The sequence below is a fragment of the Bacillus sp. 204(2023) genome, from assembly GCF_037027505.1.
Taxonomy (GTDB): Bacteria; Bacillota; Bacilli; order Bacillales; family Bacillaceae; genus Bacillus; species Bacillus subtilis.
Window position 1 is genome coordinate 1 of the sequence record NZ_JAXCHE010000004.1, and the last position, 115343, is coordinate 115343.

General features: G+C 45.7%; 114 protein-coding genes, 2 pseudogenes and 3 other annotated features (1 of these 119 running past the window's edge). Of the genes and pseudogenes, 31 read left to right on the forward strand and 85 right to left on the reverse strand.

Annotated elements, in window-relative coordinates; translation table 11 throughout:
* Window positions 1-154: 154 nt before the first annotated feature.
* The 9 genes and pseudogenes from WA279_RS09565 to arfM form a co-directional block, all read right to left on the reverse strand.
* Window positions 155-679 carry a dihydrofolate reductase family protein gene (locus WA279_RS09565; protein WP_336155235.1) on the reverse strand — a complete coding sequence of 175 codons (525 nt, stop codon included), beginning with the start codon at window positions 677-679 and terminating at the stop codon, window positions 155-157.
* A gap of 9 nt (window positions 680-688) precedes the next feature.
* Window positions 689-2416 (reverse strand): ABC transporter ATP-binding protein, encoded by a 1728-nt coding sequence (locus tag WA279_RS09570; RefSeq protein ID WP_336155236.1) that lies wholly within the window; start codon window positions 2414-2416, stop codon window positions 689-691.
* Between the two features lie 88 nt (window positions 2417-2504).
* Window positions 2505-4007 (reverse strand): cardiolipin synthase, encoded by a 1503-nt coding sequence (cls, locus tag WA279_RS09575; protein WP_038829823.1) that lies wholly within the window; start codon window positions 4005-4007, stop codon window positions 2505-2507.
* A gap of 130 nt (window positions 4008-4137) precedes the next feature.
* A pseudogene (locus WA279_RS09580) lies at window positions 4138-4346 on the reverse strand (YitT family protein); the annotation flags it as partial.
* A gap of 185 nt (window positions 4347-4531) precedes the next feature.
* The gene (gene narI / locus WA279_RS09585) at window positions 4532-5203 is read right to left on the reverse strand and encodes a respiratory nitrate reductase subunit gamma (protein WP_024571808.1); all 672 of its coding nucleotides are present in this window, start codon (window positions 5201-5203) and stop codon (window positions 4532-4534) included.
* A complete protein-coding gene (gene narJ, locus WA279_RS09590) occupies window positions 5200-5754 on the reverse strand; it encodes a nitrate reductase molybdenum cofactor assembly chaperone (protein WP_336155241.1) in 555 nt (184 codons plus the stop codon). Before narJ ends, narI begins: the two co-directional genes overlap by 4 nt.
* A gap of 25 nt (window positions 5755-5779) precedes the next feature.
* Window positions 5780-7243, reverse strand: coding sequence for a nitrate reductase subunit beta (narH, locus tag WA279_RS09595; RefSeq protein ID WP_336155243.1), 1464 nt, complete (start codon window positions 7241-7243; stop codon window positions 5780-5782).
* Window positions 7233-10919, reverse strand: coding sequence for a nitrate reductase subunit alpha (locus WA279_RS09600; protein WP_336155247.1), 3687 nt, complete (start codon window positions 10917-10919; stop codon window positions 7233-7235). Before WA279_RS09600 ends, narH begins: the two co-directional genes overlap by 11 nt.
* Before the next feature lie 195 nt (window positions 10920-11114).
* Window positions 11115-11591, reverse strand: a complete 477-nt coding sequence (gene arfM / locus WA279_RS09605) for a Crp/Fnr family transcriptional regulator ArfM (RefSeq protein WP_014478284.1) — start codon at window positions 11589-11591, stop codon at window positions 11115-11117.
* Between the two features lie 143 nt (window positions 11592-11734).
* Between arfM and WA279_RS09610 the strand changes: the two genes are divergently transcribed.
* A complete protein-coding gene (locus WA279_RS09610) occupies window positions 11735-12454 on the forward strand; it encodes a YwiC-like family protein (RefSeq protein ID WP_123374480.1) in 720 nt (239 codons plus the stop codon).
* A 32-nt stretch (window positions 12455-12486) separates the two neighbouring features.
* Here the strand turns inward: WA279_RS09610 and fnr are convergent, their stop codons facing one another.
* The 4 genes from fnr to WA279_RS09630 all read right to left on the reverse strand — a co-directional run bounded on the left by fnr (window position 12487) and on the right by WA279_RS09630 (window position 16719).
* Window positions 12487-13203: a fumarate/nitrate reduction transcriptional regulator Fnr gene (gene fnr, locus WA279_RS09615; RefSeq protein WP_336155251.1), complete on the reverse strand. Its 717-nt coding sequence runs from the start codon at window positions 13201-13203 to the stop codon at window positions 12487-12489.
* A gap of 98 nt (window positions 13204-13301) precedes the next feature.
* Complete coding sequence (gene narK, locus WA279_RS09620; protein WP_041518101.1) at window positions 13302-14489, reverse strand: nitrate transporter NarK; 1188 nt, start codon at window positions 14487-14489, stop codon at window positions 13302-13304.
* A 134-nt stretch (window positions 14490-14623) separates the two neighbouring features.
* Window positions 14624-16294, reverse strand: a complete 1671-nt coding sequence (gene argS / locus WA279_RS09625; protein ID WP_336155254.1) for an arginine--tRNA ligase — start codon at window positions 16292-16294, stop codon at window positions 14624-14626.
* Window positions 16291-16719 carry a DUF1934 domain-containing protein gene (locus WA279_RS09630; protein WP_003243604.1) on the reverse strand — a complete coding sequence of 143 codons (429 nt, stop codon included), beginning with the start codon at window positions 16717-16719 and terminating at the stop codon, window positions 16291-16293. Before WA279_RS09630 ends, argS begins: the two co-directional genes overlap by 4 nt.
* Window positions 16720-17033: 314 nt before the next feature.
* Between WA279_RS09630 and sboA the strand changes: the two genes are divergently transcribed.
* The 9 genes from sboA to albG are packed head-to-tail and all read left to right on the forward strand — an operon-like array spanning window position 17034 to window position 23971.
* Entirely contained in the window at window positions 17034-17165 is a 132-nt protein-coding gene (gene sboA, locus WA279_RS09635; protein ID WP_003222002.1) for a subtilosin A, read from the forward strand.
* A complete protein-coding gene (gene sboX / locus WA279_RS09640; protein WP_010886632.1) occupies window positions 17122-17274 on the forward strand; it encodes a bacteriocin-like protein SboX in 153 nt (50 codons plus the stop codon). The genes sboA and sboX overlap by 44 nt, the downstream gene beginning before the upstream one ends.
* Before the next feature lie 24 nt (window positions 17275-17298).
* Window positions 17299-18645, forward strand: coding sequence for a subtilosin maturase AlbA (albA, locus tag WA279_RS09645; protein WP_024573031.1), 1347 nt, complete (start codon window positions 17299-17301; stop codon window positions 18643-18645).
* 12 nt (window positions 18646-18657) lie between these two features.
* Window positions 18658-18819, forward strand: a complete 162-nt coding sequence (albB, locus tag WA279_RS09650) for an antilisterial bacteriocin subtilosin biosynthesis protein AlbB (protein ID WP_003222006.1) — start codon at window positions 18658-18660, stop codon at window positions 18817-18819.
* Window positions 18816-19535 (forward strand): ABC transporter ATP-binding protein, encoded by a 720-nt coding sequence (locus WA279_RS09655; RefSeq protein WP_003227564.1) that lies wholly within the window; start codon window positions 18816-18818, stop codon window positions 19533-19535. Before albB ends, WA279_RS09655 begins: the two co-directional genes overlap by 4 nt.
* Window positions 19528-20838 (forward strand): antilisterial bacteriocin subtilosin biosynthesis protein AlbD, encoded by a 1311-nt coding sequence (albD, locus tag WA279_RS09660; RefSeq protein ID WP_336155256.1) that lies wholly within the window; start codon window positions 19528-19530, stop codon window positions 20836-20838. Before WA279_RS09655 ends, albD begins: the two co-directional genes overlap by 8 nt.
* The gene (gene albE, locus WA279_RS09665) at window positions 20828-21988 is read left to right on the forward strand and encodes an antilisterial bacteriocin subtilosin biosynthesis protein AlbE (protein WP_327828708.1); all 1161 of its coding nucleotides are present in this window, start codon (window positions 20828-20830) and stop codon (window positions 21986-21988) included. The genes albD and albE overlap by 11 nt, the downstream gene beginning before the upstream one ends.
* Window positions 21989-21992: 4 nt before the next feature.
* Window positions 21993-23273 (forward strand): M16 family metallopeptidase, encoded by a 1281-nt coding sequence (locus tag WA279_RS09670; protein ID WP_336155258.1) that lies wholly within the window; start codon window positions 21993-21995, stop codon window positions 23271-23273.
* Entirely contained in the window at window positions 23270-23971 is a 702-nt protein-coding gene (gene albG / locus WA279_RS09675) for an antilisterial bacteriocin subtilosin biosynthesis protein AlbG (protein WP_336155260.1), read from the forward strand. Before WA279_RS09670 ends, albG begins: the two co-directional genes overlap by 4 nt.
* Before the next feature lie 5 nt (window positions 23972-23976).
* Here albG and WA279_RS09680 read toward each other — a convergent pair whose 3' ends face one another.
* The 3 genes from WA279_RS09680 to WA279_RS09690 are packed head-to-tail and all read right to left on the reverse strand — an operon-like array spanning window position 23977 to window position 26974.
* Window positions 23977-25353 (reverse strand): YncE family protein, encoded by a 1377-nt coding sequence (locus tag WA279_RS09680; RefSeq protein WP_336155262.1) that lies wholly within the window; start codon window positions 25351-25353, stop codon window positions 23977-23979.
* 38 nt (window positions 25354-25391) lie between these two features.
* Window positions 25392-26747, reverse strand: coding sequence for a YncE family protein (locus tag WA279_RS09685; protein WP_336155264.1), 1356 nt, complete (start codon window positions 26745-26747; stop codon window positions 25392-25394).
* Window positions 26744-26974, reverse strand: a complete 231-nt coding sequence (locus WA279_RS09690; RefSeq protein ID WP_041334639.1) for a hypothetical protein — start codon at window positions 26972-26974, stop codon at window positions 26744-26746. The genes WA279_RS09685 and WA279_RS09690 overlap by 4 nt, the downstream gene beginning before the upstream one ends.
* Window positions 26975-26976: 2 nt before the next feature.
* Between WA279_RS09690 and WA279_RS09695 the strand changes: the two genes are divergently transcribed.
* From WA279_RS09695 to WA279_RS09705, 3 genes and pseudogenes are all read left to right on the forward strand, one after another.
* The gene (locus WA279_RS09695; RefSeq protein ID WP_063334827.1) at window positions 26977-28122 is read left to right on the forward strand and encodes a response regulator aspartate phosphatase; all 1146 of its coding nucleotides are present in this window, start codon (window positions 26977-26979) and stop codon (window positions 28120-28122) included.
* Window positions 28106-28225, forward strand: a complete 120-nt coding sequence (locus WA279_RS09700) for a PhrC/PhrF family phosphatase-inhibitory pheromone (protein ID WP_014665774.1) — start codon at window positions 28106-28108, stop codon at window positions 28223-28225. The genes WA279_RS09695 and WA279_RS09700 overlap by 17 nt, the downstream gene beginning before the upstream one ends.
* A 97-nt stretch (window positions 28226-28322) precedes the next feature.
* A pseudogene (locus WA279_RS09705) lies at window positions 28323-28795 on the forward strand (YbaK/EbsC family protein).
* A 31-nt stretch (window positions 28796-28826) separates the two neighbouring features.
* On the opposite strand, the gene speB reads toward WA279_RS09705, so the two are convergent.
* Together speB and speE are read right to left on the reverse strand one after the other, a co-directional pair.
* Window positions 28827-29699, reverse strand: coding sequence for an agmatinase (gene speB / locus WA279_RS09710; RefSeq protein ID WP_336155266.1), 873 nt, complete (start codon window positions 29697-29699; stop codon window positions 28827-28829).
* 60 nt (window positions 29700-29759) lie between these two features.
* Window positions 29760-30590 (reverse strand): spermidine synthase, encoded by an 831-nt coding sequence (gene speE / locus WA279_RS09715; protein ID WP_003227543.1) that lies wholly within the window; start codon window positions 30588-30590, stop codon window positions 29760-29762.
* A 202-nt stretch (window positions 30591-30792) separates the two neighbouring features.
* On the opposite strand from speE, the gene WA279_RS09720 reads away from it, so the two are divergent.
* Window positions 30793-32868: a transglycosylase domain-containing protein gene (locus WA279_RS09720; protein WP_327828364.1), complete on the forward strand. Its 2076-nt coding sequence runs from the start codon at window positions 30793-30795 to the stop codon at window positions 32866-32868.
* Window positions 32869-33160: 292 nt separating this feature from the next.
* Here WA279_RS09720 and WA279_RS09725 read toward each other — a convergent pair whose 3' ends face one another.
* Together WA279_RS09725 and WA279_RS09730 are read right to left on the reverse strand one after the other, a co-directional pair.
* Complete coding sequence (locus WA279_RS09725; protein WP_015714898.1) at window positions 33161-33679, reverse strand: YwhD family protein; 519 nt, start codon at window positions 33677-33679, stop codon at window positions 33161-33163.
* Between the two features lie 13 nt (window positions 33680-33692).
* A complete protein-coding gene (locus WA279_RS09730) occupies window positions 33693-34352 on the reverse strand; it encodes a site-2 protease family protein (RefSeq protein ID WP_327828363.1) in 660 nt (219 codons plus the stop codon).
* Window positions 34353-34460: 108 nt separating this feature from the next.
* Between WA279_RS09730 and WA279_RS09735 the strand changes: the two genes are divergently transcribed.
* Window positions 34461-34649 carry a 2-hydroxymuconate tautomerase gene (locus WA279_RS09735; protein ID WP_003222038.1) on the forward strand — a complete coding sequence of 63 codons (189 nt, stop codon included), beginning with the start codon at window positions 34461-34463 and terminating at the stop codon, window positions 34647-34649.
* Between the two features lie 42 nt (window positions 34650-34691).
* Here the strand turns inward: WA279_RS09735 and WA279_RS09740 are convergent, their stop codons facing one another.
* From WA279_RS09740 to WA279_RS09770, 7 genes are all read right to left on the reverse strand, one after another.
* Window positions 34692-35111, reverse strand: coding sequence for a MarR family transcriptional regulator (locus WA279_RS09740; RefSeq protein ID WP_003242889.1), 420 nt, complete (start codon window positions 35109-35111; stop codon window positions 34692-34694).
* 119 nt (window positions 35112-35230) lie between these two features.
* Window positions 35231-37147 (reverse strand): threonine--tRNA ligase, encoded by a 1917-nt coding sequence (thrS, locus tag WA279_RS09745; RefSeq protein WP_327828361.1) that lies wholly within the window; start codon window positions 37145-37147, stop codon window positions 35231-35233.
* 53 nt (window positions 37148-37200) lie between these two features.
* Window positions 37201-37422: a binding site (T-box leader), on the reverse strand.
* A gap of 31 nt (window positions 37423-37453) precedes the next feature.
* Window positions 37454-37675: a binding site (T-box leader), on the reverse strand.
* A 33-nt stretch (window positions 37676-37708) separates the two neighbouring features.
* Window positions 37709-37937 (reverse strand) — a binding site (T-box leader).
* A 46-nt stretch (window positions 37938-37983) separates the two neighbouring features.
* A complete protein-coding gene (locus WA279_RS09750; RefSeq protein WP_327828360.1) occupies window positions 37984-39396 on the reverse strand; it encodes an MFS transporter in 1413 nt (470 codons plus the stop codon).
* Complete coding sequence (locus WA279_RS09755) at window positions 39393-39866, reverse strand: Rrf2 family transcriptional regulator (RefSeq protein ID WP_327828358.1); 474 nt, start codon at window positions 39864-39866, stop codon at window positions 39393-39395. Before WA279_RS09755 ends, WA279_RS09750 begins: the two co-directional genes overlap by 4 nt.
* A 111-nt stretch (window positions 39867-39977) precedes the next feature.
* Complete coding sequence (locus tag WA279_RS09760; RefSeq protein WP_003227524.1) at window positions 39978-40478, reverse strand: YwgA family protein; 501 nt, start codon at window positions 40476-40478, stop codon at window positions 39978-39980.
* A gap of 35 nt (window positions 40479-40513) precedes the next feature.
* Window positions 40514-41815, reverse strand: coding sequence for an HD domain-containing protein (locus tag WA279_RS09765; RefSeq protein WP_015250978.1), 1302 nt, complete (start codon window positions 41813-41815; stop codon window positions 40514-40516).
* A gap of 161 nt (window positions 41816-41976) precedes the next feature.
* Window positions 41977-42201: a DUF1450 domain-containing protein gene (locus WA279_RS09770; RefSeq protein WP_003222050.1), complete on the reverse strand. Its 225-nt coding sequence runs from the start codon at window positions 42199-42201 to the stop codon at window positions 41977-41979.
* A gap of 214 nt (window positions 42202-42415) precedes the next feature.
* Between WA279_RS09770 and rsfA the strand changes: the two genes are divergently transcribed.
* Entirely contained in the window at window positions 42416-43192 is a 777-nt protein-coding gene (gene rsfA, locus WA279_RS09775; RefSeq protein ID WP_003243464.1) for a prespore-specific transcription regulator RsfA, read from the forward strand.
* Between the two features lie 143 nt (window positions 43193-43335).
* Here the strand turns inward: rsfA and WA279_RS09780 are convergent, their stop codons facing one another.
* From WA279_RS09780 to pta, 4 genes are all read right to left on the reverse strand, one after another.
* Complete coding sequence (locus WA279_RS09780) at window positions 43336-44226, reverse strand: carboxylate/amino acid/amine transporter (RefSeq protein ID WP_327828357.1); 891 nt, start codon at window positions 44224-44226, stop codon at window positions 43336-43338.
* A gap of 167 nt (window positions 44227-44393) precedes the next feature.
* Window positions 44394-45239 (reverse strand): octanoyl-[GcvH]:protein N-octanoyltransferase, encoded by an 846-nt coding sequence (gene ywfL, locus WA279_RS09785; RefSeq protein WP_327828355.1) that lies wholly within the window; start codon window positions 45237-45239, stop codon window positions 44394-44396.
* Between the two features lie 48 nt (window positions 45240-45287).
* The gene (cysL, locus tag WA279_RS09790; RefSeq protein ID WP_032727083.1) at window positions 45288-46187 is read right to left on the reverse strand and encodes a cysJI operon transcriptional regulator CysL; all 900 of its coding nucleotides are present in this window, start codon (window positions 46185-46187) and stop codon (window positions 45288-45290) included.
* Window positions 46188-46332: 145 nt separating this feature from the next.
* A complete protein-coding gene (pta, locus tag WA279_RS09795; protein ID WP_003235941.1) occupies window positions 46333-47304 on the reverse strand; it encodes a phosphate acetyltransferase in 972 nt (323 codons plus the stop codon).
* Between the two features lie 269 nt (window positions 47305-47573).
* On the opposite strand from pta, the gene hemQ reads away from it, so the two are divergent.
* Window positions 47574-48338, forward strand: a complete 765-nt coding sequence (gene hemQ, locus WA279_RS09800; protein WP_003242896.1) for a hydrogen peroxide-dependent heme synthase — start codon at window positions 47574-47576, stop codon at window positions 48336-48338.
* Between the two features lie 132 nt (window positions 48339-48470).
* A complete protein-coding gene (gene bacG / locus WA279_RS09805) occupies window positions 48471-49250 on the forward strand; it encodes an NADPH-dependent reductase BacG (protein ID WP_327828354.1) in 780 nt (259 codons plus the stop codon).
* A 14-nt stretch (window positions 49251-49264) separates the two neighbouring features.
* On the opposite strand, the gene bacF is transcribed toward bacG, so the two are convergent.
* The 23 genes from bacF to spsA form a co-directional block, all read right to left on the reverse strand.
* Window positions 49265-50464, reverse strand: coding sequence for a transaminase BacF (gene bacF, locus WA279_RS09810; protein ID WP_327828353.1), 1200 nt, complete (start codon window positions 50462-50464; stop codon window positions 49265-49267).
* Window positions 50465-51649 carry a bacilysin exporter BacE gene (bacE, locus tag WA279_RS09815; protein ID WP_014481236.1) on the reverse strand — a complete coding sequence of 395 codons (1185 nt, stop codon included), beginning with the start codon at window positions 51647-51649 and terminating at the stop codon, window positions 50465-50467. It lies immediately after the preceding gene.
* Window positions 51646-53064: an alanine--anticapsin ligase gene (bacD, locus tag WA279_RS09820; protein ID WP_003242921.1), complete on the reverse strand. Its 1419-nt coding sequence runs from the start codon at window positions 53062-53064 to the stop codon at window positions 51646-51648. The genes bacE and bacD overlap by 4 nt, the downstream gene beginning before the upstream one ends.
* 18 nt (window positions 53065-53082) lie before the next feature.
* Window positions 53083-53844 carry a dihydroanticapsin 7-dehydrogenase gene (gene bacC / locus WA279_RS09825; protein ID WP_064671827.1) on the reverse strand — a complete coding sequence of 254 codons (762 nt, stop codon included), beginning with the start codon at window positions 53842-53844 and terminating at the stop codon, window positions 53083-53085.
* Between the two features lie 2 nt (window positions 53845-53846).
* Complete coding sequence (bacB, locus tag WA279_RS09830; RefSeq protein ID WP_003244300.1) at window positions 53847-54554, reverse strand: 3-((4R)-4-hydroxycyclohexa-1,5-dien-1-yl)-2-oxopropanoate isomerase; 708 nt, start codon at window positions 54552-54554, stop codon at window positions 53847-53849.
* Complete coding sequence (gene bacA, locus WA279_RS09835; protein WP_009968341.1) at window positions 54544-55158, reverse strand: prephenate decarboxylase; 615 nt, start codon at window positions 55156-55158, stop codon at window positions 54544-54546. Before bacA ends, bacB begins: the two co-directional genes overlap by 11 nt.
* 150 nt (window positions 55159-55308) lie before the next feature.
* Complete coding sequence (locus WA279_RS09840; protein ID WP_129138011.1) at window positions 55309-56547, reverse strand: MFS transporter; 1239 nt, start codon at window positions 56545-56547, stop codon at window positions 55309-55311.
* Window positions 56548-56757: 210 nt separating this feature from the next.
* Complete coding sequence (locus tag WA279_RS09845; protein WP_032727088.1) at window positions 56758-58170, reverse strand: amino acid permease; 1413 nt, start codon at window positions 58168-58170, stop codon at window positions 56758-56760.
* Window positions 58170-59870, reverse strand: coding sequence for a M20 family metallopeptidase (locus WA279_RS09850; protein WP_336155282.1), 1701 nt, complete (start codon window positions 59868-59870; stop codon window positions 58170-58172). Before WA279_RS09850 ends, WA279_RS09845 begins: the two co-directional genes overlap by 1 nt.
* A 73-nt stretch (window positions 59871-59943) precedes the next feature.
* A complete protein-coding gene (pruA, locus tag WA279_RS09855) occupies window positions 59944-61491 on the reverse strand; it encodes an L-glutamate gamma-semialdehyde dehydrogenase (protein WP_336155284.1) in 1548 nt (515 codons plus the stop codon).
* A 226-nt stretch (window positions 61492-61717) separates the two neighbouring features.
* Entirely contained in the window at window positions 61718-62992 is a 1275-nt protein-coding gene (gene rocG / locus WA279_RS09860; RefSeq protein ID WP_336155286.1) for a glutamate dehydrogenase, read from the reverse strand.
* Between the two features lie 177 nt (window positions 62993-63169).
* Window positions 63170-63634 carry a biofilm surface layer hydrophobin BslB gene (gene bslB / locus WA279_RS09865; RefSeq protein ID WP_014478326.1) on the reverse strand — a complete coding sequence of 155 codons (465 nt, stop codon included), beginning with the start codon at window positions 63632-63634 and terminating at the stop codon, window positions 63170-63172.
* A gap of 324 nt (window positions 63635-63958) precedes the next feature.
* On the reverse strand, window positions 63959-64414 hold the full coding sequence (locus tag WA279_RS09870; RefSeq protein WP_336155289.1) for a dTDP-4-dehydrorhamnose 3,5-epimerase family protein: 456 nt from the start codon (window positions 64412-64414) through the stop codon (window positions 63959-63961).
* Window positions 64407-65258 (reverse strand): dTDP-4-dehydrorhamnose reductase, encoded by an 852-nt coding sequence (rfbD, locus tag WA279_RS09875; protein ID WP_015250965.1) that lies wholly within the window; start codon window positions 65256-65258, stop codon window positions 64407-64409. The genes WA279_RS09870 and rfbD overlap by 8 nt, the downstream gene beginning before the upstream one ends.
* A gap of 13 nt (window positions 65259-65271) precedes the next feature.
* Entirely contained in the window at window positions 65272-66219 is a 948-nt protein-coding gene (rfbB, locus tag WA279_RS09880) for a dTDP-glucose 4,6-dehydratase (protein WP_336155294.1), read from the reverse strand.
* The gene (locus WA279_RS09885; protein ID WP_336155296.1) at window positions 66219-66959 is read right to left on the reverse strand and encodes a sugar phosphate nucleotidyltransferase; all 741 of its coding nucleotides are present in this window, start codon (window positions 66957-66959) and stop codon (window positions 66219-66221) included. Before WA279_RS09885 ends, rfbB begins: the two co-directional genes overlap by 1 nt.
* A 24-nt stretch (window positions 66960-66983) precedes the next feature.
* A complete protein-coding gene (locus WA279_RS09890) occupies window positions 66984-68003 on the reverse strand; it encodes a PseG/SpsG family protein (protein WP_336155298.1) in 1020 nt (339 codons plus the stop codon).
* A 2-nt stretch (window positions 68004-68005) separates the two neighbouring features.
* Window positions 68006-68728 (reverse strand): glycosyltransferase family protein, encoded by a 723-nt coding sequence (locus WA279_RS09895; RefSeq protein ID WP_021480916.1) that lies wholly within the window; start codon window positions 68726-68728, stop codon window positions 68006-68008.
* Window positions 68721-69842 (reverse strand): N-acetylneuraminate synthase family protein, encoded by a 1122-nt coding sequence (locus WA279_RS09900; RefSeq protein WP_038828099.1) that lies wholly within the window; start codon window positions 69840-69842, stop codon window positions 68721-68723. Before WA279_RS09900 ends, WA279_RS09895 begins: the two co-directional genes overlap by 8 nt.
* Window positions 69842-70711, reverse strand: a complete 870-nt coding sequence (locus WA279_RS09905; RefSeq protein ID WP_336155302.1) for a GNAT family N-acetyltransferase — start codon at window positions 70709-70711, stop codon at window positions 69842-69844. Before WA279_RS09905 ends, WA279_RS09900 begins: the two co-directional genes overlap by 1 nt.
* Window positions 70712-71881, reverse strand: coding sequence for a DegT/DnrJ/EryC1/StrS family aminotransferase (locus WA279_RS09910; RefSeq protein ID WP_336155304.1), 1170 nt, complete (start codon window positions 71879-71881; stop codon window positions 70712-70714).
* A gap of 20 nt (window positions 71882-71901) precedes the next feature.
* Complete coding sequence (locus WA279_RS09915; RefSeq protein ID WP_336155306.1) at window positions 71902-73326, reverse strand: CDP-glycerol glycerophosphotransferase family protein; 1425 nt, start codon at window positions 73324-73326, stop codon at window positions 71902-71904.
* A gap of 4 nt (window positions 73327-73330) precedes the next feature.
* Entirely contained in the window at window positions 73331-74101 is a 771-nt protein-coding gene (gene spsA / locus WA279_RS09920) for a spore coat dTDP-glycosyltransferase SpsA (RefSeq protein WP_268548769.1), read from the reverse strand.
* Window positions 74102-74420: 319 nt separating this feature from the next.
* Here spsA and gerQ point away from each other — a divergent pair, with 319 nt between their 5' ends.
* Window positions 74421-74966, forward strand: a complete 546-nt coding sequence (gerQ, locus tag WA279_RS09925; RefSeq protein WP_014481253.1) for a spore coat protein GerQ — start codon at window positions 74421-74423, stop codon at window positions 74964-74966.
* A 43-nt stretch (window positions 74967-75009) separates the two neighbouring features.
* Here the strand turns inward: gerQ and WA279_RS09930 are convergent, their stop codons facing one another.
* From WA279_RS09930 to WA279_RS09940, 3 genes are all read right to left on the reverse strand, one after another.
* Window positions 75010-75381 (reverse strand): DUF423 domain-containing protein, encoded by a 372-nt coding sequence (locus WA279_RS09930; RefSeq protein ID WP_003227446.1) that lies wholly within the window; start codon window positions 75379-75381, stop codon window positions 75010-75012.
* A gap of 61 nt (window positions 75382-75442) precedes the next feature.
* Window positions 75443-76765, reverse strand: a complete 1323-nt coding sequence (locus WA279_RS09935) for a purine/pyrimidine permease (protein ID WP_336155309.1) — start codon at window positions 76763-76765, stop codon at window positions 75443-75445.
* A 19-nt stretch (window positions 76766-76784) separates the two neighbouring features.
* On the reverse strand, window positions 76785-77102 hold the full coding sequence (locus tag WA279_RS09940) for a YwdI family protein (protein WP_041351304.1): 318 nt from the start codon (window positions 77100-77102) through the stop codon (window positions 76785-76787).
* Window positions 77103-77269: 167 nt separating this feature from the next.
* On the opposite strand from WA279_RS09940, the gene WA279_RS09945 reads away from it, so the two are divergent.
* Complete coding sequence (locus tag WA279_RS09945; RefSeq protein ID WP_262091138.1) at window positions 77270-78640, forward strand: aldehyde dehydrogenase; 1371 nt, start codon at window positions 77270-77272, stop codon at window positions 78638-78640.
* 24 nt (window positions 78641-78664) lie between these two features.
* Here WA279_RS09945 and WA279_RS09950 read toward each other — a convergent pair whose 3' ends face one another.
* The 5 genes from WA279_RS09950 to WA279_RS09970 form a co-directional block, all read right to left on the reverse strand.
* Window positions 78665-79342, reverse strand: a complete 678-nt coding sequence (locus tag WA279_RS09950; RefSeq protein ID WP_336155313.1) for a uracil-DNA glycosylase — start codon at window positions 79340-79342, stop codon at window positions 78665-78667.
* A gap of 13 nt (window positions 79343-79355) precedes the next feature.
* The gene (locus WA279_RS09955) at window positions 79356-80162 is read right to left on the reverse strand and encodes a glycosyltransferase family 2 protein (protein WP_015250953.1); all 807 of its coding nucleotides are present in this window, start codon (window positions 80160-80162) and stop codon (window positions 79356-79358) included.
* Window positions 80163-80251: 89 nt separating this feature from the next.
* Window positions 80252-80785: a hypothetical protein gene (locus WA279_RS09960; RefSeq protein ID WP_336155314.1), complete on the reverse strand. Its 534-nt coding sequence runs from the start codon at window positions 80783-80785 to the stop codon at window positions 80252-80254.
* 47 nt (window positions 80786-80832) lie between these two features.
* Entirely contained in the window at window positions 80833-81468 is a 636-nt protein-coding gene (locus WA279_RS09965; protein WP_041338319.1) for a permease prefix domain 1-containing protein, read from the reverse strand.
* The gene (locus WA279_RS09970) at window positions 81461-81799 is read right to left on the reverse strand and encodes a PadR family transcriptional regulator (RefSeq protein WP_003227432.1); all 339 of its coding nucleotides are present in this window, start codon (window positions 81797-81799) and stop codon (window positions 81461-81463) included. The genes WA279_RS09965 and WA279_RS09970 overlap by 8 nt, the downstream gene beginning before the upstream one ends.
* A gap of 143 nt (window positions 81800-81942) precedes the next feature.
* Here WA279_RS09970 and WA279_RS09975 point away from each other — a divergent pair, with 143 nt between their 5' ends.
* On the forward strand, window positions 81943-82758 hold the full coding sequence (locus WA279_RS09975) for a bifunctional hydroxymethylpyrimidine kinase/phosphomethylpyrimidine kinase (protein WP_336155315.1): 816 nt from the start codon (window positions 81943-81945) through the stop codon (window positions 82756-82758).
* Window positions 82759-82847: 89 nt separating this feature from the next.
* Here the strand turns inward: WA279_RS09975 and WA279_RS09980 are convergent, their stop codons facing one another.
* From WA279_RS09980 to scrA, 3 genes are all read right to left on the reverse strand, one after another.
* On the reverse strand, window positions 82848-83096 hold the full coding sequence (locus tag WA279_RS09980) for a hypothetical protein (RefSeq protein ID WP_003243437.1): 249 nt from the start codon (window positions 83094-83096) through the stop codon (window positions 82848-82850).
* 93 nt (window positions 83097-83189) lie between these two features.
* Window positions 83190-84629: a sucrose-6-phosphate hydrolase gene (gene sacA, locus WA279_RS09985; protein ID WP_336155316.1), complete on the reverse strand. Its 1440-nt coding sequence runs from the start codon at window positions 84627-84629 to the stop codon at window positions 83190-83192.
* The gene (gene scrA, locus WA279_RS09990) at window positions 84626-86011 is read right to left on the reverse strand and encodes a PTS system sucrose transporter subunit IIBC (protein ID WP_029318665.1); all 1386 of its coding nucleotides are present in this window, start codon (window positions 86009-86011) and stop codon (window positions 84626-84628) included. The genes sacA and scrA overlap by 4 nt, the downstream gene beginning before the upstream one ends.
* Window positions 86012-86312: 301 nt before the next feature.
* Between scrA and WA279_RS09995 the strand changes: the two genes are divergently transcribed.
* Window positions 86313-87083 carry a formate/nitrite transporter family protein gene (locus WA279_RS09995; RefSeq protein ID WP_047183377.1) on the forward strand — a complete coding sequence of 257 codons (771 nt, stop codon included), beginning with the start codon at window positions 86313-86315 and terminating at the stop codon, window positions 87081-87083.
* A gap of 38 nt (window positions 87084-87121) precedes the next feature.
* Here the strand turns inward: WA279_RS09995 and sacT are convergent, their stop codons facing one another.
* Entirely contained in the window at window positions 87122-87952 is an 831-nt protein-coding gene (gene sacT, locus WA279_RS10000) for a sac operon transcriptional antiterminator SacT (protein ID WP_336155317.1), read from the reverse strand.
* Window positions 87953-87991: 39 nt separating this feature from the next.
* Window positions 87992-88294: a hypothetical protein gene (locus WA279_RS10005; RefSeq protein ID WP_003222155.1), complete on the reverse strand. Its 303-nt coding sequence runs from the start codon at window positions 88292-88294 to the stop codon at window positions 87992-87994.
* A 529-nt stretch (window positions 88295-88823) separates the two neighbouring features.
* On the opposite strand from WA279_RS10005, the gene vpr reads away from it, so the two are divergent.
* Window positions 88824-91244 (forward strand): serine protease Vpr, encoded by a 2421-nt coding sequence (vpr, locus tag WA279_RS10010; RefSeq protein WP_336155318.1) that lies wholly within the window; start codon window positions 88824-88826, stop codon window positions 91242-91244.
* A 37-nt stretch (window positions 91245-91281) separates the two neighbouring features.
* Here vpr and WA279_RS10015 read toward each other — a convergent pair whose 3' ends face one another.
* The 3 genes from WA279_RS10015 to rodA form a co-directional block, all read right to left on the reverse strand.
* The gene (locus tag WA279_RS10015; RefSeq protein ID WP_336155319.1) at window positions 91282-92283 is read right to left on the reverse strand and encodes an LLM class flavin-dependent oxidoreductase; all 1002 of its coding nucleotides are present in this window, start codon (window positions 92281-92283) and stop codon (window positions 91282-91284) included.
* 173 nt (window positions 92284-92456) lie between these two features.
* On the reverse strand, window positions 92457-93206 hold the full coding sequence (nfsA, locus tag WA279_RS10020; RefSeq protein WP_014665840.1) for an oxygen-insensitive NADPH nitroreductase: 750 nt from the start codon (window positions 93204-93206) through the stop codon (window positions 92457-92459).
* A gap of 105 nt (window positions 93207-93311) precedes the next feature.
* Window positions 93312-94493: a cell shape-determining peptidoglycan glycosyltransferase RodA gene (rodA, locus tag WA279_RS10025; protein ID WP_015384988.1), complete on the reverse strand. Its 1182-nt coding sequence runs from the start codon at window positions 94491-94493 to the stop codon at window positions 93312-93314.
* Between the two features lie 495 nt (window positions 94494-94988).
* Here rodA and ywcE point away from each other — a divergent pair, with 495 nt between their 5' ends.
* Complete coding sequence (gene ywcE, locus WA279_RS10030) at window positions 94989-95252, forward strand: spore morphogenesis/germination protein YwcE (RefSeq protein WP_003227411.1); 264 nt, start codon at window positions 94989-94991, stop codon at window positions 95250-95252.
* A 41-nt stretch (window positions 95253-95293) separates the two neighbouring features.
* Here the strand turns inward: ywcE and qoxD are convergent, their stop codons facing one another.
* Genes qoxD through qoxA form a run of 4 tightly spaced genes read right to left on the reverse strand, consistent with a single transcriptional unit; the run spans window position 95294 to window position 99240 of the window.
* Window positions 95294-95668: a cytochrome aa3 quinol oxidase subunit IV gene (gene qoxD / locus WA279_RS10035; protein ID WP_015384989.1), complete on the reverse strand. Its 375-nt coding sequence runs from the start codon at window positions 95666-95668 to the stop codon at window positions 95294-95296.
* 1 nt (window position 95669) lies between these two features.
* Window positions 95670-96284 carry a cytochrome aa3 quinol oxidase subunit III gene (gene qoxC, locus WA279_RS10040; RefSeq protein ID WP_003227409.1) on the reverse strand — a complete coding sequence of 205 codons (615 nt, stop codon included), beginning with the start codon at window positions 96282-96284 and terminating at the stop codon, window positions 95670-95672.
* Between the two features lie 13 nt (window positions 96285-96297).
* Complete coding sequence (gene qoxB / locus WA279_RS10045; protein ID WP_003227407.1) at window positions 96298-98247, reverse strand: cytochrome aa3 quinol oxidase subunit I; 1950 nt, start codon at window positions 98245-98247, stop codon at window positions 96298-96300.
* Between the two features lie 27 nt (window positions 98248-98274).
* Window positions 98275-99240, reverse strand: a complete 966-nt coding sequence (gene qoxA, locus WA279_RS10050; RefSeq protein ID WP_010886637.1) for a cytochrome aa3 quinol oxidase subunit II — start codon at window positions 99238-99240, stop codon at window positions 98275-98277.
* Window positions 99241-99753: 513 nt separating this feature from the next.
* On the opposite strand from qoxA, the gene WA279_RS10055 reads away from it, so the two are divergent.
* The gene (locus tag WA279_RS10055; protein WP_009968363.1) at window positions 99754-99999 is read left to right on the forward strand and encodes a GlsB/YeaQ/YmgE family stress response membrane protein; all 246 of its coding nucleotides are present in this window, start codon (window positions 99754-99756) and stop codon (window positions 99997-99999) included.
* A gap of 67 nt (window positions 100000-100066) precedes the next feature.
* Here WA279_RS10055 and galT read toward each other — a convergent pair whose 3' ends face one another.
* The 4 genes from galT to slrC form a co-directional block, all read right to left on the reverse strand.
* Window positions 100067-101608, reverse strand: a complete 1542-nt coding sequence (gene galT / locus WA279_RS10060) for a UDP-glucose--hexose-1-phosphate uridylyltransferase (RefSeq protein WP_336155320.1) — start codon at window positions 101606-101608, stop codon at window positions 100067-100069.
* Between the two features lie 3 nt (window positions 101609-101611).
* Window positions 101612-102784 carry a galactokinase gene (locus WA279_RS10065; RefSeq protein WP_336155322.1) on the reverse strand — a complete coding sequence of 391 codons (1173 nt, stop codon included), beginning with the start codon at window positions 102782-102784 and terminating at the stop codon, window positions 101612-101614.
* An 82-nt stretch (window positions 102785-102866) separates the two neighbouring features.
* Complete coding sequence (locus tag WA279_RS10070; protein ID WP_003227398.1) at window positions 102867-103250, reverse strand: GtrA family protein; 384 nt, start codon at window positions 103248-103250, stop codon at window positions 102867-102869.
* Between the two features lie 17 nt (window positions 103251-103267).
* The gene (gene slrC / locus WA279_RS10075; protein WP_014478350.1) at window positions 103268-103939 is read right to left on the reverse strand and encodes a transcriptional regulator SlrC; all 672 of its coding nucleotides are present in this window, start codon (window positions 103937-103939) and stop codon (window positions 103268-103270) included.
* 354 nt (window positions 103940-104293) lie between these two features.
* Here slrC and slrA point away from each other — a divergent pair, with 354 nt between their 5' ends.
* The 3 genes from slrA (at window position 104294) to WA279_RS10090 (ending at window position 106743) form a co-directional block, all read left to right on the forward strand.
* Window positions 104294-104452, forward strand: a complete 159-nt coding sequence (gene slrA / locus WA279_RS10080; RefSeq protein ID WP_003243648.1) for a transcriptional regulator SlrA — start codon at window positions 104294-104296, stop codon at window positions 104450-104452.
* Between the two features lie 444 nt (window positions 104453-104896).
* Entirely contained in the window at window positions 104897-105205 is a 309-nt protein-coding gene (locus WA279_RS10085; protein ID WP_069838457.1) for a DUF485 domain-containing protein, read from the forward strand.
* Complete coding sequence (locus WA279_RS10090; protein ID WP_336155323.1) at window positions 105202-106743, forward strand: solute symporter family protein; 1542 nt, start codon at window positions 105202-105204, stop codon at window positions 106741-106743. Before WA279_RS10085 ends, WA279_RS10090 begins: the two co-directional genes overlap by 4 nt.
* A gap of 11 nt (window positions 106744-106754) precedes the next feature.
* Here the strand turns inward: WA279_RS10090 and WA279_RS10095 are convergent, their stop codons facing one another.
* The 7 genes from WA279_RS10095 to cidR all read right to left on the reverse strand — a co-directional run bounded on the left by WA279_RS10095 (window position 106755) and on the right by cidR (window position 114079).
* Window positions 106755-107375, reverse strand: a complete 621-nt coding sequence (locus WA279_RS10095) for a DsbA family oxidoreductase (protein WP_014478353.1) — start codon at window positions 107373-107375, stop codon at window positions 106755-106757.
* 282 nt (window positions 107376-107657) lie between these two features.
* Entirely contained in the window at window positions 107658-108908 is a 1251-nt protein-coding gene (efeB, locus tag WA279_RS10100; RefSeq protein ID WP_336155324.1) for an iron uptake transporter deferrochelatase/peroxidase subunit, read from the reverse strand.
* Window positions 108909-108926: 18 nt separating this feature from the next.
* The gene (efeM, locus tag WA279_RS10105; RefSeq protein ID WP_336155325.1) at window positions 108927-110084 is read right to left on the reverse strand and encodes an iron uptake system lipoprotein EfeM; all 1158 of its coding nucleotides are present in this window, start codon (window positions 110082-110084) and stop codon (window positions 108927-108929) included.
* Window positions 110081-111526: a ferrous ion permease EfeU gene (efeU, locus tag WA279_RS10110; protein ID WP_336155326.1), complete on the reverse strand. Its 1446-nt coding sequence runs from the start codon at window positions 111524-111526 to the stop codon at window positions 110081-110083. The genes efeM and efeU overlap by 4 nt, the downstream gene beginning before the upstream one ends.
* A 156-nt stretch (window positions 111527-111682) precedes the next feature.
* Window positions 111683-112351 (reverse strand): thiamine phosphate synthase, encoded by a 669-nt coding sequence (gene thiE, locus WA279_RS10115; RefSeq protein WP_327828307.1) that lies wholly within the window; start codon window positions 112349-112351, stop codon window positions 111683-111685.
* Window positions 112348-113166 carry a hydroxyethylthiazole kinase gene (thiM, locus tag WA279_RS10120; protein ID WP_015250932.1) on the reverse strand — a complete coding sequence of 273 codons (819 nt, stop codon included), beginning with the start codon at window positions 113164-113166 and terminating at the stop codon, window positions 112348-112350. The genes thiE and thiM overlap by 4 nt, the downstream gene beginning before the upstream one ends.
* A 7-nt stretch (window positions 113167-113173) precedes the next feature.
* The gene (cidR, locus tag WA279_RS10125; RefSeq protein ID WP_003227377.1) at window positions 113174-114079 is read right to left on the reverse strand and encodes a cidABC operon transcriptional activator CidR; all 906 of its coding nucleotides are present in this window, start codon (window positions 114077-114079) and stop codon (window positions 113174-113176) included.
* A gap of 105 nt (window positions 114080-114184) precedes the next feature.
* Between cidR and WA279_RS10130 the strand changes: the two genes are divergently transcribed.
* From WA279_RS10130 to WA279_RS10140, 3 genes are all read left to right on the forward strand, one after another.
* A complete protein-coding gene (locus tag WA279_RS10130; RefSeq protein ID WP_003227375.1) occupies window positions 114185-114571 on the forward strand; it encodes a CidA/LrgA family holin-like protein in 387 nt (128 codons plus the stop codon).
* Complete coding sequence (locus WA279_RS10135) at window positions 114553-115230, forward strand: CidB/LrgB family autolysis modulator (RefSeq protein ID WP_003227371.1); 678 nt, start codon at window positions 114553-114555, stop codon at window positions 115228-115230. Before WA279_RS10130 ends, WA279_RS10135 begins: the two co-directional genes overlap by 19 nt.
* Before the next feature lie 102 nt (window positions 115231-115332).
* Window positions 115333-115343: the start of an MFS transporter gene (locus tag WA279_RS10140; RefSeq protein WP_103803649.1), read on the forward strand. It continues 1192 nt past the right edge of the window; 11 of the gene's 1203 nt are visible here — the first part of the coding sequence; its start codon is at window positions 115333-115335; the stop codon falls past the right edge of the window.

Here is a 115343-nt window from a genome sequence, read left to right on the forward strand (position 1 = left end):
ATACCTAGCCAAGCAAGGCTAGGCATGTGGGAGTGCTTTTTCTGCACCTGAAATCAGATGAATATGTAAAGAAACAGCCCAAAACAAAAAAGCTTGTAGAAAAAAACACCGTTTTCTCTACAAGCTGAGGATAGACATCTGTCTATCCTTTTTCTTATGCTCTTACATAATGGAGCTGAACCGCTTGTCCAAATTGTTTTTTCTCTTTTAACCGCAGTTTTGTTTCATTTGTTAGTTCGTGAAACAGCGGGATGCCGCTTCCTAAAACGACGGGAATAACAGTGATGATGAATTCATCGATGGCATCTTCTTTCATAAAGGCATTCACCAGCTCTGCCCCGCCAGCTATCCAGATGTTTGAGCCTTTTTCCTGTTTCAAACGGGCAGTGAAGGCTCTGGCTCCCTCATTGATAAACGTCACATGTTCATCTCGATAACTGTCGGGCGATCCTGTAAAAACATAGCAGGTTTTATCCTGATACGGGAAAACCGGTGTTAGCACTTTAACGTGCTCATATGTGCTCCGCCCTAAAATGACTGTATCAACAGTCTGATAAAAATCACTGTAGCCGTTGTCACCTTCACCTTCAAATTCATCCAGCCAATCGATGCTTCCATCTTCTTTTGCGATCATCCCGTCCAATGAAACAGCCATGTACAGCACAGTTTTTCTTTCCATGTTCTCCTCCTATCGATGCACCATTTGCCCGAATTGCGCTTGATGCAGCCTGCTGTATAGGCCTCCGGCTTCGATCAGGTCTTGATGACGGCCTTGTTCTTCAATACCGTTGTTTGTGACGACTACAATTCTGTCCGCGTCTTTGATCGTCGCCAGCCTGTGGGCAATGACAAGCGTCGTGCGCCCCTCAGACAACTCTTGAAGCGCCTTTTGGATCGCCGCTTCCGTTTCTGTATCAAGGGCTGAGGTGGCTTCGTCGAGAATCAAGATCGACGGATTTTTCAAGAACATCCTTGCAATTGACAGACGCTGTTTTTGCCCGCCGGAAAGCTTCACGCCGCGTTCGCCAATCATAGTATCCAACCCATCGGGCATGTTATGGACGAGCTCTTCCAGATGCGCCTGCTTCACAGCTTGCCAAATGTCTTCTTCTGATGCGCCTAGTCGGCCGTAGGCGATATTTTCTCTAAGCGTGCCCGAGAATAAGAAAACGTCCTGTTGCACGACTCCAATCTGCCCGCGCAACGAAGAAAGCGTCATGTCTTTTATACTGATGCCGTCAATCGTAATGTCGCCCTCCGCTGCTTCATAAAAACGCGGAAGCAGACTGCAAAGCGTTGATTTCCCCGCACCTGACGGACCGACGAACGCCACCGTTTCCCCCGCTTGAATGGATAGGTTGATGTCATTGAGGACATTGTGATGGCCATCATAGCCAAACGAAACATGTTTATAGCGGATATTGCCCTTCAGGCCGGAAACATCTTTCGCATCAGGTGAATCCTGAATGTCCGGCTCTGTCTCCATGAGCTCCATATAGCTTTTGAAACCCGCGATCCCCCTCGGATACATTTCGATAATGGCATTAATTTTGTCAATAGGCCTGAACAGCACATTTGTCAGGAGCACAAACGCCACGAATTCCCCGTACGATAAGGAGCCGCGAATGACAAACCACGTCCCGCACAAAAGGACAAACAGCGTGACAAACCGGGTCAGCATATAGCTGATTGAACCGTTTTTCGCCATGATTTTGTAGGAAGAAAGCTTTGTGACACGAAAACGCTGGTTATTGACGGCGAAACGTTCTTTTTCAAACGCTTCATTTCCGAACGCCTGCACAAGCCGGATGCCGCCGATGTTATTTTCTACACGCGCGCTGAAGTCTCCGATATCCTTGTTCAGCGTGGTAAATGCTTTGGTCATTTTTTTGTTGAAATAAAGCGCTAGCCAAATGACGATCGGCATAATGATAAACGTTAATAAAGCAAGCTGCCAGTTAATAAACAGCATCACTCCGAACGCCCCGAGAATGGTCATGACCGCAATGAATAAGTCTTCCGGACCGTGATGGGCGACTTCACCGATATACATTAAATCGTTCGTGAGCTTCGACATCAGCGTTCCCGTCTTGTTGTTGTCGTAAAATTTGAACGAGAGCTTTTGCAAATGGTCAAAAAGCGACTTTCTCATATCAGTCTCAATATTGATACCAAGCATGTGTCCCCAGTAGGTCACGATATACTGAAGAGCCGAGCTGAGCGCGTACACCGCAAATAACCCGATTGAGGTCGCGATGATCAGTCCCCAGTCCCTGCCCGGCAGCAAGGTATCAATAAAATAATTGACGATCAAAGGAAAACTCAGCTCCATTAAACCTCCCGCGATCGCTGAGAAAAAGTCGAGAAAGAACAACGTTTTATATGGTTTATAATATGAAAAAAATTGCCGCAGCACCCTATCTTCCCCCAATGTATAAATAACTGATAATATTTCTCAATTATACTATACACGGGCTGTTTTGAAAGATCAGATTTCTTTTTTCTTACAGAACACCTGAAAACAGGCGGGCAAATGACTCTTTTGTCCGGTCAGCCACGCCTCTTTTATAAAAGCCGACAGGGCTGAGCTTTTCACTTTCCTGCATATCCTCTTCAAAATGGGTCTCAAGGGTTCGGATCGCTTCGGCATCCGTGAAGAACACATTCACTTCAAAGTTGAGCTGAAAGCTGCGCATGTCCATATTCGCGGTGCCGACGGAGGCGAGATCACCATCAATGATCATGACTTTTTGATGCATGAAGCCTTTTTGGTAGGAGTACACTTCAATGCCCTCAAGAAGCAGCTCCGGGAAATAGGACCTCGACGCGTATTGGGTCAAAAAGCTGTCGTTCTTCTCCGGCACCATAACCCTTACCTCTACCCCCTTTGTCGCCGCTGCTTTTAGCGCCGTGCGAATGGATTCATTGGGGACAAAATAGGGCGTGGCGATCCATATTGATTTCTGCGCTGAAGAAATCATTTCATAATAAAGGTCGCTCATGCTTTCCTTCATGTCAGGGCCTGTCGCGACAATTTGATAAATGCCTCCTCCTTCCACGGGAACCGGGGTATTGTACTCCTCTTGATCAATTAACACTTCATTGGAGACGTATTCCCAATCCAGCATAAAGATAGCGTGGAGCGTTTGCACAATTTCCCCCTCAAGCCGCAGATGTGTATCTCTCCAAAATCCGATGTACGGATCTCTGCTGATATATTCCTTCCCAACATTTAATCCGCCCACAAAACCGGTTTTCCCATCGATGATCACGATTTTCCGGTGATTTCTGAAATTCAGCTTCTGGTTGAAAAACCCGTATTTCAGCGGAGAAAACGGGACGATGTCCACCCCCGCTTGTTTCATTCTCATAATATCTCTTCTTGCCAGCTTCATGCTTCCTGCCGCATCGTATAAAAACCTCACCTCGACACCCTGGCGCGCTTTCTCCATCATAATATCCATCATGCCGCGTCCGAGCATGTCTGATTTAAACATGTAGTATTCAATATGTATGTAAGATTCCGCTTTTCTCATTGCTTTGAAAATGTCCGGGAAGGTTTCTTCGCCGTTTTTCAGCACTTTGATGTTGCTTTTCGTATTGATATTCATATGGGCAGCCCTGATGGAATAGGTAAAGAACCTCTCTTGATTGTCCTTCAGCCCTGTCACTTCGGGCGTTTCCTCCTTGTCAAACAGCTTCCTGAGCTTTTCCCTGTTGTACATTCGTTTTGTCTTAAACAGCTTTCCCTTTACATAAAGCTGTCCCGAAAACAGATAAAACACGTAGCCGGCGATTGGAAAAAAGACAAGAATATGGATCCATAACAGCGTGTGCTGCGAGGTGCGGTTTTCAAGAATTAATGAATAGATGCTGAACAAAATAATGCTTATATAGCAAAGCAATCCTCCGTAAAACTCAAGCCTGGAAACCGGAAAAAACCAAATGACATATGCCCCGATGAGCATCATATATAAAAAGAAAAATTCCAGTCTCCTTTTCAGCATCCTGATTCTCTCCAATCTGATTCAATTACCTCTGTATTACCTCTTTTTTCTAATCGATAAACCTTGTAAGTAAATAACCTCTCCGCCGAAGGAGGAGAGGTTTAGAAAAAACTAACTGTCAAGGAATTCATCCGCATCGTTTCTGCAGAAATAAAGCAAGACTATTGGCAACGTCGAGTGAAGCCTGATGCTACAACATGAACGGCAGGCCGAACCCGCTCAGCACTCCGGCAAGCGCCGAAAAAGAGGCGGCGCTGTGACTGCAAATACGGTGGATAGAGTGAATTTGATACCCATTCTGATGAGAGAAAATATATAAAACGGGAAATTGATCAGAAAGATATAAGGAGTTAGTTAGGCTGAATCATAATCTGCTGTTCCGCCGGTTTAAAATGAATAAAATCCTTGATGTTATTTCCATATACAAACATAACAGGATTCCCGGCCGCCCAGCCATTACCTTGGCAGTAAATATCTTATGTTTTCATCAAGATAAAAAAATCCCCCTCTTGCAAGGGGGATTTTCACGAGCGTTTCCGATATACAACGTAGCTGCGGGTCAGATACTTGAGCGGCAGGCTGAACACGTGAACCAATCTTGTAAACGGCCACAGGATAAAAACGACGTATCCTATCACAATATGAAACTTAAACCATAGCGGGACACTCTCCATCAAAGAGGGGTCAGGCCGGAACAAAGCGATTTCCCTGAACCACGGTCCGACTGTTGTCCGGTAATCGAAGCCTTTCGAATCAATGTTGAGAAACGTGGCCGCAACGCCTGACAGCATCATGAACAGCAGCAGGAGGAGCGTAAGGATATCGGATGGCGAGCTCGTTTTGCGGATTCTTTTGTCAAACAGCCTTCTGTACGTCAGGATGACAAGTCCGGTACATGCCGCAATGCCCGCCGGCAAGCCAGCGCCAATCGCCATTTTGTGATACATATGCTCTGAAATGCCAAGGGAAGCATACACGCCTTCCGGGATCAGAATCCCCATGACATGCCCGCCGACAACACACAGCAGTCCCCAGTGAAAAAGTGTGCTGCCCGCCGCAAGTTTTTTCTTTTCTAACAGCTCGCTTGATTTCGCCGTCCAGCCAAATTGGTCATGCTGGTAGCGGTAAATATGGCCGCCGATAAAGATTGTCAATACAATGTATGGCATAATACCCCAGAGGATCTGCCCGCTCATACCTGAACAGCCCCTTCAACGCTTTCACGTACGCCAATGTTTTCAAGCGCGGACAGCAGCACGTGCAGCAGTTCAGCGTATATACTGTCATTTTTTTCGAGACGGGATGCCAGCTCCTTCACATTGGACAGATATTTCTCAAACACGCTTCTCGCTGCTTCAATTTCTGCAGCCGCAGCAAATTCCAGCATCAGCGGCAGATAATCAGGCAGCTCTTTCTCTGTCGGCAGGAAACCGGATTGCTCGTATGTGTTTTTTAAATGCAGCAATTCAATGCCGCGTTCCCTTTGCTCGCCCGAGTTAAAGTAGGTGACATACATATTTGTTTTTTTCCCAAAGTCGAACGTATAGACATAGTGTTCAATCAGCGCTTCCGGTGAAAAGCTGGCTGACGCCTCGAAAAAGTGCAGCAGCTTCTCCCGGATTTGCCGGTTGCTGATTTCATGGATAAGAGCCTTCCAATCGGGAATCTCAGCTCTCCACTCTTCATCCGGATAAGAGAGAAGAGAGGAAAGAGCGGAGAACGTAATTTGCCGGTCTGTGGTGTTCATCTTGTTACACCTCATTTATCAAAAGTTAGAAACAGGAGCCGGGGCCGCCTGAAAATGATAAGCCGCAGCTCCCTTGTTCAGCATATAAATCTGAAACTTCTTCTCGATGACTGCTCGGTATCACAAAGCGGTCATCATATTTGGCAATCGCAAGCAGCCGATACATATCTTCAATTTGCTGTTCTGTTAAGCCGACACTGGAGATCAGTTCCGGGTCGATTGATTTATTCGTCTGGATCGCTCTCATATACTGGCGCATGACAGACATTTTCTTTAACGTTGACCGGATATGATCCGTATCACCGGCTGTTAACAGCTGCGCCAAATAATCTATCGGGATTCTCATTTGGTCGATAGCCGGAAAAATATCTTCCGCGGATTGCCGGCTGCCTTTTCCTTCAAAGAGATTCATAATCGGGCTGAGCGGCGGAATGTACCACACCATTGGCAGCGTACGGTACTCAGGATGAAGCGGCAGCGCAATCTTCCAGTCAATGATCATTTTATAGATCGGCGATTGCTGCGCAGTCTCTATCCATTCAGCCGGAATGCCTTGTTCTTTTGCCAGTTTGGCAACCTCAGGATCATTTGGATCAAGAAAAACGTCCAATTGGGAATGGTAGAGATCCTTTTCATTTTCAACAGATGCCGCTTCCTCCACTTTGTCCGCGTCATACAGCATGACGCCGAGGTAGCGGATTCTGCCAACACACGTCTCAGAGCAGATGGTTGGCAGTCCCGCCTCCAAACGCGGAAAGCAGAGTGTGCATTTTTCCGCTTTGTTCGTTTGCCAGTTAAAATAGACCTTTTTATAAGGACAGGATGAGACGCAATATCTCCATGAACGGCATGCGTTTTGATCCACAAGCACAATGCCGTCCTCCTCGCGTTTGTACATGGCGCCGGATGGACAGGATGAGACGCACGCCGGGTTGATGCAGTGCTCGCAAATACGGGGCAAATACATCATAAAGACCTCATCGAATTCTGTTTTGATCGATTCTTCCATCTTTTGTACGTTGGGATCTTCAAGTCCCGTTATGTGGCCGCCCGCGAGATCATCCTCCCAGTTCGGTCCCCATTCGATATTCATGAAATCCCCCGTTAAGGACGATTTCGGGCGTGCTACCGGCTGGTGTTTTTTCTGCGGGCTGTTCGTTAATGTTTCATAATCATAGTTCCAGGGCTCATAGTAATCATCAATCGACGGCTGATTCGGATTATAGAAAAGGCCTGCAAGCCGATTGGTTTTCGAGCCCGATTTCAGCTCGAGCTTTCCTTTTTTCAATGTCCAGCCGCCTTTATATTTGTCCTGGTCCTCCCATTGCTTCGGGTAGCCGATGCCCGGCTTTGTTTCTACATTATTGAAGTACATATATTCCGCACCGGAACGGTTTGTCCACGTGTTTTTGCAGGTGACGCTGCACGTGTGGCAGCCGATGCATTTATCCAAGTTCATGACCATACCGATTTGCGCTTTAATCTTCAAGCCAATCGACCTCCTTCAGCTTGCGGATGACGACGTTCAGGTCGCGCTGATTCCCCGTTGGACCGTAATAATTAAAGCCGTAGCTGAGCTGGGCGTAGCCACCGATCATCTGTGTCGGCTTGACGTGAATCCTTGTCGGGCTGTTATGGGTGCCTCCTCGGTTATTCGTTAGCTTTGTGCCTGGCACGTTGATGTGGCGGTCCTGGGCATGGTGCATAAACGCCATTCCTTTAGGAATCCGATGAGACAAAACCGCTCTTGCGACGACAACGCCGTTTCGGTTGAAGCATTCAATCCAATCGTTGTCTTTGATATCCGTATCCTCTGCATCATCTTTATTCATCCATACGGTCGGTCCGCCGCGGAACAGCGTCAGCATCGGCAGGGAATCAAAATACATGCTGTGGACAGACCATTTATTATGCGGCGTCAAATAATTAAGGACGATTTCTTTTCCCTCTTGATCAGGCCGCTTGCTCAGAAACGGGCGATGCTGGAGGATCGGTTTGAATGTCGCCATCGTTTCACCGAATTCCATCATCAGTTCATGATCGACATAATAGGATTGTCTGCCTGTCAGCGTCCGCCACGGAATTAATTTTTCAACATTCGTCGTAAACGGCGAATACCTGCGCCCTCCTTTTTCAGAGCCGGAAAACGCTGGAGACGTGATCACCGTTTTCGGCTGGGCTGTAATTTGTTCGAACGTAAAGCATTCTTCCTCGCGTTCTTCCGCCAGGTCTTTCAGCTTCAGGTTCGTGATGTTTTCAAGTGATTCCCATGCTTTTACTGCGACCTTTCCATTCGAAGTGGATGATAGGGTTAAAATCGCTTCTGCAGCCTGCTTTGCTTCACTTATATTCGGACATCCCTTTGCGACACTGTCCGAGGTGATTTCTCCCAATCTCTGTTTGAGTGATTCATATTCATCGGCTATTGACCAGCTCATCCCTTTTGTTCCGCTCGGCTTTAAAGCAACGTTCGGACCAAGTGCAGTCATTTTATGAAAAATGTGTTTGTAATCCCGTTCAACGACTTGGATGTTCGGCATCGTTTTTCCCGGAATGGCTTCACATTCGCCTTTGCTCCAGTCATTGATTTTGCCGAATGGCTGGGCCAATTCCTGCATGGTGTCATGGAGGAGCGGCGTCGCAACCACTTCTTTCACCGGCTCCATATCGACTTCTTCTGCCAGATCGGAAACGGCTTTTGACAGCGCCTTGAAAATATCCCAGTCTGACTTCGATTCCCACGGAGCCGAGATCGCAGGAGCAAATGGATGAATGAACGGATGCATATCTGTGCTGCTGAGATCGTGTTTTTCATACCACGTCGCTGCCGGCAGCACGATATCGGAATACAGCGCCGTACCGGCCATTCGGAAGTCAAGATTGATTAACAAGTCGAGCTTTCCTTCCGGGGCCTGCTCCCGCCATTTGATTTCTTCAGGGCGGATGCTGTCGCTATCGTCATTCATCAAGCCGTTTGTCGTCCCCAGCAAATGCTTGAGAAAATATTCATGCCCTTTTCCTGAGCTTGAGATCAGATTTGCCCGCCATACGAAGAGATTTCTTGGAAAATTCACTTCATTATCAGGATCTTCAATCGCGAATTTCAGTTTTTTCTCTTGGAGCTGTGAGGCCACGTACGCACCAACGTCTTCAGGTGTTTCTGCCCCTGCTTTTTCAGCTTCTTTATACAGATCGATGCCATTTTGATTGAAAGTCGGGTAAGACGGAAGCCACCCCAGCCGCGCGGCCAGCACATTGTAATCAGCGTGGTGCTTGTAGCGGGATGACGCAGCAATCGGCGATGCCAAATCACTGATCGGCTGGTCCTCATAACGCCACTGATCTGTCGCAAAGTAGAAAAATGAGGTGCCGTTTTGCAGCTTGGGCACGCCTTCCCAGTCCTTTGCAGTTGCAATCGTCTGCCACCCTTCAGCAGGTCGGAGCTTTTCCTGCCCCACGTAATGGGCCCAGCCTCCGCCGTTTACGCCTTGGGCGCCTACAAGTAAAACAAGATTTAACACCGCTCGGTAGATCGTGTCGGAGTTGAACCAGTGGTTAATGCCGGCCCCTACGATAATCATGGACCGGCCGTCTGTATCGATCGCATTTTGGGCAAACTCTCTGGCAATCTTAACGACAGCTTCTTTTTTGATTCCTGTCATTTGTTCCTGCCAGGCAGGCGTAAACGGCTCAGGATCATCATAGGAGACAGCCGATCGTTTACCGATACCCCGGTTCACGCCGTAGTTAGCCAGTATCAAGTCAAACACGGTCGTGATGTACGTTTCTTCACCGTTCAGGTTCATTTTTTTAATAGGAAGATCCCGCTCGAGCACTTTGTTTCCGTCATTTGAAAAATACGGGATGCGCACCGTGCCAATTTCGTCCTCTATTCCCAGCACAGAGAGACGGGGTTCAATCGGTTCCCCGGTTTCTTCATCAATCATGTGCAGGTTCCATTTCTGCTGCCCGTCCCAGCGCGAGCCCATTGTCCCTTGGGGTATGGCAAATGAACTTGTCTGTTCATCCCAAACCGCAGGCTTCCACTGATCATGCTTTGTCTGCCGCCCGATGTCCTTCGCATGCAGAAACCGTCCCGCTGTGTATACGCCGTTTTCTTTTGACAGGGTGACGAGAAATGGAAAATCAGTGTATTGCTTCGCGTACTCAATAAAACGTTCAGTTTCTTGGTTCACGTAAAATTCCTGCAAAATGACGTGACCCATCGCCATCGCAAGTGCCCCGTCAGTCCCTTGGCGAATACTCAGCCAGTCATCCGCGAACTTTGAGGATTCCGCAAAATCCGGACTGATCGAAATGACCTTAGCGCCTTTATAGCGGGCCTCCGCCAAAAAATGCGCGTCAGGCGTTCTCGTTAACGGAACGTTGGAGCCCCATGTGATAATATAGCCGGAATTGTACCAATCACTGCTTTCCGGAACGTCCGTCTGGTCACCCCAAATTTGCGGAGATGCCGGAGGAAGATCCGCATACCAGTCATAAAAACTGAGCATAGGGCCTCCGATTAACGACATAAACCGGGAGCCTGATGCATGGCTGATCATGGACATGGCCGGAATCGGAGAAAAACCGACGTTTCGATCAGGCCCGTATTTCATCACTGTATACAGCAGAGAGGCTGAAATCAGCTTCAGCACCTCCGGCCATTCAGCGCGCACAAACCCGCCTTTCCCTCTCGCCTGTTTATAGGACTTCGCTTTTTCAGGGTTTTCGACGATCGATTTCCAGGCTTCCAATGGATTTTGATGTTCTTGCAGTGCCTCCCGCCATAAATTAATCAGTACACCGCGCACGTATGGATATTTCACACGCAGCGGGCTGTAGATATACCATGAAAAACTGGCCCCCCGCGGACAGCCTCTCGGTTCGAAATCAGGCATATCCGGGCCTGTTGATGGATAATTCAAATTTTGCCCTTCCCACGTGACAATTCCGTTTTTGACATAAATATTCCAGCTGCAAGACCCTGTACAGTTAACGCCGTGGGTGGAGCGAACGACTTTGTCGTACTGCCATCTGTTTCTGTATACATTCTCCCAATCGCGATCTTCGCGGGTGGTTTGGCTATGTTTATTTGAATGGTGTTCGATAGGAGAGAAATAATTCAATCTCCTAAACAACGGACTCCTTTTCTTTTTCTTCATGAGAGTTCACTCCTTCCGAGTCAGGTGATGCTAAGTTCACTATAAACAGAGACAGCGTGTTTCCTTGTGAACTATGTCACACACTCTGCTTTTTTCACAAAATGTTCACACAAAGGAGAAGGAAGGCTGAGTTCAGACAGGACGCTTGGGTCATTAGCTGCCTTTCATTCAAAGATCAAAAAAAACCGGCTCTATTTAAGAACCGGGCTCAGCGTTTTCATCCTGTGATGTATGCAGATACCGCAAAAATAATTGATAGGAACAAAAAACATTTTGCTGAAGCATAGCCAAAAAGTTCATTTGCAGCTGCGGATGATAAGACATCATTTTCTTAAATATGTAATATGGGATGTTGAGAATCAGAATGTCTGAAGTGGCATTGACTGAGATAAAGGGCGATAAATAAAGCCCGCCTTTTTCATCAATCGGAAACACATCGCCTTTTTCCCACAGCGCAACGGTTTTCGACCCTTCAGGGAGCCTGCTGTCCATGAAACGGACACTGCCTTTTAATACAATATAAACAGATTGAGAATGAAGAAAAGATGGAGACTGATCACATGAGCCGCGGATAAACGTGCCGTTTTTCAGCAAAGTTTCGACAATGGATAGAGGCACTTCATTAAACATAGGAAGTTGTTTCAGAAATAATAAATAGTCACACTGATTCATAGGAAAACCTCCTGTGCTAAGGATAGCTTTAGTGTAGCTCGACTGAGCCTGTACAGCAGTGATGTATTTCACAGCCTGTATGATGAATGTCACTTATCAGGAGGGTGACTGCATTTATAATGATAGAAAAAAGGAGGATTTCGATGAAGGCGCTGATTCCGAAGCAGCACGGCGCGTGGGCGATGCTGCTGATCCCATTTTTACTCGGCATGGTCAAGGGAGGCCCCGTTATTTGGCATATTCCGCTCTTCCTAGGCTGGCTTTTCCTATACTTAGCGGTTTATCCCGTTACGCTTGCCTTAAAAAAGAAACAAAGCAAACCATATCAAAAGTGGATGTGTTATTACGGTTTTCCCGCCTGCTGCTTTTTGATGATCTCGGTCTTTCATAAGCCGCCTCTCATCTGGGTGGGCGTTTCTTTACTGCCGCTGTTTTTCATACATATGTATTTTGCCCGCCGAAAAAACGAACGAGCCCTATTGAATGATGTTGCAGGTGTCTTGTTCTTTTGTTCGGGCGGGTTTGCGAGCTGCTGGCTGGGGATGGGAACCCTCGACGGCTGGGCTTGGTTTATTTTCTTGCAGTCTGCTTTATTTTTTATCGGGAGTTCCTTTTATGTGAAATCGGTGATTCGTGAAAGAAAAAACAGGACATTTGCATACTGGTCATGGGGATATCACCTGCTGCTCCCCTTTTTATCCGCTCTTTTTGGAGCAGGATGGGCGTTTCTCGCTTTTATCCCGAGCAGCTTGCGGGCATGGTTTTTTCATGGAAGGGATTGGCCCGTAAAAACGATTGGCATTCTGGAAATCGTGAATGCCTGCTTCTTTCTTGCCGTCATGTGCCTGTTTATCACAAGGTGAAAAAAACAAGGACACCGCTGTCCTTGTTTTTTTCAGTCAATATTGCAAATCTCCAGCGGGCAATTTTCACACTCAATCTCACATCGTAAATAGTCCCGCTTGTGCAAAATAATTTTTCCGGATTCGTCTATCGAAATAACCCCTTTTTTGCGGAGATCTCCCAGCATACGGTTGATGCTTTCCCGTGCAGCCGCGCAAAACTTTGCCAAATCCTGATTTGTCAGGACAATGTTAATCAGAATGCCGTCGCTTCGCTCCACTCCGTAGCTGTTTGATAAGCGGATAAGGGTAGAATAGAGCGCCCCCTTTTTGCCATGAAGAAGCAGATCCCTGATTTTGGACTGAATCTTCCGGAGGTGCGTGCTCATCCATTTCATAAACTCAAATGTCAAAGCGCCGTTTTGGATTAATTCTTTTTCCAGCTTATTTTTATTAATGACGAGCACCTCGCCATCCTCTAGCACTTTTGCACTGAGCATATACCTTGGTTCTTCAGTGAAAAGTGTTAATTCACCGACGATATCATGCTTTTGGCAGATTCTAAGCGTCAGGTCTTTTCCGTCAGATGTCAGCTTGCCGATTTCAATGAGTCCTGATTGAATCAGATAAAGCTCTTCTGCATCCATTCCTTCTTGAAACAAATACGTGTGTTTTTCCATTTTTCTTTTCGTGCTGATCGATTCCAGCAATTCATGCAGATCGCTGGATATAAGATCACTATCAGATGGTCGAACAGAGAGAAAATTCATGAGCTCACCTCGAAGAAAGTCACGTTGTGTGTTTATTGTAACGTGAATTGATTTATACCCATCGAGAAAAAACTAACAATCTTGTGAATGCCCCAGTGTTAGTTGATGCTCTGGCTGTTTCTCTCCGTGTGTGTTTTCATTCTTTCCTGCCAATACATCCATATGACAAGGACAAAACTGGCTAATGCCACCTCTGAAAGCGCCATAAACCCGATCGCGTACTGGCCTGTTGCCTGAAATACACTCGCCAATATGAGCGGAGGAAAAAAGCCGCCTAATCCGCCCATGGCAGACACAATCCCATTGGCAATCCCCGCTTGCTTCGAAAAATAGAAAGGCACCAGTTTAAAAACAGTCCCGTTTCCTATGCCTGAGCAGACGGCCACGGTTAATGATCCAAACGTATAAAGCCCGATTGTCGGCGAGAACGATAGGATAATGCCTGATAATGTAAGCCCGGCAAAAACAAACATCAAGATGCGGAGCGGGCTCATTTTATCAGCCAGGAATCCGCCCGCAGGCCTGAGCAGCGTAGAAACCGCAATAAAGCCAGCCGTCCGCAAGCCGGCATCTGCAGGATTCAGCCCAAAATGCTCCACCAGAAAGTTCGGCAGATAGATAGTGAAGGCGACAAAGGCACCGAACGTAATAAAATAAAACAGGCTCAGAAACCATAGCACATGATTTCGGTAAACGGCTTTGATTTGAGTCTTAACAGAAACTTTGACCTTCTTCTCATGCCTGTCGCCAAACAAAACGTGCAGTAAGGCAAAGACAGCCAGCAAAACCAGATACAGCTGCACGGTTGATTTCCACCCGACGGCTTGAGCGATAACCGGCGCTGCAAATGTCGTAACGGCTGTCCCGATATTTCCTGCACCGTAAATCCCATTGACGACACCGTGCTTTTCTTTCGGATAATATTTCGGGAGGGAGGTCACTCCAATGGAAAACACCGCTCCCCCGATCCCTAAGAAAAAGCCGCCCGCGATTAAATCAAACAGAGAATCCGCGATACTGATCCAAAATACAGGAAATAAAAGCAGGATGAAGCTGATCATAAACATCAGCCGCGCGCCAAACCTGTTCGTTAAATACCCTAAAGGAATGCGGAGAAGCGACCCGAGGATCACAGGAATCGCCGTCACCAAAGAAATCTCACCCTTGCTTAAATGAATATCTAATGTGATTTGGGAAATGAGTGATGAAATTAGCACCCAAACCATAAACCCTGCCACCAAGCTTAATGACTGTAACGATAATTGAATGTGTTGACGGTTGATCATTTGGCTTGCCCCTTTCAATGATTCAATAATCAGTCTTATCATACAAAAACTCGCCAAACAGGATTGTGAATTACATCACACGTTTTTCTCATAAAAAAGGACAAAGCCCGAAGACTTTGTCCTTTTGATCGTGATTACATTTTTTCCGGAGCCGATACGCCGATCAGCTGAAGCGCATTGTTCAGCGTAATTTGCGTTGCCTTCATTAAAGCCAGGCGCGCGCGGCTTTTCTCTTCATTTTCAGGGTCGATGACTTTCTCTGCGTTGTAGAAGCTGTGCAGAGCAGAAGCCAGATCATAAATATAGTTTGTGACACGGTGCGGAATTCGTTTTTCCGCTGCTTCCGCCACTGCCTCTGGGAAGCCGCCGATCGTTTTCAGCAGATCGTATTCTTTTTCTGATTGAATATGGCTGAAATCAAGATCTGCCACCGGTTTAAGTCCCTGCTCTTCCCCTTGGCGAAGCATGCTGCAAATACGGGCATGCGCGTATTGTGCATAATACACAGGGTTTTCGTTAGATGTTGATACAGCAAGATCTAAGTCAAAATCCATATGGGTGTCCGCACTTCGCATTGCAAAGAAGTAACGAACGGCATCCAAGCCGACTTCTTCAATCAGGTCACGCATCGTTACGGCTTTACCGGTCCGTTTGCTCATTTTCATTTTCTCGCCGTTTTTGTAAAGGTGAACGAGCTGAATGATTTCTACTTCAAGCGTTCCTTTTTCATAGCCCAGCGCTTCGATTGCCGCTTTCATACGAGGGATGTAGCCGTGGTGATCGGCACCCCAAACGTTGATAAGCTTATCAAAGCCGCGGTCAAGCTTGTCCTTATGATACGCGATATCAGGAAGCAGGTACGTGTACGTGCCGTCCTTCTTGATCAATACGCGGTCTTTATCATCGCCGAACGTCGTGGAACGGAACCAAGTCGCGCTGTCTTCTTCATAGACGTGGCCTTTTTCACGGAGCGCTTCAAGCGCCTTGTCGATTTTTCCATTTTGGTACAGAGACGTTTCTGAATACCACACATCAAACGGCACACGGAAGTTTTCCAAGTCCTTGCGAAGCTTTTCCAGCTCGTATTTCAGGCCGTATTCACGGAAAAACGCGAGGCGTTCACTTTCCTCTTCGTTAACGAAACGGTCACCGTATTCCTCAGCGAGACGCTTTCCGATCGCAATGATATCCTCGCCGCGGTAGCCATCCTCCGGCATCGGTTTTTCCAATCCGAGTGCTTCAAAGTAACGGACTTCAACAGAAAGCGCCAGATTGTTGATTTGGTTTCCCGCATCGTTAATGTAGTATTCGCGGCTTACATCGTAACCCGCTTTTGAAAGCACGTTGCACAAGGAATCGCCGACAGCCGCCCCGCGCGCATGCCCGAGGTGAAGGTCTCCCGTCGGATTCGCTGATACGAATTCTACCTGAACTCGTTCACCGTTTCCGATGTTCGTTTCCCCATATGCTTCCCCTGCTTCCAGTACAGACGGAATCAGCTTTGTTAGATATTGATTGTTCATATAGAAATTGATAAAACCCGGGCCGGCGATATCCAGTTTTTCAATCGAAGCCTTTCCTTTATCAAAATGAGCGACAATCTCTTCAGCGATTTGGCGCGGCGCTTTTTTTGCGACTCTTGCCAGCTGCATCGCCATATTCGTTGAGTAGTCGCCGTGTGTTTTATCTTTCGGTGTTTCTAAAACAACATTGGGAATCTGGCTTTCTTCAGCCAGTCCCGCTTTCAGAACGGCCGCTTTGATTTCTTCTTTCAGCACGTCCTTCATTTGTTCCGCAATGTTCATGCGTGAGTTCCTCCCTCATACGTGATCGTCATATTATGTAAATGCTCCTGCTCGTCTCCGACATGCATGTCATATGCGATGCTGATACGGCCTTTTTCTTCATCGAGATCAGATTGAATCGATTTTGTGCTTGTTTTCAGCTCAAGCTCACCAAATGACATTTTATATTTAGCAATTGTGGAAGCTCCCGTTACGAAACGCTGATTCATTTTGACAGCGCCTGACCTCATGACCAGGACTTCGCCTTCGCTTACTTTCACAATCGTTTTGACTTTGCCTAAGTCGTGTTCTTCATAATAAGATAGATACACTTTATTTTGTTTTACATAGTAAAATCCGGTGGTGCGGAATTCGATGACTTCTTGGTTTCCGTCATCCTCGATCACAGACTTCACATGGAGTGTTATCGGTGTCTCTTGCTTCATTCTGACACGTCCTTTTCATCATTCCACTTTGACTTGAATAGTATAATCATTCGGTTTGTAAACTTCAACTGCTTCTATCTTACCATCATTGCTCATCAGATTTGAAGATAAACCTCATAAAAAGCATTTCCTTATATAGAAGAGAAAATCATATCACTAATTACCTTTAGGAAATGTTACATTTTTCCGAAATCTATCATTTCCTTTTCACATTTTTTTCAAATTATATGTATTGAATTAGTAATTTGATAGTTTTAAGATAAAAGTACAACATAGATCTGCTAGAAAAACAAAAAAAAAGGGAGGATTCAATTATGAAAAAAGCTGTCATTGTAGAAAACAAAGGTTGTGCAACATGCTCGATCGGAGCCGCTTGTCTAGTGGACGGTCCTATCCCTGATTTTGAAATTGCCGGTGCAACAGGTCTATTCGGTCTATGGGGGTAAGGATCTCCCAAAAGGGCATAGTCATTCTACTATGCCCTTTTTAAGTAAATTACAATTTTTAACTAAAATCTACCTCTTGGATATACATACACAACCGTTTTTCATTTGAATCATATGTATAGGGGATGGTATTTTGTTTATAGAGCAGATGTTTCCATTTATTAATGAAAGTGTAAGAGTTCACCAGCTTCCTGAGGGCGGCGTGTTAGAAATCGACTACTTGCGCGATAATGTCTCCATTTCTGACTTTGAGTATTTGGATCTCAACAAAACGGCTTACGAGCTCTGCATGCGCATGGATGGCCAAAAAACAGCTGAGCAGATTTTAGCTGAGCAATGTGCAGTGTATGATGAATCACCGGAAGACCATAAAGATTGGTATTACGACATGCTCAACATGCTCCAGAACAAGCAGGTTATTCAGCTTGGAAACCGGGCCAGCCGCCATACAATCACCACGAGCGGAAGCAATGAATTTCCGATGCCCCTGCACGCCACCTTTGAACTGACGCACCGCTGTAATTTGAAATGCGCCCACTGTTATTTGGAAAGCTCACCTGAAGCGCTCGGCACCGTGTCGATTGAGCAATTCAAAAAAACGGCTGATATGCTGTTTGATAACGGTGTATTGACATGCGAAATCACAGGCGGAGAAATTTTTGTCCATCCAAACGCCAATGAGATTCTTGACTATGTGTGTAAAAAGTTCAAAAAAGTCGCTGTCTTAACAAACGGAACACTCATGCGAAAAGAGAGTTTGGAGCTTTTGAAGACTTACAAGCAAAAAATCATCGTCGGCATTTCTCTTGATAGTGTCAATTCCGAGGTCCATGACTCCTTTAGAGGGAGAAAAGGCTCTTTTGCCCAAACTTGTAAAACGATAAAATTGTTGAGTGACCACGGTATATTTGTCAGAGTCGCCATGTCTGTCTTCGAAAAAAACATGTGGGAAATCCACGATATGGCCCAAAAGGTTCGGGATCTCGGGGCGAAGGCGTTTTCTTACAATTGGGTTGACGATTTCGGAAGAGGCAGGGATATTGTCCATCCAACGAAAGACGCCGAGCAGCACCGCAAGTTTATGGAATACGAGCAAAATGTGATTGATGAGTTTAAAGATCTGATTCCGATTATTCCCTATGAGAGAAAACGCGCGGCAAATTGCGGCGCTGGCTGGAAGTCCATTGTGATCAGCCCGTTCGGCGAAGTACGTCCTTGCGCCCTCTTTCCAAAGGAATTTTCATTGGGAAATATTTTTCATGATTCCTATGAAAGCATCTTTAACTCCCCTCTCGTCCATAAACTGTGGCAAGCGCAAGCGCCGCGGTTCAGCGAACATTGCATGAAAGACAAATGCCCGTTCAGCGGCTATTGCGGAGGCTGTTACTTAAAAGGGCTGAACTCTAACAAATATCACCGGAAAAACATTTGCTCTTGGGCGAAAAATGAACAATTAGAAGACGTGGTCCAGCTTATTTAGGAGGGAAACGATTTGTCACCAGCACAAAGAAGAATTTTACTGTATATCCTTTCATTTATCTTTGTCATCGGCGCAGTCGTCTATTTTGTCAAAAGCGATTATCTGTTTACGCTGATTTTCATTGCCATTGCCATTCTGTTCGGGATGCGCGCGCGGAAGGCTGACTCGCGATGAGCATTTTGGATATACACGATGTATCCGTTTGGTATGAACGGGACAACGTCATCTTAGAACAAGTGGATTTACATTTAGAAAAAGGCGCCGTTTACGGGTTGCTTGGGGTAAACGGCGCCGGAAAAACGACACTGATTAATACGCTGACAGGCGTGAACCGCAATTTCAGCGGGCGCTTTACACTGTGCGGAATTGAAGCGGAGGCCGGCATGCCGCAGAAAACATCAGATCAGCTGAAGACTCACCGTTACTTCGCCGCCGATTATCCGCTGCTATTTACAGAAATTACGGCGAAGGACTATGTGTCTTTCGTCCATTCGCTTTATCAAAAGGATTTTTCAGAGCAGCAGTTTGCCAGTTTGGCCGAGGCCTTTCATTTTTCGAAATACATCAACAGGAGAATTTCGGAGCTGTCCTTGGGGAACAGGCAAAAGGTTGTATTGATGACAGGCTTATTGCTGCGCGCTCCCCTGTTTATTTTGGATGAGCCGCTCGTCGGTTTGGATGTGGAATCGATAGAGGTTTTTTATCAGAAAATGCGCGAGTACTGTGAAGCAGGCGGGACCATTTTGTTTTCTTCTCATCTGCTCGATGTCGTGCAAAGATTTTGTGATTATGCGGCTATTCTTCACAACAAACAGATCCAAAAGGTCATTCCGATTGGAGAGGAAACCGATCTGCGGCGGGAATTTTTCGAGGTGATCGGCCATGAATAACATAATCCCCATCATGTCTTTGCTGTTCAAACAGCTTTACAGCCGGCAAGGGAAAAAGGACGCCATCCGCATTGCCGCAGGCCTTGTCATTCTGGCCGTGTTTGAAATCGGGCTGATCCGCCAGGCCGGCATTGATGAATCGGTGTTGCGCAAAACGTATATCATACTCGCGCTTCTCTTAATGAACGCATATATGGTGTTTCTTTCAGTGACATCTCAATGGAAGGAATCTTATATGAAACTGAGCTGCCTGCTGCCGATTTCTTCACGGAGCTTTTGGCTCGCCCAGAGTGTCGTTTTGTTTGTCGATACCTGTTTGAGAAGAACTTTATTCTTTTTTATTTTACCGCTGTTCTTATTTGGAAACGGAACGCTGTCAGGGGCGCAAACATTGTTTTGGCTCGGCAGGTTTTCGTTTTTTACCGTTTACTCCATTATTTTCGGAGTTGTGCTAAGCAACCACTTCGTCAAAAAGAAGAACTTGATGTTTCTGCTGCATGCGGCGATATTCGCCTGTGTATGTCTCAGCGTCGCTTTGATGCCGGCCGCCACGCTTCCGCTTTGCGCGGTTCATATGCTGTGGGCGGTGATCATTGACTTTCCTGTCCTTCTGCAGGCGCCTCCGCAGCAGGGCAAGATGCATTCATTTATGCGGCGATCTGAATTTTCGTTTTACAAAAGAGAATGGAACCGATTTATCTCTTCTAAAGCGATGCTGTTAAATTACGCGGTAATGGCGGTATTCAGCGGCTTCTTTTCGTTCCAGATGATGAACACCGGCATCTTCAATCAGCAAGTGATTTATATCGTGATTTCCGCGCTTTTGCTCATCTGCTCGCCGATCGCCCTTTTGTACTCGATTGAAAAAAATGACCGGATGTTGCTCATCACGCTTCCGATCAAGCGGAAAACGATGTTTTGGGCGAAATATCGCTTTTATTCAGGCCTATTGGCAGGCGGATTTCTCCTTGTCGTGATGATTGTGGGTTTCATCAGCGGCCGTCCGATTTCAGTTCTCACTTTTTTGCAGTGCATTGAGTTGCTGCTGGCGGGAGCTTTTATCAGGTTAACTGCGGATGAAAAAAGGCCCTCCTTCAGCTGGCAGACGGAGCAGCAGCTTTGGAGCGGTTTCTCAAAATATCGGTCTTATCTATTTTGTCTTCCCCTATTCTTAGCCACATTAGCCGGCACCGCTGTATCCTTGGCGGTCATTCCGATAGCCGGTCTGGTCATAGTCTATTACCTGCAAAAACAGGATGGTGGTTTCTTTGATACAAGCAAAAGAGAACGGCTTGGAAGTTAACCTGCTGAAGACTCATCAATTTTCAACTATTTCAATCGCCGCGAGCTTTCTGAAACCAATCGAAAGCGCGGCGGAACCTGAGGAAGAAACAATTTATTTTTACGGCGCCGCCGCACACCTGAAGGAGCAAATCATTGACGCTTTTGGTTGTGCTGCCGGCAGCCGTTTCATGTACTCAGCGAATCTCTTTTTTGATCAGCAGCTGAAAACCTGCGGGACCCGTTTGATTCACCCATTATATAACGGGAATCTTCATGTTGACGCCCTGATGAAAACTTTTGCAGACTTGTCTTTCCCTTCTTCTCTTTCATTCGAAGCAGTTGAAAAGGCCAGGAATGAGCTGCTGTTGAAAATCGAAAAAAAATTCGCTGATCCCTTCTCCTACTCGGCGGCTCGCTTGGCTGAGGAGGTCTTCGGAAACCCGCTGTACGGTACAGGCATGTTTGGCCGGAAAAACAGGATAAAGGCGATTCATCCTAAACGGTTTCTCGACGCAACGGACTTTATCGTTGATTTAGTGTCCCAGCAAAAACAGCTGAACATATTGGGACAAGTACATGCATGTGATGTTCGGGGACATGCCCCGCAAACGTCCGCTGTAACGTCCGGAAGAATACCCGTAAACCGGCATGTTTTTGAAACAGAGTCACGCAGCGCTGCAGGTCCTTCCGTCTTGACACTCGGATTTGACTGCGGAGAGATGAAAGATGCCAGTGATTATATCAAAATACTGCTAATAGACGGATTACTGGGAAAGTACGGCCATTCCGCTTTATTCAAGCACTTCAGAGAGAAGGATCTGGCAGTCTATCACGTTATCACCCGTTACGATGTCATGAACAATTTGCTGCTTGTTTCAATATGTACAGATCAGCTTCATGAGAAAGACATTCCCCCGCGCGTTTTGGAAGCTGTCTCAGCTTTTCATACAGATGAGCGGGAACTAGAACAGGCAAAGCAGTTTTTACGCAATGAATTGCTGCTGCAATTCGATTCTCCCGAAGGTCTATTGGCCTATATGGGGATCCTGCGCCGCTTCTCCTGCACGAAAGAAGCCTTGCTGGATGGCATCTCAGCGGTTACATGCCGTGATGTATTGCAATTCATAGCGACCATCAATTATATCGGAGCTCATGTAGTAAGGGGATGAAGAGATGGAAAAGAAAGCCTTTTTTCAACAACTGGATGAACGAACCGATATCAGATACACAGACAGCGGACTAAAAATATTCAGATTGAAATTCCCCCGCGCCCACCTGCGGCTGTGCAATGTAAAAATCGATTTTGGAAGCCGGGATGTATGTATACGGGCAGAAACCGGTGATACACTGCTTCCGTATGGCACAGCGCATTTTTTAGAGCATCTTCTCTTCTGGCATAACGGCCGCAATCTGTACAGTGATTTTTTTGCGCATGGCGCGCTTTTAAACGCATTCACTACCTACACCGATACCAATTTCATGTTTACCTCATTACCGGATCGGCTCAGACAAACGATCCCCATCCTGCTTGATGCTTTATGGAACCACTCATTTGACAAGAAGATTGTCGCTCAGGAAAAAGCTGTGATTACAAGCGAAATTCAAACAGCACACCTTAACTATCAGCTCTCATATCATTATCAGCTGATCAGCATGCTTTCTCCCTCCTCACCAGCTGCCGTTTTCCCCGCAGGCAGAATCGAAGATATTGAGGCGCTTGACATCAATGATTTACAAAAAGCCTATAAGGCTGCCTACCAAGCCCATCGGATGACGCTGTTTTTGATTGGGGGCTCAGAAAATACAGAAACGCTTTTGCCTCCTCACCTCCAGCTGGAAAAGCGTCCGGATTATCATGCTGAAAGAAAAATCATCCCGGCATGCCCTCCAGCCCTCTCACAAAAAATGGTGCTGGGTGATGAGGAGCGGATGGAAGATACCTGGACCGGATTACAGATCGGCGCACTTCCCGGGCAAAACGATCTGTTGTCGATAAAGCTTTATTGGGATATCGCGGCTCGTATTCTATTTCAATTCGATTCACCGTTTTTTCAAGAGATTCAGCAAACGTACTGTCTGGAAATCGATCGCTTGTCAGCCGAGACTTATATATATGAGGATGGCGGTTTCTTGATCCTTCACAGTCAAGGGACCCATTCTTCAGCTTATATCGATGTGGCTTCATACTATGTCACACAGAAGAAAGAACAGGTTGCCGCCTGGCTTCAATACGGCAAGGACTCTTTGACAGACGCGATCATTTATGACAGCGATTATGTGCGTAAATGCTTCGAGTGGGCAGCCGAGTGTGACAGGTGCGATTGCTCGTTTCTTGACATGTACCACATCATTCAAGATATGGATGCGCAGGTTTTCTTGTCTCTCATTGATGCAATTACATCTTCTAACAAAGCGATCATTCACGTTTCTCAGAAAGAGGCGATCAGACAATGAAAAAAAACACTGTCTTTACCCTTTTATTGCTGCTTATAGGTATGGCGGCTTATTCCTTCGGCTGGGTTCAGGCCTTTGCCGAAGCCGCCGCCCAATATGTACAGATGATCAACAATGATGCTGTGCGGCTCGGACTGCTGGCTTGTACCGCTGCCCTCCTGATGCTGCCTGCTTTTCTCTATCTTCATTATGTCACCCAATCTGTGAAAAACATGACAGCAGCTTTTCAGAAACTCACACAGTCTCATCAAAGCTGCTGTGACTTTCAGCAACACAACTTGTGCAGCCGATATGCAGAAGACGTCAAATCGCTGCGTGACAGCTATAAAAACGTCCGCCAAACATACGTGATGGCTGCCGTGTTGTGCCAAGTCATCATATTCGGCTGCATGTTCGAAATCGTTAAATCCGTCCCTTTCCGCCTTCATACGCCCCCTGCCTTTTCAATGGGACTTGCGATGCTACTGATCCTGTATTTATTGTTTTGCATGCGAACGTATTTGCGGCAGCTTTTCCGGCACGGCAGCCTGTTCAGAAAAGTGTTTGCGGGAGTGCTGGCAGCAGCCGGGATTTGGTGGATGCTCAGTTTCTCTATAAGTGAACTGCTGTTTCTGATTATCCTGGCTGCCATTCAGCAAATCGGATCATTTATTTATAAACGATTCTCTTATCACAGCACCGCTTCTCTTGATCTATAAAATAGCTACATCGCAATCGCAGACGGACCCGCGCCAACCGTAATCACCGTCACGGCTGTATAATCACTTGTGCGGTACATGGTCACAGCATTGTCGTTGGGCTGTGCCGCATAAATATACTGTTTGTCCGGCGTTACGGCGAGGTCAAAGGCGCCGGGGAGAGACACGTTTGCAATGATCCTCTGTCTGGCCGTATTAACTACATATAAGTTATTAATGAGAAACGGTTCACTATATGGCTCTAGAAAATAAGCTCTAGTACTATCGAGAGAAAATACAATCGTCATCAGCGTTTCAAATAAACGGCTGAAGTCCCCTCCCCTGCTTAATGGAGACAAACTAATCTCCGTTACACCTTTCGGCCACAACTCACCATTCAACACGTACGCAAAATTTCCAGCGTAAGGAGTTGCAATTAAACTGGGAAATTCAAATGAATCTATGATACTTTCTACCAACTGCCCAGTATTTACATCATATTTATCAACCGACCAACTGCTTCCATTAGCGGTATAGACATACTGTCCATTCGGATCAAGAGCAAAGTCTAAAGCGCCGGGTATCGGAATGACATCAATGACCGATTGAGAGGCCGTGTTAATCACATATATAGATCCGGCGGCCATCACGTATGCGAACTCATCTGTTGGATCAAATTCGATCTTTCTCGGCCCTCCTCCAACAGTAATGGTATTTATGATGGTTAATGTTTTATTATCAATCACTGAGACAAGGTTGGTATTTCCATGGAGGACATACGTGAATGCTTTATCGAAAGTAACGCCTAGATTAGTTGGCACGTCAGAAAAAGGGATTGTTTTTACAACAGTGTTTAAATCTGCATCAATAACCGAAACCGTGCTGTCTCCAGTATTGGCAGTAAACACATATGATTGAGGGTCTGGCGATGGCGGTAAAACAAGTGTCCCGGCCACCGTAAGCGGACTGCCGTAGAAAGGCGGTACAATGAGAAGATCTTCCACTGTCATTTGACTAAAATCAGGACAGCGGCCAGACTGTGCTGCATAATAAACAACTTGATCAATCTCTTCAGTATGAATCACAGAAACCGCCCCATTGCCTTGTCCATATTGATTTCGCACAGGCGACACACTGACAAGAAGCGTAATGGTCCCTTGTACTCTCACAGCATATCGAACACCGATATCTTCTGGTTCCGGCCCAGTCTGGATTAAGCAAGGCTCACTGATACAGGACAAATTGTCTGTACTCCATGTAACAGCCGCTGACGTTTCGGCCGTATCAACCTTGAAGCCCTCAGGGATATCTATCGGCACTTGAAACGGCGCTTCCCGGCTAATTTCCTCATCACAAAAACAGAAACAATTTTCCTGTAAAGCAGAAAGATCATTCTTTTTCATGATTTCACGTCCTTTTAGAAATGCACAACATGCAGCGGTTAAATCGTAATGGCACCCGGTGAAACCCCAAGAGATATCACAGTTTCCACAGAATAATCATCCGTGTTGTAAACAGTGATATTCTGTTCTAGAACATGAGTTGCATACAGAAATTCGCCATTCGGGGTAAACGCAAAGTCTCTTGCCGACTGTGGAACATTTCCTATAACGCCTGCTCCATTTGGACTGACAGAATATAAATTGCCAGTGAAGCCGTCATGTAAATACACCTCTGTTCCGCTCGTAAACATTCGATATTCCCCTTCATACTCCAGCTCTTGGGTGCTGCTGATGGTAAACGTATTTAAATCAATAACCGTCAAATAATTAAAAAAGAATTCTTGTTCTAATACATAGGCATACCGCTCCGGCCAATTTGTTTCTATGGTTGATACGATAAGCTCTCGTTCAATTGTTCCTGTGACTTCACCGGTAGTTAGGTCCACTTTTTGCACTATACCAAAATTTAGAACATAGGCGAATAACCCATTGGGGTCGATTGCAACATCAAACCCTTCTACAGGAATCGACCTATCCACAGTTAACGTATCAATTCCAATCACATAAACCGCAGTACCGGTGAAAACATAAGCAAACTCATGATTAGGGATAAATCTAATCAATCGAGGCGGCTGATCCAGCAATATAGTTGCTGTCACTGTTAATGTGTCATAATCGATGACAGAAATCACATTATTGTTGGGATGTAAGACAAACACAGCGCTTTTATCTGGCGTAATTTCAATACCTGCCGGATTGTACGGAAGAGCAATCGTTGTCACAACAGTATGGGTGTTTGTATCAATCACAGAAACTGATTGATCATTTGGATTCGCTGTAAACGCGTAGACGGGTTCCGGCTCCGGTACAAGCACAATCGTCCCCGTCACCGATAAAGGACTGCCGTAAAACGGCGGAACAACAACAAGGTTCTCAATCGTGATGTCACTGATATCCGGGCAATCATCCGGTTCATCGGAATAATAGACGACTTGATCGATTTCTGCATTGTGAATGACGGAAACAGCCCCGTCCCCTTGTCCATATTGATTTCGCACAGGTGAGACACTGACGAGTAGCGTAACGGTTCCCTGCAGGCGCACTGCAAATTGAACACCGACCTCATCAGGCTCTGGCCCCGTTTGAATTAAGCAACGGTCACTGACACAAGAAAGGCTGTCTGCATTCCACGTCACGTTTGCAACAGCTTCAGCCGGATCAACGACAAATCCTTCAGGTAATTCAATCGGCGCTTGAAACATGGCTTCTCGGCTTGCTTCTCCCTCACAAAAACATAAGCACTCTTCTTGTTCTGCTCCTGCTTTTTCTTTAAAGGAAAGCTTATTTTTTCTCATTCCTTCACTTCCTTTTCAGACATACACTGCTCACGCAGATATAACAGAATATGGAAGAGTAACGTGTTTGCTTGTACAAATTGCTGAGGGTAAACGCTTCTTTTTGAAAATATATCTCCAAACATGCGGTGTAACGAAAGAAAAAATTGCGGTTTTTTTGCGCTTCTCACAAGAATGTTGATGATAAAATATGACATATATAGAATTATGAAGGGAGGGATTTGCAAACGTGACAGGTGTCATATCTTCTTCTTCCATCGGAGAAAAGATTAACGAATGGTATATGTACATACGCCGATTCAGCATACCCGATGCAGAATATTTGCGACGAGAAATTAAGCAAGAGCTGGATCACATGGAAGAAGATCAAGACCTTCATTTGTACTATTCACTGATGGAGTTTCGGCACAACCTGATGCTTGAGTACCTTGAACCGTTAGAAAAAATGAGGATTGAGGAACAGCCGAGACTGTCTGATCTGCTGCTTGAGATTGATAAAAAACAGGCTCGTTTAACTGGTCTGCTTGAGTACTATTTTAATTTCTTCAGAGGCATGTATGAACTGGATCGCCGTGAATATGTATTAGCCATTCAATTCTTTAAAAAAGCTGAGAGCAAGCTGGTTTTTGTCAAAGATAAAATCGATAAAGCTGAATTCTTTTTCAAAATGTCAGAAGTCTATTATTATATGAAACAAACTTATGTCTCCATGGACTATGCACGTCAAGCATTCGAAATATACAGTGAACAGACTACATATGATATCAGAATGATTCAATGCCAGTCCTTATTCGGAGCCAACTTTTTGGATTTAAAACAATACGAAAAAGCAATTGCCCATTTTCAAAAAGCCTTTACACTTGCAAAAACAGAGCAGCAGCCCCAATTAATGGGAAGAACACTTTATAACATAGCACTCTGCAAGCAAAACCAAAACAGTTTTGAATCAGCGATAGAGTATGTAAAAAAATCTATTCAAGTATTTGAAGGATCTAAAATGCTTCCTTCATTGCCACAAGCTTTTTTCCTAATTACACAAATTTATTTTAAATTAGGTAAGATTGATAACGCCTGTGAATATCATAAAAAAGGAAAAGAGTATTCTGCAGCTGCGGGAGATACCGTGTATCTAACAGAGTTTGAATTTTTGGAATCTTTATACTTGTCTGGACCGGATGAGGAACGGATAGAAAAATGTTTTGTTTTTCTTGAAAGTAAAATGATGTATGCAGATATTGAGGACTTCGCACTTGATGTTGCTAAATATTATCATCAACAGGAAAATTACAAAAAAGCATCTCATTACTTTTTAAAGGTTGAAGAAGCAAGACAGCACATTCAAGGGGGGGTGAATTTATATGAAATGGAAGTATAAATTATTACTCGCTTGTTTAGCTGTGAGTGCTGTATTTATCACAGTCGAAGTATCAAATTCATCAACAGAACATTTTGATGTTGCGCAACGCGCCATGATCTAAACCGCCGTCCATCGGCGGTTTTTTGTCTCCTCTTTACCCAGTCTCCCAATCCATGCTATGATCTTTTCAATAATCTTGAAGAGAGTGGAAATGAAGCATGTCTCTGGAAAGTGTGAAAACCCACTTTACACAGTGGAATGGAGAAAATGATGTGACGGAGTTCGAAACGTCGAGTGCGACCGTTGAACAGGCAGCTGAGACAATCGGCGTAAGCCTGTCTAGAATCGCCAAGTCCCTGTCCTTCAGAGGGGAAGGAGATCAGGTGATTCTGATTGTGGCAGCGGCGATGCCAAGATCGACAACAAAAAGTCCAGGCAAACATTTGGCTTTAAAGCAAGAATGCTCTCTCCTAATGAGGTGCTGGAGCAGACAGGCCATGAAATTGGAGGAGTTTGCCCATTTGGATTGGCTCATGATCCTGAGGTTTATCTTGATGTATCGCTGAAACGGTTTCAGACTGTTTTCCCCGCATGCGGCAGCAGAAACTCCGCTATTGAATTAACACCGAAAGTATTATCCGAATTTTCTTTCTCAAAAGTGTGGATTGATGTTTGTAAAGACTGGGAATAAAAAAACATCCAGACATCGTCTGGATGTTTACTTATTTCACAAACCCAAGCAGCATTTCACGGATGATTTTGCTGGCTGTGTTTGCCGTTTGCTCTGAGTGGTCATACACCGGTGCGACTTCCACTAAATCAGCGCCCTTTACGTTTACCTCTGAACGCGCAATTTCATGGACGGATGCAAGCAGTTCTTTAGACGTGATGCCGCCGGCGTCAACCGTTCCTGTACCCGGTGCGTGTGCAGGGTCTAATACGTCAATGTCAATTGTGACATAAACCGGACGGCCCGCCAGCTTCGGAAGCACCTCTTTCAGCGGTTCAAGCACTTCAAATTTTGAGATGTGCATGCCGTTTTCCTTCGCCCATTCAAACTCTTCTTTCATGCCGGAACGGATTCCAAATGAATACACATTGTGCGGTCCGATCAATTCTGCCGCCTTACGGATCGGCGTGGAGTGAGAAAGCGGTTCTCCCTCATAATCAACACGAAGATCTGTATGTGCGTCAAAATGGATAATCGCAAGGTCTGGGTATTTCTTGTACATTGCTTTAATGACAGGCCATGACACGAGGTGCTCCCCGCCCATACCCATTGGGAACTTCCCTTTTTCTAAAATGCTGTCCACGTACTCTTCAATCATATTAAGGCTTCGCTGCGGATTTCCGAACGGCAGCGGAATGTCGCCGGCGTCAAAGAAGTTCAAGTCAGCCAGATCGCGGTCTAAATATGGGCTGTATTCCTCAAGGCCGATTGACACCTCACGGATTCTGCTTGGACCAAAGCGTGAGCCCGGGCGATAGCTGACTGTCCAGTCCATCGGCATGCCGTAAAGAATGGCGTCCGCCTCTTCCCACTCGGGACGGCTCGCGATAAATACTTTTCCTGAATAAGCTTCATCAAATCTCATCTATAATACCCTCGCTTTCCTGTAAAAAAGCGCAAGATTCGCTCCTGCGCCATACCTTCATTATTTAATCAGGTCACTCACAAATTTCGGCAGAACAAACGCCGCTTTATGAATATCTTTTGTGTAATATTTCGTCTCAATATCGAAGAAACGGCTGTCTTCCACTGCAAGCGGATCATATTTTTTCGAGCCAATTGTAAATGTCCACAAACCGCTTGGATATGTCGGAATGTTCGCCGTATAAAGCTTCGTAATCGGGAAGATTTCCTTCACGTCGCGCTGTACATTTGTGATTAATTCCGGTGTAAACCATGGGTTGTCCGTCTGCGCGACAAAAATGCCGTCTTCTTTCAGCGCTTTTGCGATTCCTGCGTAGAATCCTTTTGTAAACAGGTTTACAGCCGGTCCGACTGGTTCAGTTGAATCTACCATGATGACGTCGTATTGATTTTCAGATTTTGCAATGTGCATAAATCCGTCATCTACCTGCACGTCAACGCGCGGATCATCCAGTTTGCCTGCGATAGAAGGAAGGAACTTTTTAGAGTATTCGATCACCTTGCCGTCAATATCTACAAGTGTCGCTTTTTTCACGCTTGGGTGCTTCAGGATTTCTCTGATAACGCCGCCGTCACCGCCGCCGACTACGAGAACGTGCTCCGGATTTGGGTGCGTAAATAATGGCACATGCGCTACCATTTCGTGATAAACGAATTCGTCTTTTTCAGATGTCATCACCATGCCGTCCAAAAACAGCATGTTGCCGAACTCTTCTGTTTCCACCATTTCTAAATGCTGAAACTCCGTTTGTTCTGTATGTAACGTTTTGTTAACCTTCATCGTAATGCCAAAGTTTTTCGTCTGCTTCTCTGTGTACCAAAGTTCGCTCAATTGTCATCTCCCTTTCGAGGCTGTATTCATTTATTGTAAGCGTCTAATCAGCTTTTATTCTCGGTTGAAATCTCATTTTCACCTAAGGAAAAAGTATAGAGGATGGCGGGGAAAAAGTAAAGATGCGTCCTGTTCTGGGATGTTTAAAAACGGTCTTTTTTTCTCATAATAGTAGAAACATAAAAAAAGGGGGGAACCCGTTGTGGATGCAATGACAAATAAACGGCTGAGACTGACGCTGAAAACCGTTCGCGCCTTTATCTTTTTAGGGGCTTTTGCGGCCTTGGCGGCAGCTGCCGTGTTTATGACTGTCATTTTGATAGCCAAATACCAGGGCGCTCCCTCGGTGCAAGTGCCGCAATCCACGATTTTGTATGCGAGTGACGGCTCAAAGCTCGGGGAAACGAACTACGGCGAAAAGCGCTATTGGGTCCCCTTAAAGGACATGAATCCGACGATCGTAAAAGCGACAGTGGCGATTGAAGACCAGAATTTCTACGATCATCACGGCTTTGATTATAAACGCATGGCCGGCGCGGCGCTTGCTGACCTGAAAGCATTTGCCAAGGTTCAGGGTGCAAGCACCATCACCCAGCAATATGCGAGAAACTTATACCTTGAACACGACAAAACGTGGAAACGGAAATGGAATGAGGCGTTCTATACGATCCGTCTGGAACAAAACTATTCTAAGGACGAGATATTAGAAGGCTATTTAAATACGATTTACTACGGACACGGCGCCTACGGCATTGAAGCAGCTTCCCGCCTGTATTTCGGCAAGCATGCCAAAAACCTGACGGATGCGGAGGCGGCGCTTTTGGCAGGTATCCCGAAAGGCCCTTCCGGCTATTCACCGTATGTCAATGAGACGAAGGCCAAGGAACGCCAGAAAACGATTGTGCGGATGATGGAAAAGCAGCAGATGATCAGCCAGAAGAAAGCGGATGAACTGATCAAGGAACCTCTTTCCTATGAGCCTTTGAATAAACAAGTTTCCAAGAGAAAGGCTCCTTACTTCTATGACAATGCCATGAGAGAACTGGAGAAAAAGCTCGGCATGACACGGGAGCAAATTGAAACGAGCGGGTTAAACGTCTATACAACGGTGGATAAACGGATGCAGCGCATCGCCGAGGAGACCATTACCGAGACGGTTAACGCGGGATCTGACATTCAAGTCGGGTTTTCAGCCATTGATCCCCGCACCGGAAACGTTCTCGCCCTTGTCGGCGGCAGGGATTATCAAAAAAGCCCGTTTGACCGGACGACACAGGCGAAGCGCCAGCCTGCTTCGACGATTAAGCCGTTGCTGTACTATAAAGCGATTCAGAGCGGATTTACGCCAGTCACTTTGATGAAAAGCGAAGAAACCGAGTTTCAAATTGATGCAAAGGGAGAAACCTATTCTCCAAGCAACTATAACGGATACTATGCCAACAAGCCGATTACGCTTCTGCAGGCGCTGGCGCTTTCCGACAATATTTACGCTGTGAAAACGCATCTTTTTCTCGGCACGAACAAACTTGTAAAGACGGCAAAGGAATTCGGCATTACCTCCCATCTTCAAGCACTGCCGTCCCTGGCACTCGGCACCGAACCCGTACGTCCGATTGAGATGGTCAACGCCTATGCCATGCTCGCAAATGGCGGAAAGAAAATCGAACCGACTTTTATTTCAAGAGTAACGGATGCAGCCGGCCACGTGCTGTACGAAAACCCGAATCAGCATAAACAGGTGCTTGATGAAAAAGCCGCTTTTGTCACAGCGAGTATGATGACAGGCATGTTTGATACCGATTTAAATGGATATACGTCGGTTACGGGGCGAACGATAGCCAACCGCCTGACAAGAACGTATGCCGGAAAATCAGGAACCACCAGCGCAGACAGCTGGATGATCGGCTTCAATCCGAAGCTGGCCGCAGGTGTTTGGACCGGCTATGACAAAAACAGCACCATCGACTCGGTCGAAGAAAAAAGCTATGCTAAAACCATTTGGGCGGACTTCATGGAGGACGCGCTCAAAGGCGAACCGGAAACCGCGTTCAAGCCGCCAAAAGGCGTAACCGGTGTGTACATTGATCCGGAAACAGGCTACTCATCAGGTCCCGGCTGCGCCGCTAAGCATTACACATATTTTGTGAAAGGCACAGAACCAGCAAACGTGTGCTACGGGGCAGAACCAGCAAAACAAACAAAAGACCGGCTTCCATCCAAAGAAAAGCCCGCTTCCGAGAAAAAGTGGTGGGACAAATGGCTGGGGCGACATCATTGAAAATAACCCGGCTCCTCGGAGGCCGGGTTATTCGTATGGTTCCTTCATAATCGATGGAAGAATGTTAGACAATCGAGCTGAACAATCAGTTTTGGGATAAAGTGGTGCATTTCTCATTTCTTCGGCGCTGGCTTTCATCTCCCAGTCGCCGACTCATATCCCCCTAAAAATGAAAAACCCCGAGTCTTGTTTCGGCTCGGGATTTTCCATGTCCTATTTCTGTATCACCAGTTTACTCAATGTTTACGAAAAATATCTCAAATACTTTAAAAGTTCACAGAAAATTCACAAATCAATTGTCTTCCGGAAGCAGGCTCGTTTTTAACTCATCTGAGGAACGGTCCCATAGGCCCTGATCATGCTTTTTCAGAAATTCGCCTAGTACACGCTTCGAGCTGTCGTCCATTTTATCAACGATGATTTTCCGTTTCATGGATTTATCCATCAAATTCACATGCTCAGGCAGCGACTTGTAGCCTCTTCTGATGCTTCTGTCGACCGTCATTTCACAGGCTGTCACACCAGCGTAATAAGGCCCCTCTTCTCTTCTGTCAATCGTCACCCACACAAGCCAGTATGGTTTTCCGTTCGGAACTTCTTCTTTATTCGGGAGAAATTTAATTCCTTTTTCAACGGTGCTGCGGGCATGCATGGCGCCGATGTCTACGAACGCTTCTTTTTCCTCTACATCAACGAATACGGGAGAAATGTTATCAAGGCTGAGTGCCCCTACGCCAAAACCGCCGTGTCCGTCTGTCGGATCACTTTTGATAATATTAAACCCGATTGATTTTTTCTTTTTTTCTTCCATGAAGTTCTACCTCCTACAAAAGCGGTTGAAATATCGCTGAAAACAGCTTTAAAATCGAATCTCTTCCTGCATTGAGCATCGGCCACAGCACGTAAGATCCTAGCGGTGTCACAAACAGCACCAAAAATACGATAAAGCCGTAGCTCTCCGCCTGCGTCATTTTGGCACGCACGCCTGGCGGAACGAGATCTTCTATAATTCGATAGCCATCGAGCGGAGGAAGCGGCAGCAGATTAAATAAAAACAAGACAAGATTCAGCTGTATCCAAATAGAAAAAAACTGATCCAGCCCCGTGCTGAACGCCGCAAGCATTTCCATTCCGTACGCATGCATCAACACTAACAAAAAGAAACCAATAAACGCAAGAATCAGGTTACTGACGGGCCCGGCTATAGATACGAGCACACCGGCAAGCCGGGGTTTCTTAAAGAAGCGGCGATTCACGGGAATGGGGCGCGCCCACCCGAAGCCGGCCACCAAAATCAAAATGGTTCCGAACGGATCAAGGTGTTTAATGGGATTCAGCGTCAGTCTTCCTTGTTTTTTCGCCGTATCGTCACCGAATTTGTATGCGACATAAGCGTGGGCAAGCTCGTGCATCGTAAACGACACAATTAGCGTGATGACGAGGTATGGCATTAAAGCTAACGGATAATATAAAAAACGGTCCAAGTGAGATATCCCTCTTTCTCAAAATGCAAGAATTTACTTTATTCAGTATACTATAAGAAGCCTCTTTTTCTAAAGAGAGGAAACGAGATAAAGGAGGATTCAGCACCCATGCCATACGTAACTGTCAAAATGCTCGAAGGCCGTACAGACGAGCAAAAACGCAATCTTGTCGAGAAAGTAACAGAAGCCGTAAAGGAAACAACCGGTGCTTCTGAAGAAAAAATTGTTGTCTTTATAGAAGAAATGAGAAAAGACCATTATGCCGTGGCAGGCAAACGCCTGAGCGATATGGAATAATCTCTATAAAGCCGGCGCTTCGCGCACCGGCTTTTATTATCCCTATTGAGCCAGCTTCGCAATAATCGCCAAGAACGTCTTTTTCTCTTCGGCTGTTAAACGTTCAAACATGCCGTCAATCAGCTGCTGGCGGTTTTCGATCATTTGTTCAGCCGCTCCCCGGCCCGATTCAGAAAGCGTAATCCATACAGTGCGGCGGTCATTGTTATTTCTGGATCTCTCAATAAACCCTTCCTGCTCTAAATGATTCAGAGCTGTGGTCGTGGCAGAGGGAGACAGTGTGACCTCCTTCAAAATATCCTTTATGGTGCAGCTCCCATGTCTGTATATGATCCGCAGAATAAATCCTCTTACATTATTCACGTGTTTCGGAACGGTGGCTTCATCTAATTGCTTCGTGCTTTTCAAATATTTTGTAAGTGCGTGATCCAGCAAATTTGCTTCCAGTTTGTCATGGTCCATGTCAATTTCCCCATTTCGAGATGCATTCATAACATACGAACGATATGATTTACTTATTATTTTACTGATTCCGAATAGGGAAAGTCAAAAAAGCAAAATGTGAATTCACAGCTTTTATCCTACATGCCTCGATTTTCCACCTGTTTCACAAGCTTATCTTTAAATGTCTGAAAAGGAACGTGTTCATTCTGCTGATATCCGAATTGGCGGACGTTTACCGCATTCTCCTGCTCCTCATGATCTCCAAGCACCAGCACGTACGGGATTTTCTGCACCTGCGATTCTCTGATTTTATAGCCCAGCTTCTCATTGCGATCATCAATGCCGGCTCTTATCCCCACCTGCTTCAGCTCCGCCTGCACTTTTCTGCAATAGTCTAAGTGAACGTGCGAAACCGGTATGATTTGAACCTGGAGCGGTGCGAGCCAGACTGGAAAAGCCCCGCCGTAATGCTCGATCAAAATGCCAAAGAAACGGTCGATTGAGCCGAAAACCGCTCTGTGGATGACAACGGGACGAACCTTCTCATTGAGTTCGTTGATATATGTTAAATCAAATTTTTCCGGCATTTGAAAATCAAGCTGAATTGTTGCGCATTGGTGGCTCCGTTTCAAGGCATCTTTTATGTGGAAATCAATTTTCGGCCCGTAAAATGCCCCATCGCCTTCATTGATCTCATAAGAGAGGCCTAGCTCCTCAAGGACGCGTGCTAAGGCACGTTCCGACGCTTCCCAAAGGCTGTCATCGCCTAATGAATCCTCCGGGCGAGTCGAAAGCTCAACAGAATACTCGAAACCAAATGTCCGATATACCTCATCAATCAGCCGAATCGCTTCTTTGATCTCACTCTCAATCTGATCCTCCCGAACGAAAATATGAGCGTCATCCTGACAGAACGTCCGAACGCGAAGCATTCCGTTTAAAGCGCCGCTGTATTCATGGCGGTGCACCTGTCCGAATTCCGCCATGCGAATCGGCAGATCCCGATAAGAATACAGGCTGTTTTTAAAGATGAGCATGTGGCCGGGGCAATTCATCGGCTTCATTGCGAATCTTGTATCATCCACTTCTGAAAAGTACATATTGTCGCGATAATGGTCCCAATGGCCTGACTGCTCCCATAACCGCTGATTCATCATAAACGGCGTACGCACCTCATCGTAGCCGGCATTTGTTTGCAGCTCACGCGAGAAGCGCTCCAGCTCATTGCGGACAATCTGCCCTTTCGGCAAATAAAACGGCATCCCCGGCGCTTCTTCAGAAAACATAAACAGCCCTAACTGTTTGCCGAGCTTGCGATGGTCTCGTTTTGCCGCTTCTTCCAGCATATGCAGGTGCGCATCCAAATCTTTTTTCTTTTGAAACGCAACCCCGTACACCCGCTGCAGGACTTCATTTTTACTGTCTCCGCGCCAATAAGCGCCTGATACTCTTGTCAGTTTGAACGCCTTGATCATCCCTGTAGAAGGAAGATGCGGCCCGCGGCACAGGTCAACGAATTCCCCTTGCTGGTACAGTGTGATATCCTCCCCGCGCGGAATATCCTTTAAAATCTCAAGCTTGAGCTGCTCGTCTTTTTGTGCAAACAGCTCTTCAGCTTCTTCATAAGAAACCTCTATACGTTTGATTTCAAGGTTCTCATTTATTATGTTTTTCATTTCTTTTTCGATGGCCTCTAAGTCTCCTGATGCCAAGCTTTTCCCCAGCTTCATGTCATAGTAGAAGCCGTCTAGAATCACAGGCCCTACCCCCAATGACACTTCGCCGTACAGCCGTTTTACTGCTTGGGCCAGCACGTGCGCTGTTGTGTGGCGAAGCACCTGCAAGCCTTCTTGTGAATCGAGTGTGACAATCGAAAGCTCAGCATCCTCCTCCAGCTTGAAACTGAGATCAACAAGCTTGCCGTTGACCTGACCTGCGGCCGCCTTCTTTTGCAGACTGGAACTGATAGAACCAGCCGCTTCTTTGATTGTGATGCCTTTCGGATATTCCTGGATCTGTCCGTCCGGAAGCTGAATGTGTACATGTTTACTCATTTTAGAACACTCCTTATTCATTGTTATATATAAAAAAACACACCCGTCCCGCAGATAGGGACGAGTGTGTGATTAACCCGTGGTTCCACCCAAGTTCCCGACAAATACTATGTTGTCGGCTCGGTGCTGTAACGCAGCATAGACGGCATTGGTTACTTCAGTTCCCCAATGCTGCTCCAAGGCGGTAAATGATATTCCTAAGCTGGGAAGCTCTCACCTTTCCTTCCCTCTCTGAAAACCGTAACTATCATTCATGTCCTTTTCTTCGCATGTATTCAATTCATAAAAAAACACACCCGTCCCACAGATAGGGACGAGTGTGTGATTAACCCGTGGTTCCACCCAAGTTCCCGACAAATACTATGTTGTCGGCTCGGTGCTGTAACGCAGCATAGACGGCATTGGTTACTTCAGTTCCCCAATGCTGCTCCAAGGCGGTAAATGATATTCCTAAGCTGGGAAGCTCTCACCTTTCCTTCCCTCTCTGAAAACCGTAACTATCATTCATGTCCTTTTCATTGCATGTATTCAATTCATATAAAAAAACACACCCATCCCTCTAAAAGGGACGAATGTGTTGATCATCCGTGGTTCCACCCAAATTCCCGATCAATTACACATGGTGATCGGCTTAAAGATGCTGTAACGCAGCATGACGGTATCAGATACTTGTTTTCCCCGATACGGCTCAAAGGCGGTAAGCTGCTTTCCCTGCGTTAGGAAGATCTCAGCTGTCCTTCCCTCTCTGGAAACCGTAAAAAGCATCTCGTATCCTTATCAGTGCCTGTTGTTTCAATAATTTTTTATATCTTACTATATATTCCCACAAAGCGCAATCAGTGATTTACTTTTTTTTCTGACGCGGCAGTCCCGTTATGGGCAGCCAGAAACAGCCATACAAGCAATGCAGCGAGGCTGTATGCCGCTCCCATCATCAAAAACGTAAACCCGGCACCGGCATACCAAGTGGCGGACAGATGAATGATCACCCCGGTTATCGCTACGCCGACCAAGGCTCCGATTTGCCGATTTGCATTTAACGCCGCACCGGCGATATTCGCATGTCTTTGCCCGGCAGCCTGCATGATCACAGTTGTCATGGCAGGAACTGTAATACCGGTACAGAGGTTCATAACAGACATCAACACTGCCAGCTGCCAATAAGGAAAATCCGGAGAAATCAGCACAAACAACAGCAATGCAATGATACAGCTGACCGCCATTGATACAAACATAAGCTGCCCGGCTTCAAACCGATTCGCCAGACGGGCAAACAGCAGATTGCCGATCACGAAGACCGCCATCATCGGCAGCAGCTCCACTCCAGCCATAAAGGAACTTGCGCCTCCTGCTTCCTGCAAAAAAAGGCTGAGCATAAACATGCCGCCAAAAAGGGCGAAATTCAGCAAAAACCCGATAAATTGGGCAGCTGAGAAGCGGCCGTTTTTGTATAAGGACGCCGGCAGGATGGGTGCTTTTGCAGAAATTTCCCGCAACAAAAACAGCACAAATGCCAAAATCGCTGCAGTAAATGCTGCAAGAATCACTGGCGAGCGCCAGCCCGCTGAAGGCCCCTGTATCAAAGCATAGGAAAGAAACCCGAGAGCCATCATGCCAAGCAGATGCCCGGTGATGTTCACGCGGCTGCTTTTCCCCGGAACGCGGCTGAGGATTCGGTAAGCTGAAATGAGCGCAGCAGCCCCTATTGGCACATTGATCAGAAAAATACTCTGCCAGCCCGCCAACTGTACCAGCACGCCCCCGATAAAAGGCCCAAGGGCTGAAGCGGCGGAAACAAGCGCGGCCCACAGTCCAAACATTCTCGCCCGCGCCCGCTCATCAGGGTAAGAGGCAGCCAAAAGGCTGAGTGAGCTTGGCATAAACAAAGCTGCGCCAATTCCCTGTATAAGGCGTCCGGCAATCAGCATCTGCCCATTTATAGATGCAGCGCATAAACAGGAGGCCAGAACAAAAACGGCTAGACCCAAGATATAGATCGTCTTCGAGCCGAAACGGTCAGCCAAGGCTCCGCCCGCCAGCAGAAGCGACGCAAAAGTAAGAATGTACCCGTCCACAACCCACGTTACACCTGAAAGTGACATTGAAAGAGTGTTTTTCATATCAGCCATCGCCACATTCACAACGGTCACATCAAGAGTTGCCATGAGGAAACCAAGTGCGAGCACGATCAGCACGGATATGCCTGTTGATGATTCAGAAGATTTTTGCAGATGCCCGCTGTGCTTCATTGCAATTGCCCCTTCAATTGCTCGTTTACCCACTCATCTATTTTTTCAAGATCATACAATTCCCCGACTCTGTCCATGACATGCTGCAAGGATTCTTCTTTCATGAGATTGGACCATTTATCCTCGATTTCCCCCATGACTGTCTCCAGCACACAGTGACTTTCACCCTCAAATACAGATTGCAGCAGGCCTTTCCCCTGATACATCGAACCTCTGCCTTCGACCGCTTGATAAACATCATAAAGCGTAATGTCCGCCAAAGGCTTCGTCAGGGTAAAACCGCCCTTCGTCCCTGGTAAGGATTCTGCCAAACCGGCTTGAACCAATGTTCTCATCAGCTTCTTCAAGTAAGACGGAGACACGCGCAATCGCTGGCTTATAGCCTCTGACGTCAAAGAAGCCTGTACAGGCAGCCGTGACAGTAACAGCAGCACAGAAACCGCCTGCTCCATTCCTGATTTCATTTTCATCCTATTCACTCCTGATTCATTATGGATAACTATTATCCATAATGAATCTCTTAGCAGCTTTTGTCAATAAAAAAAGCAAAAGAAACGGATCATTTCTTTTGCTTGGTATGGTTAACAAATCTGCTTCAGTTCCTCTATGTATTGAAGCGCTTCGTCATATTCTTCATTTGTATATTTTTGCTTGCTTTTGATGGTAAAGACTTTTTCTTTCTTTTCCTCATCCTCAAGCCCGTCAAAGTAAAGGATCGTGGAAACCAGCTCTAAAAACCGTGATGAACGGCTGTTTACACTGTCGATATAGCCTTTCATATCCGGCATGTCCAGATCAGCATGGTCTAAAAATGCGGAGCCTGTCTCAGTCAGCGAATACCGGTATTGAAAGTAGCCGCCCTTTTTTTCCTTCACCTCATGCAGAAATCCAAGGTTGCACAGCTCTTCAATCTGGAGCGTCAGTTCCTCTGAATATGGTCCGTAAAAGTGAAAATCATATTTCTCATAGAAAGGAAACTGCATTTTCTTGGCGATATAAATCATTTTCTGCAGCTTCTTTCGCCCGATGATTTCTCCAGAATCCGAGAACACCTTCATCAGTTTTGCATGTTCTTTCAACAAATTCCCGACATCTCCTTTTTCCTTCTTTCCAATTTCTATGTCAGTCCCAGCAGCTGCCGGATTTTCATTTTCGCTTCCGGATGTTTAGAGCCGTCACAAATCAAGTCCTTTGGATAGTACAGCTTGTGGTCCGTCCGCCGTTTACCTGAGATGGATTCCACAATAGCCGACTGCCTGGACAGCTCTTTAATTTGGCCGTTTTGCGTCAAGAGATGGATCGGCAGACGCTCCTCTTCCTCTCCCGGCCGGTAAAAATCGTATGGCAGATCTGATGAAGAATCAACGACCAAATAATAGCTCGGATCGATCCCCGCCTCTTTGAACAATGAAGTCAGCTCAAAATAAGCCGACATTTCTTCATTCGGATTGAATTCAACGTATTGGAAAAGCTGGCGGTTAATGAATCTGCGGCACAAGTCGGATAAAATCGCGTCTTCTTCATCCTCCCAGGCCTGGAAGTAATACAAAATAATAGATTCATCCAGCTTTACATAATCCTCCAGTGTCAATTTCCCTTCAAAAATAGAATAGAAATGAACCGGAGCGTGAGTGAAGACATAGCCTTCATCGTGCAGCTGCTTCGCCCTGTGAAGAATCTTCGTTAAAATGACCTCTGCACTTCTGGTCACAGGATGGAAGTAGACCTGCCAGTACATTTGGTAACGGCTCATGATATAGTCTTCGACAGCGTGCATTCCGCTTTCTTTAATGACGATCTGATCCTCGCGCGGCCGCATCACCCGAAGAATCCGCTCCATATCAAAATGGCCGTAGCTGACGCCCGTATAATATGCGTCGCGCTGGAGGTAATCCATGCGGTCTGCGTCAATCTGACTCGAAATCAGGCTGACCACTTGCTTGTTTTTATATGTTTTGGCAATGACTTCAGCAACATCCTGAGGGAAACCCGGGCTCACCTTTCTGAGCACCTGATTAACCTCCGTGTCTCCCAAAATGATACCTCTTGTAAAATCCTCGTGGTCAAGGTGAAAGACCTTTTCAAATGAATGCGAGAACGGCCCGTGCCCGAGGTCATGAAGCAGCGCCGCGGCCAAACAGAGTTCACGCTCACTGTCATCCCATTCAGGGCGGCCTTTAAAGACGTCATCAACCATTCTTCTGACAATTTCATAGACACCGAGAGAATGGTTGAACCGGCTGTGCTCAGCCCCATGGAACGTCAAATAGGTCGTGCCGAGCTGCTTAATTCTGCGGAGACGCTGAAATTCACGGGTTCCGATTAAATCCCATATCAGCTTGTCCCGAACATGAACATAGCGGTGCACCGGATCTTTAAACACTTTTTCTTCTGATAATTTTCCATTTGGATACGCCATCGTCATTCCCTCTTTTTTTTAGCCGTGTTTCTATTATATCGACTCTATTCTTTGAAAACATCCTTGAATTTGCCCGGCGATTTGTTCCATCTTCATGAAAAACACATCTTGTGAAGCAAAAAAGCCTGACCTGAGGGCCGAGGCTAAGAAAAAATAGGTTTTTACTTTTTTATTTTCTTTTTTACTTTGTCAATCAGCTCATCCTCTGTCGGAGCTGACAGCGGGCGATTGTTCACAAAAGCAAATGATTTTTTCCGTCCGGGCCCGCAATAAGATTGGCATCCTACCTCAACCTTTGCGTCCGGGTCCACTTCTTTCAAACGCGGCAGCAATGTTTTGATATTAGTGGCTTGGCAATCATCACACACTCGAAATTCATTAGCCATGACGTACGCTTCCCTTCATTTCTATGTTCATCTATGTGAATAACCTAAAATCACGTTTCAAAAAAAATCACATCACTCTCCATTTTACAAGGATTCGGCTGTTCCTGCAAGCCGCTCCATCCTTCGTATCTCCTATTCTTTCAGCCAATTTGTATAAATATTTTCCAACCTGGACATTCTAATACCATGAATAGAAAAATGGGAGTTGAGATAAATGACAAAACAGCGACAAGACGCTTGGTCAGAGGAAAACGATCTGCTTTTAGCCGAAACAGTGCTTCGGCATGTGAGGGAGGGCAGCACTCAGCTGAACGCCTTTGAAGAAGTCGGCGATAAATTAAACCGGACATCCGCAGCCTGCGGATTCAGATGGAACGCAGTGGTCCGCCATCAATATGAAAAAGCGCTTCAGCTTGCGAAGAAACAACGAAAACAGCGGATGAGAGCGCTCGGAAACGGGCAGCCGGCGAAGAAAAGATTATTATATCAGCCTCCTGCCGTTGATCCTGAAATCATTCAAGAAACCGCTGCAGAAGAGCCGGTTAAAACGGAAACACCTTCTGTCGAAAATGAGCAACCTTTAATGTCTGGCGAACATATGCCTTTTGTTGATGAAAGCTTTAAGGAAGAGTTAGCTAGTCTATCACACTTATTGTCTCCTCAAACGCCTGCAGCTGCGCCTGAGATGACGATGAATGATGTGATCCGCTTCCTGCAGAATTACGAAGGCAATCACGAGCAATCATCAGCATTAAAAATGGAAAACGAGCGTTTAAAGAAAGAAAATCAGGAATTGCAAAACAAAACAGAGCAGCTAGAGGCAGAAGTTCAAAAGCTTGAAAAAGACCAAAAAACGATCCAAGAAGATTATGAAACCTTGGTGAAAATTATGAACAGAGCCAGAAAGCTAGTTTTATTTGAAGAAGATGAACATGCCTCTCCGTCCTTCAAAATGGACCGGAACGGCAATTTAGAAAAATTAGCGGAATGACATAGAGAAATCCCAAAACGGGCAGCTGTTTTGGGATTTTCGCCATGTGCAAAATCCCCTTCTCTATTGAGAAAAGAGATTTTCCTCATTTTGCAGCCGGATCAGCTATTCTTGTAAAATGAGGCCTAGCTTATGTGAATCTATTAAGACATGTGAGCTGCCTCGGCTGTTTTTTGTTTCCGAGGCGCAGCAGAAATGACCAAAAGCCCCAGCATCATAAGCGCAATGCCCAGCCACGAGGAAGGCGAAAGCATTTCCCCTATGAAAAACACGCCAAGCAATGAAGCCGTCAGCGGTTCAGCTAAAGACAGCGTGACCGCCGCCGAGGCCGGAACCCCGGTAAGCCCTTTCGCAAACAAAAAGTATGCGGCACATGTTGCAATTAACCCGATGTAAAGGCTTGTTCCCAGTCCTCTAGGGGTCCATATCCACGAGATATCTGACTGCCATAATAGCGGCGTCAGCAAGATGGCGCTGATCATAAATACAACGGCGGAGGTCGCTCGCGGAGGCTGGGTTTTCATCATCGCTTTACTGATGAGCGTATAGCCTGCAAAAGATGCACCCGCTCCAAGCGCCATAAGAACACCAGCCACATCAATCCGAACATTGGAACTGTCGGAAAACAGAAGCCAGCAACCCGCTAAAGCCAGCACAGTCGCAATCCACCAGGAGTTTCGCGGGCGTTTCTTCAATACAGCCCATTCGAGGGTCCCGGCAATGATAGGCGCACTGCCGATGGCAATCACAGTTCCCACTGCAATTCCCGTTTCTTTAACCGCTGTGAAAAACAGCGGCTGGTAACACGCCATACAAACAGCGGCTAAAAATACGAGCGGCCATGACCAATTTTTCACGTGAAGCTCCCGGCTGAACCAAACCGCAAGCAGCATGGCGCTTCCTCCTATTAATAACCTGAACGCTCCAAATGCCAGCGGTGTGGCGCTTTCTGGAGCCAATGCCTGAACGGTTCCCGTGGTCCCCCAGAAAAAAGCCGCAATCAATACAAAAAGGCTGTAAATATTCCCTTTCATCTGCCTCTCTCCTTTAATATGGATGCTGATGTCATTTTATCGTTTTTCTTTTTGTCGTGGTTATCTGTATGTAAGAAGGATTTATCTGAAAATAAGATTATTGGGGTAAAATGCCGCTTGTCATAAAAAATGCATGCCGGCATATACAGCCGGCATGCGAAGAACGTTCACCCAAATACCTTTGCATTCCGCTCAGCCATCCGGACGAGGTTTTTCTCAAATTCCATTTCCTCATCAGTGGACAGTCCGGCAGAGTAAAGATGAGTGCTTAACGCTTTTAATTCCGTCAATAAAGCGAACATTAAGTCTTGTACGGAGATGTCTTTTTGCAGAAGCTCACTTAAGGACGCCATCGTTTCCGGACGTATTTCCGGATAGACGCCTTTTTTATCGTTTTGTTTGTCTTTCAGCGCCGCTTGATAGAATCGTCTGATCAAATCGGCCCTTTCACTGCCGCTTTTATCCGCACAGAGATAAATTTGAACAGCGACTCCGCCGCGAACGCGTCTCTGAGAGATGCCGGCGAACTTTTTGCCATTTATACTGAGGTCATAGCTGCCGGGACAATAAGACCCTTCAATTTCATAGGCTTCGATCTTTGCGTTGTACGGTCTCAGCATTCGTCTCATCAGCTCAACCATCGCTTCATATCCTTTGTCTATATCGATGCCTTTCTTTTCGTCCTCGAATATGAGAGAGATATTTAAAACACCGTCATCCAATACGACGGCAAGACCGCCGGAATTGCGTACGATCACACGGTATCCTTCACTCTCCAGCAAGGAGATGCCATCCTGCAAAAACGGGAGGCGTGTATCCTGTATTCCAAGGACAATTGTATCGTGGTGCACCCATGAGCGCGCTGTCGCCGGCGACACGCCTTTTCCGACGGACATGCACAGCGTATCATCCATTGCGAAGGATTGCTTCGCATCAAATAAAGGGCCGAGACTGGATTGGTCAATGACTCTCCATTTCGGCTGCATCAGTAAATCATTCGGTTGGTTTGCCATCTATGTAAAACCCTTTCATGTTAGGCTTATTGAACGAAAACTATTATATCATTTCAGCAGCTGTGATTGATAATTGCTTTTCAGCATCGTAAGAAAAATTTCTTTATTTTTTGTATTCTCCATGAGAGGAGAATGAATGTAAGACAGCTTGCGCTTTAAAGAGAAATTATTAATATGCAGAATTGAAATTTCGCGGTGGATCAAATCCTTATGCAGCACGCTTCTGGATAGAACCGAAAGTCCCATGCCGTTGATCACCGCTTCCTTTACACCTTGATTGCTGCTGATGGTGAACATTGATTTCGGCCGAAGTCCATTTGAACTGAGTACATGATCGAGATATTCTCTCGTCCCGGAGCCTTTCTCTCTTGTCACCCACGCTTCGTTCTGCAAATCGCTGATCGAAATCTCTTTCCGCCCGGCCAGCGGATGCTGATTTGGAGCGGCAATGCACATTTCATCCTCCATGAACGGTTCAATTTCCAGCTCATTCTCGTTTGTATGTCCTTCAATCAGCCCGATATCAGCCTGAAGCATCCGCACACGCTCGCTGACCTCCTCTGTATTGCCAATCATGACATCGAGGTTCAGCTCTGGATACAGCTTTTGCAGCTGGGCCAATAGCGGCGGAAGAATATACTCACCAATTGTAAAGCTTGCAGCTATTTTCAATTCGCCCTTTACATAGTGATGATGCGCATAGATTTCAGCCTTGGCTTGTTCGTAGAGAAACACCATTTGCTTTGCTCTTTGATATAAAATGTCTCCTGTCGGCGTTGTCGTAAAGTGTTTTGGCGACCTGTTCAGAAGAGCCGTTTGAAATTCTTTCTCAAGATTTTTGATATGCAGACTGACGCTGGGCTGGGAGATCATCAGCTTTTCCGCCGCTTTTGTGAAGTTTTTTTCTTCTACCACCGCTATAAACGTTTTCAGCACGTCGTAATACAAAAACCCCACCCCTGTCATTAATGAAATATATGGTTATGATTAGTTTTCTTTATTGTACTCATATCATCCATCTTGGTAAAGAAGGCTATACGGAAGCGCAAAAAAGGCAGCCCTCGGTCGAGAGCTGCCATCGTCTTCATTTTTATTACAGTGCTTGCGCCGCTGTAATTAATGCGAGATTGTAAACATCTTCAGCGTTACATCCTCTTGAAAGGTCGTTTACAGGCATATTTAAACCTTGCAGGATTGGTCCTACCGCTTCAAAGTTGCCCAAACGCTGAGCGATTTTATAGCCGATGTTTCCTGCTTCAAGGCTTGGGAATACGAATACGTTAGCGTCCCCTTTGATTTCGGAATCCGGCGCTTTTTTCTCAGCTACAGATGGAACAAATGCAGCATCAAATTGGAATTCGCCGTCAAGTGTCAGTTCAGGCGCTTTTTCTTTCGCGATTTTCACTGCATCCGCTACTTTTTCTGTTTCATCAGATTTTGCTGAGCCTTTTGTAGAGAAGCTGAGCATTGCCACGCGAGGCTCAATGTCGAACATTTTTGCCGTATTGGCACTTTCGATCGCAATCTCGGCAAGATCTTGGCTGTCAGGCGCAATGTTGATCGCGCAATCTGCGAATACGTATTGCTCTTCTCCGCGAGCCATGATGAACACGCCTGAAGTCTTTTTCACGCCTTCTTTTGTTTTGATGATTTGAAGAGCCGGGCGGACAGTGTCAGCTGTCGAGTGAGCAGCTCCGCTTACGAGTCCGTCTGCAAGGCCTTTATACACCAGCATTGTACCGAAGTAGTTCTCGTCTAATAACGCTTTGCGAGCCTGTTCTTCTGTCGCTTTGCCTTTACGGCGTTCTACGAATGCTTGTACAAGGTCTTCCATGCCTTCATATGTATGAGGATCATAAATCTTAACGCCGTCCAGCGTAAGGTTCAATTCTTTTGCTTTTGCTTGGATCTCATTTTCATTGCCGATCACAATCGGATTCAGCACTTTGTTTCCTGCAAGCTTGCTGACCGCTTCTAAAATACGCTCGTCTAAGCCTTCAGGAAATACAATTTTAACGTCTTTTCCAGCTACTTTTTCTTGCACTGTTGAAAATAAATCTGCCACAATAAAACCTCCTCAAAAAGTTACAAAAACGCTTTCTTTTACTAGCATACTCTTCTTCCAATCAAATTCAAACAGCCAACTTTCATTATAGCGCTTTCATGAAAAAATCTTATTTTTCTAACTAATTTAAGTGACTCAATCTTCCCTTATAGGTTCTTCTATTTTGATGGAGTTATACGGAAGGGATGTTCAAGGTTTCTCCACAGTAGAATCGGATAAACTATGGTATAGTGAAGGCAATCATGAAAAGATAATGGGAGTGAAGATAAATGAGTGAACAGCAAATGACGAATGAAGCGGCAAAAACGCTTGACGGCTGGTATGCGCTTCATGATTTCCGCACAATGGATTGGGCTTCCTGGAAGCTTCTGTCCAGTGATGAACGCCAATCTATCATACATGAATTCACCGGGTTGCTTGAAAAATGGGGCGTAGCCCAAAAAGAAGGAAAAGGATCGCAAACTCTTTACAGCATCGTCGGCCAAAAAGCTGATTTTATGCTGATGATCCTTCGTCCTACAATGGAAGAATTAAATCAAATTGAGCTTGAATTCAACAAATCAAGACTTGCTGAGTTCACCATTCCGGCATACTCCTACGTATCAGTGGTAGAGCTGAGCAACTACTTGGCAAGCGGTGACGGCGATCCTTACGAAAATCCGCATGTGCGCGCGCGCCTTTACCCTGAACTGCCGGAATCAAAATATGTATGCTTCTATCCAATGGATAAAAGAAGATCCGGCAACGACAACTGGTATATGCTTTCAATGGAGGAACGCAGAAACTTGATGAGAAGCCACGGTTTAATCGGCCGCAGCTATGCGGGCAAAGTCAAACAGATCATCACCGGCTCTGTCGGCTTTGACGATTACGAGTGGGGCGTTACATTATTCAGCGATGATGTCCTTCAATTCAAGAAGCTAGTGTACGAAATGCGTTTTGACGAAGTCAGCGCTCGCTATGGCGAATTTGGTTCATTCTTTGTCGGCAATCACCTTTCGCTTGATACACTTCCTCAATTCCTATATGTATAATATCCCCTCCCGCCCTATCCGGCGGGAGTTTTTCAATCCTCCTTTATCAGAATTTAAATAAAATTTGCTATTTTCTTCGTTTTTTCTTACGATGTAGATAATAATCCAATTTTTTCAAAGGAGTGCAGTTATTTGTCAAAACGAACCGCATTTGTTATGGGAGCCAGTCAAGGGATCGGGAAAGCAATCGCTCTGAAATTAGCAGACCATCATTTTTCCCTCATCATTAATTCGCGAAATTTGGATAATATTGAATCTGTCAAAGAAGACATTTTGGCCAAGCATCCTGATGCGAGCGTCATTGTCCTTGCGGGGGATATGTCTGACCGGCATACGAGAGCGGGCATTTTTCAGGAAATCGAATCTCAATGCGGACGGCTTGATGTTCTGATTAATAATATCCCGGGCGGCGCGCCTGATACATTTGATAACTGCAATATAGACGATATGACGGCCACGTTCACTCAAAAGACCGTTGCCTATATTGACGCTATCAAGCGTGCTTCCTCACTGATGAAACAAAACGAGTTTGGCAGAATCATCAACATTGTCGGAAATCTGTGGAAAGAACCCGGCGCCAACATGTTCACAAACAGTATGATGAATGCCGCTTTAATTAACGCCAGTAAAAATATTTCCACCCAGCTTGCTCCTCACAACATTACTGTCAACTGTCTGAATCCCGGTTTTATCGCTACAGACCGTTATCATCAATTTGTGGAAAATGTGATGAAAAAGAACAGCATATCCAAACAGAAAGCAGAGGAACAGATTGCTTCCGGGATTCCGATGAAACGGGTCGGATCAGCCGAAGAAACCGCAGCGCTCGCCGCGTTTCTTGCCTCTGAGGAAGCCTCCTACATCACGGGGCAGCAAATTTCCGCTGACGGCGGCAGCATGAAAAGCATATAAAAACATCCCGCTTTTTAGCGGGATGTTTCTTGTAATGACCCGAACGGCAGGTTCAGCTTTTGAATCCGCGTGACAAATTCCCGCAGATCCTCCTGCTTCGACACCATTGAGATTCTGACATGCCTTTTTCCGTTGCTTCCAAAAATTTCGCCCGGTGTGACTACGACATGGGCATTCTCCAGCAAGTAATCGGAAAATTGGTGAGATGTCTCAAACGTATTCGGAATTTCAGCCCATACGTAAAAGGTTCCTTTTGGCTTTTCCATCTTCCAGCCCAGTTCCTTTTCGCAAAGCGCCGTAAAAAAGTCAATTCGTTCCTTATAAATTCGTTTCAACGATTCCGTATGCTCCGGATCTCCAGAAAGCGCCGCACTCGCTGCCTGCTGCAGCCCGCCGAACATGCCGACAAATACATGGTCCTGAAATTCATTGACGGCCTGAATGATCTTTTCGTTCCCAACCGCAAACGCCATTCTCCAGCCGGCCATGTTAAATGTTTTCGAAAATGAATAAAGCTCTGCTCCGACAATTTTGGCATCCTCTGCCTCAAGAAAGCTGGCCGGTTTTTGATCGAATTCAAACGCTCCGTATGCAAAATCATGAATCAAATGGATATGATGCTCTTTTGCAAAAGCAGCAGCTCTTGCATAAAAAGCCGCATCAGCCACAGCTCCAGTGGGGTTGTTCGGATAGTTTAAAAACATAAGCTTCGCTTTATCCAGCACGGCTGGATCAATCTTTTCAAAATCCGGCAGATAGCCATTTTCTTCATACAGCGGCATTTCGTAAAGCTCAGCTCTCGCCATCGTAATCCCTGATAAATATTCAGGGTAGCCTGGATTCGGGACTAAAGCGATGTCGCCCGGATTGAGCAGGCATTGTGTCAGCACATACAAGCCTGCTTTCCCGCCTCCGAAAAGCGCGACCTCCGTTTCAGGATTGATTGTCACTCCGTATTCCCTTTTATAGAAAGCAGCGATCGCTTCCTTTAAAAAAGGATAGCCCCTGAAAGGGCCGTATCCATGAAACGAAGGATTCAAGGACGCCTCCCGCAAAGCCTCCACAATATGCGGCGGAGTGGGAAGGTCAGGGTTCCCCTGTCCGAGATTAATGATATGGGCCCCCGTTTTTTCCAATTCCTTTACCTTTTGAAAAACGAGAGAAAACTCCTGCCTTGGAAGTGTCTTGATGACATCGGACGGTGTTATTTCCATCTAAAAGACTCCTTTTTGCTCCGTTTTGTTATCCCGTTCCAAAAACGATTTGTTGACGAGTTTCGTATGCAGAAACAAACCGCATACGATCACGACAATCAGCCCCATAATGACCGGAGCGCTTAGGATGTTAATGAACATTGAACCAATAGAAATGCATAATCCGATAGACGCTTCGGCCACTGAAAAAATGCGCCCTTGAATCTGGTTTGCCGCATTTTCCTGAACCTTCACTTTTGCAAGCACTTCCCCGTATTCCATCGCGATGAAAAAGAGGATCGCCGCGATGACAGAAACAGCGAAAATCGGCGTGAATAAAAACAGCGCCAGTGAGACAATGGATAAAACGGTAAAGTACGTAAGGCCTCTATTGTTGTTAAAGCCCCATTTGCTGACAAGCGCCGCTCCGATAAAGCCGCCGAAGCCGATGCAGAACGTGAGAATAAAGTTGCCGATTTCCCCGTCACCCAGAAAGCGGCTGACAATCGGAAAATAGCTGTACACAACTCCCCACAGCAAAGCCATTGTAATCATCGTAAACATGGCGTTTAATACGAACGCATTGGTTTTGATTTCCTTGAGTCCTTCCTTAAAAGACTGAAAGGCCTCTTTAATGTTTTCAGATTGAATCGGCACAAATTGCAGCTTGATACGGCTGATAAAAAATGCCGAAACCAGGTATGTCACACCGTTAAAGGCAACAGCCAGCTCTACAGATCCGCCTAACAGAAAGAGCCCTCCGGCAGCCGCCCCGACGATAATGGAGATGGTTGTCGCTTTTGCAAATAACGTGTTGATGCTTTTAATATCTGATTCCAAGGACGACATGACAGCGAGACGGGCGGGATTAAAAAACACGCCGCTTCCATAAGAAATAAACAGCAGGGCCAGAAAAATCAGCGGATACTCGCCTTTTGGAAGAAATGTGAGCCCCAAAAAGATGATGCCTCTGATGATATCCGTCCACAGCATGATCTTAATTCTGTCTAACCGGTCGACCAGTACCCCCAAAAACGGCTGAAACACCATCGGAATGCTTCTGACCACGATGACCCCGGACGTCACCCAATAATCGTGATAATATGTAGACAAAATGAGCAGGGCAGGGAGAACACAATAGTCTCCCATGAACGATAGCGCCTGCCCGTAAAGCAAGTATTTAGAGTTGGGTTTCAGCTGTTTCATACTGGCAGCACATACTTTGCCGTCAGCTTCGCATGCTGCTGAATTTGTCTGATTGATTCAGCCACATCCTGTGAATTACTGCCTTTCAGTTCAAATGCAGCAATGGAATTGAAAGCTTCAAACAATGTCAAATCAACTGAAGTGCCTGGTGCTGCGGCCGAAAAAGAAACGATTTCAGTATCCCCTTTTAAAAGTCCGTCCGGAATATCGATTGCCTCAATGACCAAATCCTCAGCAGTTTCTGGAATCTGGCCATTTTGTTTGAAATGCTGCGGGTACAAATGGCAGTCGGCAACATAATAAGGCTCTTGATCCAATAATCCGTCCGGCAGATCGGCGTCTTTTCCGAAACAGAGGACATCTAATAATAATTGCGCCATATCAAGGCCGAAAACCTTTTTAATGTTAGGGATCATATTCCAGCCGGCAAATCTGGCTGCCGATTCAATTAAACCCGGTTCTCTGTTTTTCATTAGCTTGATCTCTGTATGTGTTGCGCAATTTTGCAGGCCAAGCCCTTCATTTGCCTTTTTGGCAGCTTCGACAATTTTCTTTTTTGCCTCTTCATCCAGAATGGACGGCGTAATGTGGGATGTCTCTGTAAACCCGATTTGCGGCGTTTTATCATGAATGGCGATCGGGAAATACTCACCGTCAGCCATGATGCCTTCTATACTGATATAGTCGGAGTACCCTTCTGTTTGATACCAGTCTCCGTACTCACCCTGTAAAAATTCTTCAGCGATAAACGGCGCTTCAAACGTAACCGCCTTTGGCACGTTAATTGATTTCAGATAGTCATTGACTCTGTTAAATTCATCTTCTGCCGTCTCAGTGTCCGTAATCAGCGTTACACCGATTGAACTCGCTAAGTATGTAGGCTTTAAGATAAGAGGTGTGCCGATCTCTTCAAGAGCAGCACGGAAATCTTCGAGAGTTGTGACTCGTTTGTTTTTGATCGATTTGACTCCGGCCTTATTAAAAGCGTCCCTCATTTTATTTTTATCTCTGGCATTTTCGGCTGCCTGCACGCCGGCACCTCTCAAGCCCAGACGTTCACAGGCTTTCGCCATCGGAGCAATGAATAATTCATTGTTTGTTGTGATGGCATCCGCCCCGAACATTTCGGCAACCTTGACGATTTGCTCGACGACCTCTTCCTCAGGCTTGTTATGATCCTCATGCGCCCAATAAATGGAGTCAGGATGCTCAAAATCAGCTAAACTCTTAAAATAGTCTTTATCTTTTATGACCGCGACCGAGTATTTTTCAATCAATGCTGCATGGGAGGCTGTAATTGCAAAAGGTCTTGGAATAAAGCTGACCAGGTTATATTTTTCAGCAGCGCTTTTATAAAACATGTGCGGCGGGCAGCCTCCAAGATCAGCGATGACCAATACTGTTTTTCTCTCCATATGTAAAACACTCCTTCTCTATTGTGCGGTGTATCCTCCGTCTGCGGTGATGGCGCTTCCGGTCATATAGCTTGATAAATCCGAGGCTAAAAACAGCATCACGTTTGCGATTTCTTCAGGTTTCCCAAGCCTCAGCAGCGGATTTACCTTCGCCTTTTCTTTTTTGATCTCTTCAAGTGTGCCTTCGTTATTTTCAAGGAATGATTTTTCATTCAGCGGTGTGTCGATGATCCCCGGGCATACGCAGTTCACGCGAATGTGATGCTTCGCATAATCAACGGCCATTGATTTAGTCAGCTGCAAAACCCCGCCTTTGCTGGCGTTATAGGCAGGAATATCAGGCCATGCCACGAGTCCGCCGACAGAGCACGTATTAATGATGTTGCCCTTGCCGGCGGCCAGCATATGCTTGAGTGCATGTTTGCTCATTAAAAACATGCCGGTCAAATTGACTTGCAGCACCTTGTTCCAATCGCTGAGCTCCATCTCGTGAATGGGCGCCACGATTTCGATGCCTGCATTATTAATCAAGACATCGAGTCCGCCAAATGTATGAACCGCCGATTCAACTGCGTGCTGGCAGGCAGCTTCGTCTGTGATGTCCGTTTGCACAAAGTGCAACCTGTCATTATTTTCTTTTCGTACCATTGCTTCTCCCTGCGCTTCATCAATATCCGCCACAACCACATTGGCCTGCTGGCCCAAAAAAGCCTGAACCGCAGCATAACCAATGCCTGATGCGCCTCCTGTTATGAGGACGGTTTTATCGGTGAGGTTCATGATCATTCATCCGCCTTCATTTTTTTCGCTTTTGCTCTGTTGTAGCGCGGCGGGAAGAAGATATTAATCGATTTTGATTCTTTTTCTGAACGGTTGATCGCACCATGATCTTCGCGAGGCTCACAGAAATAGGCTGTGCCGAATTTCATCTCGACTGTGCAGCCTTCGACCGTCATGTCATAGCCGCCGCCGATGCAGATGCCGATTTGTTCATTTCGATGTTTATGGAAAGGCATTTCTCCGCCATTTCCAGGGATTTTGGCAAGCATAATTTCTACCCAATCCTCAACAAAAAACGTGACTTCCATGCCCGGCAGCAGGTCTCTTGTTTTGAAAATATCCAAAAAGTAGTCCTCAGGACTTGTATATGTTTCATCAGCTTTCAGCCGCTTGATATCAATAGCAATCACTTCTTGGTCTGTGTCGTTTCTTGCCCCGTGAGGCACATGCGGCGGCGCGATATAGGCAGATTCCAAGGCTGTCATTTTTCTTGTCACATCTCCGACAGTCATCATCAGCTCGCCAGAAACGACCATGCCGATTTGGACCTCCTTATGCTGATGGGGTTCAACATTGGTATGCGGCGGGACGTAAGACATTAATACTTCAGTATCCCCTCGTACGGTTGAATACTGCCTCACTCCGTTTTCCCATTCAATTAATTTCGGTGTCGGGAAATAAAGCTCCTGCATATCTTCTTTAGTTTTCATCATCAACGTCTCCTTTTCCAAATAATGACCAGCTCATTGGAATACTTTTGAATGTTTTCACAAAGGTTAGCCCGTACTTTTGCCGTGCGAGCTCATTAGTTAAGGCAATGTCATACAAGCCTTCTTTTACTTTTCTTGCGGCTTGACTGGTTGAATTGACTAGTTTGAAACGAACATCTTTGCGGGTAAAATATTTTATTAAATTAATAGGTGAAGGATGTGAAACAATAACAGATGTATCAAGCATATCGTCTCTGAATTCAAAATCAGGACGAACAGCCAGGCCGTACATCGGTGTATCGCACCTGAAGATCTGCAATAGCTGCAAATCCGGCCTCATGTAGAAATGCTTAATGCCATCGTAAGCATGTGGGACGATGGTATATTCCAGCGGGCTTTGGAGCGTCCTTTCGATGCATGATTCAAAAGTATCATGCAAGGACAATTTACTGTTCAGCCCTTGTAGAAGAGTAAAATTGGAAATGAAATGCTTTGCTGCGTACTCACTGCTTGTCCCCTCAGGGCCGAGCGTGTTGACTGTAATGAGTTTGGATAGTGAATCAGTTCTTTTTTTTGTCTGAATGCTATTATCCAATATAATCATGAGCACCAACCAATCTTTTAAATTTTAAGTAAATTTTATCCAGCGGAAATTGAACTGTCAATGTTTTTTGAAAATATTGATAATTATTCCCATACAAACAAAAAAACCCTTTATAAAGGGTTTTTAATTATAGGAATTTAGAAACTTTGTTTATTGAGATAAGGACTGATCGGCCTTCTGCTCAAGTTTGCCGTACTTTTTATATGCGAATATACTGAGCACAAATCCGAGGACTGTGATGGCTGCGCAAATCAATCCGACAGCTGCATAGCCGTATGCCACATAGACGGGTCCCATTAAAGCAGAACCTAATGTCACGGCCAGATTCGAGGCGAGGCTGTAAAACACCATGACTTTTCCGCGATGACGCTCTGAGCAGTCACTCAAAATGGTGCTGAGCAGCGTCACCGTCAAACTTTGCATTAATCCCCAAATAAATAGGCTGGCGATTAACAGAAACATAGACGCCGGCGCATATGGTAAACACGCCAGCAGAACGCTGATGACCCCCAGCGCAATCAAAAGGGAGCGCATTTTTCCGATGCGGTCGGCTATCTTTCCTGTAATCACACTCATGGAAAACCCGATTCCATAAATCATGATAAATAAGCCCGCAGCCGTGTTTCCTCCGGTAAAAACGTCCTGAAGATAGGTGCCTAAAAAGGAATACATACCGTAAAAACCAATCATATTACAAAAGGTTATCGTGATATAAACAGGTACACGAGGGACTTTCAGCGCATCCCGGAATGTTCCTGCCGGCTCTTCTATTTCTTCCTTGCCGCTGTTTTTATGTTGGGCATGGCGGCGCATTTCAAGGAGAATCAGCAGGACAACTAAAACGCCCATCAAGGCGAAAATCCAAAACGTCCACCTCCAATGCAGGACGCCGCCGATAAATGATCCGAGCGGCACTCCGAAAATCAGCGCCAGCGACCAGCTTGAAACGATCAGTCCCATCACCTTGCCCCGGTATGTATAAGGAACACGATCACCGACAACTGCGTAAGCGGTCGGAACAAACGCTCCCGCAGCCAATCCCGAAAGCGCCCGGCCTAAAAAGAAGAAAAAAATATTTTGAGCCAAAGCGCATATCACCGTTCCTATGATAAAGATCATAAGCCCGGCCAATAAGCTCAGTTCTCTGGAGTATTTATCGCCTAATGGAACCAAAAGCGGCGCACCGATAAAAATCATAATGCCGTAAATACTGATAGATAATGCAAGGACACTGACATCTGAGCTGAAGGCTTTTGCTAAATCCGGCAGCAGCGGTGAGATCACAAGCTCTTCAGATCCGGCTGCAAATACCCCCATCGTTAAAGCCAATGCCAACAATAACGGAAAATGATGTTTTGTTTTGATGTCATTGTTTTGATTGCTGTTCATTCTTTCTCAAACACCTCTTCCATAATCTTCTTATCATAAAAGTTGTATTATAGTTTAGCATTGTTTTTTCACTATTTACAATTCGAACGAAATATTTAAAAGTTTTATTTTTTTCATTTAAATCCCATTATATATTTCTATATTTCATTCTAAAAATACATGAGGATGTAACGCGTAAAAAAAGCTCTCCGGCCTCCCGGAGAGCTTTTTCTATTGCGCCTCTGTCTGCTTTTTTTCAATCGATTCATGATTTATACGCTTTTTGATGCTTAGATGATAGTATGCATAGCAGAAAATAATGATCGGCACACCGCAGTATAAGCCGATTCTTTGATCCGGAATGAAAATAAGGCTGATCAACACGCAGCCATATAAACAAAATCCGAGCATCGGGACTAGCGGATAAAGCGGCGTTCTGAACTCCAGATCATTCACATTTCCGCCTTCAGCAAGGAAACGTCTGCGAAAGAAAAATTGCGACGCACAAATGGACATCCACGCGACAACTGTCACCATGCCCGAGATTGAGATACACCATAAATACACTGTTTCTGCGGCCATGACACTTGTCAGCAGCGAACAGCCTGAAATGCCTAGCGTAATCAGCAGGGCATTCATCGGCACGCCTTTTTTTGTCAGTCTGGTGAGAAAGGATGGACCCATTTGATTTGATGAAAGTGACCACATCATACGCGACGCCGCATACAACCCCGAATTAGCAACAGATAAAATGGCTGTTAAGATGACAAAGTTCATGATATCTGCCGAAAATGGGATGCCGATTTGATCGAGTACCGCTACAAATGGGCTTTCAATCACCCCCGCCGTTTTGTACGGAAGGATGGCAACCAAGACGAACATAGCCAGCACAAAGAAAAACAGCGTGCGCCAAATGACATTTCGAATGGACTTTGGCAGTGTTTTTTCCGGGCTTTCACTTTCCCCTGCCGCAATGCCGACAAGCTCCGTTCCCTGGAACGAGAAGTTCACCATGACCAGCGTAAACATAACGGCCAGCACCCCATTAGGGAAAAGTCCCCTGTCAGTCATAAAGTTAGACAAAAAGGGTGTCTCCTGTCCGCCTTTAAAGTCAATCAAGCCAAACACAGCGGCTCCGCCAATCACGATAAATAAGATGATCGCCGCCACTTTGATGCTTGAAAACCAAAATTCCATTTCTGCAAAGCTTCTGACAGAGAGCGCATTAATCAAAAAGATGACGATGCCGAACACGAGGCACCATATCCAGATCGGAACGGAGGGCAGCCACCTTTGCATCAAAATGCCTGCTGACGTCAGCTCTAACCCCACTGTATTCGCCCAGCTGAACCAATACAGCCAGCCAATCATAAAGCCTGTCGACGGTCCCAGAAATTTAGTGGCGTAGGCCTGAAACGATCCAGCCACCGGCATGGCAACAGCCAATTCTCCTAAACAAAGCATGACGAGATACATTAAAAATCCGCCGATGATATACGCGGCAATGGCGCCGAGCGGTCCCGCCTGGCTAATGGTAAAGCCAGAGCCTAGAAACAGCCCAGTGCCAATCACCCCTCCCAAAGCAATCATAAACAAATGCCTGCTTTTCATGCTGCGCTGCAATTCATTTTTATGATTCTGCATCATCCTTCCCCCTTTGGTTCTTTTGCCATGATGGTCATCCGGTAGCTCTGCAAAAGGTGAACGGTGGTTTGCTGTATGAGGAGAGGCAATACATGAAATGTGTACGGTTTATAGACTCGTTCTGTCCATTTATGGCCGTCTTTTCCGTACACACCCATATTAATGGATGGAATATTCAGCTTGCGTATGTCTTTGAACGGAATGGTCCCAATCATATTCCACCCAGGAAAGTTCCTGATAAAAGAATCAATTTCGCCATCGGTTTCGTGCAGTGATAAAAAACTGCCGTCTGCCAAGTAGGGGAAAAACTTTTTGAAGACAAATGTTTCGCCTGTCGATTCAGCGGTTTTGTCAGCCGCTTCTTTAATCACATGCTGCAAAAGCTGATCTCTTGCGCTATCTTCTTTCAAATAGTTATGCGGCAGGTAAGGAGGTGCGTAAAATAGAATGACTTTTGCGCCTTGATCGGGGTCAAGCTTTTGAAGCTCTTCGATTGCCTGAAAGCATCTCATGCGAAGTTCAAGGTGCTCGTTGGCTTTGAATGTCTGCTCGATACACTGCTCGGGATCTATCCCCCGGTTTCTCAGCTTTTCTAAGTATTGCTCCAGGCTATACACTTGAATGTCCCATGATAAATGTTTCTTTGGCAGGTTGGCTCTTTTTGTATATTGTTCATAATAATCTGATAATTTTCGTTGTGTCTCTCGGCATGCTTCCTCAGTGACTTCAATAAGCAACTCCATCATTTCTTTTGCTGTTCTTTCATAAATAAAACAATTGAAATACAAGCTGGTGCTGACAGCCGTTTGCACATTATAGGATTCCTTGTTATCACGCTGATACAAACAGGATGGTGGCAGAACCAACTCCCCTTCAACCTTTTCTGCCAGATGGATGTTATTGTGGAGACGGCTTGTGATTTCAGATGAAATGAAATTTGGGTCAATCCCTGCCAGTGTATCGCCAACATGGACTTCACGCCCGTAAATGTAAAAGCAAGGCAGCAGTTTTCCCGCGGCTCCGGTATAGATATATCTTGTCTGATCACCATCGTAAAGCGGGGTAATAAAATCTGTATTAATAGCAGCCAAATAGTGAAGCTGTTTTTCTTTTTTTAACCGGTTCAGCTCTGAAATGCTGGCGAGAATGCCCGAATGCTGGCTCTCCTCATCGGGATTGGCCATAAACAACACATTTCCCGGCAACGTCTCAAGGTTCTCCGAAAAATGCAGGAGATTGGCTAAATGCACGGCGATGCCGCTTTGCATATCGACAGATCCTCTTCCGAACATCCACTCGCCTGATTTGGCATCCCGCTGAACCTCCTGATCGAACTCATAGCGGCTGAAATACTCGGCCAATTTCTCACAATCAAAAGCGATATCCTTTAAAGGGCCGAAATCTTCAATTCCAACTGTATCCAGATGGGCATGGTAAATGACTGTATTTCGGCTTTCTCCATGTCCTTTAATAAATGCAAAAATATTTTTGCGATTGTATGGGTCATTGGGAATGGCCTGTTCCCACACATGACTGGGGTTTTCCTGAAAATATGGATAGCTCGTGATCACTTCTTTGATGAAATCTGCTTTTGTCCCTTCTCCAACGGTGCCGTTCACGCTGCTGAGGCTGACCAGAGATGCTGTCAGCGCCTCCACTCTTTCAGCCGGATTCATGTGACTGATTTTTGTATACTGCATAAATTGTCCTCCTGATCAAAAAGTTGAAATCGTGCGACCCGCTAAAGAATCGCACGATTTTATTTCTCTCAAATCAAAAAGCTTCGGACGTTGTTTTGGCTTGCATATGAAGAATTAAGTAATCGGGACCGCCTGCTTTTGAGTCTGTTCCTGACATATTAAAACCGCCGAACGGCTGATAGCCGACAATTGCTCCGGTACATCCCCTGTTAAAATATAGGTTTCCGACATGGAAATCCTCGCGCGCCCGTTCAATGTGCGCACGGTTTTTCGTCAGAAGCGCACCTGTTAATCCGTATTCCGTGTTATTGGCAATCTCCAGCATATGATCGAAATCACGCGCTTTGCAAATCGCAACAACCGGGCCGAAAATTTCTTCCTGCATCAAGCGGGCGTTTTCATCAACATCTGCAAAGATCGTCGGCTGAATAAAATAGCCTTTTGAATCATCGCCTTCTCCGCCGGCCAATAGCTTGCCTTCAGATTTGCCGATTTCAATGTATTTCATCACTTTGTTGTAGGATGCTTCATGAATCACGGGACCCATATACGTATCAGGATCTTCTGGATTGCCGACAGTCAGCGTTTTGGTCAGCGCCACAGCTTTTTCCACCACTTCATCATACACATCCTGATGAATGACCGCGCGGGAGCCCGCAGAACACTTCTGTCCTGAATATCCAAATGCTGAGTACACGATAGAGGATGCAGCAAGGTCAAGATCAACGTCCTTGTCAACAAGCACTGTGTCTTTTCCGCCCATCTCAGCAATTACCCGTTTGAGCCATTTTTGGCCCGGCTGCACTTTGGCGGCTCGCTCATAAATCCGGCAGCCGACTGCACGGGAACCTGTAAATGAGACAAACCGTGTTTTCGGATGCTCAACTAAGAAATCACCGATCTCCGCTCCATCTCCCGGAATGTAATTCAGAACGCCGTTTGGCAGACCCGCTTCCTCCATGACCTCGACAAATTTTGCTGCCACTACCGGGGCTGCGTCAGCCGGTTTTAAGAGAATCGTATTTCCTGTCACAATGGCTGCCGCCGCTGTTCCCGCCATAATCGCGAGCGGGAAGTTAAATGGAGAAATGACGATGCCGACGCCAAGCGCTTCATAATGATATTGATTGAACTCGCCTGCACGGCTCTTCACCGGAGCCCCTTCCTTGAGCTTTAACATTTGTCGCGCATAGAACTCTAAAAAGTCTATCGCTTCAGCCGTGTCCGCATCTGCTTCCTTCCACGGTTTTCCCGCTTCCTTCACAAGATAGCTTGAAAATTCATGCTTTCTTCTGCGCAAAATAGCCGCTGCCTTAAAGAGGATATTCGCGCGGTGCTCCGGTCTTTGTTTTTTCCAGGAATCAAATGCCTGCAATGCGGCTTGCATCGCTTTTTCAGCAAGCTCTTGATCCGCTGTAGACGCGTACCCAATGATCTCTTCTTTATTTGCCGGGTTAATGGAAATGATTTTGCGGTCCGTTTCAATTTTTTCTCCATTTATGACAAGCGGATAATGCTTGCCGAGCTGAGTGTTTACAAAGGCCAATGACTCCCCAAATGCAGTTTTATTCTTTGCTTCCGTAAAATCGGTAAATGGTTCGTGCGCGTATGTGACTGTCATATGTAGTCCCCCTCGTGTTATGAAATATATCTTCGCATATGAATAAAAATGCAAGAATCATGCCATTTTCTTGTCTTTTACTGAAAAAACTTGTTGAAGCGAACAGAAATTTGTCTAACAGGTGATCACCTTTCTCTATTTCCGATCTTGAACGCAAATTTTTTTTGCGATTTTTGCTCTTTAGGCAAAAAACAAATGCAAAATTATTTTGCGGAGGCTTCTCAAATTAGACCCATCCGCGGAATCGCGATGCTTCTGCCGATTTTCTGATGCCCGTCATGTAAGCCGCCAAGCGCATATCCACTTTATGTGTTGCCGCTGTCTGATAAATCGTTTCGAACGAGCTGACCATGACGCTTCTCAGTTTTTCTGCAACCTCTTCTTCCGACCAATAATATCCTTGGTTGTTTTGCACCCATTCAAAATAAGAAACCGTGACGCCACCGGCACTCGCCAGGATATCCGGCACAAGCAGCACGCCTCTTTCATTCAGGATCTTAGTGGCATCAATGGTTGTCGGGCCGTTCGCTGCTTCGACAACAATTGACGCCTGAATGTTATGTGCGTTTTTGGCTGTGATTTGATTGGAGATTGCAGCAGGCACTAAAATATCACAATCCTTTTCAAGCAGCTCCTCATTTGTGATGACGTCAGTAAATAAATTGGTGACCATACCGAAGCTGTCCCGTTTATCGAGCAAATAAGGGATATCAAGGCCGTCCGGATTGTAGAGCCCGCCATTGGCATCAGAAATCCCGATCACCTTCGCGCCCGCATCGTGCATGAATTTGGCCAGGAAGCTACCAGCGTTTCCAAAGCCCTGTATGATGATGTGCGCGTTTTGGAGCTTAATCCCTTTTTTCTTCACCGCCTCTTCAATACAAATCGTGACGCCCTGTGCCGTCGCCGTTTCCCGTCCTTGCGATCCTCCCAAAACAAGCGGTTTACCTGTAATAAAGCCCGGAGAATCGAATTCCCGCAGCCGGCTGTACTCATCCATCATCCATGCCATAATCTGCGAATTTGTGTATACATCTGGAGCTGGAATATCCTTTGTCGGACCGACGATCTGGCTGATGGCACGGACATACCCCCTGCTCAGCCTTTCCAGTTCTCCAAATGACATTGTCCGCGGATCACAAATAATACCGCCCTTCCCGCCGCCGTAAGGAAGATTGGCAATCCCGCATTTGAGCGTCATCCAAATGGATAACGCCTTTACTTCCTCTTCATTAACTTCTGGATGGAAGCGAACGCCCCCCTTTGTCGGACCGACAGCATCATTGTGCTGTGACCGGTAGCCTGTGAACACTTTGACGCTCCCATTGTCCATTTTGACCGGTATGCGGACAGTGAGCATTCTCTGCGGCTCTTTCATGAGTTCATACATATCTCCCGGATAACCCAGCTTCCGAAGGGCTTCCTTAATGATTGTTTGGGTAGACAGAAATAAGTTAAGAGCTTCTTTTTCCTCATCTTTCGAGACTTGCTTTGCTGACATCTTTTTTCACCTCATTGTTTTTTTGACCGGCTGTAATGTAAGCGCTTTAAAAAATCAGCCCACCAATTCCTTTCTGCATTGGATTCACCCTTATCATCATGCAAGATCCGTACCAGCTTTTTTAATCAACAAAAAAGAGACTGAAAACATCTCAGTCTCTGATTAAAAATCTATTTATTAACGAGGGTCAATTACAAGCTGCGTTTCAGCATTTAAACTGCCGATTCCCAAACCGTTTACTACATCGCCTTTAATCGTGTAAGTGCCTGCGCGCGGAAGGGTTTTGCGCACCATGACGAGGTCAAATTCGGATGCGCCTAACAAATCAAGCGTAAGCGGGAGTCTGACTGTTTTTCCATCGTTTAAAATCTGTGTTTCTTTCAGTGTTCTTCCATTCACTGAATCTCTTGTCGTAGCATGAAACCCGTCAGGAAATTGAAATTCTACCGCTCCGAGAGAAAGCACCGCATTTGGTTTATATGTCACTTCAATATCAGAAGTGGTCCACTCTTTCGTGCTGTTAATTGTTTTTGCCTCGATTGATGCAGACTGTGCATGAGCTTGGCCCGAAGGAAGTAAGATTGATAGTAAAACAGCTGAACTGATGAATAATGAAGATACGAATGAAGTTCTTTTTAACATGACATTTCCCCCTATTTGATTGTTGATATTTGGCCAGAGCGTCCTCTGCAGAAAAAGCGCTTTTTCGTAATTCGCGAATTACCAGTTTCTTTTTCTTAAAAATTAATCTATCATCATTTTCCATGGAAGTAAATGCTTTTTAAGGAATATTAACACTTGGAATTCAATGAGAATTCCTTCCTGTTTATACAAGGTTCAAATGGACGATTTCTCTCTCTTTTTCTAGTAACATCCGCCTGGCATTTTCTATCTTTTATCCTATTTTAAAAAAGGGCAAAAAAAGTCGAAGATGCCTCTGCTCTTCGATTGATCACGTTCCTATTTTTATTTGAATTCAGTGTTCCAGTTAAAACCGATCGTCTCATCATTCCACGGAATTCTTTTTTCATCAGGCTGATCCGGGTTATACGACATGGTGGTAAAATAGATAATTGTCAGCGGCGTCTCTCCCAGCACTCTATATCCGTGAGCCACCCCTTTTGGGATTAATAACAGCATCGGGTTGTCTTCGCCCATATAATAGACGTCCGTTTCTCCTTTTGTCTTTGAATCCTCTCGAAGATCGTATAGGACAACCTGAGCGTGGCCGGTTGGGAAGAACCAGAGATCATCCTGCTTCTCATGATAATGAAATGCCTTAATCACACCCGGATAGCTTTTCGACCAAGAGGCCTGCCCAAAATGCTCAAGGAGATTCTCATCGTCCCGGACCAGCTCAGCAAAAAAGCCTCTGTCATCGCTATGCTTCGTCAATTTTTTTACCTTGACTCCATCAATCACACGCACTGCTCCTTTCCTGCAAATACTCCCGTAACGCTTCCCGCCAGTGGCGGGGACGGATGCCGGCTTCTTCAATGGCCCGATGGCTCAGCACAGAGTAAGCCGGACGGGGCGTTTTGTTCCCGTATTCCTCTGTCGTTACAGGCAAAATGGCTGTTTCCAGCCCGCTTTCTTCCATAATTGCCGTCGCAAACTCATACCAGCTGCATATGCCTGAATTGCTGACATGATAGATGCCCGGCGGATGGCTGAACAGCTTGATGACCGCTTCTGCTAAATCCTTTGTATAAGTCGGCGAACCAATTTGATCGCTGACAACCCGAAGCTCTTGTTTCGTTTCAGCAAGCTTCAGCATGGTTTCAACAAAATTACTGCCGCCATGTCCGTACACCCACGATGTTCTGATGATCGTGCTGTCTTTTGTCGTTAATCGTATCAGTTCTTCCCCGAGCCTTTTGCTTTTGCCATAAATGGTTTTCGGGTCGAGGGGATCGTCTTCCCTATATGGCTGGGTTCCTTTCCCGTTGAATACATAGTCCGTGCTGATATGAACATATTGAGCTCCGATACGGGTTGACTCAAGCGCTGTATAATAAGCGCCGATTCCGTTAATCAAGTACGCTTTATCAAGCTCTTTCTCGCATTGATCAACCGACGTAAACGCGGCGCTATTGACCACGATATCCGGCTGATAATGGCCAAACGAATGCCGTACTGAGCGCTGGTCAGCAATGTTCATCATCTTCTTTGTTAACGCAATGACCTCATATCCGGCTTGCTTCAGCTGGCGGCATAGTTCCAAGCCAAGCTGTCCTCCCGCCCCAGTCACCAATACCTTTGTCAATCAGATCACCTTCTCATCGGTCATTGTCTGTATACCACTGAATCGTACGCGCAATGCCTTCTTCAAACGTCACTTCCTGCCGCCAGCCCAGTTCGTTTTTCAGCTTTGATGCATTGATCGCATAGCGCCGGTCATGCCCTTTTCGGTCTTCCACGTGGGCGAACAATTCCTCACAGCCCAGATGCTTCAAAATGACACTCGCCAGCTCTTTATTCGTGCGTTCATTTCCGCCGCCGATGTTATACACCTCTCCGTTGGTCCCCTTTTCTAAAATCAGCTTGATCGCGCGGCAATGATCCTCCGCAAACAGCCAGTCTCGGATCTGGAGTCCATCGCCATACAGCGGAACAGGCAGGCCCTGCTTCGCATGACGGATAATCGTCGGAATCATTTTTTCGCTGTGCTGATAAGGGCCGTAATTGTTGCTGCATCGTGTAATGATGGCCGGAAGCTTGTGGGTTTTCACATAAGACAACACGAGCAAATCAGAGCTTGCTTTGCTGGCTGAGTATGGGTTATTAGGAGAAAGCGGCGTCGTTTCTGTAAACGCGGGATCATCCGCTTTTAAATCCCCGTATACCTCATCTGTTGAAATATGAATCAGCTTCTTGGCTTTTCCTTTTAAGACCGCTTCCGCCAATCGGTATGTCCCCATGACATTTGTGGTGATAAACGGCTCCGCTTGGGAAATGCTTCTGTCCACATGCGATTCTGCTGCGAAGTGAATGACGCCATCGTAGGTCTCGTCAAACGCGCGGTCGATATCCTCCTGAACGCTGATGTCCCCTTTTACAAAGCGAAAACGGCTGTTTTGCTGTAATTTTTCCATTTCCTCCGGGTGGCTGGCGTACGTCAGTTTATCTAAAACGGTAATGCGCGCATCCGTTTCCCTCAGCATGAGCTTTGTAAACGTGAGCCCAATGAAGCCGGCCCCGCCTGTAATTAAATATGATTTTGCCATCACTTTTCGTCCTGTCCTTTCCGTAAATCCTGGTGTACAAGCTGGGAAGCGAGATAAAGCGATTCGTGAGTTCCGGCATCTACCCACCAGCCTGATAACACATCATACGTAAGCTGGCTGTTTTCGATGTATAGATTATTCACATCGGTGATTTCCAGCTCGCCGCGCTTTGATGGTGATATTTGTTCAATATATGAAAACACCTCTGCATCATACATATAAATGCCGGTAACACAAAGGTTGGTCGGTGGCTGTTCGGGCTTTTCGATGATGGAACGAATCCGCTTGTTTTTCTCATCAATCTCAGCAATCCCGAAGCGTTCCGGGTCATCAACTTCTTTCAGAAGCACTTTTGCTCCTTTCCCCTGCTGTTCAAAGCGTTCTGTATAAGGCTTTAATGAATCTTCAAAAATATTATCACCTAATAATAAAATGAAAGACTCTTTTTTCGTAAAGCGCTTTGCATAAGACAGCCCATCCGAAATGCCCGAGGCGGCAGGCTGTACTTGATAAGTGATTGTAACGCCAAGCTCTTCTCCGTTCCCAAGCAGTTTATAAAATTGCGGCATATGCTCTTTTTGGCTGATGAGTAAAATGTCTTTTATTCCGGCTTCCTCCAGCTTCATAATCGACCAGTATATCATCGGATACGGGCCTACAGGAAGCAAATGCTTGTTGACGGCTTTCGTTAAGGGCATAAGGCGTGAGCCGTCTCCTCCGGCTAAAATAACACCTTTCACATTAACACTTCCTTACATGCATTTTTATATCTCTTGTTCATATAAATCTTGAAGAATAGCTGTTACCCGCTTGATGCCTTTGCCATCCACGAGCGGCCTTCCTCCCTTGTGCAAAGAAAGGCGAAGAGGATAGCTGCTCATAATGCGCGACATCTGATAGATGAGTGTTTCATCCGGTACAAGCTCACCCAAACCAAGATCAAGAGCGGCGCCTTGGCCAGCAAATGTTTTGGCTGTAGCCGTTTGATGCTCAACCTGAGAAAGAACAAGGCACGGCACGCCGATGCAAATGGCTTCATATAGAGAGATGCCGCCGGCGACAATGGCTGCGTCCGCTTGTTTCATCAAACCTGCCATATCATTTGTCTGTTCGATCATCTTGTACTGCGGCTTCTTTTCGATCCGCCTTCGGACTGCCTCTTGATGCGGTGAAGCGCTCCCCATCACAAACATTATGTTTTTGTCTTTTATGTCGGGGACTTGATCAGCGGCAGCCAGCACTTTAAAAATAAGCTGCTTCGGATCACTTCCTCCTAATGCAACAAGGATATTGCGGCAGTCTTTCTTAAGTGTGTAATCCTCTCTTGCGGCCTGAAAGGCGGGGTGAAGAATAAGATAGTCCGGACCTTCATAGATGCGTGTGTTTCCCTGAACGTACACCCTGCTTCTGATGTCACCGTAAATTCCGTTAATGACTGCGTCACTATATTGAATCGATTTACCGTTTTTCTCTTCAAAAAGAACAATTTTCGCATCTGTCTCGGTCTTTATTTTCTTTAACAGCTCTGCAGGCGCGCCTAGAATATCAAACAAAAGCAAATCAAGCTTCTTGCTTTTTATTTCCCGGAGAATAAACTCGTGCTGCTGCAGCTCCGGCTTTACGATGACCTGCCAATGCTCTTCATGAAGAAACGCTTCAGAATCCTGATTCGTATAAAACGTAATCAAGCATCGCTGTTTGAGCCCCTCCGCAAGTCTCTTCATCCGGACAACATGGCCCATTCCCTTTTCATAGCCGCCGTCTGCGAAGATCCCAACATGCATGGCTATTCAGCCTCTCGTTCGATTGCCGCATCGGGATTCCGGTTCAGAAGGGTGATAAGCTCTGAGGCGGATACATCGGGGCGCTCGCCTGCTTTTTGATAGAGAGCCTTTATCGATTCATAGTCTTCCTTTGTATCAATGGTCAGCCGATATTGAGGGGCGCGAAATCGTTCCGGCGCCTCTAAAAACTGCACACGATAAAGAGCTGGATGATTCCTTATATATAACGTGACATGCTCCTGATATTGATCCTCCATATTCTGAATACGGCTGATGTCAATTAACAGGTTGGCGTTGACCACTTCGCCGCAAATCCCTAATGGGGCATTCAGGATATACGTATAATCCGACCCTTGATCAAAATGCGCCTTAATCATTACATCGAGCAGCTCCGGATCGACAAACGGATTATCACCCGTTAACCGGATGATGACTGACGGTTTAACAGCTTCTATGACCTTCACAAACCTATCGAGGACACGTTCTTCGCTCCCGCGGAAAACACGAAAGCCTTGTTTGATACAGTGCGCCTCTAATATGTCGTCAGTTTCTTTGTCAGACGTGGCGATGACAAGATTATCCCGATCCTTTTGGTAAAACGCGCTTTTCTGAACGCGGTGAACGAGAATATCAAGTAAACGACTCGATCCGAGCGGCCGAAGCACTTTTCCCGGAAGCCTTGTTGAACCCATTCTTGCCTGAATGATAAAGAGAATATCATTCATGAAACGGGCTGTCCTTCAGTAAAATGTCATCCCAGACAATGCCTGTGTCGGCCGGAATGTCTCTTACAGCCCGAACACCGCTGGTCAGCAGTTCAAAAAATCTCGGGTGCAGCCCCTGCGGCTTTTGTCCGGGCCGAAGCACTGCGATATTGTCTTCACTAAAGGCTTCACCTTTTTGAATCGGAGCTGTTGTAAAAATGCCTCTATATGCAAAGTTTCTGATTTCTCCTTCGATGGCGGTCGTTGTTTTGTATGAACTGCCAAGCAGTTTTTCAGAGACCGGCTTTGTGATCCCCTGTTTCAGCTCAGCTTCCGTTTTCCTGATGCCATTGACCATTTCTTTCAATTCATCCGGATTTAATGCAAACGAGTGGTCGGCACCCGGCAGATTTTTATCGATCGTAAAATGCTTTTCTATCAGTTTTGCTCCGAGCCGAACCGCGGCACACGGCGCTTCTGTCGGATGCTCGCTATGATCGGAGAAGCCGATTACAGCCTCAGGAAAAGCGGCGGCAAGCATCGGTATGACGCTGAGGTTGCTGTACTCCGGCGGTGCAGGGTATTTCGCCACACAATGCATTATGGCAATTTGATTGTTTCCCTCTGCCCTGATGGTGCGCCAAGCTTCGTGAACATCAGAGATTTCAGCTCCGGCTGTCGAGAAAATCATCGGCCTGTTCAGCCGGGCGACATATTTGAGCAGCGGGAGATGGTTAATTTCATAGGATGCGATTTTAAAAGCGCTCGGCGAGGTAGACTGAAGCAGATCAGCTGACCCCTCGTCACATACCGTACTTAAAAAGATCACCTGCTTTTCGCGGCAGTAATCCAATAGCGGTAAAATCCACTCAGCAGGCATTTCCATAGATTGAACCAAAGAAAAAATAGAGACGTCCTTGCCAGCTGCCGTCTTGTACAAACCAGGATCTTTCTGGTACATCCTATCAGCTTGGAACATTTGAAATTTCACGGCATCCGCTCCCGCTTCCGCCGCGGCGTCTATCAGCGCAAAAGCCTGATCAAGCTTCCCGTCATGATTAATCCCCGCCTCAGCAATAATAAAAACAGGAGCGTCTTTGCCTACAGTTTTATTCGCGATCTGAAACGCTGCCATTATTTCGCCTCCTTGCCCGGCCAAATATGATAATAGTAATACGATTGTTCAGCGGTGAAGCCCATTCGTTCATAAAGGCGGATCGCCCTTACATTGTGAAGCTGCGTCCCCGCTGTTACCGTTCTATGCTTCTGGATCTCCGGTTGTTCTATGAGATTCGCCAATAAATGAAACGCAATACGTTTTCCTTCAAATCCCGGTTTTACAGCCATCAAATCGAGAATGCACTCATCATCTCTTGATAAGCCCTGAAGATAGCCGATGACCTCGCCATTGTGTTTAGCGACAATATTGACCGCCGCCCTTCCATTCAGATTGTTTCGTGTCCACTCCTGAAATATTTTGTTTGCTGCATCACGGCTGAGATGAGGATCCTGAAAATATCTGCTTTTTGTAAACGAGTCTCGGGCCAGCTCACATATCGCTTCTGTGTCCCCGGGCTCAGGCGGGCCCAGTTCAAAAAATGGCGGTGTTTTGTCATAAAAAGACGGAGGCATCGCCAGCTTCAGCAAACTCCCGACAAAGTAAGAGGATGGCTGCTGTTGTATCACATGCGCGGCTCCGATATCTTCAGCCGGAACACGGACAAAGATAAAATCCGTTTCATCCATTTGGCGTACAGTATAAAAAGCTTCAAACAGCCTCTTTAGCTGCCCGGTACTATTTGCTGCAAGAAGTTTGACGTTCATGACTTTCTTCTGAAGCACCTTGCTTTCCCACAAAGAATCTTCGTAAAGCAATACACCTTGGAGCCTGCTGTTTTCAAAAAGGCCGAGGGAAAATTGATACGGAACATCCAGTGTAAGCTTTCTGCTTTGGAGAAATTCCTCAATCGCCTCTTTGGAGACTTTTTCTTTTACCGTATACACTTAATCAGCCCCTTTTACGATATCCCGCACAGCTTCAATGACATCATCTACATCGTCGTCAGACATTGATGGATAGAGCGGGAGAGAAAGGGTTCGTTTATAATAATTCATGGCATTCGGAAAGTCCGCTTCCTTATATCCAAATTGCTTTTGATAATACGGATGAATGTGTACTGGAATAAAATGAACGCTAGTGCCGATATTGTATTCATCCTTTAAAGCCGTAATCATTTCGCTGCGCGTAACCCCGGCCTTTTTTTCATCAACTTGCAGAACATATAGATGCCAGGCGTGCCTGCCGTCATCATGGACAAACGGCGTGATCAGCCCAGGAATCTGCTGAAAAGCGGTTTGATAACGGCCGGCAATCTCTTCTCTCCGTTTCTGCATATCATCCAGCCGTTTCAGCTGATGAAGTCCGAGGGCCGCCTGCAAATCAAACATATTCATCTTATAGCCGGGCGATTCGACTTCATAGTACCAGCTGCCATTTGAAGAATAACGGTTCCATGCGGCTTTACTCATGCCGTGAAGGCTTAGCACCCGTATCTTATCGGCAAGCTCCTCATCATCAGTCGTCAGCATGCCGCCTTCCCCTGTCGCGAGGTTTTTGGTGGCGTAAAAGCTGAATGCCGTTGCATCCCCGATAGAACCGATCATTCTTTGCTTATAAGTCGTATATACCGCATGTGCCGCATCCTCCAGCACGAATAAACCATGATTTTGGGCAATAGCCAATATTTCATCCATATCGCAGGACTGCCCGCCAAAGTGGACGGGCACAACTGCTTTCGTTCGCGTTGTGACGGCCGCCTCAAGCTTTACCGGGTCAATATTGAGCGTGTTTTCGTCAATATCCGCAAACACAGGCGTCGCTCCCGTATGAATAATCGTATTGGCGGTCGAGCTGAACGTAAGCGGAGAGGTAATGACCTCGTCCCCGGGCCCGATCCCTTTTGCTTTCAAAGCCAAAAATAAAGCTGCGGTACATGAATTCACCGCCACGGCGTGCTTCGCCCCGACAAACGCGGCAAACTCTTTTTCAAACTGCTGAACCTTCGGGCCTTTAGAGAGCCATCCCGATTCAAGCGTTTCTGTAACCTCCTGAATTTCTTCCTTACCGATTAACGGCAATGAGTAAGGGAGAAAATGATTTCTCTTTTGCACCATTTCTTTGCGCTCCTATCATTTTATTCAGTATCTTCCCGCCTGTAATCAACTCCTGTTTTGGCTTTCAGTTCCGCAAATAAAGCATTTGTTGATTCTGCCACCGGATAATTAGCCGCTATGAATGCCAGGCGCGCCTCTTCTGCTTTTTGATGCACGTCGGGACTTCGAAGAACCTCAACCAAGGTCTGCGCCAGTTCATCCGGCTGGTCAAACATAAAATCGCCAAGAGACTCATAATACGGATACGAGCGATTTCCGGACGATTTTCCGATCAGCACAGGCTTTTGAAACAGCATGGCTTCAAGACCGACTGTCGAGGTTTGCGTCACTGCGGCATCAACATACGGCAGCAAATCATAAAGCTCCAGCTCCTTTTTGATGACTCTGCATGCTTTATGTTTTTTCGCCGCCTCGTGATACAGATCAAGCTTGTTTTTTCCGATTTCCCACGGGTGAGGTTTGATAATAATCTGCAGCTGCTTCTGATCAGAAAGCCTCTGCAGCACACCGGAATAAAAGTCTTCTGAAAAGGGCTGAGTGGCAATGAGCACAATTTTTTTAGTCGGCTGAAAAGCAAGTTTTCGATAGAATATGGACATATCCATAGGCGTTCTGTTAAAAATCTGATCGAAGCGGGGATGTCCCGTTACGAGAATCTGCTCGGGTTTACAGCCTTTTCGTATGAACCACTCTGCTTCATACGCACCAAAAACAGCTTGATAGGTTGTAAAAACAGGAATGAAGGCTTCATCTCCCATCAATGCGCCATGCTGAAGACAAATGCTGACGGCCCCTTTTCTTTGACACATGAGAGCGAGCACCCTGCTGTAAATGTCTTCTGCCGTTCCGACAATAACAGCTGAAATCTTTTCCTGTTCAAACAGCGCATCAACTGTATCAATGGCCTCTATAAATAAAGGAATATCTTTGAAAAGCCGGTCGCGAAACGCTTGATCACCAAATGCCGGGTGATCATCATAAGGGGCGAGAAGCGAACAGGCTGTTTCGAGATACTGCTTCGAATCGCCTTTTTGGCATGAATCCGCAATCTCCCGCTTGCTAATGACAGGCAGATCACAATAATGCGGCAAACTCCATCTGGCCAAAACAGCCGTTTTTTCAGGATCAAATTGATAGTAATTTTCGTTTGAAAAACGCAGGTAATCAAAGTGCAAAATGACTTTCCCTTTAACAGGTTTGTCATTTGTTTTAACGATTTTTCGGATTCTTTCTTCAAAAAACGGCTGAATCTGCCCCTCATCGATATGCTGATCCACCGATCCGAATAATTCCGGTTCTTCTTCCATCATCACCCTCAGCTCAGGGCTGATGTATTGATAAAAATTACTGATAAGCCCAAGCGGAATCCCTTTGTAGCGAAGTTTGTCAAAAAGCTCCACGTACTTCCGGTACAGCACCCAATAATTGCTTAAATAGGCCGACAAGCTCTCACCCCATTCCAAGCTTTTTTAATGATTCACGCAGCTCTCGGCAATTTCGCTGCGGAGGAAGGTTCCTGACAAATTCATTTTTTTCTGATTCAAACAGCTGAAAGTGAATCGATTGGTCGGTAATATAATTCAGGTCCAGCTCCTCATCCAGCGGGTAAAACGGATAAAAATGATTGACTCTCCAAAAGAACCGGGCATCTCCAATACGGTAAAACGCCGGGCTTTCATCCCAATAGGAGCCAAACTTCTCCTTTACCTTCTCAAGCACCGAATACCTGTGCATCACCGAGCAATGATCAATTGCGCACGGTGCGTTCCATGTCACTTGAGCGGCAGGCCTGACAGTTTCTTTTACAATGTCGCGATTCTCGTTCAAATGATAGGTTTTGGAGGCTGAGTAAATCACAGCCTTTTCAGGATGGGTATCGAGCTCCCGCACCATTTTCAGGAGGCGGTCCGGCATATAGATGTTGTCATCCGTCGCATAGGTGATATATTCACCCTCCGCCATCCCAATCGCCTGATTGATCAGTGCCGCGTATCTCGTTTTTTCTGTTCTTTCCTTCACTCCAGATATATCGCTTTGATAAAAACGCACTCGGTTATCATTCAAAAAAGGACGGATTACATTCAGCGTCTCTTCATTGGAGTTGTCATCCATAATAAACAATTCAAAATCTGAAAACGTTTGTGAGAGTATGCTAGAAATGGACTTTGCCACATAATCGCTTTTGTTATAGCTCGTCATAATGACTGATACTTTAGGCAAATCCTACACCTCCTTCTTGGAACTTCACACCTGAAACTATCGTTATCTTATGTTGCTTATGCTCAAGTTGCGCTAGGGATACAAACCAATATGCGAAAAGTTTGTGTATGTCTCTGAAAAACAGCGGCTGCCCAGAGCGAAATCTGATCGGTCCGCTGTTCTTTTTCAGCATAATCCAAGCATCAGCCTCATAAGGTGAAAGAGATAAAAATCGCACCAGCGACTAAGATCGTTTTCCATCGGAGGTGAGTCATCGCGGAGCGTTCACCTATACATCCAGAACATGTTTTGAATGGTTTTCATAAAAAGGAGGAACGATATGAAACCGAAAAAAAATCAATATCAGCAAATGCAGGCATTTGATAATATGCAGGGGTATCAGCCTCAGTTTGGCGCCAACCCGTACCCGCAGCAAGGCCAAGGCTCACAAATGCAGCCAATGGGGATGCAGCCAATGATGCCAATGCAGCAGGGACAGCAAGGACAACAAGGACAGCAGGGATTTGGATTCCCGGGCCAGCAGCAGGGCGGCGGTTTTCAAATTCCATCGGGGCCTACACCGTCAGGACCGGGCCAAAGCGTTCCCGGCATGCTGCCTGTTGAGGAATCTTACATCGAGAATATTTTGCGCCTGAATCGGGGAAAAACGGCCACCATTTATATGACATTTGAAAACAGCAAGGAATGGGGCTCGAAGATTTTTCGCGGCGTCATCGAAGCTGCGGGCCGGGATCACATTATTATCAGCGACCCGAAATCAGGAACACGCTACCTGCTCCTGACAATCTACCTCGATTACATTACATTTGATGAAGAAATTGCTTATACGTATCCATATTCCATGGCGTCCTATTCGCCAAGATAAGAAAAAAGCCAATCACTCATATGATGAGGATTGGCTTTTTTGTTTATAGATATTTGACGGCTGCGACAACGATCATAATCCAAGAAATAATAAACGCCACACCGCCGAGCGGGGTGATCGCTCCAAGAATGGAGATTTGCGTCACACTTAGAATATATAAGCTTCCGGAAAACAGCACAATTCCCGCAAACATCAGCCATCCGGCTGTCGTGACACTGCCTATGCCGGATAATTTATCAGCCAGAAACGCTACAACGAATAACCCAAGGGCGTGATACATATGATACTGCACGCCTGTGTGCCAAACCTGAAGATATTTATCAGGTATTTTCCCTTCTAATCCGTGAGCGCCGAATGCTCCGAGTCCCACGGCAAGCAGGGCGTTAATGGCCCCTAATATGATAAAAACTTTCATCTATCTCTCCCGCCTTTTCGTTAAACTCATACCATTTATCTTATCGCACCTGCACCAAAATTCAATGTTTGTTCTCCGATGACACGAGATTGTCGGATTTTCTCCTGCGCCAAAGCTGGAACTGGTCAGCAGCTATTGCAGCAAGCGTCCCTAATACGAGCCCGTTGCTTAATAGAGAAATAAATACCGGATGCAATCCCTTTAACGCAGTTTCAGGAACAAACATGATACCGACCCCTGTCAGCAGCGAGATGCCGATGATAGACCTCACCCTTTTTGATTCTTCTTTCTCATATGAATCAAATTCGGCAAAGGCCAGACCGCCCATTGCGGAGAACACAACAAAATTCACCGCAAATCCAACGGGTGACGGCAGGCTCGCAAACGTATTCATAAAAAACGGGATCACGCTGATCACGATAACCAGAATACTGCCGAGCATAAACGGTTTTTTAGAAGGCATTTTGGTCGTTTCAATAAAACCTGCAGCTCCCGAAATCGGAACAGGCGCAATAGCTCCCGTCAAACCGCTAAGCAGATGGCTGAATGAAGCGGCAAAACCGGCATGGCGTTCATGATGCTTTCCATCAGGCTGTTTGCTGAATTTTTTCACGGCGATGTCCACGACCTTCATGCTCGCCAGCATATTCACGATCAGCAAGATGGTAATAAAAATAGAAGTGATGATCAGGCCACTGTTAAATAACGGTGTCCCAAAAGGAAACAGGGAAGGCAGCTGAAACAGCCGGTCCGGCATTTCAATCGGCTTTGCCGCTCCGGCAGCCGCAAACAGCACCCATCCGCCGAACAAGGCTAATAAAATAGAATATTGCTTAAAAAACATGATGTTCGAATTTGTCATTATAAAGGCGGCAGCGATCACAACAAGCGCCAGGCCAAATACAAGACCGTCCACCCCGTCCTGTCGATAACCGATTCCGAGAATTCCTTTTATAATGGGCTGACTCAGCTGCATGACAAGAAGCAATAAATAGACGCCCGTTACAACCGGAGTAAACAATTTTGCAAGTCTGTCAATGACCTTGAAAACACTTAACAAAAAGAAACATACAGCGCTTACAAGAAGAGCTCCCTGCAAACCCCGCAGTGTGTCTCCATATGTCGCAAACACAGTTCCCGTCAGCCCTGCGTAGATCGTATACACTCCCCACCACAAGCCGGCTGGGCTTTCATTGATCGGCAGTCTGTGGCCTTTCAAACACTGAATGACGGCGGCAATCCCCAGTACAAAAAAAGTGCTTTGAATCAATCTCGCAGAATCTGAGTGATTCAAATGGAACGACTGGGCAACCGCCACCGGAACAACTATCGCCGCAGCAATAATAAACGCTGTCCATTGCAGCGCGCCAAGAACCAATTTCACGTAAGCTCAACCTCTCTCTTTAAAAATCAAATAAAGACTCTCCGTTTCCATCCTCTTCCTGCTTCTCTTTTTCTTGCTTTCGATATTTGTTTAATCCCGCGCTCCCCATCATTTTTTCCATCATCAGCTGGTCTGTCGATGGCGGCGCGGCAGGACTTGGCGTAACGCTCGGCTGTATGCGGGGCGCGCTCACGTTCTCCGGCTGATCAAGCACGACATCACACAGAGAACGGACAACCGCTACATAACGCTTCAGCTCCTCATCCCGTTCAGCTGTTTTTGCTTTTTTCAGCTCCTCTTCCATCTTTTGAATTAATGCAGATATATGAATGTTCATGAAGCACCCTCCAAAAAAATAAATGTTGTCTTCCTGCATTTTATCAAATTCCTGCTGTAAACGCAGATATGAGTTTGTTATTTTTTCTGACAAACCTTGCGCGATTGACAAGCAGAAGAGATTTTTCACATAATAAATCACCATACCTTACAAAAAGGAGAAACGGAATGAACAGCATCCCCTCTATCATCAGCAAGCATAAAGCCTATTTTGCGGCGGGACATACGAGACCGCTTGAATCGAGACTGAACATTTTGCGAAAGCTGAAACAAGCCGTCAGAACTCATGAAGCCGATCTCATAGCCGCTCTCTACCAGGATCTCCACAAATCCGAGCAAGAAGCATACTCAACAGAAATCGGAATCGTCTTGGAGGAAATCAGCTTTGTCATGAAACGGCTGAGAAAATGGTCCAAGCCGAAACGAGTCAAAACGCCGCTGACTCATCTAGGCTCCAAAAGCATCATCATTCCTGAGCCGTATGGAACCGTTTTGGTGATTGCGCCTTGGAATTATCCCTTGCAGCTGGCGCTTTCTCCGTTGATTGGCGCCATTGCGGCGGGGAACACGGTCGTTCTCAAGCCATCAGAATATACGCCGGCTGTTTCTGCTATTCTTTCCAAACTCATCAGCAGCGTTTTTCCAACTGATTATGTCGCTATGGCAGAAGGCGGGCCCGATGTCAGCACAGCATTATTACAGCAGCCCTTTGACTACATTTTCTTTACAGGCAGTGTAGCTGTAGGAAAAATCGTCATGGAAGCCGCCGCTAAACAATTAATTCCCGTAACCTTGGAGCTCGGCGGCAAAAGCCCCTGCATCGTCCATAAAGATGCTGACATTCAGCTTGCCGCCAAACGCATCGTCTTCGGGAAATTTACAAATGCGGGACAAACCTGCATCGCACCGGATTATTTATTTGTCCACGAGGACATCAAAACGAAGCTGGCAGAAGAAATGAAGCGTGCGATCAGAGAATTTTACGGCCCTCAGCCGGAACGGAATCCACAGTACGGCAAAATCGTCAGTGAGCGCCACTATCAGCGGCTGCTCAGCTTTCTGAATGATGGCATCCCGCTCACAGGCGGACAATCTGATCCTGATCATCACAAAATTGCGCCGACCATTCTCGAACAAGTGAGAGATGACTCTCCAGTGATGCAGGAGGAAATTTTCGGGCCGATTCTTCCGCTCTTTACATACCGCAATATCGGGGAAGTCATTGAAAAAGTCCAATCGCGCCCTAAGCCGCTCGCCCTGTATCTCTTCACCACAAACAAAGAAATTGAGCGCGCTGTTTTAGGAAATCTGTCGTTTGGCGGGGGCTGTGTCAATGATACGTTAATGCATGTTGCGACGCCGTATTTGCCATTCGGCGGCGTCGGGGAAAGCGGTATCGGCAGCTATCACGGGTTTGACAGTTTTAACACATTCACGCACAAAAAAAGCGTCGTCAAACAAACGAACCGCTTCGACTTCGCATTTCGTTATCCTTCCTCCAAAAACGGGCTGCGAATGATTCGAAAAATACTCAAATAAAAAAGCGCAGATCACCTGCGCTTTTTACAAATCCTTAATACACCAATCAATCGGCGCCTCTCCCATTTTCTCCAAATAGGCATTCGCCCGGGAAAACGGTCTGCTCCCGAAAAATCCGTTTCTCGCCGAAAACGGGCTGGGATGCGTCGATTCAATGATAAAATGCTTGGAGGTGTCGATCCGTTCTTTTTTCATTTGAGCATGCCGTCCCCACAAAATAAAGATAACCGGCCGCTCCCTTTCATTCAGCACGTCAATAATTCGGTCCGTCAGTCGCTCCCAGCCTTTTCCCTTATGGGAATTCGCCTGTCCGCGCCTTACTGTCAGCACAGTATTCAGCAAAAGAACGCCTTGCTTTGCCCAGCTCACAAGCGACCCGTGATTCGGGATGCTGCACCCGATGTCCTGCTGCAGCTCAAGAAAAATATTTTTTAACGAAGGCGGCTGCTTTACACCGGGCTTGACAGAGAAGCTTAAACCTTGAGCCTGTCCCGGCCCGTGATACGGATCTTGGCCGAGAATGACGACCTTGACATCATCGTATGAGGTATAATGCAGCGCATTGAAAATATCCCGGCTGTCCGGATAAATCGTTTGCTCCGCGTATTCCCGCTTCAGCATTCCTCTGAGCTCTTGATAATACGGTTTCTCAAACTCTTCCTTTAGCTGATTCCACCAGCTGTCTTGTAAAAGCTGTTTCAAGATTCAGGCCCCCTTACGAACGATGAAGTCTAGAATAGACAGGCTCGCCATCCCAAACCATTTCACTTTTTGCTTCCCGCCTCTTCATCTCAGGCTCTTCAAGCAGGACGGCAAAGTTTTTCGTCGGCAGCTCCCCGAGTCCGTGCTTTTCACTTAAACGATCCAAATATTGCTTCCGCTTGGCGCCAAGGTCCGCAGACTGATTGTCTCCCGCGTCACTGAAGGCATAAATCACACTGGCGCAAGGGACACGCTTCACCCGGTAATCCTTGGCTGCGCGCAGATAAAAATCCCAATCCCAGTAATTGTGCACATCAGCATCGAAATACCCGATTTCATCATGCAGAAAACGTCTGTACATGCTGCCCGACGGCACGTATGTAGAAAACACTCTCATATCCTCATAGTCAGCGGTATAAGCAAACAATTTCCGTGACACTGGATATCTTGTTCCGTTTTTCTCTTCAAACGAAACTATTTCCGCATCAGAATGAACGAAGTCTGCCGTTTCTATTTCCTTTGCCATTTTCTCGATATGCCCTGGCGTAAAGAAATCATCGTCATCACACAGCATAATGCAATCCCCAGACGCCTCTTTTACACCGGCATTTCTCGCAGCCACATGCCCCGAGTTCTTTTCTAAATTGATGACAGCAATCGGCAGCTCCGGATACAGTGCTTTGACCGGCACGACCGATTCCCCGGCATCATTCACAATAATAATTTCATACGGCTTCAAGGTCTGGCGGGAAATCGACTCCAAAAGCTCACACAAAGCCGGAATCCGATTATAGGTCACAATTACGATAGAAATCTTCATGATGCTCTCCTTCTCATTTTCATAGTCATGTACTATTAAAACATATATTGAACAGGAGATCAGTGGGAATATCCTACTGAAACGGCATACTACAATGATAGAAACAGCAAAGTGGCTCCGATCAGAAGCACCATGATCAGCATCAGATCTCCAAAGACATGTAAGAGATCTTTCAGGCGGACACCATTCGGAAGGATAAGACGCCACAGCTTAGATTGATAGACCGGCAGCAGCACCAGTGCATAAGAAAGACACAAAAATGTAAAAGCCGGCGGAACAAAAGCACAGCCTGTATCGTCCCAATTCATCATGATGTCTTTCATACTAGATCCATCCAATAAAAACAAAGATATCATGAGGGCCAGCAACACAAAGGACCCCAATTGAACCTCAAACAGGCGCATTTTCTGGTTATATGCAAATCGGACCGCCCAAAACCAGACATAAGCATATGAACATAGCAGCGTAAGAATGGCACCTGCTGTAAAGACGACATCAGGCAGCCGATCAAGCAGAAAAACAAAAGGCAAGCTGGCTGCCATAGCCAAGAGCATGCAGCCGCCAGTAAACAAAAATACTGCCCCATGAGCTACAAAACCATATAAACAAGAGCTAATCCTCACGAACTACACCTCCTTTACATAGAAATTCTATGTATATACCTAAAAAATCAGACAAGCTGACGCCTGCCAATATAACAGCCCATTCGGCCAAATAACGGAAATAACAGCGTTGCAAAAGCACAAGTTCCAACAAACCAAGGTGTCAACAAGGATTGAAACAGCGCAGCAGGAATTACATTGAATAGAAAAACAAGCATAAAAATGACGTTTGGCACCATTGAGATCAGAATCGTATGTAGAACAAGCTTTTCTCCGCGTTTTCCAAACTCCTTCACGCCTTGATACCCAATCAGCACCCAGTAGATCATATATGCAGCTAAGATCAGCCAAACAGAAACAGAGATGCCTTTCCATACTGCTTGAACAAACGGTGATTCAAGCCATACATGCATTATTGTAATTGCAATGCCGACAGCGAATAGGGCACTGTTACAGAAAAGATGGAACATCAAAAACGCACGGAACGTTACTGGCTGTATTTTCTTAAACGAAGAAACAATGTCAGTTGGTGTTCCAAACGCCTGCAATAAAGTCTGCATAGCTTCCTCCTCACTCTTTCCTTCCTGAAAAGAGCAAAACAGATGATGTTCAATATGGCTCTCAATCTCTTCTATCATTGCCTCGTCTTCAGGAAGCCCTTTAAGCCCGCTTTTGATTTCGGATACATATGTTTCTTTATCCATTTTGTCCGCTCCACTTCAGTATTCGGTCCATCATGGCTGAAAATACGCTCCATTCCTTCGTGCGTTCCGCCAGCACTTCTTTGCCTTCGTCTGTAATCCGGTAATATTTGCGGTCCGGTCCTTTCTCCTGCTTCTCCCAGTAGGAAGAAATATATCCTTGGCGTTCAAGCTTGTGAAGAGAAGGATACAAGGTCCCTTCTTTCATCTGCAGTTCATTTCCGCTGCGGCTTCCCATTTCTTTTACAAGCTCATAGCCGTACATCGGCCGCTCGTTCAGAAGCGTCAATACCAATATAACCGTGCTTCCCTTAACCAGCTCACGATTTAACATCTCAAAACCCCTACCTAGTTTTCTTATGTAGCATTTTACGAAAGCCCGTTGAGATTGTCAAATGATTCCTATAGATCTTCTATATTGTGATACAGAGAAAATCTAACTATAATGAAAGACAAAACATGATGGAGGTTCAAGACATGTCTATGCATAAAGCACTCACCATTGCCGGCTCAGATTCAAGCGGCGGTGCTGGGATTCAAGCTGATTTAAAAACATTTCAAGAAAAAAACGTATACGGGATGACCGCCTTAACGGTGATCGTTGCGATGGACCCAAACAACAGCTGGGACCATCAGGTATTCCCGATCGATACTGATACAATCCGCGCTCAGCTTGCAACAATTACGGACGGCATCGGTGTGGACGCCATGAAAACAGGAATGCTGCCAACCGTTGATATTATCGAGCTTGCGGCAAAAACGATCAAAGAAAAACAATTAAAAAATGTGGTAATTGACCCGGTTATGGTTTGCAAAGGTGCTAATGAAGTCCTTTATCCGGAGCACGCCCAAGCCCTGCGTGAGCAATTGGCTCCGCTAGCCACTGTCATTACGCCAAACTTGTTTGAAGCCAGCCAGCTCAGCGGCATGGATGAACTAAAAACAGTTGACGATATGATCGAAGCCGCGAAAAAAATTCACGCACTCGGCGCTCAATATGTCGTCATTACAGGCGGAGGCAAACTCAAACATGAGAAAGCCGTTGATGTTCTCTATGACGGAGAAACAGCGGAAGTCCTTGAAAGCGAAATGATCGATACGCCTTATACACATGGCGCAGGCTGTACATTCTCAGCAGCCGTGACAGCGGAGCTTGCCAAAGGTGCGGAAGTCAAAGAAGCCATTTACGCAGCGAAAGAATTCATCACAGCGGCCATTAAAGAATCCTTCCCGCTAAACCAGTATGTTGGTCCTACGAAGCATTCTGCACTGCGCATGAATCAACAATCATAAAAAAAGAGGCTGCCTTACAGAGAGGCAGCCCTTTTTAAATCACCGAAGACTTTTCACAGAAAAAACTGCCGATCCCATCGGCAGCCTGTTTATTTGATTTTTAAATTGTTTGCAGATTTCCTCAAAAATGTTTCTATCGACTGAACAAAAAGTGCATATTCCTTCATTTGTTCATATGCCCGCGTGAGAATTTCCGCCGTTTCACTGTGCGGCGTTGTTCCGCCAAGCATTTTTTTCAGCTGAAGCAGCACATCCTTATATTCTTCTCGCTTATCTTCAACTTGGTTAGCAGCCTTTTCCAAACATTCCGGTGTTATCTTCTGTTCATGTATATTCAAGAAAACAACTCCTTTTACAGAAAAAAATAGTAGGTTATCGTTGAAGAATAGCACAGATGGCTCAGATTTCACATAAGAAAATAGAAGGATTTTCTACATAAGTGTCCAAATTCCGACATTCATTTCAGATTTCCCGGTCGCACTGGCTGTTACTTCATGATTTCCCGGGAAAGGAAAATATCTCGCACTAAAGACCTCTTCTCCGTTATTCATAAAGATTTCCACAGATGACGCGTCGAGAAACATGTGTACGGTATGCAAATCCTTGATGCGGCAATGTCTCGCTTCTGTTCTTTTTCCGTCAAAGCTCGTCCGTTCCAGCGTAACAATCCCCTCGTCTTTGTGGAAGGAAAACGTAGCCGTTCCGCGGATACTGATTGAAAAGCCAGACTCCGTATGAATGTCTTCCAGCAGAATCTCAGCTCTTTCAGGTTTTTCCACTGGAAGCGTACCAGATGATCCATGCATGTTGATGTGTATTTTTTTCTCATTTCTGCGCATGGCTTTTAGCTCAGGCAGCGGCTGCTGAATCAGCTTCTGGCCTGAAAGCGTCAGCTGTCTCGGCAGCGTCATGCAGTGAATCCAGTGATAGTCAATCGTCGGATGGGACCCTTCATCCTGATCAGGCACCGCCATCCATGCAAACAAAATCCGCCTTCCCTGATCGTCTTCAAGTGTTTGCGGCGCGTAAAAATCAAAACCTTGATCAAGCTCCGTAAATTCACCATGCTTCAGTTCAGGCTTGCTATAATCGAGACGGCCGACAAAATAACCTGATTGATATACGTTTTGATAACGGAAACCGTCAGCCTCAAGCCCTTGAGGCGAAACAATCAGCACGTCCGATCCTTGAAGGGAAAACAAATCAGGGCATTCCCACATGTATCCAAAATCGTCCAGCCCGTTGAAGCCCGCGCCGGTTATCGGGCCAAGAAATCTCCACTCACTCAGGTTATCAGAAGCAAACAATACAGCCTGCCCTTTCAAATTCTCTGTTTGCGCACCAATCACCATATACCATGTGCCTTCATGCTCCCATACCTTCGGATCGCGAAAATGCGCCGTATATCCTTCCGGAAGGCGGGCGACGACACCCTTTTTCTCAAAGGACAGTCCGTCGCCAGAAACAGCAAGGCATTGATACGTTTCCCGGTTTCCATTCTGATCCCTGACATTTCCTGTGTAAAACAGATAGAGCCGATCGTCTTTCGTGACAGCGCTGCCCGAGTAGCAGCCGTTTTTATCAAACCAATCACTCGGAGCCAGCGCAATCTCTTCCCGCATCCAATTCACAACATCCTGTGTCGTATAATGCCCCCAAAATTTTGCGCCGTGCCCCGTCTGAAACGGCTGCCACTGAAAGAATACATGATAGCTGCCCTTCCAATAAATCACGCCATTCGGGTCATTCAGCAGCCCAACCGGCGGCATGATGTGAAAATGCTGGCGGTGCGGATCGCTGTTAGCGATGGGCTCTTTTTTCTCCACTTCTTCATAAGCCCGGCGACGAAGCTCCTGGTCATGTGCTGTCATTTTTTCCTCTCCTCATCCTCATTAATCTTCATGACAAATGCTGCAATGAACGCTGACACTGCCGCAATCGCCATGCCAATCAGATAGTGAATCAAGTTGCTGACGCCAAACGGAGCCGCAATGGCGATCATCGGAATTCCCGTTAACCCGTAAGCGTTTGCAGCTACATGTGTAAAGACGACATATGCCCCACCCAATGCGCCTCCGATCATCGCGGCGATAAACGGTTTTCGGTAGCGAAGATTGACTCCGAATATGACGGGCTCAGTAATGCCGAGAAAAGCGGAAAATGCTGCCGGAAGCGCGATTTCTTTTGTCTTTGCCTTTTTCGCCATAAAGAAGACGGCAAGACCTGCCCCGCCCTGTGCGACATTCGCCATTGACCAGATCGGCAGCAAGTAGTTTTTGCCTATATCTGCAATAAGCCCAGCCTCAATCGCATGGAAGCTGTGATGAACACCTGTCAGCACGATGAGTGAATACGTGCCCCCGAAAATCAAACCTGCCACAAAACCGGCATGGTCATACACATAAGTTAAAGCAACCGTAATCCCGGAGCCAAGCGCTCTTCCCAGAGGGCCAATCGCGATAAAAGCAACAAACCCGGTGACAATCACAGTAACAAAAGGTGTAACAAGCAAGTCTACCGCATGCGGAACCACTTTTCTTGTCCATTTCTCTACCTTGCTCATTACATAAACCGCTAGCAGAACAGGGATGACAGTTCCCTGATAGCCTAGAAGCGCGATATCAAATCCGAAAAGATGCATATAATCAGGTGTCGCTTCAGCCAAACCCCATGGATTCAAAAGGTTTGGATGAATCATGATTCCCCCAATGACCGCTCCCAAGTACGGGTTGCTGCCAAATTCTTTTGAAGCGCTTACTCCGATTAGAATCGGCAAGAAAATGAATGCTGCACTTGAAAACATATCAAGCAGCTGAAAAACTGCAGAATCCTTGCTCATCCAATGAAACGCATTGATCATACCCAGCAATCCCATTAATAGGCCGCTGGCTACAATAGCTGGGATGATTGGAACAAAAATATTTGAAAGCGTTTTCGCAAATCTCGCAGCGGGATTCAGCTTTTCTTTTGCCGCATCCTGATGATTGACGTGTTCTTCACGCTCGATATCAGCTTCTTTAGAAAAGGCATCGAATACTTTATTCACAAGGCCTGTTCCGAAAATGATCTGGTACTGGCCAGAGCTGCTGAAAGCCCCTTTAACGCCATCAAGCTCTTCTACTTGTGCTTGATCTATCTTTGATTCATCTTTCATCACTAAACGCAGTCTTGTTGCACAATGAGCCGCGCTGATAATATTTTCTTTCCCTCCGAGAAGCTCAATGAGGCGTTTTGCAGTCTCTTTGTAATCCATCTATTTCTCCCCCTTTTATTTAAACAAAAAAGACCTAAAATTCGCCAACGAATAAAGGACACAGCGATCCTTTTTCATTTACGCAAATTTTAGGTCTTGCCTGCTTTACCAGTCACAATCCCGCTTATTCAGATTAAGAATACGCTTTCATCATAAATCATGACAGCGTTTTCGTCAACTATTTTTTTAGTTAAATAGTTTGATAAAACATGTAGACAAAAATTCGTAAAAATTATTTGTGAAACACTTCACAATATCGTGCTATACTATGCTCAATCATGAAAGAAAGCAGGAAAAGACAATGGAAACTCAAGCATTGCAAAAGGTTGAACAGTATGCTTTGAAAAAACAAAACATATTCGCTTCAAGCAAAATCCGTTATGTGCTTCGGTCCATTTTGGCCAGTATGTTTATTGGTTTTGGCATTACAGCCGCAAGTAAAACAGGCAGCTATTTCTTTATGGCTGATTCTCCGTTTGCCTTTCCGGCAGCTGCTGTCACTTTCGGGGCCGCTATTCTGATGATTGCTTACGGAGGCGGAGATTTATTTACCGGCAACACCTTTTATTTCACCTATACCGCGCTCCGGAAAAAACTCAGCTGGCGCGACACCCTGTACTTGTGGATGTCAAGCTATGCCGGCAATTTAATCGGCGCCATTCTGTTTGCCATCCTGATCAGCGCGACGGGACTTTTTGAGGAGCCTTCTGTTCATTCCTTTTTGATTCATTTGGCAGAGCACAAAATGGAGCCGCCGGCTTCCGAATTGTTTTTCAGAGGAATGCTGTGCAATTGGCTTGTGTGCCTCGCCTTTTTCATTCCAATGTCTCTCAAAGGGGAAGGAGCAAAGCTTTTTACCATGATGCTTTTCGTTTTCTGCTTCTTTATTTCCGGCTTTGAACACAGCATTGCCAATATGTGCACATTCGCCATCTCGCTTTTGATTGAGCACCCTGATACAGTGACACTGATGGGAGCAGTCAGAAACTTAATCCCCGTTACGCTAGGCAATCTGACCGCGGGAATAGTTATGATGGGCTGGATGTACTACACACTGAATCCTGATCAATAAAAAAACTTCCAGAGATCACTCCCTGCAAGTCAAAGCGGTTATTCCGAGAGATCTTGAAGACGCTGGACATGCAGCGTGATATAGCCGGCCTCGGATTCCGGCAAATGTAATTGATATTCATTTTTCAAAAACTCCGCCAGCTCCAGCGCACATTGATAGGCGAATGAATACTTTTTTTGGATGAAATAAAGCATCTCCTCGTCCATACGATGGAGCGCTTCATTTGATTCCAACCGGCTGACCGCGTATCGCAAATGCGTGACAAGGCGTTGATAGGAAATGCTGTTTTCATCCACCTTTCGATTAAAGTATTGTTCTATTTTCTCTATCATTTCTTTGGTCATGGTCGTATGCTTCAGCGCTGAATACATGCTCTCCGCATCCATCTTCGCCGTATGGATGTGAAGGGCAATATAACCCGCTTCATCTTCAGGCAGAGACACGCCCAATGTCTCTTTTACATGTCCGATCGCCCACAGGCCGATCTCATATTCTTTTTTATAGAGCGCCTTTATCTCATGCAGCAATTTATTCTGCACAAGCAGCCCATTTTGAATCCTTTCGATCGCAAAGGACAAATGGTCGGAAAGCGCGATATGAATGTGATCGCTCAGCGGCGCCGCGAGCTCTCCTTCCGCATAGCTGATGATGTCCTCAGCTATTTCTATATGCTCCTCCGGCAGTGTTTGCAGGATTTGTTTGAACTTTTCATTCTCGTCGCGCACGACAAAGATTTTTTCCACTTTATTCATAGGGATAAGATCATTTTTCTTTTTTTGAAAAGCGATTCCCGGTCCCATCACGATTTTTTCCTGATCATCCTCTTTTATTAAAGCCGCATTGTTGTTTAATACTTTATAGATTTTCAAGAGGTTATCTCTCCCGCCAATTTGCTTTTGACTGGGATTTTACCTCCTTTTGACCGCCATGTAAAGATGCGGGCCCGCTCTCTCCTGCTTTGGCGATTCCTTGAAGGCTTGCAAACATCTTCTTTTATAAAGCGCGGCGGCTTTCGCTTTCTGTTTTTCTTCCTCATTCACAGCCATCCGCCACTCATAAAACGAAACGAGTCCTGCGGCCTGCACAGCCGCCTTTCTTTGGTATGTACGCTGAGCCGAATAGACCGCGGCAGCCGCAGTTTTTCTGTCCGGCGTCACCCAGTTCATCAAAAAGACCATCCACACCCGTAAAGATACAAGCAAACGTTTCATAGAAAAACATCCCTCCGCTTCTTTTTGGCAGGCAGCCTTTTTAGCAGCCCGTTTTCTCAGCCGCAGCCCGCAAGAAAAGACGGCCGATTTCTTTTCTCGCAAACTAGCGGCTCTAGCAAAACTCATGACTCTATGATAGACCGTGGAAAGAGAATTCTTTGTCACAATATGAGTGAAAAAACCAACTAGTTTTTAGAAGTTTTGTTGAAAGCTGAAAGAATTGAAATGAAAATTGGAGAACCGCTTTGAAAACTTTATACACAAGTTATCCCAAAGATAAGAACAACTTAATCACAAGAGATATCCACATGTCCACAAACTCTATCTATATTTTGTATACGAACGTATATTCCTAACTATATATATACACAGGTTTATTCACTTATACACAGGGTTCTGTGTATAACTCCTTCGTTATACACAAACAAAATCCAATAAATGGTCCAAATGACACAAGGATTTTTTTGAATTTTCAAGAAATATATACTAGACCTTTCACATTTTTTCTAAATACAAAGGGGGAAACACATTGAAAAAGGGGATCATTCGCTTTCTGCTTGTAAGTTTCGTCTTATTTTTTGCGTTATCCACAGGTATTACGGGCGTCCAGGCAGCTCCGGCTTCTTCAAAAACGTCGGCTGATCTGGAAAAAGCCGAGGTATTCGGTGATATCGACATGACGACAAGCAAAAAAACAACCGTTATAGTGGAATTAAAAGAAAAATCCTTGGCAGAAGCGAAGGAAGCGGGAGAAAGCCAATCGAAAAGCAAGCTGAAAACCGCTCGCACCAAAGCAAAAAATAAAGCAATCAAAGCGGTGAAAAACGGAAAAGTAAACCGGGAATATGAGCAGGTATTCTCAGGCTTCTCTATGAAGCTTCCAGCTAATGAGATTCCAAAACTTCTCGCGGTAAAAGACGTTAAGGCAGTGTACCCGAACGTCACATATAAAACAGACAACATAAAGGATAAAGACGTCACAATCTCCGAAGACGCCGTATCTCCGCAAATGGATGACAGTGCGCCTTATATCGGAGCAAACGATGCATGGGATTTAGGCTACACAGGAAAAGGCATTAAGGTGGCGATTATTGACACTGGGGTTGAATACAATCACCCAGATCTGAAGAAAAACTTTGGACAATATAAAGGATACGATTTTGTGGACAATGATTACGATCCAAAAGAAACACCAACAGGCGATCCGAGGGGCGGAGCGACTGACCACGGCACACACGTAGCCGGAACTGTGGCTGCTAACGGAACAATTAAAGGCGTAGCGCCTGATGCCACACTTCTTGCTTATCGTGTGTTAGGGCCTGGCGGAAGCGGCACAACGGAAAACGTCATCGCGGGCGTGGAACGTGCAGTGCAGGACGGGGCAGATGTGATGAACCTGTCTCTCGGAAACTCTTTAAACAACCCGGACTGGGCGACAAGCACAGCGCTTGACTGGGCCATGTCAGAAGGCGTTGTCGCTGTTACCTCAAACGGCAACAGCGGACCGAACGGCTGGACAGTCGGATCGCCGGGCACATCAAGAGAAGCGATTTCTGTCGGTGCGACTCAGCTGCCGCTCAATGAATACGCCGTCACATTCGGCTCCTACTCTTCAGCAAAAGTGATGGGCTATAACAAAGAGGACGACGTCAAAGCGCTCAATAACAAAGAAGTTGAGCTTGTCGAAGCGGGAATCGGCGAAGAAAAGGATTTTGAAGGGAAAGACCTGACAGGCAAAGTCGCCGTTGTCAAACGAGGCAGCATTGCATTTGTGGATAAAGCGGATAACGCTAAAAAAGCCGGTGCAATCGGCATGGTTGTGTATAACAACCTCTCTGGAGAAATTGAAGCCAATGTGCCAGGCATGTCTGTCCCAACGATTAAGCTTTCATTAGAAGACGGCGAAAAACTCGTCAGCGCCCTGAAAGCTGGTGAGACAAAAACAACATTCAAGTTGACGGTCTCAAAAGCGCTCGGTGAACAAGTCGCTGATTTCTCATCACGCGGCCCTGTTATGGATACGTGGATGATTAAGCCTGATATTTCCGCGCCAGGGGTCAATATCGTGAGCACGATCCCAACACACGATCCTGACCATCCATACGGCTACGGATCAAAACAAGGAACAAGCATGGCATCGCCTCATATTGCCGGAGCGGTTGCCGTTATTAAACAAGCCAAACCAAAGTGGAGCGTTGAACAGATTAAAGCCGCCATCATGAATACCGCTGTCACTTTAAAGGATAGCGATGGGGAAGTATATCCGCATAACGCTCAAGGCGCAGGCAGCGCAAGAATCATGAACGCAATCAAAGCCGATTCGCTCGTCTCACCTGGAAGCTATTCATACGGCACGTTCTTGAAGGAAAACGGAAACGAAACAAAAAATGAAACGTTTACGATTGAAAATCAATCTTCCATTAGAAAGTCATACACACTTGAATACTCATTTAATGGCAGCGGCATTTCCACATCCGGCACAAGCCGTGTTGTGATTCCGGCACATCAAACCGGGAAAGCCACTGCAAAAGTAAAGGTCAATACGAAGAAAACAAAAGCTGGCACCTATGAAGGAACAGTTATCGTCAGAGAAGGCGGAAAAACGGTCGCTAAGGTACCTACATTGCTGATTGTGAAAGAGCCCGATTATCCGAGAGTCACATCTGTCTCTGTCAGCGAAGGGTCTGTACAAGGTACCTATCAAATTGAAACCTACCTTCCTGCGGGAGCGGAAGAGCTGGCGTTCCTCGTCTATGACAGCAACCTTGATTTCGCAGGCCAAGCCGGCATTTATAAAAACCAAGATAAAGGTTACCAGTACTTTGACTGGGACGGCACGATTAATGGCGGAACCAAACTTCCGGCCGGAGAGTATTACTTGCTCGCATATGCCGCGAACAAAGGCAAGTCAAGCCAGGTTTTGACCGAAGAACCTTTCACTGTTGAATAAGAAAAAGCCCTGCCGAATCGGCAGGGCTTTTTAAAGATCAGTCAGCAAACGCCTCGTGCAATAAGCGATACGATCGGAGCTTGTCTTCAAAATGATGTGTAATGGTCACCACCATGATTTCCTCTGTTTCATACGCTTTACTCAAAGCTAGCAGCTGCTCCTTAACCTGTTCTTTCGTACCAACAATCATTCGATTTCGATTATCAGCAATTCGTCTCTGTTCATAAGGAGAATACGTATTTTTCCGAACAGCTTCATACGAAGGAACTCCCTCTAAAGGAATACCCTGCTCTCCCGCCAAAAGTGTAAAATCAAGCACAGCCCCAAGCTCCTCTGCCTTCTCCTCCGTGTCAGCACAAAGAACAAAAACAGCAACTGCCGCTCGAGGCGTCTCTCCTAACACAGACGGTTTGAATCGTCTCTTATACTGTCTGACAGTACCCTCTCCGCCCTCTCCATTGATAAAATGGGCAAACATATAGCCAGCGCCAGATTCCGCGGCGAGCAGCGCGCTTTCTCCAGATGAGCCGAGCAGCCACACATCGGGAGCCGTTGAAATATGCGGCGCAGCCGTCAGATTCGGAAAACGGTGTTTATCATCCGCCAAATCATGCAAATACATGGTCAGCTCCTTGATTTGCTGCGGATACTGATCAGCATTGCGCTTACCGCCGTCATTCAGCGCCCATGATGCAATCGGCATTCCCCCCGGTGCTCTGCCAAGCCCCAGGTCAATTCTTCCTGGTGTCAGCCCCTCCAGAACACGAAAGTTTTCAGCTACTTTATAAGCACTGTAATGCGGCAGCATGACTCCTCCTGATCCAACACGGATTCGCTTTGTTTTCGCCGCTATATGACTGATCAGCACCTCAGGACTGGACCCTGCCAGCCGTTTTGAAAAGTGATGCTCAGAAACCCAAAATCTCTTATATCCAAGGTCCTCAGCAGCTTGGGCAAGCGCAACGGTTTGCTGTAAGGCCGTTTCTGCATTGCTGCCCTCTGATACTGGAGATTGATCTAATATACTTAATGAAACCATCCCTACCACCTCATCCTCATCGTATCACTGATCCCCTATTTTTTCTCCAAAGCCGCTCACACTGCTTATCAGTGTCCCCTATCATTCGCCATTTATTTGTGAAAGCCTGTCCCTATTTGTCGGAATATGTTACACGTGAAACATAAAAACCCCTCCAGACGGAGAGGTTTGCTTTAGTTTTTATTAAAGCCCTTTTCTTTCACGTAGTCATTTAAATACGTACGCGGCTTCTGCTTCATAAAGTTCAGTATTTGATCAGACCACGTTTCTTCCCGTTGTCCGTTTGTTCTTTCTCTATAGTAATCAGAAATGGTTTTGTCATACGTATTCATAGTATGACGGAAATCGTCTGCGTTCACATTATACGCATTCTCATGATAAACGGCCTGCTTTGGCAATCTCGGTTTTTTGCCGGAAAGGTTCGCAGGATGGCCTACTGCCAGCCCGAAAAGCGGGAGCACATGGTCAGGCGTTTGCAGCACCTCTGTCACCTTGTCCAACTCATTCCGGATGCCGCCGATATAACAAATGCCAAGCCCCATAGATTCAGCCGCAATGCTCATATTTTGCGCTGCCAGCGCCGCATCAATCAAACTAACCATAAACATTTCCGTATTCTCGAGCAGCTCAGAAATATGTTCCCCTTTTTCCTCAGCCAGTTGTTGATGACGGTACAAATCCGCACAAAATACAAAAAAGTGCCCGTTCTTCTCAACGTAAGGCTGATTCCCAGCAAGCACAGACAGCTCACGTTTTTTCTCAGGATCAGAAACCCCTATAATCGAATATGCCTGCACATAGCTGGATGTAGACGCAGCCTGCGCACTTTTCACTAATGTATCAATTTCTTCAGCTGTCAAAAGCTGATCAGTAAAAGACCGGATTGACCGATGATTCAAAATGGTTTCGATTGTGTTATTCATCACAAGAACCTCCTTATCTCTTTTTATCATATCCGAAAAAAAGTGTTCCCAAAAGTGAAATGCTCTGCACAAAAAAAGACAGCCTCTGAAAAGGCTGCCTTCATCTTAAGAATTAAAGAGATAACTTCTGTATTTCGTCAGCTGCACACTTGCATTATATACAATCCCGAAACCGATTAACGTGGAAAGTGTCGAGCTTCCCCCATAGCTGACAAACAGCAGCGGAATCCCGGTAACAGGCATAATGCCGATGTTCATTCCGATATTCTGGAATGTGTGGATCACAATTAACGCCGTATAGCCAACGCAAAAGAAAGAAGCGAAACGGTTAAACGGATGTATTTTATCTATCAGAACGACAAGCCTGTAGATTAAAAAGAAGAACATGATGACAACAATTGCACAGCCTATAAAGCCAAATGACTCACCTATTATAGAAAAGATAAAGTCAGTCGTACTCTCTGGAACATAAACCTTCAAATTAGAAATACCATTACCTAAAATACCACCAGATCCTATTGCCATGATGGCCTGGTCAACTTGCCAGCTGTCATTTGAATCTTCCTGTGTCTCATTTGAAGCAGACACCCAAGAAGTGACCCGCTTAATTTGATAATCCTGTATTCCAACTGATTTAGCAACGTCAGGAAAGTTTATCATTACTAATAAAATTAATGAAATGAGTAAGATACCTGAACCAGCTATGATCGCAATCAATTTCCAATTTATCCCTGACATAAAAACCATTACAAGAACGATAAACATACATATTCCCGCAGTCCCAGCATCCTGCATCAGGATAAGACCTACAGGAATAACTGCGACACCCGCAATCTTTAATAACAAGTGGATATCATCCCTAAGCGTCCGAACTCCTTTAGGATTAGCTTTTCCAATAACTGAAGCAAGCATCATAATCAAACCAACCTTCATAAACTCTGACGGCTGTATTGTTATTCTACCGATCCTAAACCAACTTTTTGCCCCTTTAATAACAGGTGCAATAGACTCGGGGCTGATTTTAAGAACAATCAAAGATAAAATACCAATAATAAAAATATATAAACTTAACTTTTCAAGCTGTTCTAAATCAAAGTACAAAAGAACTGTAATGGCAACAGCCCCCAAAAGATAAAACACAATTTGCTGAATCCAATCCGTGTTCCCATACTGCCCAAACTGACCGGCAGCATAAATTGATACTACGCTTATAATAAAAAACACACCAAATATAAAAATCAAATCCCCCTGGTAAAAGGGGCTTTGCTGTTTCTTATATCGACTCATTCTATCCCGCCTTACATTTTCATCGGAAAATCACTAATGTTTATTATACATGAACCACGTTCAAGATGACACGTGAAGCTCGCTTCCTTTTATGTTTTTTCAGCACTTGCGGCGCTTTTTCAGCTACACGAAATATGACGTATCATAAACCGAAATGTTTCGATTGACACAAAACTTTTCAAATGAAATAAACGCCATACCAAAAGAATTTGTAAAAAACGAATGTGATAATGTGTTATGTTCCCAAATAATGTGATACCTCATATAGAAACAGCTAAAAATTCAGAGCCCCATGCCCATACATTCTCCTAGCACATTAAACGAAAAAAATAAGACGATAGATCCAGTCCATTTCTGCAAAAACACGTATCAATTTCTGGAAAACATGGTATAATAATTGTAACAGAATGTTCAAAAAACAATCACAAAACAGACACAACTCAGTTCCTCTATTTCATTTTTGTAAACGTTATCACAAAATGAAAGGAGACGGGTATGATGGACATGTTTTTTGCTTACTTACTGGTTGCCAGCGCAACGCCTCTCTTTATTTGGCTTGATAACAAAAAAGTCGCACTCTCAGCTATTCCGCCAATCATTTTAATGTGGGTATTCTTCTTCTTTTACGCAACAGAAAGCCTTTCTCCACTAGGACACACTCTCATGATTATCTTGTTCGCCGTTAACGTCATTGTCGCTCATATCGCCGCATTTATCATTTACGGCCTTCCGTATCTTCGCAGAAAGCGAAGCAGCTGAAGACAGCAAAAAACCCTCTTCCAATGAAGAGGGTTTTTGTATTATTCGTTATGGCCTGAATGCTCTGAGTGTTCAGCGCCTCCAGGAGGATTTCCATCCATATGGTCACCATGGTGATAGTGAGCCGCGAAAATCCAGATGGATCCAAGTACGATAACGATCGCGCCAAAGAATCCGAACAGCGTGTTTCCAACTTGGATTGTGCCGTTTTCGCTCTCTGTCATGTGCATGAACATGAGAAGCTGCAGCGCCGCCTGAATGAAGGCGAAACCGAAGATAATCCAAAGTTTTGCTGATGAGCTCAGGTCAGTGTACACCGCTACCCATAGAGCCAGCAGGGTCAAAACGATAGACAGTGCAAAACCTACAATGTGCTTCCATGGAAAGTGACTGTGTTCAGCAGATTTGTTTGCCATTTTACAGACCCCCCAATCCCATGAGATAGACACCTGTAAAGATGAAAATCCATACAACATCTAAGAAGTGCCAGTACAAGCTTGAGATAAAGATTTTAGATGAAGTTTGCGGAGTTAAGCCGCGTTTCTTCAACTGAATCAGAATTCCTGTGATCCAGAAAATCCCGATTGTTACGTGAGTTCCGTGAGTTCCAAGTAAAACAAAGAATCCAGACCAGAACGCACTTGTACTGAGAGCCGCTCCTTCATGTACATAGTGAACAAACTCGTTGATCTCGCATCCGACGAAGCCGGCACCGAGAAGAAGAGTGATAATTGTCCAAATGACTACGCCTTTTAAACTTCCGCGGCGCATTTCATGAACAGCGATCCCGCAGGTAAAGCTGCTGATCAGCAGCAAGAACGTCATAATCATTACCAGATTGACTTCAAATAGTTCGTCTGGCAAGACACCTCCAGCTGTTCTGTTTTTAAGAACGAAGAAGGTTGCAAATAGTGTTGAGAACAACACAATTTCTGCCCCTAAAAAGATCCAAAACCCGAGAATATTAAGTCTGCCGGTTTCAGATTGATATTCCATAGGCGCGTTAGAATTGCCGTGTTCTGCATGTTCCATAACTCACGCCTCCTTATTCGGAAATCTTTCTTTCCGTCTCTTTTATTTCATCAACACTAATGTAGTAGCCGTTGTCGTATTCGAATGAACGCAGAACCATGCAGAGCAGGACTCCGATCAATCCGACTACGCCCATCCAGTACCATTCAAAGACAAGTCCAAAGCCTGCAAGACCGAAGGCAACAGACATAAAGAAAGGTCTGCCTGAGTTGCTTGGCATATGGATTTTCTTGAATTTGCTTTCAGGGTATAATTCAGTTTTTTCTTCTTTCATATGCAGGAATGCATCTTGAGATTTGACTTCAGGAAGCACCGCAAAGTTGTAATGCGGCGGAATCGCAGAAGAAGTCGCCCAATCAAGCGTACGTCCCACACCCCATGAATCTCCGCTGATTTCACGAGTAGAGTAACGGAAGCTGTAGTAGATGTTATAGCAAAGGATTAAGAATCCTACACCCATCATGAAAGCTCCGACTGTTGAGATAAAGTTCAATGTTGTCCAGCCGTCATTCGGTCCGTATGTGTAAATACGGCGAGGCATGCCTTGAAGCCCCAAGAAATATTGCGGGAAGAAACAAATATTGAACCCGATCATAAAGATCCAGAAGAACCATTTTCCGATTCTTTCGTTCAGCTTGTGGCCGAACATTTTTGGATACCAGAAAATAAATCCGGCGAAACAAGCAAATACAGTACCCGCGATCAGCACATAGTGGAAGTGAGATACAAGGAAGTACGTATTATGGTATTGATAATCCGCTGCTGCCATCGCAAGCATAACCCCTGTAACCCCGCCGATAACGAAGTTAGGAATGAACGCAAGCGCCCACAGCATAGGTGTTGTAAAGCTGATTCGGCCTTTATACATTGTAAAGAGCCAGTTAAAGATTTTAACCCCGGTTGGGATTGAGATTGCCATTGTCGTAATTGAGAAGAATGAGTTAACGGACGCACTGTTCCCCATTGTGAAGAAGTGGTGAGTCCAAACTAAGAAACTCAATACAGAGATGGCGATAATAGAACCAACCATCGCTTTGTAACCAAACAATTGTTTTCTTGCAAAGCTTGAGATGATTTCTGAGAAAATACCAAACGCCGGAAGAATAACGATATATACTTCAGGATGTCCCCAAATCCAGAACAAGTTAGCCCAAAGCATCGGCATACCGCCTGCTTCCAATGTGAAAAAGTGAGCGCCGAACAAACGATCAAATGATAAAAGTGCTAATGCTACTGTAAGTACAGGGAACGCAAACACGATAATAACCATTGTGATCAGTGTTGTCCATGTGAACATCGGCATACGCATTAATGTCATGCCTTTTGTTCTCATTTTTAAGATTGTTACCATAAAGTTGATCCCTGTCATCAGGGTACCGATACCGGCAATCTGAAGTCCGAGGAGGTAGTAGTTCTCACCCGGCCCAGGGCTCATGTCGTTACTTGCAAGCGGCATATAACTCGTCCAGCCTGCGTTCGGAGAACCTCCGATAACGAAAGAAATATTGAAAAGCATCGCCCCTACAAAGAACGTCCAGAAGCTCAGGTTGTTCAAGTAAGGGAACGCAACGTCGCGGGCACCGATTTGAAGAGGCACAACAACGTTGATAAGACCGATTAAGAACGGCATCGCCATGAAGATGATCATGATTGTACCGTGAGTTGTAAAAATTTCATTATAGTGGTTTGAGTCTAAAAAACTGTTATTCGGAAGCGCTAGCTGGGCACGCATCATCAGACCGTCGACACCGCCGCGGAATAACATAATTACAGCAGATATAATATACATGATTCCGAGTTTTTTATGGTCAACAGTAGTTATCCATTCAGACCACAGCCATTTCCACTTTTTGAAGTAAGTCAGTACAAAAATAATGGCAATGGTTGAAAGCGCAATGGAAACTTGTGCGCCCAGAATTAATGGGTCACCAGTTACGAAAAATTCGTCCCATTTGAATTTCATGCAGGCTTCCTCCTTTCCTGATCAATATCATTCTTCTGTATCATCAGACTTCTTAAATTCGTTTTTCTTTACGTTTTCAAACGGATCTGTTTTAGAGTGCGGTGAAACGGCTTGATAGCCAAGGCGTTTGCGCGCCTCCATCGCGTACTCAGCGTCTTGTCCGTGATCAACGTATTTCAAGTGAGTAGAAGAGAACGTTAATTCGTCCACATTTTCAGGAAGCATCAATTCATCATACTTCTCTTTTGTCAGCTTAGGAGCCTCGTTCTGAGTCTTTTTCACCCAGCTGTTAAAGTCTTTTTCTGTGACTGCATTCACATCAAACTCTTGGTCTGCAAAATGTTCACCTGTGAAGTTCGCGTTGCGGCCTTCGTAAGTACCCACTTTGTCAGCCTGTAAGTATTGATCCATCAGCATTCCTGCCATCGCATATTTTTGCCCTCCAAGCTGAGGAATCCATAGCGAAGCCATTGAATCTGCAGATGAGATTTTGAACAAGATCGGGCGGTCGACAGGAATGTTTAAGTAGTTGACCGTTTCAATATCCTGTTCAGGGTAGCTAAATACCCATTTCCAGTCTACCGAAGTAGCATAAACAACAAGAGGCTCTTTGTCTTTTGTTGCTTCAGGAGCTTTTTCTAACGAATATATCGTCTGTACTGTTGGCACAGAAAGTGCAATGACGATTAAAATTGGGATCACTGTCCAGACTACTTCTAAAAACGTGTTACCGTGAATTTCTGGGTTATAAGATCCATTATCTTTGCCTTTACGGTCGCGGTATTTTACTAAAATAATGGTAAATAGAACAAAGACGACCCCGACGATAAACAGCATAAATCCGATAGATAACAGGATTAAATCACTTTGCTGTTCAGCTACAGGTCCTTTCGGATCTAGTACTGAAGCATTGCTGCATCCCCCAAGGACGAAAACCACAGTTAACAGCGCTAATACAAGCAACGGTTTTAATGCTCTGAACAAGAAGATCACCATCCTTCCTATTGATGTAATAAATCTGAAGTGCATACTTCCTCAAAATCTTTTCTCTACTTTGTTATGCTATCAAAAACTTCACATATTAGCTTTATTTTTTTATAAACTTCATCCCATTTTCGCTTAAATGTCATAAAATCGACAAAAATTGCTCCAACTTTATTCATATCTATCGCTTAAGATGAAAAGTTTCTAGTTATTTCCGCATATAAGTAAGAAAAGATGATGAAGAACTAATTCTGACAAATAAAGGTTTACCACAATAAAAAACTTAGGTCAATCAAAAATTTCATTTTGTTAAACTTTCTAGATAGGAATTATTTTTTCCTCGTCTAGCATCTTTTCACACGGTTACCATTTTAACGCATCAAATATTGAAAGAAAAGGCGCAATGAAGAGCCAATATGCTCTGAATTGTCCGTATTTTTTTATGAGAGCATCCAGTTGTTTATCTTATACAAAAAAGAGGAATGATATAAGCAAATAAATAAAAATAGGATGTGTTGCATGATGAGTTTTCTTATTTCACTTATCGTCGCTATTATTATCGGATGGCTTGGAAGCCTGTTTGTAAAAGGAGATATGCCCGGAGGAATTATCGGGTCTATGATCGCAGGTCTTATTGGCGCCTGGATCGGACACGGGCTGCTTGGAACATGGGGGCCGCACCTAGCCGGATTTGCCATTATTCCAGCGGTAATCGGCGCAGCCATTGTAGTCTTTCTAGTAAGCCTGTTAACCAGAAAAAGAGGATAAAAGCAGCACCCGAAGCGTCAGCGCTTTGGGTGTTTGTTTTGCCATAAAAATCGAAAAAGCCTCAACCCTAGCGGTTGAGGCTTTTGACTGGTTTGACGCCCAACTGGTCGATAAACCTTCTGAAGGCCTGTTTTCCTTCCGTTGTCTGTTTAAACACACCGGCGTGTTCAAGAATGCGAGCGAATACATGTCCCAGCTCTTCTTTTATGACTAGATCTGCATTCTCTTTTGTTATGGTTCTTTTTTCCATCATCCGAATAGCCCACTCACTATGTTTTGCCGTGAGCGGATTTTGTTCTAAAGCTGTTTTCGGATCAGCAGAACATAGCGCCGCTGCCGTTTCTTTCATTTCCTCCTGTAGGCGGCCCGGCAATATCGCCAATCCCATGACCTCAATCAGGCCGATATTTTCTTTTTTAATATGGTGGACTTCTTGATGAGGATGAAATATTCCTAATGGATGCTCCTCATCCGTCCGGTTGTTCCTCAGTACGATATCGAGTTCGTACAAGTCTCCCCTGCGCCGCGCAATCGGTGTGACCGTATTATGGGGCGTATCGCCTGTATAGGCGGCAATGCCGGCTTTTTCATCGGAATACGTCTGCCACGTGCGGAAGATATGGTCAGCAGCTTCGGCGACATGACCCGGTTCGTCTCCTTGGAGCCTGAGCACAGACATCGGCCACTTCACTAAGCCCAGCGACACGCCGGGATAATCATTTAATTCATAAACGTCTTCCGCTTCTGCACGTGCCATTGGAAAATCATGCGCGCCGCCTTGGAAATGATCATGGCTTAGGATGCTGCCGCCGACAATCGGCAGATCCGCGTTTGAACCGATAAAATAATGCGGATACTGCCCGAGAAATGACAGCAGCCTTTCAAATGTTTTTTTGCTGATCTCCATCGGTTCATGTTCACCTTTTAAGACAATGCAGTGCTCCGGATAATAGACATATGGCGAGAATTGCAGGAACCATTGTTCGTCCTCAAGGATGACCGGAATGATTCTGTGATTTTGCCGGGCTGGATGATTCACGCTTCCCTCGAAGCCGACATTTTCTTTACACAGCAAACACATCGGATAATTTGTCTGTTCCTGCTCTTTTGCAGCCGCAATCGCTTTCGGGTCCTTTTCAGGCTTTGATAGGTTAATGGTCATTTCCAGCTCGCCATATTCGGTCGGCACCGTCCAATGAACATTTTTGGCGATTCTGTCAGTCCGTATATAATAGACATCCTCTGAATATTGATAGAATTCCTTTGTCGCCTGTTTTGGGCCGTATAATGCTTTTGTCTCTTCAAATTTGCGAATGACCTCGGACGGGGCAGGCACAAAACAGCCCATCAGCTTTGCGCTGAGCAGGTCACGGTACGTATCTGTATCCGCTTCCATTCGGCCGGTTTCGGCAGCCCATTTATAGATGGGAGCTAGCAAGTCCGGCAGGCTTTGTGACTGCTTGATGCTGGTGCTGGAGTTCGGCTCGGGATGTGTGATGCCCAGCGCTTCATAAAGACGGTTTCTCGTATAATCCCGATCCCAGATCGAAATCAATTTTCGTTCCAGGCCATACTCAAGCAGCTGTTCCAGATGTTCAATAATACTCATATGTCACTCCCCCTTTAGTTCTCTCGCTCCCTCTCCGATATCCGCGACATAAAAATCCGCTCGGAGCCCTGTTTTTTCTTGATATCTGTCTCCAACCTTCTGAATAAAATCATCAACGAACTCATCTTTTACAATGCTGATGGTGCATCCGCCAAAGCCTGCTCCCGTCATTCTTGATCCAATTACACCTTCGTGATCCCAAGCCGCAAACACAAGCTCATCAAGTTCAGGGCATGTTACTTCATAGTCATCCATCAATGAAAGGTGGGATTCCTTCATTAACTGCCCGATTTCATCTATATTGTTCTCTTTGAACATATGGGCCGTCTTAATAGCACGATGATTTTCGTATACAGCGTGCTTTGCCCGGCGTCTGTTCGTTTCATTTTGGATCAGGCTGGAATGCGCATCGAAATCAGAAGGCTTGATGTCGCCCAGTGCTGCAATATCGAGGCCTTTTTTCAGATCAAGCAATGCATCATTGCATTCTTGGCGTCTCGTATTGTAGCTTGAGTCAGCCAATGTCCTTTTTTTGTTCGTGTTCGCGATGACCAGCGCGAGGCCTGAGACATTGAGTTTGCTATATTCATAGTCAAGCGTGTCGCAGTTCAGCAGCATCGCATGATGTTTTTTCCCCATTCCAATTGCAAATTGGTCCATAATTCCGCAATTGACGCCGATAAAATGGTTTTCCGCATGCTGCGCCATTTTCACAAGCTCAAGCGCATCTGCTTCAGGATGAAAATAGCTTTGGAGCACGACCCCCATCAGCAGTTCAATAGAAGCGGAAGACGACAGCCCCGCCCCGTTTGGAATATTCCCTGAAAATACAATGTCAAAGCCATGGGGAACTGCATATCCCCTCTGTTGAAATTCATAAATAACGCCTTTTGGGTAGTTCGCCCAGTCGTCTTCTTTTTGATAGCGAATGTCGTCAAGGCTGCATTCCTTGATCCCCGCGTCTTTAAAGTTGTCTGAATACATCCGGACAACCCCGTCGTTTCTTTCTGCAACAGCAGCATATGTACCCATTGTCAGCGCGCACGGAAAGACATGCCCGCCGTTATAGTCTGTATGTTCTCCAATTAGATTCACTCTTCCAGGTGCGAAAAAAAACCGTAACCCCTCTTTTTCTCCGAATACACTTGCAAATATCCCCTTTAGCTCTTCCCGCATGTGCAATCACCTTTCTGGTTTTTATTTTTTATTCCCCTTATTTCTCCATAGAAAACGGCAGATCATATGCTGCTGTCCTCTGTCATACCCCTTCTTCTTTTGTTTTTTTAAAGACGAGCCATTTGCTCGCAACATAGTTGACGACAACAATGACCGCGTTGTCGAGTATTTTGGCCAAGGTTTCATTTGTATTGAACTGGCCGACAAGAATGATCATCATGCCTAAATCTATGCCGAGAGACAGGACCCGAACGCTGAAAAAAGCAGTGAGCTCTTTCAGCAGGCTCTGCAGATCATGTGTTTTTTGCTGAAACACATATAATTTATTTGTTATGTAAGCAAACAGCACGGACAAAATCCAAGCGGCGACAGTGGCGGCTTTGTAATCCACATTCATGATCTCTACCAATATATAAAAGCTGGCGATATTCACAATGGTTGTGAAAACCCCCATAATGATATACATAATTATTTCTCTATACTTCACTGATGTTCCTCGCTTTCTGAAAAACTTTTCAAAATTCTTGGCGTCTCGTGCTCTCTGTCTAAAGTGAAAAATACCGAGAGTGCGTCTAAAAAGCTGCGGAAGGTGGCTGGCTGGCCCAATACATATGATTGTTTGATGATTCCGTCGAGGACTGCACATATTATTTTAGCCGTATATTCAGGATCAATACAGGCGTCAATCAGCTTTCTCTCCTTCAGCCACTTAATATATAACACATTTTCTTCCACCCACAATTCGTACAGCCGGACATAGGCCTTGCATTTCTTTAAAACTTTATATGTCGGCATGTTCATGGCAAACGAGGTGATGTCCCACGACGGCTTATTTATGTAATAGGAATAAAGCAGTTCTGCAGCGTGTTTTGCAGCCTCGTCCAATGTCAGCGATTTCACTGACTCCCGCTCCATTTGATCAAGATACCCTATAATGATCTTTTTTTTCATCTGACGTTTTTCGAGAAGATACAGCAGAAAATCGTCTTTGCTGACAAAATGAACATAAAATGCTCCTTTGCTGTATCCGGCGGCTCTGCTGATATCTTCTACAGAAACTGGATCATACGCTCGGTCAATCAACAAATTCACGCCAGCGTCTATAAAACTTTCAAATGTTGCTTCTCTTTTAATTTGAAATTTGTTTTTTTTCATATTTTTCTCCTGGCGGTAATAATTACCCTTATATTACACCGGATCAATCTTTAGCGGTATTTATTTCTTTGAACGGTTATGCTATTCGGTTTCCCAGGGGTCATTTTTAATAGGCTAAATGATTTATTTTCATTTACATACTATCCAGTCAGTATTTAATTGTTTATTATTATAAATAAGGTCCATTGGTTATATTAGTCATTTTTTTAGGGAATAGGTAGGTGGTTTTTCCTTCAGTTTGTGAACACCGAGCAACTATGTGTGAAATTTGTTGTACTCGCCTCATCATCGCGCTGGCTTGTCTTTTATTGCCCGCATGTTGCAGGAAAACATTTTATACAATTGGAGGTTACTATGAAAACTCATGTTAAAAAAGATTTGGACAAAGGTTGGCATATGTTAATTCAAGAAGCTAGATCCATTGGATTAGGCATTCATGATGTGAGGCAGTTTTTAGAATCTGAGACAGCATCGAGAAAGAAAAACCACAAAAAAACCGTCCGGCAAGACTAGTCCGAACAGGCGGATCTATGTACCTCTGGCTTTTCTATCACCTGATCTGAGTTTTCACCATATCCTCTATTCAAAAGCAAATCGCTGCGCTGAGCTTGAGGACAAACGGTGTGTCAGCTAACTACGACAGACAGCCGGTGATGCGATCACTTCTTGGCACATGCATTGTCATAAAGAGGTGATGCGAACATGATAACCGTGCTCTGGTAAACAGCAGCTTTGAGCTGAGAACAAGCTGCATTCGGTGAGGTTTTGAAAGCAAACTCGTTTATACACGGCCGAGCTTGAAAACCTTCGCCTGTCTTTAGACCACTGTGTTCACCTCTTCACGACTTCCTTCTTTTTTCATCCTCCAGATATTGTTCAACGCATAAATCGGACTTTCAGTACATACCTATTGGTGTACCTTTTTGCTTACGTTTAGCGAATAAAAGGAGGAAAGCCATGTACAAAGCTGATTATAAACAGATTGCTGCAACGCCGTCTTTTCAAGCTTTTTTAAAGCAGAAACGCGCTTTTATTGTTCCTTCTGCGATTTTCTTTTTTGTCTTTTATTTTTCACTCCCTGTTTTGACATCTTATTTCACCTTTTTGAATGCACCGGCCATTGGAGCTGTTTCATGGGCTTGGCTGTTCGCCATCGCCCAATTCGCTATGACCTGGATACTGAGTACTGTGTATTCCCGGAGAGCCGCTCATTTCGATCGGTATGTAAGCGCTTTAAAAGGGGATCTGAAGGGTGAACAGACATGAATATGACTGCTTTTTTATTGTTTTTGGCAATTGTTGGCCTGACGCTTATTATCACGTATTTTGCCGCGAAGCGGACGAAAACGACGAGTGAGTTTTATACGGCGGGCGGCGGGCTCACCGGCGTTCAGAATGGACTGGCAATTGCCGGTGACTACATGTCTGCCGCCTCGTTTCTCGGGATTGCCGGAATGATTGCGTTATATGGATTTGATGGCTTCTTTTACAGCATCGGTTTTCTGGTGGCTTATCTCGTTGTCTTGTACATTGTGGCGGAGCCGCTTCGGAATCTTGGAAAGTACACGATGGCAGACATGATTGCCGCTCGCTTTAAAGAAAAGAAAATCCGCGGTGTCGCGGCTCTCAATACCATTGCCATCTCTACTTTTTATATGATCGCCCAGCTCGTGGGGGCGGGAGCGCTGATCAAACTGCTTCTAGGGCTGGATTATACCGCGGCTGTCCTCATCGTCGGAGTGCTGATGACCATTTATGTCGTGTTTGGCGGCATGATCGCGACAAGCTGGGTTCAAATTATTAAAGCCGTTTTGCTGATGGCCGGCACACTCGTGATTTCGATTATCGTGTTTTCGAAATTCGGCTTTAGCCTTAATACCATGTTTGAGCAGATGAAAACGGCTACTCCGCTTGGCGCTGATTTTTTGAATCCCGGAAATAAATACAAGGTGCCGCTTGAGACCTTGTCGTTAAACTTGGCGCTCGTGCTGGGAACCGCCGGCCTTCCGCATATATTGATCCGGTTTTATACCGTTAAGGATGCCAAGACGGCCCGTACATCCGTTGTGTCAGCGACATGGATTATCGGTGTGTTTTATATTATGACGGTGTTTCTCGGCTTTGGTGCCGCGGCATTCGTCGGTTTTGACGCGATTACAGCGGCTGATCAAGCGGGAAATATGGCGGCTCCGCTTTTAGCAAAAGCGCTCGGAGGAGACTTTCTGTTCGCGTTTGTATCAGCCATCGCCTTTGCCACCATTTTGGCTGTCGTGACAGGGTTGGTGCTGTCTGCCGCCTCAGCATTTGCCCATGATATTTACAGCCAGATCATCAGAAAGGGAGAAGCAACTGAAAAAGAACAAATGAAAGCGGCCAGATCGGCTTCTATCGCCGTGTCAGTGCTCTCGATTCTCCTTGCGATTTTTGCACAATCCTTAAATGTGGCATTCCTTGTTGCACTCGCGTTTGCGGTAGCCGCCAGCGCAAACCTTCCGCTGATTGTGTTTACAGTCTTCTGGAAACGATTCAATGCCTCAGGCGCTTTATGGGGCAGCCTGACAGGCCTGATCAGCGCGCTTGTGCTGGTGTCGATGAGCCCTAGTGTGTGGGACCCGGCCGGAGGTGCTATTTTTACCGGTGATCCGCTCATTCCGCTGTCTAATCCAGGAATTATTTCCATCCCACTCGGCTTTCTCGGCGCGTGGCTCGGAACGGTGCTGTCGTCTGATAAAACAATTGATGAAGATACGTTTGCAGAAATACAGGTGAAGGCGCATACTGGCGTCCATATGGAACAGGAATAAAAAAGCTCTCTTTATAGAGAGCTTTTTCCTTGTCTTTTCTTCTGTTCGTCAGAAATCGCTTTTTCAAATACATCCTTGCCGGCAGCACCTGGAATTACAGTGTCGCCGATAATAAAGGTTGGAACGGCTGTGATGTCAGCCTCTTCATAGGCGTGCTTCAAGGCTTGGCGCTGCACGTCCTGATATGTTCTTGTTTCCAGTGCTGATTTGAATGATGCACCGTCTAATCCCACTTCCTCAGCGAGCTTCGTCAAGATGTCAATATCGCCAATATTTTGGCCCTCCTGGAAAAACGCCTGAAAGACACGGGTATTATATTCATGTCCTTTATTGTATTCCTTCGCAAAATGGAAGCCTTCAAACGCGAGGTCTGTATACGGATGGGGCGAGACGTTTGGAAAATTGATCTCGACTCCTAATTTCTCCGCCATTGGCTGAATTGATGTCTGCCACATGTACTGTTTGGAAGGATCATTGACCGGATCAAGCTGAGGAGATGGGCTTGGGCGCAGTTCAAACGGCATCCACTCGACTTCAACATCCTTTCCTTTTATCGCTTCTTCAAAAGCGGCTTTTCCAACAAAACAAAATGGGCAGACGTAATCTGAATAAACTTTAATGTGTACTGTCATGATAATCTCCTTTCATACTAAATTGATTTTAAACTGTAACAATTAAAGTTACAACTGTTTTTTTAAAAAAGAAGCCGATAAGGCTTCTTTCAGATTGTTGACAAAATCCTAAAAAGTTTTAGGATTTTGTCATCCTTTCAGCGAGATTGAAAACCCTTGAAGTCTAGGAAAGCCGAGCATTGGAGCGGAGCGAATGCTCTAATTCGTGAGCACCAACGCACAGGCTTGACAACGAATGCGAGGGTTTGTCGACACGCTGAAAGAAGCCTGTAAAGGCTTCTTTTATGATTCCAGCAAACGCTGGGCAATATATTCTCCTTTTTTGCAGCCGCCTGGGCATGCATATAAAGCAGAACCGATTGTTTGTGTATATTCGTTTAACGCATCCTTTGCTGAAAGAGCCTTCAGCATCGGGATAAACTGATTGTCGGGATTTTTTTGAAAACTGATAAACAGAAGACCTGCATCCATATAGCCGGTTTTCGGATCAAGTCCTTCTGTGTAAGAGAAAGCTCTTCGCAAAATTTGTTTTCCCGTAGATTTCGCTAGACTGACGTGCGAATTAGACGGAATTTGATTCAGCTTCACGGGATCTGTTTCCTTTTTCTGCCCAAAAGGCGCCCCAGAGCTTTTTCTGCGGCCGAAGGTATCCTCTTGGTCCTTGAGGGAAGAGCGGTCCCATATCTCAAGGAACATTTTGATTTTCCGGAAAGCCATATAGGTGCCGCCCGTCATCCAGTCAGGCTCACCGGACTGAACCCACACGATCGAGTTCATCAAGCTGTCATCCTCCGTGCTCTGGTTGCCTGTTCCATCTTTAAACCCGAAGAGGTTGCGCGGTGTTTCGCCATTTTTTCCTCCGCTTAAAAAGCCTTTGTTCACAAAGCGGACCTCACAAGTGCCGACCGCTTGATTTAGCAGGTTACGCAGCGCGTGAAACGCCACTTGCTCGTCGTCTGCACACACTTGAATGCAGATGTCCCCGCCTCCCTGCTTTTCATCCAGGTTGTCATTGGGCATCGCTGGAAGAGCGGATAGGTGCTTCGGTTTTTTGTTTTTCAGCCCGAAGCGGTCCTTTCCGTCTTTTTCAAAAAAGCCAGGCCCGAATCCGAATGTGACCGTTAAGTTGGAAGGGGATAAATCAGCAGACTCACCTGTATCCTGCGGCGGCAGATATTGATTTCTCTGCTCCGCTGACATTTTCTTTCCAGATGTCAGCATCTGTGTGAGACTTGTCCAGTTTCTAAATAACGTAATGATGTCGCTTTTGTCTTTTGCTGTTACATCCAGTGCAGCAAAATAGACATACGTCTGATGGGCAGTTGTGATTCCGGCCTGATGCTTTCCGTAAAACGGAACAATCTGCTCATCCTCTTTTTCATCCTTTTTCGATGGCTTAGCCGCGGTCTGAACAAGCGGAGCGAGTCCGCCGAGTCCGCTGGCACCGATCGCAACGGCTGCCCCCGCCATTGCTCCCCATTTTAAAATGTCCCGTCTGTGAATTTGTTCTGGCTTTTTTTGTTCATCGCTCATGATGTTACAAAACTCCTTTTATAGCACATTCGCAATCTTCGACATGGTTTCAGAAAGAGTCGTCAGCTTAGTGCTCAGCTCTCTGATTTGCTTTTCACTTAATTTATCATAAGACGTATAGGACTGATCATTTGTTTTGTATTTTGCCATTAAAACTTCAAATTCGCTGAACTCCGTATCCAGTTTTTCCGTCAAGTCGGAGTGATCTTTTACAAGCGCGCTTTTCACTGTTTGATAAACGGCTTCGGAGCCTTCCACATTTGCCATAAGGTCAACTAAATCAATTCGTGAGTAGCGCTCTTCTTCTCCCGTGATTTTCGAAATTCCGGCTTCGTTCAGAAGCTCCATCGCGCCTGCAACAATTTGTTCAGGTGTTAATTTCAGTGATTGAATTGAACCGTCAAGCTCTTTTACATCCTTGAGAAGCTGGTCAGCTGTTGCTTTTTCCCCGGAAATATCTTGATCCTTCCAAATGGCCTTCTCAAGCTTATGGAAGCCTGTCCATTTGTCTCCTTCTTCAACATCGTTTTCTCGCGCATCAATTTTCGGGTCAAGATCTCCAAGGCTTTCAGCGATCGGTTCGATTCGCTCGTAATAAACACGCGCTTTCGCATATAACGTTTTAGATTTTTCGATATCGCCGGATTTCACAGCACTCGTAAATGCTTCAGTCGCTTTGACAAGCTGGCCACTCTGCTCTTTGACATAGCCTTTATACTCATCCGCTGCTTTTGCCAGCTGATCGCTAGCCTTTTTGCCGCTCTTCTTCGCTTCTGTCAGGTCTTCTAAGGACGCTTTCAGTGACTCGGATTCTGTCTTGATTTTTACTGTATCCGGTTTGTCTTTTTGCGCTTCTGTGTAGATTGGCTGAAGATGTTTTTCGATTTCTGTATATTCGAATGGATAGTCGCTGCGAATGTCGTTTTCAAAGGAAAGCCAGTAGCTGTTTAACTCTTTCCCCTTCTTTTCAATCTCTTTTTGGTCTCCTTTTTCCGCTGAGTCATTCAGCTTGGAAATGATGGTTTCCATTTTATTTACGGATGCGGTGATTTCTTTAGTGACCCCGCTTTTTTCAGATAAAGCTTTTTCTTTAGTTGAAGATGTGTCGTTGGCTCCGCAGCCCGCGCACAGCGCAAGGATGCATCCGGCTGATACAGCGATTTTTGTGAAATTCATTTTGTCAGTTCCTTTCCGTTTGTAAAATGTTTTGCCGCTTCTGAAACAAGCGCAATCAATAAAAAGAGTAAAATCAGCAATTGCGGAAGCGTGCTGTACACGGACGGATAAATTCCTAACACCGATACAGACGGCAGCCAGCTTTCTGCATCAGACGGAAGAATGCCCGCCAGCTGAAGGCTGTGAACGCCGGTTCCGAGAAATTTCACGCACATATACAGGACAACCGCCATTGATAGAAGAAAAAACGGCTTTAATGGAATGCGCATTCCGAGCTTGATCATCAGAACACCGACGATGACGAGAACGATAAGCCCTGCGGCAGTTCCGCCGATCAGTTCAGTGAGCGGGAGCTTCCCGACAAGCCCGATGAAAAAGATGACCGTTTCAAGACCTTCTCTTACAACTGCCAGAAATGCAATGAGCGCAAAGGAAAGCAGGCTTCGTTTTTTTAGTGCCTGTGACTTCTGGATATTGATTTTTTCTCTCCATTTATCCATTGAGGCGTTTCTGTGCAGCCACACCCCGACATACAAAAGCATGACAGCAGACAGTACGCCGGTAACGCCGCCAAGCAAGAAATTGTTTTCTCCGAATACACTGGAGGAGAACAGAACCGTGACACCGATGCCGGCTGCTAAGGAAACAGCCATGCCGGCGGACGCCCCGCCCCAGATCCATGCCGAGGAGCGCGTGACCCGCGCTTTTTTTGTCATGGTTAGTAGCGCTCCGATGACAAGGAGAGCCTCCATTCCTTCACGAATCGGGATCAGCGCCGCGTCCCACCAGCTGTAGCTGCTAGAAGCGATCGGCTCGAGCAATTGAATCATTTCGTCAATTTGCTTTGATACCTTTTCGGGATGGCTTCCGATCTCCGCCTTCATCAGCGCCAGATTTTCCTCCGATGTCGTATAGGCTTCTTTCGATTGGGACACGACGTCTCCCTCAACGGCGAGCCAGGATGTAACTAAATTGTCGATTGCGGATGACGCTTCATCCAATTGTTTTTTTTCTATGAATTGTTTTGTGTCTTTCAAGCTTTGTATATAGGCTGTTAAGGACGCCCTTGATTGACCTGAGGATGTCTTTTTCAGCACGACAGCCTGCTGATAGGTTTCTAAATGAGACGAAAGCTCTTCAAGCTGTGTTTTGAGCTTACCTGCGTCTTGATTGATAAAAGAAAGAGAAATCATCGCGATATTCGCGTCCATTTCACTGTGAGAAGAAAGGTTTTCTTTCTTAATAGAAGGTTCTTCTTTTTTCCACTTCGCTTTGAAGGTTTCAAACGTTTGTTGTGCCGAATCCATATCCCCGTCTTTTACGGATTTGATCATTTGCTTGTTTAATTGAATTAATGCGGCGATCGGATCATCTTCCGCATGTGCCGCAGAACCGAAAACCATCAACAAGCTGAATAAAATAAGTGCCAGCCCCCGAGCCATCATGTTCCTCCTATAATTGAAAATGATTATCATTGTATAACATAATCATAGCCAGTTCCTGTCCTTTGTCAATTAAAATTTGAAGGTCTGAAAACCTTGATGGAAAGCAAAAAAGCTGTCCTTTTACAGAACAGCCTTTTGAAGGAAGATGAACGATTATCTTTCTGTTTTATATGTTTGAATTTCCTCACGAAACTTGCGTGCAGCACTCTCAGGATCCTCCGCCTGACTGATGGCGCTGATCATACTGACACCATCGGCCCCCGCTTGGATAACAGGTGCGGCATTATCTATTGTGATTCCGCCGATGCCGACAATTGGAATGCTGATGCCTTGACGGCGCACTGCTTCGATAAGAGATACCCCTTGTACCGCTCTCGTATCTTTTTTCGTTTCAGTCGGATAGATCGGCCCAAGCCCGGCATAATCCGCTCCGTCTTCTTCGGCTTGCTTCACCTCAGACATCGTATGGGCGGAAACGCCGAGAATCATATCACCTATGGCAGCTCTTACCTCTTTCGCGTTTGCGTCTTCCTGGCCGATGTGGATACCGTCAGCTCTCAGCTTCAGAGCCAATTCCACATCATCATTGACAATGAACGGAACACCAGCTTCACGGCAGGCTGCCTGCGCTTTTTCAGCAAATTCAATCCGAGCCTCTCCTGTCAGCGCATCCCCCCCTTTTTCACGGAACTGGTACAGGGTGGCACCGCCTTTTAACGCTTTTTGTACAACTGTAACAGGGTCGGCTTTCGTATTGTTTGACCCCATAATGAAGTATACAGATAATAACTCTTTCATCATTTCCCGAGAAATACGAGTCATGAGACAGTCACCCTTTCTATAGCCGCCCATTCTTGGACGTCTTGTTCAGTAACAGTTGAAAGCTTGTTCAGCAATTCAATCTGAAAGCTTCCAGGGCCTTTGTCAGCCGTCTGCTGTGCGGCAAGCTGAGCGGCGACCCCATACGAAGAAATGGCCGCAATAGCAGCAAACAATGGATTTTCTTCCACAGCGCAAAACGCACCGACGACGGAAGTCAGCAGGCAACCGGCGCCTGTCACTTTTGTCAGCAGCTTGTGGCCGTTATGAAGGGTGTATACATGTGACGTGTCGGCTATGACATCAACTTCACCAGTTATCGCAATGACCGTGTTTAGCTTTTGTGCCGCCTGCTGAGCCAGCCGGATGATGTCGCCTCCGCCTTCACCCGCATCAACACCTTTGATCAGCCAATCGGTCACGCCGACGGTATGGGCAATTTCCGCCGCATTTCCTCTGATTGCAGCAAGGCGCACCTCACGAATGATGTCACGTGCCGATTCAGTGCGGAACGGTGTTGCTCCGGCACCGACAGGATCAAGAATGACGGGAACGCCATGTTCATTAGCTGATTTCCCCGCGATGATCATCGCTTCGACTGACTCCTTGCTCAGCGTTCCGATATTTAAAACGAGTGCACCCGCAATCTTCGCCATATCGGCGACCTCTTCTTTTGCGTACGCCATAACGGGCGATGCGCCGAGCGCGAGCAGGCCGTTTGCTGTGAAATTCGTTACGACATTGTTGGTTATGCTATGCACCAGTGGGCTATGCCGGCGGACAGCAGTAAGACATTTTGCTGCTGATTGTGCATCCATGTTTGCATCATCCTTTACTATCTTTTTTCGGGTCCCATAAATACGATTTCGTATGTTCGAGCCAAGCTCTGGCGGCAAACGACAAGTACCGGTCCTTTCTCCAAATAATGGCGAGGTGCCAAGGGATGACCGGATCGACAAGCGGAATGACTTTCACTTTTTCCGGGTCAAGGCCGCGGCAGATCCGTTCCGGCAAAAGCCCGATCCCAAGGTTGGCGGATACCATCTCACTAATAAAATCCCATTGTGATGTTTCATAAATGATATGGGGCCGGAACCCAGCCTTGATACATTCCGTCATAATTCGGTTGTGCAGGACAAAATCCTCCCTGAAGAAAATAAAAGGCTCGTCCTTCAACTCACGCAGCTGACATTCTTTCTCATCAGCCAGCCTGTGGGAAGGGTGAACGACAAGCATTAAGGTTTCTTTTACGATTGTAAACGAATGAAAGATATCTTCGTTTGCGGGAAGGACCACAACGCCGATATCAAGAGAGCCGTCCCCGACACCTTCTTGGACTTTTATAGAACCGTCTTCGACTAGCTGAAAGGTGACATTCGGATAGTTTTCACGGAAATCGCCGAGCACTCTGGGGAAAAACCCCGATCCGATCATCGGCGGTAGTCCAATCCGTACGTGCCCTTTCTTGACTTCCATAATATCATTTAATTCTGACGTCAGGTTTTGAAATGATTTAATGATTTCCTGCGCCTGCACATACATGCTATGACCGGCATCAGTCAGTTCCACCTGCCTGCCGTTTCGGTAAAACAGTTCAATTCCGAGCTCTTCTTCTAAATTTTTGATCATTTTTGATATCGTCGGCTGAGAAACATAAAGGGATTGGGAAGCCTTCGTAAAACTTTTTAAACGGGCGACTTCCAAGAAATATGTTAAATGGCGGATATCCATGCGCTTCACCCTTTCTATAGACAAAAGGAATACTTCTTATTCTTAATATATATTTTACCTATAGAGAGACCTTATGTACAATAAGTATATAAGGGAGGCATCAATATGAAAAAACTGTTGCTAACCGTTATTCAAATCGCTCTGTTATTTATATTTGCTCGGCTGATTAATTGGGTGACAGCCCTTCTTCATATAAATATTCCCGGCAGTATAATAGGGATTGTGATTCTTTTCACATTATTGCACTTTAACATTATCAAGCTTGAATGGATCGAGCTTGGTGCAGCGTGGCTTCTCGGGGAGCTGCTTTTATTTTTTATCCCGTCTGCCGTCGGAGTGATTGAATACGGAGACATTATGTCGAAATTTGGTGTCAGCATTCTGCTTGTTGTCATCATCAGCACGTTTGTCGTGATGGTGTCTACAGGAACGCTTACACAACTCATTGCAAAGAGAAAGGAGAAAAAGCATACGTGTTCATCGGAATTGTAAGTTTGTTTTTAACGGTTTTGGTGTATTTAGGAGCAAAAAAGGTATATCAACGCTTTCCGCGTGTTTATACGTCGCCGCTATTGGTGACGCCCGCCGTGTTAGTCGGTCTGCTGCTGCTGGTGAATGTCCCGTACGAGTCCTATAATCTCGGCGGCGGATTGCTGACCGATATGCTACAGCCGGCCACCGTGGCATTCGCGATCCCGCTATATAAATATTTCCCTGTTTTAAAGAAATACGCAGTGGAAATTATTTTGAATGTGGCCGTCGGTTCATGCATCGCGATTATTTCTACCGCTCTTATTGCGAAATGGCTTCACCTCGGCACCGGCTTAATTGACAGCCTCGTCCCGAGATCAGTGACAACGCCGATCGCGATGAACGTATCTGAAATGATCGGCGGAATGCCTGCCGTCACAGCCGTGTTTGTGATTTTAACCGCTTTGCTCGGCACAGTAATCGGCCCGATGGTCATCCGTTATTTCCGCATTGATAACGAAATTGCGCGGGGCGTGCTGCTCGGCACAAGCGCACACGGAGCGGGAACGTCAAAAGCATTTGAGCTTAGCTCTGTGTCCGGCACGATTTCCAGTGTGTCGATGATCTTAGCTGCGATTATGACGCTTTGCGCGGCGCCGTTTTTACTTTCATTTATGTAAAAAACTGTCCTCTCGAGGGCAGTTTTTTTATGTGCTTCCCCTTATTGAAAAGCTGGCGAATTCCAATATAATGTATTTGTGGATACCAAAGGAGGCACCCTGATGCACAACTT

Excerpts from the sequence above, each read along its gene's own strand:
- WA279_RS09565 (WP_336155235.1), bottom strand. The coding sequence starts at position 679 with ATGGAAAGAAAAACTGTGCTGTACATGGCTGTTTCATTGGACGGGATG.
- cls (WP_038829823.1), bottom strand. The coding sequence starts at position 4,007 with ATGCTGAAAAGGAGACTGGAATTTTTCTTTTTATATATGATGCTCATC.
- narI (WP_024571808.1), bottom strand. The coding sequence starts at position 5,203 with ATGAGCGGGCAGATCCTCTGGGGTATTATGCCATACATTGTATTGACA.
- narJ (WP_336155241.1), bottom strand. The coding sequence starts at position 5,754 with ATGAACACCACAGACCGGCAAATTACGTTCTCCGCTCTTTCCTCTCTT.
- WA279_RS09600 (WP_336155247.1), bottom strand. The coding sequence starts at position 10,919 with ATGAAGAAAAAGAAAAGGAGTCCGTTGTTTAGGAGATTGAATTATTTC.
- arfM (WP_014478284.1), bottom strand. The coding sequence starts at position 11,591 with ATGAATCAGTGTGACTATTTATTATTTCTGAAACAACTTCCTATGTTT.
- WA279_RS09610 (WP_123374480.1), top strand. The coding sequence starts at position 11,735 with ATGAAGGCGCTGATTCCGAAGCAGCACGGCGCGTGGGCGATGCTGCTG.
- fnr (WP_336155251.1), bottom strand. The coding sequence starts at position 13,203 with ATGAATTTTCTCTCTGTTCGACCATCTGATAGTGATCTTATATCCAGC.
- narK (WP_041518101.1), bottom strand. The coding sequence starts at position 14,489 with ATGATCAACCGTCAACACATTCAATTATCGTTACAGTCATTAAGCTTG.
- argS (WP_336155254.1), bottom strand. The coding sequence starts at position 16,294 with ATGAACATTGCGGAACAAATGAAGGACGTGCTGAAAGAAGAAATCAAA.
- WA279_RS09630 (WP_003243604.1), bottom strand. The coding sequence starts at position 16,719 with ATGAAGCAAGAGACACCGATAACACTCCATGTGAAGTCTGTGATCGAG.
- sboA (WP_003222002.1), top strand. The coding sequence starts at position 17,034 with ATGAAAAAAGCTGTCATTGTAGAAAACAAAGGTTGTGCAACATGCTCG.
- WA279_RS09655 (WP_003227564.1), top strand. The coding sequence starts at position 18,816 with ATGAGCATTTTGGATATACACGATGTATCCGTTTGGTATGAACGGGAC.
- albD (WP_336155256.1), top strand. The coding sequence starts at position 19,528 with ATGAATAACATAATCCCCATCATGTCTTTGCTGTTCAAACAGCTTTAC.
- WA279_RS09670 (WP_336155258.1), top strand. The coding sequence starts at position 21,993 with ATGGAAAAGAAAGCCTTTTTTCAACAACTGGATGAACGAACCGATATC.
- albG (WP_336155260.1), top strand. The coding sequence starts at position 23,270 with ATGAAAAAAAACACTGTCTTTACCCTTTTATTGCTGCTTATAGGTATG.
- WA279_RS09680 (WP_336155262.1), bottom strand. The coding sequence starts at position 25,353 with ATGAAAAAGAATGATCTTTCTGCTTTACAGGAAAATTGTTTCTGTTTT.
- WA279_RS09685 (WP_336155264.1), bottom strand. The coding sequence starts at position 26,747 with ATGAGAAAAAATAAGCTTTCCTTTAAAGAAAAAGCAGGAGCAGAACAA.
- WA279_RS09700 (WP_014665774.1), top strand. The coding sequence starts at position 28,106 with ATGAAATGGAAGTATAAATTATTACTCGCTTGTTTAGCTGTGAGTGCT.
- speB (WP_336155266.1), bottom strand. The coding sequence starts at position 29,699 with ATGAGATTTGATGAAGCTTATTCAGGAAAAGTATTTATCGCGAGCCGT.
- WA279_RS09725 (WP_015714898.1), bottom strand. The coding sequence starts at position 33,679 with ATGGAAGAAAAAAAGAAAAAATCAATCGGGTTTAATATTATCAAAAGT.
- WA279_RS09735 (WP_003222038.1), top strand. The coding sequence starts at position 34,461 with ATGCCATACGTAACTGTCAAAATGCTCGAAGGCCGTACAGACGAGCAA.
- WA279_RS09740 (WP_003242889.1), bottom strand. The coding sequence starts at position 35,111 with ATGGACCATGACAAACTGGAAGCAAATTTGCTGGATCACGCACTTACA.
- thrS (WP_327828361.1), bottom strand. The coding sequence starts at position 37,147 with ATGAGTAAACATGTACACATTCAGCTTCCGGACGGACAGATCCAGGAA.
- WA279_RS09750 (WP_327828360.1), bottom strand. The coding sequence starts at position 39,396 with ATGAAGCACAGCGGGCATCTGCAAAAATCTTCTGAATCATCAACAGGC.
- WA279_RS09755 (WP_327828358.1), bottom strand. The coding sequence starts at position 39,866 with ATGAAAATGAAATCAGGAATGGAGCAGGCGGTTTCTGTGCTGCTGTTA.
- WA279_RS09765 (WP_015250978.1), bottom strand. The coding sequence starts at position 41,815 with ATGGCGTATCCAAATGGAAAATTATCAGAAGAAAAAGTGTTTAAAGAT.
- WA279_RS09770 (WP_003222050.1), bottom strand. The coding sequence starts at position 42,201 with ATGGCTAATGAATTTCGAGTGTGTGATGATTGCCAAGCCACTAATATC.
- rsfA (WP_003243464.1), top strand. The coding sequence starts at position 42,416 with ATGACAAAACAGCGACAAGACGCTTGGTCAGAGGAAAACGATCTGCTT.
- WA279_RS09780 (WP_327828357.1), bottom strand. The coding sequence starts at position 44,226 with ATGAAAGGGAATATTTACAGCCTTTTTGTATTGATTGCGGCTTTTTTC.
- ywfL (WP_327828355.1), bottom strand. The coding sequence starts at position 45,239 with ATGGCAAACCAACCGAATGATTTACTGATGCAGCCGAAATGGAGAGTC.
- hemQ (WP_003242896.1), top strand. The coding sequence starts at position 47,574 with ATGAGTGAACAGCAAATGACGAATGAAGCGGCAAAAACGCTTGACGGC.
- bacF (WP_327828353.1), bottom strand. The coding sequence starts at position 50,464 with ATGGAAATAACACCGTCCGATGTCATCAAGACACTTCCAAGGCAGGAG.
- bacE (WP_014481236.1), bottom strand. The coding sequence starts at position 51,649 with ATGAAACAGCTGAAACCCAACTCTAAATACTTGCTTTACGGGCAGGCG.
- bacD (WP_003242921.1), bottom strand. The coding sequence starts at position 53,064 with ATGGAGAGAAAAACAGTATTGGTCATCGCTGATCTTGGAGGCTGCCCG.
- bacC (WP_064671827.1), bottom strand. The coding sequence starts at position 53,844 with ATGAACCTCACCGATAAAACCGTCCTCATAACAGGAGGCGCATCAGGC.
- bacB (WP_003244300.1), bottom strand. The coding sequence starts at position 54,554 with ATGAAAACTAAAGAAGATATGCAGGAGCTTTATTTCCCGACACCGAAA.
- bacA (WP_009968341.1), bottom strand. The coding sequence starts at position 55,158 with ATGATTATATTGGATAATAGCATTCAGACAAAAAAAAGAACTGATTCA.
- WA279_RS09840 (WP_129138011.1), bottom strand. The coding sequence starts at position 56,547 with ATGAACAGCAATCAAAACAATGACATCAAAACAAAACATCATTTTCCG.
- WA279_RS09845 (WP_032727088.1), bottom strand. The coding sequence starts at position 58,170 with ATGCAGAATCATAAAAATGAATTGCAGCGCAGCATGAAAAGCAGGCAT.
- WA279_RS09850 (WP_336155282.1), bottom strand. The coding sequence starts at position 59,870 with ATGCAGTATACAAAAATCAGTCACATGAATCCGGCTGAAAGAGTGGAG.
- pruA (WP_336155284.1), bottom strand. The coding sequence starts at position 61,491 with ATGACAGTCACATACGCGCACGAACCATTTACCGATTTTACGGAAGCA.
- rocG (WP_336155286.1), bottom strand. The coding sequence starts at position 62,992 with ATGTCAGCAAAGCAAGTCTCGAAAGATGAGGAAAAAGAAGCTCTTAAC.
- bslB (WP_014478326.1), bottom strand. The coding sequence starts at position 63,634 with ATGTTAAAAAGAACTTCATTCGTATCTTCATTATTCATCAGTTCAGCT.
- rfbB (WP_336155294.1), bottom strand. The coding sequence starts at position 66,219 with ATGGCAAAATCATATTTAATTACAGGCGGGGCCGGCTTCATTGGGCTC.
- WA279_RS09890 (WP_336155298.1), bottom strand. The coding sequence starts at position 68,003 with ATGCATGTTGGGATCTTCGCAGACGGCGGCTATGAAAAGGGAATGGGC.
- WA279_RS09895 (WP_021480916.1), bottom strand. The coding sequence starts at position 68,728 with ATGAATGATATTCTCTTTATCATTCAGGCAAGAATGGGTTCAACAAGG.
- WA279_RS09900 (WP_038828099.1), bottom strand. The coding sequence starts at position 69,842 with ATGGCAGCGTTTCAGATCGCGAATAAAACTGTAGGCAAAGACGCTCCT.
- WA279_RS09910 (WP_336155304.1), bottom strand. The coding sequence starts at position 71,881 with ATGGTGCAAAAGAGAAATCATTTTCTCCCTTACTCATTGCCGTTAATC.
- gerQ (WP_014481253.1), top strand. The coding sequence starts at position 74,421 with ATGAAACCGAAAAAAAATCAATATCAGCAAATGCAGGCATTTGATAAT.
- WA279_RS09930 (WP_003227446.1), bottom strand. The coding sequence starts at position 75,381 with ATGAAAGTTTTTATCATATTAGGGGCCATTAACGCCCTGCTTGCCGTG.
- WA279_RS09940 (WP_041351304.1), bottom strand. The coding sequence starts at position 77,102 with ATGAACATTCATATATCTGCATTAATTCAAAAGATGGAAGAGGAGCTG.
- WA279_RS09945 (WP_262091138.1), top strand. The coding sequence starts at position 77,270 with ATGAACAGCATCCCCTCTATCATCAGCAAGCATAAAGCCTATTTTGCG.
- WA279_RS09955 (WP_015250953.1), bottom strand. The coding sequence starts at position 80,162 with ATGAAGATTTCTATCGTAATTGTGACCTATAATCGGATTCCGGCTTTG.
- WA279_RS09965 (WP_041338319.1), bottom strand. The coding sequence starts at position 81,468 with ATGGATAAAGAAACATATGTATCCGAAATCAAAAGCGGGCTTAAAGGG.
- WA279_RS09970 (WP_003227432.1), bottom strand. The coding sequence starts at position 81,799 with ATGTTAAATCGTGAGCTGGTTAAGGGAAGCACGGTTATATTGGTATTG.
- WA279_RS09975 (WP_336155315.1), top strand. The coding sequence starts at position 81,943 with ATGTCTATGCATAAAGCACTCACCATTGCCGGCTCAGATTCAAGCGGC.
- sacA (WP_336155316.1), bottom strand. The coding sequence starts at position 84,629 with ATGACAGCACATGACCAGGAGCTTCGTCGCCGGGCTTATGAAGAAGTG.
- scrA (WP_029318665.1), bottom strand. The coding sequence starts at position 86,011 with ATGGATTACAAAGAGACTGCAAAACGCCTCATTGAGCTTCTCGGAGGG.
- WA279_RS09995 (WP_047183377.1), top strand. The coding sequence starts at position 86,313 with ATGGAAACTCAAGCATTGCAAAAGGTTGAACAGTATGCTTTGAAAAAA.
- WA279_RS10005 (WP_003222155.1), bottom strand. The coding sequence starts at position 88,294 with ATGAAACGTTTGCTTGTATCTTTACGGGTGTGGATGGTCTTTTTGATG.
- WA279_RS10015 (WP_336155319.1), bottom strand. The coding sequence starts at position 92,283 with ATGGTTTCATTAAGTATATTAGATCAATCTCCAGTATCAGAGGGCAGC.
- nfsA (WP_014665840.1), bottom strand. The coding sequence starts at position 93,206 with ATGAATAACACAATCGAAACCATTTTGAATCATCGGTCAATCCGGTCT.
- rodA (WP_015384988.1), bottom strand. The coding sequence starts at position 94,493 with ATGAGTCGATATAAGAAACAGCAAAGCCCCTTTTACCAGGGGGATTTG.
- ywcE (WP_003227411.1), top strand. The coding sequence starts at position 94,989 with ATGATGGACATGTTTTTTGCTTACTTACTGGTTGCCAGCGCAACGCCT.
- qoxD (WP_015384989.1), bottom strand. The coding sequence starts at position 95,668 with ATGGCAAACAAATCTGCTGAACACAGTCACTTTCCATGGAAGCACATT.
- qoxC (WP_003227409.1), bottom strand. The coding sequence starts at position 96,284 with ATGGAACATGCAGAACACGGCAATTCTAACGCGCCTATGGAATATCAA.
- qoxB (WP_003227407.1), bottom strand. The coding sequence starts at position 98,247 with ATGAAATTCAAATGGGACGAATTTTTCGTAACTGGTGACCCATTAATT.
- WA279_RS10055 (WP_009968363.1), top strand. The coding sequence starts at position 99,754 with ATGAGTTTTCTTATTTCACTTATCGTCGCTATTATTATCGGATGGCTT.
- galT (WP_336155320.1), bottom strand. The coding sequence starts at position 101,608 with ATGAGTATTATTGAACATCTGGAACAGCTGCTTGAGTATGGCCTGGAA.
- WA279_RS10065 (WP_336155322.1), bottom strand. The coding sequence starts at position 102,784 with ATGCGGGAAGAGCTAAAGGGGATATTTGCAAGTGTATTCGGAGAAAAA.
- WA279_RS10070 (WP_003227398.1), bottom strand. The coding sequence starts at position 103,250 with ATGTATATCATTATGGGGGTTTTCACAACCATTGTGAATATCGCCAGC.
- slrC (WP_014478350.1), bottom strand. The coding sequence starts at position 103,939 with ATGAAAAAAAACAAATTTCAAATTAAAAGAGAAGCAACATTTGAAAGT.
- slrA (WP_003243648.1), top strand. The coding sequence starts at position 104,294 with ATGAAAACTCATGTTAAAAAAGATTTGGACAAAGGTTGGCATATGTTA.
- WA279_RS10085 (WP_069838457.1), top strand. The coding sequence starts at position 104,897 with ATGTACAAAGCTGATTATAAACAGATTGCTGCAACGCCGTCTTTTCAA.
- WA279_RS10090 (WP_336155323.1), top strand. The coding sequence starts at position 105,202 with ATGAATATGACTGCTTTTTTATTGTTTTTGGCAATTGTTGGCCTGACG.
- WA279_RS10095 (WP_014478353.1), bottom strand. The coding sequence starts at position 107,375 with ATGACAGTACACATTAAAGTTTATTCAGATTACGTCTGCCCATTTTGT.
- efeB (WP_336155324.1), bottom strand. The coding sequence starts at position 108,908 with ATGAGCGATGAACAAAAAAAGCCAGAACAAATTCACAGACGGGACATT.
- efeM (WP_336155325.1), bottom strand. The coding sequence starts at position 110,084 with ATGAATTTCACAAAAATCGCTGTATCAGCCGGATGCATCCTTGCGCTG.
- efeU (WP_336155326.1), bottom strand. The coding sequence starts at position 111,526 with ATGGCTCGGGGGCTGGCACTTATTTTATTCAGCTTGTTGATGGTTTTC.
- thiE (WP_327828307.1), bottom strand. The coding sequence starts at position 112,351 with ATGACTCGTATTTCTCGGGAAATGATGAAAGAGTTATTATCTGTATAC.
- thiM (WP_015250932.1), bottom strand. The coding sequence starts at position 113,166 with ATGGATGCACAATCAGCAGCAAAATGTCTTACTGCTGTCCGCCGGCAT.
- cidR (WP_003227377.1), bottom strand. The coding sequence starts at position 114,079 with ATGGATATCCGCCATTTAACATATTTCTTGGAAGTCGCCCGTTTAAAA.
- WA279_RS10130 (WP_003227375.1), top strand. The coding sequence starts at position 114,185 with ATGAAAAAACTGTTGCTAACCGTTATTCAAATCGCTCTGTTATTTATA.